104 protein-coding genes and 7 tRNA genes (2 of these 111 only partly in view) are annotated in these 110423 nt (G+C 73.5%); 66 read left to right on the forward strand and 45 right to left on the reverse strand.

Annotation, left to right across the window (positions count from 1 at the left end; genetic code table 11):
• On the forward strand, positions 1–644 hold the 3' portion of the coding sequence (locus tag ACZ5NJ_RS01000) for a glycoside hydrolase family 10-like protein (protein WP_468761298.1). Its footprint begins 634 nt before the window's first position; 644 of the gene's 1278 nt are visible here — the last part of the coding sequence; the start codon falls outside the window, past its left edge; the stop codon is at positions 642–644.
• A gap of 69 nt (positions 645–713) precedes the next feature.
• On the opposite strand, the gene ACZ5NJ_RS01005 is transcribed toward ACZ5NJ_RS01000, so the two are convergent.
• Entirely contained in the window at positions 714–929 is a 216-nt protein-coding gene (locus tag ACZ5NJ_RS01005; protein WP_468761300.1) for a DUF1918 domain-containing protein, read from the reverse strand.
• A gap of 59 nt (positions 930–988) precedes the next feature.
• Entirely contained in the window at positions 989–1909 is a 921-nt protein-coding gene (locus ACZ5NJ_RS01010; protein ID WP_468761302.1) for a DMT family transporter, read from the reverse strand.
• On the opposite strand from ACZ5NJ_RS01010, the gene ACZ5NJ_RS01015 reads away from it, so the two are divergent.
• From ACZ5NJ_RS01015 to ACZ5NJ_RS01050, 8 genes are all read left to right on the forward strand, one after another.
• The gene (locus tag ACZ5NJ_RS01015) at positions 1908–3347 is read left to right on the forward strand and encodes an aminotransferase-like domain-containing protein (RefSeq protein WP_468761304.1); all 1440 of its coding nucleotides are present in this window, start codon (positions 1908–1910) and stop codon (positions 3345–3347) included. The two genes, ACZ5NJ_RS01010 and ACZ5NJ_RS01015, sit on opposite strands and share 2 nt — an antisense overlap.
• Positions 3348–3434: 87 nt before the next feature.
• Positions 3435–4196 (forward strand): N-acetyltransferase, encoded by a 762-nt coding sequence (locus tag ACZ5NJ_RS01020; protein WP_468761306.1) that lies wholly within the window; start codon positions 3435–3437, stop codon positions 4194–4196.
• A gap of 69 nt (positions 4197–4265) precedes the next feature.
• A complete protein-coding gene (locus ACZ5NJ_RS01025; RefSeq protein ID WP_468761308.1) occupies positions 4266–4766 on the forward strand; it encodes a GNAT family N-acetyltransferase in 501 nt (166 codons plus the stop codon).
• A gap of 75 nt (positions 4767–4841) precedes the next feature.
• The gene (argC, locus tag ACZ5NJ_RS01030) at positions 4842–5870 is read left to right on the forward strand and encodes an N-acetyl-gamma-glutamyl-phosphate reductase (RefSeq protein WP_468761310.1); all 1029 of its coding nucleotides are present in this window, start codon (positions 4842–4844) and stop codon (positions 5868–5870) included.
• The gene (argJ, locus tag ACZ5NJ_RS01035; protein ID WP_468761312.1) at positions 5867–7039 is read left to right on the forward strand and encodes a bifunctional glutamate N-acetyltransferase/amino-acid acetyltransferase ArgJ; all 1173 of its coding nucleotides are present in this window, start codon (positions 5867–5869) and stop codon (positions 7037–7039) included. Before argC ends, argJ begins: the two co-directional genes overlap by 4 nt.
• Positions 7036–7956, forward strand: a complete 921-nt coding sequence (gene argB, locus ACZ5NJ_RS01040) for an acetylglutamate kinase (protein WP_468761314.1) — start codon at positions 7036–7038, stop codon at positions 7954–7956. The genes argJ and argB overlap by 4 nt, the downstream gene beginning before the upstream one ends.
• Positions 7953–9143, forward strand: coding sequence for an acetylornithine transaminase (locus tag ACZ5NJ_RS01045; RefSeq protein WP_468761316.1), 1191 nt, complete (start codon positions 7953–7955; stop codon positions 9141–9143). Before argB ends, ACZ5NJ_RS01045 begins: the two co-directional genes overlap by 4 nt.
• A gap of 7 nt (positions 9144–9150) precedes the next feature.
• The gene (locus ACZ5NJ_RS01050) at positions 9151–9690 is read left to right on the forward strand and encodes an arginine repressor (protein ID WP_395511357.1); all 540 of its coding nucleotides are present in this window, start codon (positions 9151–9153) and stop codon (positions 9688–9690) included.
• A gap of 9 nt (positions 9691–9699) precedes the next feature.
• Here ACZ5NJ_RS01050 and ACZ5NJ_RS01055 read toward each other — a convergent pair whose 3' ends face one another.
• Positions 9700–10386 carry a L,D-transpeptidase family protein gene (locus ACZ5NJ_RS01055; RefSeq protein ID WP_468761993.1) on the reverse strand — a complete coding sequence of 229 codons (687 nt, stop codon included), beginning with the start codon at positions 10384–10386 and terminating at the stop codon, positions 9700–9702.
• A 205-nt stretch (positions 10387–10591) separates the two neighbouring features.
• Entirely contained in the window at positions 10592–12133 is a 1542-nt protein-coding gene (locus ACZ5NJ_RS01060) for a HEAT repeat domain-containing protein (RefSeq protein ID WP_468761318.1), read from the reverse strand.
• Positions 12134–12394: 261 nt separating this feature from the next.
• Between ACZ5NJ_RS01060 and argH the strand changes: the two genes are divergently transcribed.
• On the forward strand, positions 12395–13822 hold the full coding sequence (gene argH / locus ACZ5NJ_RS01065) for an argininosuccinate lyase (protein ID WP_468761320.1): 1428 nt from the start codon (positions 12395–12397) through the stop codon (positions 13820–13822).
• Between the two features lie 65 nt (positions 13823–13887).
• On the opposite strand, the gene ACZ5NJ_RS01070 is transcribed toward argH, so the two are convergent.
• Together ACZ5NJ_RS01070 and ACZ5NJ_RS01075 are read right to left on the reverse strand one after the other, a co-directional pair.
• Positions 13888–14316 (reverse strand): hypothetical protein, encoded by a 429-nt coding sequence (locus tag ACZ5NJ_RS01070; RefSeq protein WP_468761322.1) that lies wholly within the window; start codon positions 14314–14316, stop codon positions 13888–13890.
• Positions 14317–14383: 67 nt separating this feature from the next.
• Entirely contained in the window at positions 14384–14896 is a 513-nt protein-coding gene (locus ACZ5NJ_RS01075) for an HAD domain-containing protein (RefSeq protein WP_468761324.1), read from the reverse strand.
• An 89-nt stretch (positions 14897–14985) separates the two neighbouring features.
• Between ACZ5NJ_RS01075 and ACZ5NJ_RS01080 the strand changes: the two genes are divergently transcribed.
• The 3 genes from ACZ5NJ_RS01080 to ACZ5NJ_RS01090 all read left to right on the forward strand — a co-directional run bounded on the left by ACZ5NJ_RS01080 (position 14986) and on the right by ACZ5NJ_RS01090 (position 18635).
• Positions 14986–15534, forward strand: a complete 549-nt coding sequence (locus ACZ5NJ_RS01080; protein ID WP_468761326.1) for a TetR/AcrR family transcriptional regulator — start codon at positions 14986–14988, stop codon at positions 15532–15534.
• On the forward strand, positions 15534–17078 hold the full coding sequence (locus ACZ5NJ_RS01085) for an MFS transporter (protein WP_468761329.1): 1545 nt from the start codon (positions 15534–15536) through the stop codon (positions 17076–17078). Before ACZ5NJ_RS01080 ends, ACZ5NJ_RS01085 begins: the two co-directional genes overlap by 1 nt.
• Before the next feature lie 69 nt (positions 17079–17147).
• Positions 17148–18635 (forward strand): membrane-associated oxidoreductase, encoded by a 1488-nt coding sequence (locus ACZ5NJ_RS01090; protein ID WP_468761331.1) that lies wholly within the window; start codon positions 17148–17150, stop codon positions 18633–18635.
• A gap of 9 nt (positions 18636–18644) precedes the next feature.
• On the opposite strand, the gene ACZ5NJ_RS01095 is transcribed toward ACZ5NJ_RS01090, so the two are convergent.
• Positions 18645–19265 carry a lysophospholipid acyltransferase family protein gene (locus tag ACZ5NJ_RS01095; protein WP_468761995.1) on the reverse strand — a complete coding sequence of 207 codons (621 nt, stop codon included), beginning with the start codon at positions 19263–19265 and terminating at the stop codon, positions 18645–18647.
• Positions 19266–19563: 298 nt separating this feature from the next.
• Here ACZ5NJ_RS01095 and ACZ5NJ_RS01100 point away from each other — a divergent pair, with 298 nt between their 5' ends.
• The 3 genes from ACZ5NJ_RS01100 to ACZ5NJ_RS01110 all read left to right on the forward strand — a co-directional run bounded on the left by ACZ5NJ_RS01100 (position 19564) and on the right by ACZ5NJ_RS01110 (position 21865).
• Positions 19564–20724, forward strand: coding sequence for a glycerophosphodiester phosphodiesterase (locus ACZ5NJ_RS01100; RefSeq protein WP_468761333.1), 1161 nt, complete (start codon positions 19564–19566; stop codon positions 20722–20724).
• Between the two features lie 73 nt (positions 20725–20797).
• The gene (locus ACZ5NJ_RS01105; protein ID WP_468761335.1) at positions 20798–21286 is read left to right on the forward strand and encodes a sigma-70 family RNA polymerase sigma factor; all 489 of its coding nucleotides are present in this window, start codon (positions 20798–20800) and stop codon (positions 21284–21286) included.
• 72 nt (positions 21287–21358) lie between these two features.
• The gene (locus tag ACZ5NJ_RS01110) at positions 21359–21865 is read left to right on the forward strand and encodes a GNAT family N-acetyltransferase (protein WP_468761337.1); all 507 of its coding nucleotides are present in this window, start codon (positions 21359–21361) and stop codon (positions 21863–21865) included.
• 18 nt (positions 21866–21883) lie between these two features.
• Here the strand turns inward: ACZ5NJ_RS01110 and ACZ5NJ_RS01115 are convergent, their stop codons facing one another.
• Both ACZ5NJ_RS01115 and ACZ5NJ_RS01120 read right to left on the reverse strand, forming a co-directional pair.
• Entirely contained in the window at positions 21884–22300 is a 417-nt protein-coding gene (locus ACZ5NJ_RS01115) for a hypothetical protein (protein WP_468761339.1), read from the reverse strand.
• Complete coding sequence (locus ACZ5NJ_RS01120; RefSeq protein WP_079425147.1) at positions 22293–22661, reverse strand: hypothetical protein; 369 nt, start codon at positions 22659–22661, stop codon at positions 22293–22295. The genes ACZ5NJ_RS01115 and ACZ5NJ_RS01120 overlap by 8 nt, the downstream gene beginning before the upstream one ends.
• Before the next feature lie 616 nt (positions 22662–23277).
• On the opposite strand from ACZ5NJ_RS01120, the gene ACZ5NJ_RS01125 reads away from it, so the two are divergent.
• From ACZ5NJ_RS01125 to cobT, 6 genes are all read left to right on the forward strand, one after another.
• Positions 23278–24345 carry a methionine ABC transporter ATP-binding protein gene (locus ACZ5NJ_RS01125; protein ID WP_468761343.1) on the forward strand — a complete coding sequence of 356 codons (1068 nt, stop codon included), beginning with the start codon at positions 23278–23280 and terminating at the stop codon, positions 24343–24345.
• On the forward strand, positions 24342–25010 hold the full coding sequence (locus ACZ5NJ_RS01130; RefSeq protein ID WP_468761345.1) for a methionine ABC transporter permease: 669 nt from the start codon (positions 24342–24344) through the stop codon (positions 25008–25010). Before ACZ5NJ_RS01125 ends, ACZ5NJ_RS01130 begins: the two co-directional genes overlap by 4 nt.
• A gap of 115 nt (positions 25011–25125) precedes the next feature.
• On the forward strand, positions 25126–25989 hold the full coding sequence (locus ACZ5NJ_RS01135; RefSeq protein ID WP_468761348.1) for a MetQ/NlpA family ABC transporter substrate-binding protein: 864 nt from the start codon (positions 25126–25128) through the stop codon (positions 25987–25989).
• A gap of 236 nt (positions 25990–26225) precedes the next feature.
• Positions 26226–26960, forward strand: a complete 735-nt coding sequence (locus ACZ5NJ_RS01140; protein ID WP_468761351.1) for a GNAT family N-acetyltransferase — start codon at positions 26226–26228, stop codon at positions 26958–26960.
• Between the two features lie 60 nt (positions 26961–27020).
• Positions 27021–28238, forward strand: coding sequence for a precorrin-6y C5,15-methyltransferase (decarboxylating) subunit CbiE (cbiE, locus tag ACZ5NJ_RS01145; protein WP_468761353.1), 1218 nt, complete (start codon positions 27021–27023; stop codon positions 28236–28238).
• 244 nt (positions 28239–28482) lie between these two features.
• Positions 28483–32364, forward strand: coding sequence for a nicotinate-nucleotide--dimethylbenzimidazole phosphoribosyltransferase (gene cobT / locus ACZ5NJ_RS01150; RefSeq protein ID WP_468761355.1), 3882 nt, complete (start codon positions 28483–28485; stop codon positions 32362–32364).
• A gap of 76 nt (positions 32365–32440) precedes the next feature.
• Here cobT and ACZ5NJ_RS01155 read toward each other — a convergent pair whose 3' ends face one another.
• Together ACZ5NJ_RS01155 and ACZ5NJ_RS01160 are read right to left on the reverse strand one after the other, a co-directional pair.
• Positions 32441–33604: an RICIN domain-containing protein gene (locus tag ACZ5NJ_RS01155; RefSeq protein ID WP_468761357.1), complete on the reverse strand. Its 1164-nt coding sequence runs from the start codon at positions 33602–33604 to the stop codon at positions 32441–32443.
• Positions 33605–33763: 159 nt separating this feature from the next.
• The gene (locus ACZ5NJ_RS01160; RefSeq protein WP_468761359.1) at positions 33764–33976 is read right to left on the reverse strand and encodes a hypothetical protein; all 213 of its coding nucleotides are present in this window, start codon (positions 33974–33976) and stop codon (positions 33764–33766) included.
• 851 nt (positions 33977–34827) lie between these two features.
• Here ACZ5NJ_RS01160 and cobA point away from each other — a divergent pair.
• Together cobA and ACZ5NJ_RS01170 are read left to right on the forward strand one after the other, a co-directional pair.
• Complete coding sequence (gene cobA / locus ACZ5NJ_RS01165) at positions 34828–36090, forward strand: uroporphyrinogen-III C-methyltransferase (RefSeq protein ID WP_468761361.1); 1263 nt, start codon at positions 34828–34830, stop codon at positions 36088–36090.
• 42 nt (positions 36091–36132) lie between these two features.
• Entirely contained in the window at positions 36133–36948 is an 816-nt protein-coding gene (locus ACZ5NJ_RS01170) for a TrmH family RNA methyltransferase (protein WP_468761363.1), read from the forward strand.
• Positions 36949–37032: 84 nt separating this feature from the next.
• Here the strand turns inward: ACZ5NJ_RS01170 and ACZ5NJ_RS01175 are convergent, their stop codons facing one another.
• Positions 37033–38247 (reverse strand): serine/threonine-protein kinase, encoded by a 1215-nt coding sequence (locus ACZ5NJ_RS01175; RefSeq protein ID WP_468761997.1) that lies wholly within the window; start codon positions 38245–38247, stop codon positions 37033–37035.
• Positions 38248–38774: 527 nt separating this feature from the next.
• Here ACZ5NJ_RS01175 and ACZ5NJ_RS01180 point away from each other — a divergent pair.
• The gene (locus ACZ5NJ_RS01180; protein WP_468761999.1) at positions 38775–38984 is read left to right on the forward strand and encodes a hypothetical protein; all 210 of its coding nucleotides are present in this window, start codon (positions 38775–38777) and stop codon (positions 38982–38984) included.
• Positions 38985–39199: 215 nt separating this feature from the next.
• On the opposite strand, the gene ACZ5NJ_RS01185 is transcribed toward ACZ5NJ_RS01180, so the two are convergent.
• The 5 genes from ACZ5NJ_RS01185 to ACZ5NJ_RS01205 all read right to left on the reverse strand — a co-directional run bounded on the left by ACZ5NJ_RS01185 (position 39200) and on the right by ACZ5NJ_RS01205 (position 39692).
• Positions 39200–39271 (reverse strand) — tRNA-Val (locus ACZ5NJ_RS01185).
• A gap of 57 nt (positions 39272–39328) precedes the next feature.
• A tRNA-Val gene (locus ACZ5NJ_RS01190) sits at positions 39329–39400 on the reverse strand.
• Positions 39401–39434: 34 nt separating this feature from the next.
• Positions 39435–39506: transfer RNA gene (locus ACZ5NJ_RS01195), tRNA-Val, on the reverse strand.
• 1 nt (position 39507) lies between these two features.
• Positions 39508–39581: transfer RNA gene (locus tag ACZ5NJ_RS01200), tRNA-Cys, on the reverse strand.
• 38 nt (positions 39582–39619) lie between these two features.
• Positions 39620–39692 (reverse strand) — tRNA-Gly (locus ACZ5NJ_RS01205).
• A gap of 193 nt (positions 39693–39885) precedes the next feature.
• Between ACZ5NJ_RS01205 and ACZ5NJ_RS01210 the strand changes: the two genes are divergently transcribed.
• The 3 genes from ACZ5NJ_RS01210 to ACZ5NJ_RS01220 are packed head-to-tail and all read left to right on the forward strand — an operon-like array spanning position 39886 to position 42673.
• Complete coding sequence (locus ACZ5NJ_RS01210) at positions 39886–40971, forward strand: chorismate-binding protein (RefSeq protein WP_468761365.1); 1086 nt, start codon at positions 39886–39888, stop codon at positions 40969–40971.
• The gene (locus tag ACZ5NJ_RS01215) at positions 40968–41789 is read left to right on the forward strand and encodes an aminotransferase class IV (RefSeq protein ID WP_468761367.1); all 822 of its coding nucleotides are present in this window, start codon (positions 40968–40970) and stop codon (positions 41787–41789) included. Before ACZ5NJ_RS01210 ends, ACZ5NJ_RS01215 begins: the two co-directional genes overlap by 4 nt.
• Before the next feature lie 50 nt (positions 41790–41839).
• Positions 41840–42673: a GNAT family N-acetyltransferase gene (locus ACZ5NJ_RS01220; RefSeq protein ID WP_468761369.1), complete on the forward strand. Its 834-nt coding sequence runs from the start codon at positions 41840–41842 to the stop codon at positions 42671–42673.
• A 1-nt stretch (position 42674) separates the two neighbouring features.
• Here the strand turns inward: ACZ5NJ_RS01220 and ACZ5NJ_RS01225 are convergent, their stop codons facing one another.
• Positions 42675–43172, reverse strand: a complete 498-nt coding sequence (locus ACZ5NJ_RS01225) for a DsbA family protein (protein ID WP_468761371.1) — start codon at positions 43170–43172, stop codon at positions 42675–42677.
• Positions 43173–43345: 173 nt separating this feature from the next.
• Here ACZ5NJ_RS01225 and ACZ5NJ_RS01230 point away from each other — a divergent pair, with 173 nt between their 5' ends.
• Positions 43346–43753, forward strand: coding sequence for a hypothetical protein (locus ACZ5NJ_RS01230; protein ID WP_468761374.1), 408 nt, complete (start codon positions 43346–43348; stop codon positions 43751–43753).
• A gap of 131 nt (positions 43754–43884) precedes the next feature.
• Positions 43885–44085, forward strand: coding sequence for a hypothetical protein (locus ACZ5NJ_RS01235; protein ID WP_468761376.1), 201 nt, complete (start codon positions 43885–43887; stop codon positions 44083–44085).
• On the opposite strand, the gene ACZ5NJ_RS01240 is transcribed toward ACZ5NJ_RS01235, so the two are convergent.
• Complete coding sequence (locus ACZ5NJ_RS01240; RefSeq protein ID WP_468761378.1) at positions 44041–44670, reverse strand: CGNR zinc finger domain-containing protein; 630 nt, start codon at positions 44668–44670, stop codon at positions 44041–44043. The genes ACZ5NJ_RS01235 and ACZ5NJ_RS01240 overlap by 45 nt on opposite strands.
• Positions 44671–44886: 216 nt before the next feature.
• Positions 44887–45300 (reverse strand): SsgA family sporulation/cell division regulator, encoded by a 414-nt coding sequence (locus ACZ5NJ_RS01245; RefSeq protein WP_030011909.1) that lies wholly within the window; start codon positions 45298–45300, stop codon positions 44887–44889.
• A gap of 177 nt (positions 45301–45477) precedes the next feature.
• Between ACZ5NJ_RS01245 and ACZ5NJ_RS01250 the strand changes: the two genes are divergently transcribed.
• Together ACZ5NJ_RS01250 and ACZ5NJ_RS01255 are read left to right on the forward strand one after the other, a co-directional pair.
• Complete coding sequence (locus ACZ5NJ_RS01250; RefSeq protein ID WP_468761380.1) at positions 45478–45942, forward strand: TIGR02611 family protein; 465 nt, start codon at positions 45478–45480, stop codon at positions 45940–45942.
• Between the two features lie 57 nt (positions 45943–45999).
• Positions 46000–46071: transfer RNA gene (locus ACZ5NJ_RS01255), tRNA-Val, on the forward strand.
• Positions 46072–46144: 73 nt separating this feature from the next.
• Here ACZ5NJ_RS01255 and ACZ5NJ_RS01260 read toward each other — a convergent pair.
• Complete coding sequence (locus tag ACZ5NJ_RS01260; RefSeq protein ID WP_468761382.1) at positions 46145–48562, reverse strand: SCO7613 C-terminal domain-containing membrane protein; 2418 nt, start codon at positions 48560–48562, stop codon at positions 46145–46147.
• Between the two features lie 162 nt (positions 48563–48724).
• On the opposite strand from ACZ5NJ_RS01260, the gene ACZ5NJ_RS01265 reads away from it, so the two are divergent.
• A complete protein-coding gene (locus tag ACZ5NJ_RS01265; RefSeq protein WP_468761384.1) occupies positions 48725–49198 on the forward strand; it encodes an SRPBCC family protein in 474 nt (157 codons plus the stop codon).
• 38 nt (positions 49199–49236) lie between these two features.
• Positions 49237–49308 (forward strand) — tRNA-Val (locus ACZ5NJ_RS01270).
• Between the two features lie 98 nt (positions 49309–49406).
• On the opposite strand, the gene ACZ5NJ_RS01275 is transcribed toward ACZ5NJ_RS01270, so the two are convergent.
• Positions 49407–50132, reverse strand: coding sequence for an exonuclease domain-containing protein (locus tag ACZ5NJ_RS01275; RefSeq protein ID WP_468761386.1), 726 nt, complete (start codon positions 50130–50132; stop codon positions 49407–49409).
• 235 nt (positions 50133–50367) lie between these two features.
• Between ACZ5NJ_RS01275 and ACZ5NJ_RS01280 the strand changes: the two genes are divergently transcribed.
• Together ACZ5NJ_RS01280 and ACZ5NJ_RS01285 are read left to right on the forward strand one after the other, a co-directional pair.
• Positions 50368–50946 (forward strand): DUF4365 domain-containing protein, encoded by a 579-nt coding sequence (locus ACZ5NJ_RS01280; RefSeq protein WP_468761388.1) that lies wholly within the window; start codon positions 50368–50370, stop codon positions 50944–50946.
• Positions 50946–52160: a hypothetical protein gene (locus ACZ5NJ_RS01285; RefSeq protein ID WP_468761390.1), complete on the forward strand. Its 1215-nt coding sequence runs from the start codon at positions 50946–50948 to the stop codon at positions 52158–52160. Before ACZ5NJ_RS01280 ends, ACZ5NJ_RS01285 begins: the two co-directional genes overlap by 1 nt.
• A gap of 24 nt (positions 52161–52184) precedes the next feature.
• Here ACZ5NJ_RS01285 and ACZ5NJ_RS01290 read toward each other — a convergent pair whose 3' ends face one another.
• Together ACZ5NJ_RS01290 and ACZ5NJ_RS01295 are read right to left on the reverse strand one after the other, a co-directional pair.
• Positions 52185–52850 (reverse strand): hypothetical protein, encoded by a 666-nt coding sequence (locus ACZ5NJ_RS01290; protein ID WP_468761392.1) that lies wholly within the window; start codon positions 52848–52850, stop codon positions 52185–52187.
• Between the two features lie 154 nt (positions 52851–53004).
• A complete protein-coding gene (locus ACZ5NJ_RS01295) occupies positions 53005–53475 on the reverse strand; it encodes a GNAT family N-acetyltransferase (RefSeq protein ID WP_468761394.1) in 471 nt (156 codons plus the stop codon).
• A 534-nt stretch (positions 53476–54009) separates the two neighbouring features.
• Between ACZ5NJ_RS01295 and thrS the strand changes: the two genes are divergently transcribed.
• Together thrS and ACZ5NJ_RS01305 are read left to right on the forward strand one after the other, a co-directional pair.
• Positions 54010–55986: a threonine--tRNA ligase gene (gene thrS / locus ACZ5NJ_RS01300; protein ID WP_468761396.1), complete on the forward strand. Its 1977-nt coding sequence runs from the start codon at positions 54010–54012 to the stop codon at positions 55984–55986.
• A 70-nt stretch (positions 55987–56056) separates the two neighbouring features.
• Positions 56057–56617, forward strand: coding sequence for an HIT family protein (locus ACZ5NJ_RS01305; RefSeq protein ID WP_468761398.1), 561 nt, complete (start codon positions 56057–56059; stop codon positions 56615–56617).
• Here ACZ5NJ_RS01305 and ACZ5NJ_RS01310 read toward each other — a convergent pair.
• From ACZ5NJ_RS01310 to ACZ5NJ_RS01320, 3 genes are all read right to left on the reverse strand, one after another.
• Positions 56614–57018, reverse strand: a complete 405-nt coding sequence (locus tag ACZ5NJ_RS01310) for a DnaJ family domain-containing protein (RefSeq protein WP_468761400.1) — start codon at positions 57016–57018, stop codon at positions 56614–56616. The genes ACZ5NJ_RS01305 and ACZ5NJ_RS01310 overlap by 4 nt on opposite strands.
• 45 nt (positions 57019–57063) lie before the next feature.
• Positions 57064–58743 (reverse strand): hypothetical protein, encoded by a 1680-nt coding sequence (locus ACZ5NJ_RS01315; RefSeq protein ID WP_468761402.1) that lies wholly within the window; start codon positions 58741–58743, stop codon positions 57064–57066.
• Between the two features lie 244 nt (positions 58744–58987).
• A complete protein-coding gene (locus ACZ5NJ_RS01320; protein ID WP_468761404.1) occupies positions 58988–61192 on the reverse strand; it encodes an elongation factor G-like protein EF-G2 in 2205 nt (734 codons plus the stop codon).
• A gap of 254 nt (positions 61193–61446) precedes the next feature.
• On the opposite strand from ACZ5NJ_RS01320, the gene pgsA reads away from it, so the two are divergent.
• The 15 genes from pgsA (at position 61447) to ACZ5NJ_RS01395 (ending at position 76585) form a co-directional block, all read left to right on the forward strand.
• Positions 61447–62109: a phosphatidylinositol phosphate synthase gene (gene pgsA / locus ACZ5NJ_RS01325; protein WP_468761406.1), complete on the forward strand. Its 663-nt coding sequence runs from the start codon at positions 61447–61449 to the stop codon at positions 62107–62109.
• A complete protein-coding gene (locus ACZ5NJ_RS01330) occupies positions 62109–63011 on the forward strand; it encodes a phosphatidylinositol mannoside acyltransferase (protein WP_468761408.1) in 903 nt (300 codons plus the stop codon). The genes pgsA and ACZ5NJ_RS01330 overlap by 1 nt, the downstream gene beginning before the upstream one ends.
• Positions 63011–64174: a glycosyltransferase family 4 protein gene (locus tag ACZ5NJ_RS01335; protein ID WP_468761410.1), complete on the forward strand. Its 1164-nt coding sequence runs from the start codon at positions 63011–63013 to the stop codon at positions 64172–64174. The genes ACZ5NJ_RS01330 and ACZ5NJ_RS01335 overlap by 1 nt, the downstream gene beginning before the upstream one ends.
• A gap of 60 nt (positions 64175–64234) precedes the next feature.
• Positions 64235–64777: a LemA family protein gene (locus ACZ5NJ_RS01340; RefSeq protein ID WP_468761412.1), complete on the forward strand. Its 543-nt coding sequence runs from the start codon at positions 64235–64237 to the stop codon at positions 64775–64777.
• A 195-nt stretch (positions 64778–64972) separates the two neighbouring features.
• On the forward strand, positions 64973–65890 hold the full coding sequence (pdxS, locus tag ACZ5NJ_RS01345; RefSeq protein WP_079425083.1) for a pyridoxal 5'-phosphate synthase lyase subunit PdxS: 918 nt from the start codon (positions 64973–64975) through the stop codon (positions 65888–65890).
• A gap of 11 nt (positions 65891–65901) precedes the next feature.
• Positions 65902–66495: a pyridoxal 5'-phosphate synthase glutaminase subunit PdxT gene (gene pdxT, locus ACZ5NJ_RS01350; RefSeq protein ID WP_468761415.1), complete on the forward strand. Its 594-nt coding sequence runs from the start codon at positions 65902–65904 to the stop codon at positions 66493–66495.
• Between the two features lie 57 nt (positions 66496–66552).
• On the forward strand, positions 66553–67305 hold the full coding sequence (locus ACZ5NJ_RS01355; protein WP_468761417.1) for a YebC/PmpR family DNA-binding transcriptional regulator: 753 nt from the start codon (positions 66553–66555) through the stop codon (positions 67303–67305).
• A 127-nt stretch (positions 67306–67432) separates the two neighbouring features.
• Positions 67433–67969 (forward strand): crossover junction endodeoxyribonuclease RuvC, encoded by a 537-nt coding sequence (gene ruvC / locus ACZ5NJ_RS01360; protein ID WP_468761419.1) that lies wholly within the window; start codon positions 67433–67435, stop codon positions 67967–67969.
• A complete protein-coding gene (ruvA, locus tag ACZ5NJ_RS01365; protein WP_468761421.1) occupies positions 67966–68592 on the forward strand; it encodes a Holliday junction branch migration protein RuvA in 627 nt (208 codons plus the stop codon). The genes ruvC and ruvA overlap by 4 nt, the downstream gene beginning before the upstream one ends.
• An 82-nt stretch (positions 68593–68674) precedes the next feature.
• Positions 68675–69748 (forward strand): Holliday junction branch migration DNA helicase RuvB, encoded by a 1074-nt coding sequence (gene ruvB / locus ACZ5NJ_RS01370; protein ID WP_468761423.1) that lies wholly within the window; start codon positions 68675–68677, stop codon positions 69746–69748.
• Between the two features lie 164 nt (positions 69749–69912).
• On the forward strand, positions 69913–70350 hold the full coding sequence (gene yajC, locus ACZ5NJ_RS01375; protein ID WP_468761425.1) for a preprotein translocase subunit YajC: 438 nt from the start codon (positions 69913–69915) through the stop codon (positions 70348–70350).
• Between the two features lie 150 nt (positions 70351–70500).
• Positions 70501–72321 (forward strand): protein translocase subunit SecD, encoded by a 1821-nt coding sequence (gene secD / locus ACZ5NJ_RS01380; protein WP_468761427.1) that lies wholly within the window; start codon positions 70501–70503, stop codon positions 72319–72321.
• A 1-nt stretch (position 72322) separates the two neighbouring features.
• Positions 72323–73384, forward strand: coding sequence for a protein translocase subunit SecF (gene secF / locus ACZ5NJ_RS01385; RefSeq protein WP_468761429.1), 1062 nt, complete (start codon positions 72323–72325; stop codon positions 73382–73384).
• Positions 73381–73938 (forward strand): adenine phosphoribosyltransferase, encoded by a 558-nt coding sequence (locus ACZ5NJ_RS01390; RefSeq protein ID WP_468761431.1) that lies wholly within the window; start codon positions 73381–73383, stop codon positions 73936–73938. Before secF ends, ACZ5NJ_RS01390 begins: the two co-directional genes overlap by 4 nt.
• 220 nt (positions 73939–74158) lie before the next feature.
• Positions 74159–76585, forward strand: a complete 2427-nt coding sequence (locus ACZ5NJ_RS01395; protein WP_468761433.1) for a RelA/SpoT family protein — start codon at positions 74159–74161, stop codon at positions 76583–76585.
• 78 nt (positions 76586–76663) lie between these two features.
• Here the strand turns inward: ACZ5NJ_RS01395 and ACZ5NJ_RS01400 are convergent, their stop codons facing one another.
• The 3 genes from ACZ5NJ_RS01400 to ACZ5NJ_RS01410 all read right to left on the reverse strand — a co-directional run bounded on the left by ACZ5NJ_RS01400 (position 76664) and on the right by ACZ5NJ_RS01410 (position 80345).
• A complete protein-coding gene (locus ACZ5NJ_RS01400; RefSeq protein ID WP_468761435.1) occupies positions 76664–77914 on the reverse strand; it encodes a glycosyltransferase family 39 protein in 1251 nt (416 codons plus the stop codon).
• Positions 77915–78142: 228 nt separating this feature from the next.
• Positions 78143–79372, reverse strand: coding sequence for a DUF349 domain-containing protein (locus tag ACZ5NJ_RS01405; RefSeq protein ID WP_468761437.1), 1230 nt, complete (start codon positions 79370–79372; stop codon positions 78143–78145).
• Between the two features lie 190 nt (positions 79373–79562).
• Entirely contained in the window at positions 79563–80345 is a 783-nt protein-coding gene (locus ACZ5NJ_RS01410) for a peptidylprolyl isomerase (protein ID WP_468761439.1), read from the reverse strand.
• 152 nt (positions 80346–80497) lie between these two features.
• Between ACZ5NJ_RS01410 and ACZ5NJ_RS01415 the strand changes: the two genes are divergently transcribed.
• Together ACZ5NJ_RS01415 and hisS are read left to right on the forward strand one after the other, a co-directional pair.
• Entirely contained in the window at positions 80498–81208 is a 711-nt protein-coding gene (locus ACZ5NJ_RS01415; protein ID WP_468761441.1) for an MBL fold metallo-hydrolase, read from the forward strand.
• Between the two features lie 8 nt (positions 81209–81216).
• Positions 81217–82476 (forward strand): histidine--tRNA ligase, encoded by a 1260-nt coding sequence (gene hisS / locus ACZ5NJ_RS01420; RefSeq protein ID WP_468761444.1) that lies wholly within the window; start codon positions 81217–81219, stop codon positions 82474–82476.
• 92 nt (positions 82477–82568) lie between these two features.
• Here hisS and ACZ5NJ_RS01425 read toward each other — a convergent pair whose 3' ends face one another.
• On the reverse strand, positions 82569–83183 hold the full coding sequence (locus ACZ5NJ_RS01425) for an Lrp/AsnC family transcriptional regulator (RefSeq protein WP_468761445.1): 615 nt from the start codon (positions 83181–83183) through the stop codon (positions 82569–82571).
• Between the two features lie 179 nt (positions 83184–83362).
• Between ACZ5NJ_RS01425 and pdhA (ACZ5NJ_RS01430) the strand changes: the two genes are divergently transcribed.
• From pdhA (ACZ5NJ_RS01430) to ACZ5NJ_RS01440, 3 genes are read left to right on the forward strand one after another with little or no spacing between them, the layout of a single operon-like run.
• On the forward strand, positions 83363–84499 hold the full coding sequence (gene pdhA, locus ACZ5NJ_RS01430) for a pyruvate dehydrogenase (acetyl-transferring) E1 component subunit alpha (RefSeq protein WP_468761447.1): 1137 nt from the start codon (positions 83363–83365) through the stop codon (positions 84497–84499).
• Entirely contained in the window at positions 84496–85503 is a 1008-nt protein-coding gene (locus ACZ5NJ_RS01435) for an alpha-ketoacid dehydrogenase subunit beta (protein ID WP_468761449.1), read from the forward strand. The genes pdhA (ACZ5NJ_RS01430) and ACZ5NJ_RS01435 overlap by 4 nt, the downstream gene beginning before the upstream one ends.
• On the forward strand, positions 85503–86828 hold the full coding sequence (locus ACZ5NJ_RS01440; protein ID WP_468761451.1) for a dihydrolipoamide acetyltransferase family protein: 1326 nt from the start codon (positions 85503–85505) through the stop codon (positions 86826–86828). Before ACZ5NJ_RS01435 ends, ACZ5NJ_RS01440 begins: the two co-directional genes overlap by 1 nt.
• A gap of 22 nt (positions 86829–86850) precedes the next feature.
• Here the strand turns inward: ACZ5NJ_RS01440 and ACZ5NJ_RS01445 are convergent, their stop codons facing one another.
• Positions 86851–87972: an FAD-dependent monooxygenase gene (locus tag ACZ5NJ_RS01445; RefSeq protein WP_468761453.1), complete on the reverse strand. Its 1122-nt coding sequence runs from the start codon at positions 87970–87972 to the stop codon at positions 86851–86853.
• 83 nt (positions 87973–88055) lie between these two features.
• Between ACZ5NJ_RS01445 and ACZ5NJ_RS01450 the strand changes: the two genes are divergently transcribed.
• Entirely contained in the window at positions 88056–88616 is a 561-nt protein-coding gene (locus ACZ5NJ_RS01450) for a TetR/AcrR family transcriptional regulator (protein ID WP_468761455.1), read from the forward strand.
• Between the two features lie 24 nt (positions 88617–88640).
• Here ACZ5NJ_RS01450 and ACZ5NJ_RS01455 read toward each other — a convergent pair whose 3' ends face one another.
• The 10 genes from ACZ5NJ_RS01455 to ACZ5NJ_RS01500 form a co-directional block, all read right to left on the reverse strand.
• Positions 88641–89618: an NAD(P)H-quinone oxidoreductase gene (locus tag ACZ5NJ_RS01455; RefSeq protein ID WP_468761457.1), complete on the reverse strand. Its 978-nt coding sequence runs from the start codon at positions 89616–89618 to the stop codon at positions 88641–88643.
• Between the two features lie 19 nt (positions 89619–89637).
• Complete coding sequence (locus tag ACZ5NJ_RS01460) at positions 89638–90738, reverse strand: potassium channel family protein (RefSeq protein WP_468761459.1); 1101 nt, start codon at positions 90736–90738, stop codon at positions 89638–89640.
• A complete protein-coding gene (locus ACZ5NJ_RS01465) occupies positions 90726–92021 on the reverse strand; it encodes a molybdopterin molybdotransferase MoeA (RefSeq protein WP_468761461.1) in 1296 nt (431 codons plus the stop codon). The genes ACZ5NJ_RS01460 and ACZ5NJ_RS01465 overlap by 13 nt, the downstream gene beginning before the upstream one ends.
• Positions 92018–92908 carry an NTP transferase domain-containing protein gene (locus ACZ5NJ_RS01470; protein WP_468761463.1) on the reverse strand — a complete coding sequence of 297 codons (891 nt, stop codon included), beginning with the start codon at positions 92906–92908 and terminating at the stop codon, positions 92018–92020. Before ACZ5NJ_RS01470 ends, ACZ5NJ_RS01465 begins: the two co-directional genes overlap by 4 nt.
• A gap of 194 nt (positions 92909–93102) precedes the next feature.
• On the reverse strand, positions 93103–93645 hold the full coding sequence (locus ACZ5NJ_RS01475) for a bacterial proteasome activator family protein (RefSeq protein ID WP_468761465.1): 543 nt from the start codon (positions 93643–93645) through the stop codon (positions 93103–93105).
• An 82-nt stretch (positions 93646–93727) separates the two neighbouring features.
• Positions 93728–96487 carry an FtsX-like permease family protein gene (locus ACZ5NJ_RS01480; protein ID WP_468762001.1) on the reverse strand — a complete coding sequence of 920 codons (2760 nt, stop codon included), beginning with the start codon at positions 96485–96487 and terminating at the stop codon, positions 93728–93730.
• Positions 96488–96588: 101 nt separating this feature from the next.
• Entirely contained in the window at positions 96589–97425 is an 837-nt protein-coding gene (locus ACZ5NJ_RS01485) for an ABC transporter ATP-binding protein (protein ID WP_468761467.1), read from the reverse strand.
• A 25-nt stretch (positions 97426–97450) separates the two neighbouring features.
• A complete protein-coding gene (locus ACZ5NJ_RS01490) occupies positions 97451–98116 on the reverse strand; it encodes a PadR family transcriptional regulator (RefSeq protein ID WP_468761469.1) in 666 nt (221 codons plus the stop codon).
• Between the two features lie 70 nt (positions 98117–98186).
• On the reverse strand, positions 98187–98717 hold the full coding sequence (locus tag ACZ5NJ_RS01495) for a hypothetical protein (RefSeq protein WP_468761471.1): 531 nt from the start codon (positions 98715–98717) through the stop codon (positions 98187–98189).
• A 180-nt stretch (positions 98718–98897) separates the two neighbouring features.
• Complete coding sequence (locus ACZ5NJ_RS01500; RefSeq protein WP_468761473.1) at positions 98898–100562, reverse strand: protein kinase domain-containing protein; 1665 nt, start codon at positions 100560–100562, stop codon at positions 98898–98900.
• A 226-nt stretch (positions 100563–100788) separates the two neighbouring features.
• On the opposite strand from ACZ5NJ_RS01500, the gene ACZ5NJ_RS01505 reads away from it, so the two are divergent.
• Positions 100789–102402, forward strand: coding sequence for a protein kinase domain-containing protein (locus tag ACZ5NJ_RS01505; protein WP_468761476.1), 1614 nt, complete (start codon positions 100789–100791; stop codon positions 102400–102402).
• A gap of 82 nt (positions 102403–102484) precedes the next feature.
• Here ACZ5NJ_RS01505 and ACZ5NJ_RS01510 read toward each other — a convergent pair whose 3' ends face one another.
• Together ACZ5NJ_RS01510 and ACZ5NJ_RS01515 are read right to left on the reverse strand one after the other, a co-directional pair.
• Complete coding sequence (locus ACZ5NJ_RS01510; protein ID WP_468761478.1) at positions 102485–102913, reverse strand: pyridoxamine 5'-phosphate oxidase family protein; 429 nt, start codon at positions 102911–102913, stop codon at positions 102485–102487.
• Between the two features lie 230 nt (positions 102914–103143).
• Entirely contained in the window at positions 103144–103803 is a 660-nt protein-coding gene (locus ACZ5NJ_RS01515) for a response regulator (RefSeq protein ID WP_468761480.1), read from the reverse strand.
• Positions 103804–104128: 325 nt separating this feature from the next.
• On the opposite strand from ACZ5NJ_RS01515, the gene pdhA (ACZ5NJ_RS01520) reads away from it, so the two are divergent.
• The 6 genes from pdhA (ACZ5NJ_RS01520) to ACZ5NJ_RS01545 all read left to right on the forward strand — a co-directional run bounded on the left by pdhA (ACZ5NJ_RS01520) (position 104129) and on the right by ACZ5NJ_RS01545 (position 110297).
• Positions 104129–105343 carry a pyruvate dehydrogenase (acetyl-transferring) E1 component subunit alpha gene (pdhA, locus tag ACZ5NJ_RS01520; RefSeq protein WP_468761482.1) on the forward strand — a complete coding sequence of 405 codons (1215 nt, stop codon included), beginning with the start codon at positions 104129–104131 and terminating at the stop codon, positions 105341–105343.
• Positions 105343–106323: an alpha-ketoacid dehydrogenase subunit beta gene (locus ACZ5NJ_RS01525; RefSeq protein WP_468761484.1), complete on the forward strand. Its 981-nt coding sequence runs from the start codon at positions 105343–105345 to the stop codon at positions 106321–106323. The genes pdhA (ACZ5NJ_RS01520) and ACZ5NJ_RS01525 overlap by 1 nt, the downstream gene beginning before the upstream one ends.
• Before the next feature lie 13 nt (positions 106324–106336).
• On the forward strand, positions 106337–107794 hold the full coding sequence (locus ACZ5NJ_RS01530) for a dihydrolipoamide acetyltransferase family protein (protein ID WP_468761487.1): 1458 nt from the start codon (positions 106337–106339) through the stop codon (positions 107792–107794).
• Positions 107795–107954: 160 nt separating this feature from the next.
• Positions 107955–108929, forward strand: coding sequence for a GNAT family N-acetyltransferase (locus ACZ5NJ_RS01535; RefSeq protein WP_468761489.1), 975 nt, complete (start codon positions 107955–107957; stop codon positions 108927–108929).
• A gap of 10 nt (positions 108930–108939) precedes the next feature.
• Positions 108940–109704, forward strand: a complete 765-nt coding sequence (locus tag ACZ5NJ_RS01540; RefSeq protein ID WP_468761491.1) for a hypothetical protein — start codon at positions 108940–108942, stop codon at positions 109702–109704.
• Between the two features lie 53 nt (positions 109705–109757).
• On the forward strand, positions 109758–110297 hold the full coding sequence (locus tag ACZ5NJ_RS01545) for a YcxB family protein (protein WP_468761493.1): 540 nt from the start codon (positions 109758–109760) through the stop codon (positions 110295–110297).
• A 7-nt stretch (positions 110298–110304) separates the two neighbouring features.
• Here ACZ5NJ_RS01545 and ACZ5NJ_RS01550 read toward each other — a convergent pair whose 3' ends face one another.
• Positions 110305–110423: the end of a TetR/AcrR family transcriptional regulator C-terminal domain-containing protein gene (locus ACZ5NJ_RS01550; protein ID WP_468761495.1), read on the reverse strand. The gene runs 571 nt beyond the window's last position; only the last 119 of its 690 coding nucleotides appear in the window; its start codon lies beyond the right edge, outside the window; the stop codon is at positions 110305–110307.

A 110423-nucleotide genomic window follows, 5' to 3' on the forward strand; every position in this document is an offset into this window, starting at 1 on the left:
TCGACGGGGTCCACTGGGACGACTACTTCTACCCGTACCCGGTGGAGGGGGAGTACTTCGACGACGACGACGCCTACGCCGAGTACGGGGCCTCCTTCGGCTCCCGCGCCGCCTGGCGCCGCCACAACACCGACGCGCTGGTCTCCGAGATGAGCCGGCGGCTGCGCCAGGTCCGCCCGGCGGCGCGCTTCGGGGTCAGCCCCTTCGCGGTGTGGCGCAACCGGGACACCGACCCGCTCGGGTCGCCGACCCGGGCGGGCGTGCAGACGTACGACGACCTGTACGCGGACACCCGCAAGTGGGTCACCGAGGGCTGGCTCGACTACATCGCGCCGCAGGCGTACTGGCAGATCGGCCATCCGCAGGCCGACTACGCGGCGATCGTGCCCTGGTGGGCGAAGACCGTCGCGGGCACCGGCGTGGACCTGTACGTCGGCGAGGCGCTGTACCGCTGCGACGCGAACAGCTCCACGCCCGCCTGGCGCGATCCGGCGGAGCTGTCGAAGCACCTGACCTTCGCCGGGAAGTACCCGGAGGTCCGCGGCCACGTCTACTTCTCGGCGAAGCAGGTGGCCGCGGACCCCAACGGTGCCATGGCCCGGGTCGTCGCCGACCACTACCAGGCGGTGGCGGCGCCGCGCTGACGCGATGTCAGGCGGCCGGTTCGGCGGGTGGTCCCCGGTTTCCGACGGGTGGTCCGTCCGGCGGGCGGATCAGCGCCGGGTGGTGGCCGCGCCCTCGGCCCGGTCCGGGTGGCGCACCACGCAGTCGGGGCCGGGGGACATGACGGCGTCGTGCCCGTCCGGGAAGTGCACCCGGTAGGGGGGCGCGCCGTTCTCGCCCAGCACCTCGACGATCTCGCCCACCCTGTCGTGCTGGCCCACGATCCTGCCGTGCTGTACCAGCTGGTCGCCCTCGGTCGCTCGCATCTGCTGACCTCCCTCGGAACAGGTCCGGTCCGGTGCCAGTAGTTTAGGCCGATCCGGGGCTATTTGACCCGTTGGGTCACGGTGATGCAGACCAGGACCGCCCCGGCGGCCAGCGGGGTCGCCGGGGACAGCCGCTCGCCCAGCAGCGCCACCGACCAGACCAGGGTCAGCAGTGGCTGGGCGAGCTGGAGCTGGCTGGCGCGCGGGGCGCCGATCGCGGCCATGCCGCGGTACCAGACGTACAGCCCGAGGAAGGTCGACCCGGCCGCCGCCCACACCAGGCCGGCCACTCCGTGCCAGGTCGGGTGCACCGGCTCGGTCGCGAGCCCGAGCACGGAGCCGGCCAGCGAGAGCGGCAGGCACAGCACCAGGGCCCAGCCGATCACCTGCCACCCCGGCATCAGCCGGGCCAGGCGCCCGCCCTCGGTGTAGCCGGCCGCGCAGACCAGCAGGGCCCCGAACAGGTAGGCGTCCCCGGCCGAGGGGGCGCCGCCGCTCTGCGCCAGGGTGAAGGCGAGGACCACCAGGGCCCCGGCGACGGCCGCCGCCCAGAAGGCCCGCGGGGGCCGGGTCCCGGTGCGCAGGGCCGACAGGGCGGCGGTGGTCAGCGGCAGCAGGCCCACCACGACGGCGGCGTGCGAGGTGGTGGAGGTGCGCAGGGCGAGCGTGGTCAGCAGGGGGAAGCCCACGACCACCCCGCCGGCCACGACGGCCAGCCCCGCCCAGTGCGCGCGGGCCGGCAGCGGGACCCGCCCGGCGAGCAGGAAGCCGCTCGCGATGACGGCGGCCAGCGCGCTGCGCAGGGCCACGAGGGACCAGGGGCCGAAGCTCTCCAGGCCCCAGGCGGTGGCGGGGAAGGTCAGCGAGAAGGCGACCACGCCGAGGAGGGCGAGGGCGGTACCGCCGCGGGCGGCGCTGCTGTGGCCCCCCACCTGGACTGCTATCGGGCTCGGGCGAGTAGCGCTATTCTGTGCTGTCATGTACGAGCGTAGCAGTGTGGCGGAACTGGCGGAATCCCTGCGGTCAGAGCTGGACCGCTACCCGGTGGGTGGAAAGCTCCCATCGAGCCGGGCCCTGGTCGAGCGCTACCGCGTCAGCCCCGTCACCGTCTCCCGGGCCCTCGCGCAGCTCGCCGCCGAGGGGCTCGTCGTCACCCGGCCCGGCGCCGGCGCCTACCGCGCCCACCCCCGGACGGCCGGCCCCGCGCCCGGGGACACCTCCTGGCAGGAGGTCGCGCTGAGCGCCGAGGGAGCCGGGGACGTGGTGCCGCGCTCCGTGGACGCCTCCGGGTTGCAGATCTCGCTGGCCGCGTCGCCGCCCGGGGTCATCGAGCTCAACGGCGGCTACCTGCACCCCTCGCTCCAGCCCGAGCGGGCCATGGCCGCCGCCCTGGCCCGGGCCGGGCGCCGGCCCGGGGCCTGGGGCCGCCCGCCGCTGGAAGGGCTGCCCGAGCTGCGTGACTGGTTCGCCCGGGAGATCGGGGGCGCGGTGGGGGCGCTGGGCGCCGCCGACGTGATGATCACCGCGGGCGGCCAGAGCGCCCTGACCACCGCCCTGCGGGCGCTGGCCCCGCCGGGCGCGCCCGTCCTGGTGGAGTCGCCCACCTACCCCGGGCTGCTGGCCATCGCCCGCGCCTCGGGTTGCCGCCCCGTGCCCGTCCCGGTGGACGCCGACGGGGTCCGGCCCGAACTGCTGGCCGCCGCCTTCGAGGCCACGGGCGCCCGGGTCTTCGTCTGCCAGCCGCTGTTCCAGAACCCGACGGGAGCCGTCCTGTCCGCCGAGCGGCGGCCCGAGGTGCTGCGGATCGCCCGGGCCGCCGGGGCCTTCGTGGTCGAGGACGACTACGCCCGCAACCTCGCCCACGAGGACGCGGGCCCCCTGCCCGCGACCCTGGCCGCCGAGGACGCCGACGGGATCGTCGTCCACGTGCGCTCCCTGACGAAGGCCACCTCCCCCAGCCTGCGCGTCGGCGCGCTCGCCGCCCGGGGCCCGGTCCTGGACCGGCTGCGCGCCATCCAGGTCGTGGACAGCTTCTTCGTGCCCCGCCCGCTCCAGGAGGCCGCCCTCGAACTGGTCGGCGCCCCCGCCTGGCCCCGCCACCTGCGCGCCGTCGCCGCCGAGCTGCGCCACCGCCGCGACGTGCTCGCGGGGGCCCTGCGCCGTGAGCTTCCGGGGGCGCAGGTGCCGCACCTGCCGCACGGGAGCTACCAGCTGTGGGTGCGCCCGGCCGGCGGCGGGAGCGACGCGGAGTTCGCGGCGGCGGCCCTGCGCGCCGGGGTCGCGGTCGCGCCCGGCCGCCCGTACTTCTGCGCCGAGCCGCCGGCCGCGTACGTCCGGATGAGCTTCGCCGGGGTCTCGGGCCCGGGGGAGCTGGTGGAGGCCGTCCAGCGGCTGCGCGGTGGGTTGGGCCGGCTCTGACCTGCGGCCCCGGCGCGAGGGCCGTGCCTGCGGGCCGGGGCCCAAATCCCGTTGAGACGGCGGATCCCCGCGCCTAGCCTGCGGCTCATGACCGAGATCGAAATCACCTCCCTGTCCCGCCGTCCCGAGCTGGCCTCCCGGCTCTGGGACATGGAGGACTCCTGGCCCGCGTTCGCCCAGCACGACTCCGTGGCCTGGCTGCTCTACCCGCGCCTGGTCGCGGAGTTCCCGGACTACGTGTTCATCGCCACCGACGGCGACGAGGTCGTGGCCCGGGCCTTCAGCGTGCCCTTCGCCCTGCACTGCGCCGAGCGCGGCGGGGTGCTGCCCGCCCAGGGCTGGGACCGGGTGCTGATGTGGGCCTTCTCCGACCTGCGGCGCGGGATCCGCCCCGACACCGTGAGCGCCCTGGAGATCTCCGTCGCCGCGGGCCGGCAGGGGCGGGGGCTCTCCGGCCGGATGCTGGCCGCGATGCGGGACGGCGCCCGCGCCGCCGGGTTCACCGAGGTGGTGGCCCCGGTCCGGCCCAGCGGGAAGCCGGCCGAGCCGCACACGCCGATGTCCGAGTACGCGTACCGCACCCGCGAGGACGGCCTCCCGTACGACCCGTGGCTGCGGGTCCACGTCCGGGCCGGGGCGGTCATCGACTCGGTGGCCCCGCTCTCGATGACCGTGACCGGCTCACTCGCCCAGTGGCGCGAGTGGACCGGACTCCCCTTCGACGGGCCCGGACGGATCCGCGTCCCCGGCGCGCTGAGCCTCGTCCACTGCGAGCCGGAGCACGACTACGCCGTCTACGTCGAACCCAACGTCTGGGTCCGCCACCCGCTCACGGCGCCCACGGACTGAACGCCGCGTTTGATTGGCGGTGCCGGGCAATGGGCGCGGTCAATCCGCGGCCCCCGCTAGGTTGCCCGCATGATCGAGATTCGTGGGGCGGGTGCGGTCGACGGGGACGCGCTCGGGGAGATCCACGCAGCCGCCTGGGGGGCCGCGTACGGCCCCTTCTTCACCCCCGAGTTCGCCGCGGCGGGCGTCGCCGACCGGCGCGCCCGCTGGCACGGCCGCGTCACCGACGGCCCGGGGACGGTCCTGCTGGCCCTGGCCGACGGCCGCCCCCTGGCCCTGTCCTGGTACCGCCCCTCGGACACCCGGCCCCCGGGCACCGCCGAGATCCTCAGCTTCTACGCGCACCCCGACGGCTGGGGCACCGGCGTCGCCGCCGCCCTGATGACCGGCACGCTGGTGCGGCTGCGCGCCGACGGTTTCACCGCCGCGCATCTGTGGACCCTGCGCGACACGCCCCGCTCCCGGCGCTTCTACTCCAGGTCCGGGTTCGTCGCGAGCGGCGCCTCGCGCCCCTGTGACTTCGGCGACGGCCACCCCCTTGAACAGGTCGAATACGAGCGGGACTGTTGAGGTGCGGGACCCCGGGAACCCTTTGCATAACCCTGCAAAGGTACGTATAGTCATGCCATCGAAGAGGAGGGTCCGATGGTGGTACGTGTAGCGGTGGCCGGAGCGAGCGGATACGCGGGCGGTGAGGTCCTGCGCCTGCTGCTCTCCCACCCCGAGGTGGAGATCGGCGCGCTGACCGGACACTCCAACGCCGGACAGCTCCTCGGCAGCCTGCAGCCGCACCTGGTGCCGCTCGCCGGCCGGACCCTGGAGCCGACCACGGCCGAGGTCCTCGCCGGCCACGACGTCGTCTTCCTCGCGCTTCCGCACGGGCAGTCCGCCGCCGTCGCCGCCGAGCTCGGCGACGAGGTGCTCGTCGTCGACATGGGCGCCGACCACCGGCTGAAGGACTCCGCCGACTGGGACCGCTTCTACGGCGCCCCGCACGCCGGGACCTGGCCCTACGGCCTGCCCGAGCTGCCCGGAGCCCGGGCCGCCCTGGCCGGGAGCAGGCGCATCGCCGTGCCCGGCTGCTTCCCCACCGCCGTCTCGCTCGCGCTGTACCCCGCCTACCAGGCGCGGCTCGCCGAGCCCGAGGCCGTGGTCGTCGCCGCCACCGGCACCTCCGGCGCGGGCAAGGCCCTCAAGCCGCACCTGCTCGGCTCCGAGGTCATGGGCACCGTCAGCCCCTACGGCGTCGGCGGCGTCCACCGCCACACCCCCGAGATGGTGCAGAACCTCTCCCCCCTCGCCGGGGAGCGGGTCTCCGTCTCCTTCACCCCCCACCTCGTGCCCATGGCGCGCGGCATCCTCGCCACCTGCTCGGCCAAGGCCCGCCCCGGCACCACGGCGGAATCCCTGCGCGCCGCCTACGAGAAGGCGTACGCGGACGAGACCTTCGTCCAGCTGCTCCCCGAGGGCGTCTGGCCGACCACGAAGTCGGTGTACGGCTCCAACTCCGTGCACCTCCAGGTCGCCTACGACGAGTCCGCCCGGCGGATCATCGCCATCAGCGCGATCGACAACCTGACCAAGGGCACCGCCGGCGGCGCGGTGCAGAGCATGAACATCGCCCTCGGCCTCCCCGAGGCGACGGGACTTTCCACGATCGGAGTCGCACCGTGAGCGTCACGGCAGCACAGGGATTCACGGCGGCGGGCATCGCCGCCGGGATCAAGGCGAACGGCAACCCCGACCTGGCCCTCGTGGTCAACACCGGGCCGCGACTGGCCGCCGCCGGCGTCTTCACCTCCAACCGCGTCAAGGCCGCGCCGGTCCGCTGGTCCGAGCAGGTCCTGCGCGGCGGCACCGTCAGCGCCGTCGTCCTCAACTCCGGCGGAGCCAACGCCTGCACCGGCCCCAAGGGCTTCCAGGACACCCACGCCACCGCGGAGAAGGTCGCCGCCACCCTCAACGAGCACGGTCCGGGCGGCGAGCACAACGCCGGCGAGATCGCCGTCGCCTCCACCGGCCTGATCGGCGTCCTGCTCCCGATGGACAAGCTGCTGCCCGGCATCGAGACGGCCGCCGCCGCCCTCTCCGCCGACGGCGGCGAGGCCGCGGCCATCGCCATCAAGACCACCGACACCGTGCACAAGACGGCCACCGCCGGCCAGGACGGCTGGACCGTCGGCGGCATGGCCAAGGGCGCGGGCATGCTCGCCCCGGGCCTCGCCACCATGCTCGTCGTCCTCACCACCGACGCCGACCTGGACGCCGCCACCCTGGACAAGGCGCTGCGCGACGCCACCCGCACCACCTTCGACCGGGTCGACTCCGACGGCTGCATGTCCACCAACGACACGGTGCTGCTGCTCGCCTCCGGCGCCTCCGGGCAGGTCCCGGCGTACGAGGACTTCGCCGCCGCCGTCCGCGCGGTCTGCGACGACCTCGCCCGCCAGCTCATCGGCGACGCCGAGGGAGCCAGCAAGGACATCCGCATCGAGGTGATCGGCGCGGCCAGCGAGGACGACGCGGTCGAGGTCGGCCGGTCCATCGCCCGCAACAACCTGCTCAAGTGCGCCATCCACGGCGAGGACCCCAACTGGGGCCGGGTGCTCTCCGCCATCGGCACCACCGGCGCGGCCTTCGACCCGGACCGCCTCAACGTCGCCATCAACGGCGTGTGGGTCTGCAAGAACGGCGCGGTCGGCGAGGACCGCGACCTGGTCTCCATGAAGGGGCGCGAGGTGCGCATCACCGCGGACCTGTCGACCGGCGGCGAGTCGGCGGTCATCTGGGCCAACGACCTGACGGCCGAGTACGTCCACGAGAACAGCGCGTACTCGTCATGAGCGCCGCGAGGAAGCACACCGCGCTGCCCAAGGCGCAGATCCTCATCGAGGCCCTGCCCTGGCTCACCCGCCACAACGGCAAGATCGTCGTGATCAAGTTCGGCGGCAACGCCATGATCGACGAGGACCTGAAGGCGGCCTTCGCCCAGGACGTGGTCTTCCTGCGCCAGGCCGGCCTCAAGCCCGTCGTGGTGCACGGCGGCGGCCCGCAGATCAAGGCGCAGCTCGCCAAGGAGGGCCTGGTCAGCGAGTTCAAGGCCGGCCTGCGCGTCACCACCCCCGAGGCGATGGACATCGTTCGCATGGTGCTGGCCGGGCAGGTCCAGCGCGAGCTGGTCGGACTGCTCAACCAGCACGGCCCGCTCGCCGTCGGCATGACCGGCGAGGACGCCCACACCATCACCGCCACCCAGCACAAGCCGCAGATCGAGGGCGAGCTCGTCGACATCGGCCGGGTCGGGGAGATCACCTCCATCGACACCGGAGCGATCGAGGCCCTCCTCGCGGACGGCCGGATCCCGGTCATCTCCTCCATCGCCCGCAGCGCCGACGACGGCCACGTCTACAACGTCAACGCGGACACCGCCGCCGCCGCCCTGGCGGCCGCCCTCGGCGCCGAGACGCTGATGGTCCTCACCGACGTCGAGGGCCTGTACGCGGACTGGCCCAACAGCGACGAGGTCATCAGCCGGCTCACCGTCAGCGAGCTGGAGAAGCTGCTGCCCGATCTGTCCAGCGGCATGGTCCCCAAGATGGAGGGCTGCCTGCACGCCGTACGGGGCGGCGTCCCCACGGCCCGCGTCCTCGACGGACGCGTCCAGCACTCGATTTTGCTGGAGATCTTCACCGACCAGGGCATCGGCACGATGGTCCTGCCCGACCCGGTACCGGGCACACCGCAAGGGGGAACACAGTGACGCACAACGAGGAGTACGCCGCCCGCTGGCAGGGCGCGCTCACGAACAACTACGGCACCCCGGCCGTGGCCCTCGTACGCGGTGAGGGCGCGCAGGTCTGGGACGCGGACGGCAAGCAGTACACCGACTACGTCGGCGGCATCGCGGTCAACGCCCTCGGCCACGCCCACCCGGCGATCGTCGACGCCGTCACCACGCAGATCCGGACCCTCGGCCACGTCTCCAACCTGTTCACCTCCGAGCCGGTCATCGCCCTCGGCGAGCGGCTGCTCCAGCTGTTCGGCCGAGAGGGACGGGTCTTCTTCTGCAACTCCGGCACAGAGGCGGTCGAGGCCGTCTTCAAGATCGGTCGGCTCACCGGCCGGACCCACATGGTCGCCACCGACGGCGGCTTCCACGGCCGCACCATGGGCGCCCTCGCGCTCACCGGCCAGCCGAAGAAGCAGGCCCCCTTCGAGCCGCTGCCCGGCGACGTCACCCACGTCCCCTACGGTGACGTGGAGGCCCTGCGGGCCGCCGTCACCGATGAGACCGCGCTCGTCCTCATCGAGCCGGTCCAGGGCGAGAACGGCGTGGTCGTCCCGCCCCCCGGCTACCTGACGGCCGCCCGCGAGATCACCCGGGCCACCGGCACCCTGCTCGCCCTCGACGAGGTCCAGACCGGCATCGGGCGCTGCGGCACCTGGTTCGAGTACCAGCGGCACGAGGGCGTCGACCCCGATCTCGTCACCCTCGCCAAGGGCCTCGGCGGCGGTCTGCCCATCGGCGCCGTGGCCGCCTTCGGCCCGACCGCCGGGCTGCTCCAGCCCGGCCAGCACGGCACCACCTTCGGCGGCAACCCGGTCGCCTGCGCCGCCGGCCTCGCGGTGATCGACACCATCGCCACCGAGGGCCTGCTCGACCAGGTCAAGGCCCGGGGCGAACGGCTGCGCTCCGGAATCGAAGCCTCCGGTCACGGGCTGGTCTCCCACGTCCGCGGCTCGGGCCTGTTGCTGGGTATCGTGCTGACGGAGCCCCTCGCACCGCAGGTGCAGCTGGCGGCCCAGCAGGCCGGATTCCTGGTCAACGCGCCCGCCCCCGACGTCGTACGGCTGATGCCCCCGTTCGTCATCACCGAGGCCGAGGTCGACGCGTTCGTCCGGGCACTTCCCGGCATCCTCGACGAAGCGGGACGATCCGGAGAATGAGACGACGATGAGCCAGGCGCAGGAGCACGATCAGAACGGCGGCCCCTCCGTTCCGCAGACCCGCACCGCCCGCCACCGCCGGATCGTGGACATCCTCAACCGGCAGCCGGTCCGCTCCCAGAGCCAGCTGGCCAAGCTGCTCGCCGACGACGGGCTGAGCGTCACCCAGGCGACGCTCTCCCGCGACCTCGACGAGCTGGGCGCGGTGAAGATCCGCAACACCGGCGGCGAGCTGATCTACGCGGTCCCCAGCGAGGGTGGCTTCCGCACCCCGCAGGCCCCGCTCGGCGAGTCGGCCAAGGAGGAGCGCATGCGACGCCTCTCCGGCGAGCTGCTGATCTCGGCCGAGGCCTCCGCGAACCTCGTGGTCCTGCGCACCCCACCGGGGGCGGCGCAGTTCCTCGCCTCGGCCATCGACCAGGCCGAACTGCACGCCGTCCTCGGCACCATCGCCGGCGACGACACCCTGATGCTCATCAGCCGCGACCCGGCCGGCGGCCAGGCCCTGGCCGACCACATGCTGCGCCTGGCGCAGAAGGAGGGCTAGCCTCGTCCGCTAGTAGCGGGTGACGGCCAGCGGGCCGTCCTCCGTGCCGATGGCGATGTGGGGGGCGCGGCGCGGGTTCGCCCAGCGCAGCAGTTCGCGCATCGCGTCCTGCGGCACGGAGACGCAACCCGCCGTCGCGCCCCTGCCGTTCACGTGCAGGAAGATGCCCGCGCCCCGGCCGCGTACCGGCTGCTCGTAGTTGAAGCCGATGACCAGCGCGTGCGCGTACTGGGTCCCGTACGCCGCCAGGTGCTCGGACTCGCCCGGCGCGCAGTCGGCGGGCAGCGGTTCCGTCCAGCGGTTGTAGGCGGCGGAGGCGTTGTCCTGGCACCACCACGAACGGTCCGTCACCCGCCGGTAGACGTACGAGGTCCCGGCCGGCGCGTGCGCGACGCCGAAGGCGTACGGCAGGTCGTACAGGCCGGTCGGGGTGGTGTTCGTACCCTGGGTCCGGGTCGTCCCCTCGGTCAGGCCGTTCGCGCCGAACCGGGCGGGCGCGCGGCCGGCCTCGAACCAGCGGCCCGCGCGCCGGTCCCACCAGGTCAGCAGACCCGTGGTGGATCCCGGCGCGGGGGCGACGGCGGTGATCAGCTGGCTGCCGCCGCCGGTGTCGGCGAGGCGTTCGGGCAGCGGGTCGGGGCCGTGCGGCCACAGCCCGGCGAGGACCAGGGAACCGGCGATGATCGCGTTGCGCAGCACGCGTCAGACGGTACGGGCCGGCGGGGCCCGGAGCGGTGCGGGCGGGCCGTGACGACCCGATCGGAGGAGCCGTTCGCCGCTCCGGCGCGGCCACGTGCGGCGCCCGCGCGCCGGTCGATGCCCCGGGCGGCGCGGCCGTACGGCAGGCGGGGCCCGGCCGGGCGGCCGCCCGCAGCGGTGCGACGCCGTCCGGACGGCAGTGTCAGGGGCGGGAGCCGCCCGCCCGGAGGCCCCCGGGCGCGTGGGCCAGCCGGAGTTCGAGGGCGCCCAGCAGGTCGGCCGCCCGCGCCAGCAGTCCGCCCAGCTCCGCCTGGGCCGCCGTGCCCTCGTCCAGGGTGGCGAGCCAGTTCCAGCCGGCCACCCGCTCCCGTGCGCGGCGGCGCGTCCCCGGGTCCGGGTCGTCCAACAGGGCCACCGACGCCCGCAGTTCGGCGCTCCCGCCCCGGCCTTCCAGCAGCCGGAAGGCGGCCCTGCGGGTGTGCGGGCGCCACTCCCGGCCGGTACGGGCGGCCAGCGCGGCCGCGTCCAGCCGCCGGGCCACCGGCATCAGGTGCAGCGCGGCCTCACGGGCCGCCGAAGCCGACGGTCCCTCCAGCAGTGCGAGCAGGACCGGTTCGGCGACCTCGGCGCCGAACCGGCGCAGCCCCGCCAGGGCGGCGGCCCGCACCGCCCCGTCGGGGTCTTCCAGCAGGCCGCGCAGCACCGGCACATCCTCCCGCCCGGCCACCTCGGCGAAGCCGGTCACCGCGTACCCGCTCACCCGCTCCGGGTCGGCGAGCAGCGCCCGGTAGCGGGCGTACGGATCCCCGCCGTCCTGGCGCAGCAGCCGGCGGGCGCAGGCGCGCACCGACCCCGCCCGGTCGGCGAGGAACCGCTCGGCCTCCGTCGCCCGCCCGGCCCGGCGCAGGGCGGTCACCCCGACGGCCCGTACGGCCGGGAACCGTGAGGCCAGCAGGGCGTCCACCGCCCCGTCGTCCGGCCCGTCGGCGGCCATCGCCGCCAGGACGGCGTCGGTCCACAGCCCGCAGGCCACCGGATCCGGCTCGGCGGCGGCTCGGAGGGCGAGCTCCCGTACCCCGTACCGCCCGGCGGCGAGGGCCACCCGCGCGGCGAAACGGCGGGACGGCAGGTCGGGGCTGCGGCCCAGCCGCTCCAGCATGCCCGCGCGCTGCCCGGGGGTCAGCGAGTTCCGGCTCCAGGTCGTCGAGGGCAGTCCGGGGCGCCACCACGCGGCGAGGGAGGAGTACCGGCCGGCGAGGGCGGCCTCGAGCTGCTCCACCGCCCAGCCGCCGTGTTCGCGCCCGCCCAGCCGCAGCGTGAGCGGGGTGAGCGCCGTCAGTACGTGGGCGGGGTCGTCGGCCACCGGCCGGTTCAGCGCCCGCAGGGCCCGGTCCCGGGTGCGGACGGGGTGCTGGGCCAGCACCCGGCCCAGCACCCTGCGGGCGCGCTCGCGCACCTGCGGGACCCAGTCGGCGCACCGGATCAGGACGAGCTGGGCCGGCGGGTTGCGCCACGCGGCGAGCGCGGCCGCGCGGACCCGCCCGTCGGGGTGGCACAGCCGCGCCTCCAGCCGGTCGGCGCGCACCCCGGGGAGCCGCTGGAGGCGGCGCACGTCCCGGTCGAAGGCGATCCAGGCCTCCGGCCCGTTCCCGTGGAGCCGGCCGGCCACCGGGGCGGTGTCCCCCCGTACCAGCCCCCGGGCCACGCCCCGCCCCCACGCCGCGTCCTCGGCCGCGCTCCACATGTGCCCTCCCCGGCTGGATCCGCCCCCGATGGTAGGGGGCGGCTCGGAGCCCCGCGCGCGATATACGGCCTGGTCAGCACCGCGGGAGGGGGACTCGATTGACGAAACATGCAGAGCAATGCATAGTTATGCCTATTCTTGCCGTGGACCGCAGCGCGTCGCGACCCCGCCTGAATCGTTTGACGCTGTATCCGGACGGCCTCCCCGCACCCTCCGCGGCGGGGAGGCCGCCCACTTCCACCCTCATGAGGAGCAGTAGCTGTGAGCAGCAACAACGGTGACGTCCGGCTCTGGGGCGGCCGGTTCGCCGACGGGCCTTCGGAGGCCCTCGCGAAGCTGTCCGCGTCGGTCCACTTCGACTGGCGCCTGGCGCCCTATGACATCGCCGGCTCCCGCGCCCACGCCCGCGTGCTGGCCAAGGCCGGGCTGCTCACGGCCGAGGAACTCGACCGCATGATCGCGGGCCTCGACCGGCTGGAGGCCGACGTGGCCGACGGCTCCTTCGTCGGTACGGTCGCCGACGAGGACGTCCACACCGCCCTGGAGCGGGGCCTGCTGGAGCGGCTCGGCGCCGACCTCGGCGGCAAGCTGCGGGCCGGGCGTTCGCGCAACGACCAGGTGGCCACCCTCTTCCGGATGTACCTGCGCGACCACGCGCGGATCATCGGCGGGCTGATCGCCGACCTCCAGGACGCGCTGGTCGGCCTGGCCGAGGCGCACGCGGACGTGGCGATGCCGGGCCGGACCCACCTCCAGCACGCCCAGCCGGTCCTGTTCGCCCACCACGTGCTGGCCCACGTGCAGTCCCTGTCCCGGGACGCCGAGCGGCTGCGGCAGTGGGACACCCGTACGGCGGTCTCCCCGTACGGGTCGGGCGCCCTGGCCGGCTCCTCCCTCGGCCTGGACCCGGAGGCGGTCGCCGCCGACCTGGGCTTCGAGCGCGGCTCGGTGGGCAACTCGATCGACGGCACGGCCTCGCGCGACTTCGTCGCCGAGTTCGCCTTCGTCACCGCGATGATCGGGATCAACCTGTCCCGGATCGCCGAGGAGATCATCCTGTGGAACACGAAGGAGTTCTCCTTCGTCACCCTCCACGACGCCTTCTCCACCGGCTCTTCGATCATGCCGCAGAAGAAGAACCCGGACATCGCGGAGCTGGCGCGCGGCAAGTCGGGCCGTCTCATCGGCAACCTGGCGGGCCTGCTGGCCACGCTCAAGGCGCTGCCGCTGGCCTACAACCGTGACCTCCAGGAGGACAAGGAGCCCGTCTTCGACTCCTGCGACACCCTGGAGGTGCTGCTGCCGGCCTTCACCGGGATGATGGCGACCCTCACGGTCAACCGGGAGCGGATGGAGGAACTGGCCCCGGCGGGCTTCTCCCTCGCGACCGACATCGCGGAGTGGCTGGTCAAGCAGGGCGTGCCCTTCCGGGTGGCACACGAGGTGGCCGGCGAGTGCGTCAAGGTCTGCGAGGCCGAGGGCATCGAGCTCGACGAGCTCACGGACGCCCAGTTCGCGAAGATCTCGGAGCACCTGACCCCCGAGGTCCGCACGGTCCTCAACGTCCCCGGCGCCCTGGCCTCCCGCAACGGCCGCGGCGGCACCGCCCCGTCGGCGGTCGCGGTCCAGCTCACCGAGCTCAAGGCCGACCTGGTCATCCAGCACGCCTGGGCGACGCACAAGCAGTAGCCGAAACGCCCGGAGGGGCGGTGCGGACCCGCGCGGGCCCGTACCGCCCCTCCGGTGTGTGGGAGTCAGCAGACGGCGGTGATCGAGTACGGCCGGTCGCTGTCCACCACGGCGTTGCCGGTGCCGGACGGGGTCGCCGTGCGGACGAACAGCGTGGTCGGGTTCAGCAGCCCGACCAGGATGGAGGCGCTGCCGGGGCCCGGATCGTCGCCGCCGTTGGTGTTGACGGTGCCGAGCAGGGCGCAGCCGACCAGGCTCGAGGTGGTCGTGATGTTGTAGCGGCCGGTACCGAACTTGCTGACACCGCGCACGCCTTGGCCGCCGAGCACGATGCCGCCCGCGCTGATCTTCGCCCAGGCGGTGGTGGTCGCCACGGCGCCCGCGGCCTTCCCGGCGGGCGCCGGTTCCGCCGACGCGGAGGACACGGCGAACGCGCCGCCGACCGTGAGTGCCATCGCTGCGGCCCCGAGGGCCAGCTTCATCGATCCGTTCATGGGGAGGACTCTCCCGTCTCCCCGACGACGCACATAACCCCTGGTCACGAGGGTTCACCCGAAGAGATCAAGAGGTCTGATCATCGGCCCAGGCCGCCAGCGCGTCGAAGTCCGGCCGGGTCAGTCCGATCCGCTCGTCGACGTACATCAGCAGCGCGTGCGCCGGGTGGCGCTGCTCGACGTACTCGCGGTCCATGGCCGTGATGTCATCGTCGATCCAGGCGAAGGGGCGCGCGCCCGCGTACTCCAGGACGTACTGCGTCTTCCAGAACGTGCCGCGCGGCGCCCGGCCGTGCATCACCGGCCAGTCGATGTACGGCAGCCGGGGCAGGCCCAGGTGCGGGCCTATCCAGTCGTTGGCCTCGTCCTTCCAGGTGGTGGCCCAGACGAGCTCGTACGCGTCCGACAGCGCCAGCAGTTCGGCCCCGTGTCCGTGGTGGAGCCAGACCCGCAGGGGCTTGCCGTCGGTGAAGCCCGTGGGCCGCATCCGGTGGGTGGAGTAGCCCTCCGGACGGCGCTGGGCCTTGGCCGCGTACGGGTTCAGGGGTCCGTCGACGTCGATCAGCAGCAGTGGCTTCATGCGCACAGATTTCCTTCCGGCTGCCCCTTCGGCAGCCTGTTTTTCCTCCGCATGAGACATCGACGTCTCATTTGAGGTATCGTTGTCTCATGGCCATGGATCGTGACCAGGTGCTCCGCGACGCGGCGGCCCTGCTCTCCCGCAAATCGACCGCGACGATGGACGAGGTGGCCCGCGCCGCCGGCATCGGCCGGGCGACCCTCCACCGGCACTTCGCCGGGCGCGACGCCCTCGTACGGGCCCTGGAGGAGTTCGGCATCCGCCGCTTCGAGGTCGCCTTCGACCGGGCCCGCCTCGACGAGGGCACGGCCGTGGAGGCCCTGCACCGCCTCGTCGCCGAGACCGAGACCGACGCCCAGCTGCTGGCCTTCCTCGTCACCGAGAACCAGCTGTTCGAGGGCGACCAGGTCAACGAGGGCTGGGCCCGCCTCGACGCCCGCGTCGGCGCGCTCTTCCGGCGCGGCCAGCAGGAGGGCCACATCCGGATCGACCTGAGCCCGGCCTGGCTCACCGAGGCCCTCTACGGCCTGATCGGCACCTGCGCCTGGGCCGTCATGGACGGCCGGGTCGCCGCCAAGGACTTCCAATACATGATCACCGAGTTGCTGCTCGGTGGCGCACGACGGAGCGTGGAGTGATGACCAGAACCGAACAGCTGAACCGGCAGACGGGGGCGGAGGGGAAGAGCCGCGGCCGCTGGCTGGCACTCTCCGTGCTCGTCCTGGCCGTCCTGCTGGTCGCGGTCGACGCCACCGTACTCGGCCTCGCCACGCCGTCCCTCAGCGAGGACCTCAAGCCGTCCGGCACCCAGCTGCTGTGGATCGGCGACATCTACTCCTTCGTCATCGCCGGCCTGCTCGTCTCCATGGGCTCCCTCGGCGACCGCATCGGCCGCAAGAAGCTGCTGCTGCTCGGCGCCACCGCCTTCGGTGCCGTCTCCGTCCTGAACGCCTACGCCACCAGCCCCGAGATGATGATCGTGGCCCGGGCGCTGCTCGGCGTCGCAGGCGCCACCCTGATGCCGTCCACCCTCGCCCTGATCCGCAACATCTTCCACGACCCCAAGGAGCGCAGCCTCGCCATCGGCATCTGGGGCGCCACCGCCTCCGCCGGCGCGGCCGTCGGACCGGTCGTCGGCGGAGCCCTGCTCCAGCACTTCTGGTGGGGCTCGGTCTTCCTCATCAACCTGCCCGTGATGGCCGTCCTCGTCGTCGTCGGCGTCAAGCTGCTGCCCGAGTCCAAGAACCCGGTGGCCGGCCCCTGGGACCTGTTCAGCGTCGCGCTCTCGCTCGTCGGCGTCATCGGCGTGGTCTACGCCGTCAAGGAAGTCGCCACCCACGGTGTGACCTGGGGCGTCGCGGCCGCCGCCGTCATCGGCACGGGCTGCCTGTACACCTTCGTGCGCCGCCAGTTCACCCTGGCCTCGCCGCTGCTCGACATGCGGCTGTTCAAGCACCGCGGCTTCTCCGGCGCGGTCCTCGCCGACCTGCTGACCGTCTTCGGTCTCTCCGGCCTGGTCTTCTTCCTCTCCCAGTTCCTCCAGCTGGTCCAGGGCCGCGACCCCCTGGAGGCGGGCCTGGCCGAACTGCCCGCCGCCGTCGGCGCGGTCGTCACCGGCCTGGTCGCCGGCCGGTACGCCCGCCGGTACTCGGTCCGCGTCATCGTCGCCGGCGGCCTCGCCGCCATAGGCCTGGCCCTGGCCGCCCTGACCCTGATCCACCAGCACAGCGCCTACCCGCTGCTCGGCGCCTCCCTGCTCGTCGTCGGCCTCGGCGCCGGTTTCTCCTTCACCGTCACCGCCGACGTGATCCTCTCCAGCGTGCCCAAGGAGCAGGCCGGCTCGGCCTCGGCCGTCTCCGAGACCGCCTACGAGCTGGGCGCGGCCCTGGGCATCGCCCTGCTCGGTTCCATCGTCACCGGCGTCTACCAGGGCTTCACCGCCCCGGCCTCGGTCCCGGCCCCGGTGGCCGACGCGGCCCACGAGTCCCTCGGCGGAGCCGTCGAGGCCGCCAGGGCCCTGGACCCGCAGACCGCCCACACCATGGTCGGCGCGGCCCAGGAGGCCTTCGTCGACGGGCTGCGGCTCGCCTCCGGCGTCGGCGCGGCCGTCCTGCTCGCCACCGCCGTCGCGGCCTGGTTCCTGCTCAAGGGGCAGGAGCTCCAGGACGGAGTCGAGCACTGACACCCCGGCAGGAGGGTGTGCCCCGACGGGAGTTGACAGCCCGTCGGGGCGCGGGACACGATCCCCGCGATGGAGATCACCGACCTGACCCCCGCCGAACGCCGTATACGGGACGCCTTCCCGCGCGGTGAAGGCGTCGACTTCCGCGAGGGGCCCGACGAAGACGCCTCGGGCGGCCACGACTGGGGGCCGGAGCGCACCGTACGGGCCGAGGTGCTCGCCGCCCTCCTGCTGAGCGGCCCTTCCCCCGCGGGACAGGTCGCCGAGCTCAACGTCAGGGGCGCCCGGATCACCGGCAAGCTGAACCTCAAGTACGCCGTCGTCGACCACCCGATCCGGCTGCGCGGCTGCTGGTTCGAGCGCAAACCCCAGCTCTACGGGGCCCGGCTGCGCGCCCTGGTCCTGAACGACTCCACGCTGCCCGGACTCACCGCCTCCACCGTCACCGTCGACATCGACCTGAGGCTGTCCTGCTGCCGCATCACCGGGCCCGTCCGGCTCGCCGGGGCCCGGATCACCGGCGGCCTCTTCCTGCGCCGGGCGGTCATCGGCACCCCGGCCACCGGCGAGGAGCCCCCCGAGGAGACCCCGGAACCGCCGCTCCAGATCAACCACGCCGACATCGGCACCGACATCATCGCCATGGAACTCGTCGTCCACGGCCAGACCCGGATGAACGGCACCACCGTCGGCGGCCAGATCAACCTCGACGACGCCCGCCTGAACGCCCCGGGCGGCATAGCCCTGCACGCCGAGACCCTGTCCGTGGGCACCGACCTGCGGGCCGGCCGCCTGGAGGCCGAAGGGATGGTCAATCTCACCGGCGCCCGCATACCGGGCCAGGCCGCTTTCTCCCGCGCCCGGCTGCACGCCCCGGGCGCGACCGCCCTGCGCGCCTCCAGCTGCACCATAGGGGAGCTGTGGCTGCGCAAGTGCCCGCCCATCGACGGCATCGTCAACCTGCGCCGCAGCCAGCTGGACATGCTCTACGCCGAACCGGACGTCTGGCCGCCGGTGGTCCGCACCGAGGGGCTCGGCTACCGGGTCCTGCACCCGTTCCTGCCCGCCGAGCAGCGCCTGCCGCTGCTGGAGCGCGAGGAGTCAGGCTACCTCCCGCACGCCTACGAGCAGCTCGCCGCCGCCTACCGCACCGTCGGCGACGAGACCGCCGCCCGCAGCGTGCGGCTCGCCAAGCTGCGCCGGCACCGGCACACGCTGCCCCGGCACGCCCGCCTGTGGGGGCTCCTCCAGGACATCACCGTCGGCTACGGCTTCCGGCCGCTGCGCGCGGCGGGCTGGCTCCTGCTGCTGGTCCTGACCGGCTGGGTCGCGTACGGGCTGCACCACCCGAGGCCGCTGAAGCCGGGGGAGGCCCCCGACTTCAACCCGCTCTTCTACACGATCGACCTGCTGCTGCCGATCATCGGCTTCGGCCAGGAGGAGGCGTTCGCGCCGGGCGGCTGGTACCAGTGGCTGTCGTACCTGCTGATCGTGACCGGCTGGATCCTCGCCACCACGACGGCGGCGGGCGTCAGCCGGTCACTCCAGCGGCAGTAGGGCGGGGGCTCAGGCAGCCTTCGCCTTGGTCGCGTACATGTCCACGTATTCCTGGCCCGACAGCCGCATGACCTCGGCCATCACCGAGTCGGTCACGGCGCGCAGCACGTAGCGGTCGCGGTCCATGCCCTCGTAGCGGGAGAACTCCATCGGCTCGCCGAAGCGGATGGTGACCCGGCCCGGGCGGGGCATGCCCTTGCCGCCGGGCTGGAGCTTGTCCGTGCCGATCACCGCGAACGGGACCACGGGGGCGCCCGTCATCAGGGTGAGGCGGGCGATGCCGGTGCGGCCGCGGTAGAGCCGGCCGTCGGGGGAGCGGGTGCCCTCGGGGTAGATCCCGAAGATCTTGCCCTCCTCCAGGATCCGGCGGCCCGTCATCAGCGCGGCGACGCCGCCGTTCGCCCCGTCCCGGTCCACCGGGATCATGCCGGCGCCGGTGAAGAACCAGGCCATCAGCCGGCCCTTGAGCCCCTTGCCCGTCACGTACTCGTCCTTGCCGATGAAGTGGACCGTGCGGTCGCACACCATCGGCAGGATCATCGAGTCGATGAAGGTCAGGTGATTGCCCGCCAGGATCACGGGGCCGGTGCCCGGAATGTTCTCCAGCCCCTCCACCCTGGTGCGGAACATCAGGCGGATGGCCGATCCGGCAGTGGCCTTGATGAGCGCGGTACGGAACAACGTGAGCCCTCCGGCATCGAAAAGCGGTTTTCGCACCACACGGCGGTAGTGCAGGTGAGGACGATACTCGCGGGTCAGCTCTGATCGCACATCGGGTTCACGAGGTGGATACGCGCTGTTGACGTGAGTTTCCGCCATGTTCCACGCGACCCCACTCGTCGGCCACCCCCCTTGCCTACCATCGGCACGCCGATTTCCAAAAGAAGCCGAGCGCTTTTCGATCGATTCCGAACAAGGAGTGGCACTGATGACGCAAGGTGGGACAGCCAGGCGCACCGTCCTGGGGGCCGCGGTCCTCGCGGCCGGAACCGGAATGAGCGCGCTCGCCGCCGGAACCGCCTCCGCGAGCGAGACCGGGCGCGGGGAGGGCGGCTACCGCGACCTGCCCGTCCCCCTGGTCATCGGCCACCGCGGCTCCAGCGGCTACCGGCCCGAGCACACCCTCGGCTCCTACCAACTGGCCCTCGACCTCGGCGCCGACGTCATCGAACAGGACCTCGTCCCCACCAAGGACGGCCACCTGGTCTGCCGCCACGAGAACGAGATCGGCGGCACCACCGACGTCGCCGACCACCCCGAGTTCGCCGGCCGGCGCACCACCAAGACCGTCGACGGGGTCTCCGTCACCGGCTGGTTCACCGAGGACTTCACCCTCGCCGAGCTGCGCACCCTGCGCGCCAAGGAACGCATTCCGGCCATCCGTCAGCGCAACACCCTCTACGACGGCCGCTGGGCCGTCCCCACCTTCGAAGAGGTGCTGCGCTGGGCCGACCGCGAGGGCAAGCGGCGCGGCAGGCGCGTCTGGCTGCACGTCGAGACCAAGCACCCCACCTACTTCCGCGGCCTCGGGCTCGCCCTGGAGGAGCCCCTCGCGGCCCTGCTGCGCCGCTACGGCCGCGCCGGCCGGGACGCCGCCGTCTTCCTCCAGTCCTTCGAGCCCTCCAGCATCCAGCGGCTCTCCCGCCTGGTCTCCGCCCCGCGCGTCGTCCTGCTCTCCGCCGCGAACACCCGCCCCTGGGACTTCGAGGTGGCCAAGGACCCCCGCACCGTCGCCGACCTGGTCACGCCCGAGGGCCTGAAGTGGATCGCCGGCTTCGCCCAGGGCATCGGGCCCACCCTGGACCTCATCGTCCCGCGCACCCCGGACGGCAGGCTCGGCACCCCCACCACCCTGGTGCACGACGCCCACGCCCGCGGCCTCGTCCTGCACCCCTACACGGCCCGCAACGAGAACACCTTCCTGCCGGCCGAATACCGCAAGGGCACCGACCCGAACGCCTACGGGGACGCCTTCGGCGCCTTCAAGCGCTACTTCGAGCTCGGCGTCGACGCCATCTTCACCGACAACCCCGACACCGGACTCCTCGCCGCCGAGGCCTTCCGCCCCGGACGCGGCGTCAACCGCTAGGCCCCCGGCCACGTACGGGTGGGCCGGGTCCGGCGGGGAAACCGCCCGGCCCGGCCCCCGCGTCCCGCCCGGCATGGACCTGCGACGCGAACCGGAACTGATCGAGGAACTGCGCCCGCTGCTCTGCGCCGAGGCGGCCGCGGAGGCCCCCGCCGCCGGGGTGGACGCCGCCGACCTGGAACAGGCCGTCTGGGTCAGGCTGCTGGAGCAGGGACCGCCCGGCCCCGGCCCCGCCGGCCGGGCCCGCTGGCTGAGGCGGGCCGTCCGCGCCGAGGCCCGGCTCGCCCGGCGGCGGACGCGGCGCGAGGTCCCGTACGGGGCGGCCCCCGCGGACACCGCCGACGAGCCCGAGGACGCCCTCCTGCACGGCGAGGAGAACCGCGCCCTCCGATCGGCGGTCGCCCGGTTGCCGGGGCGGTGCCCCGAGCTGATAGCCGCACTTCTGTCGCCCAGGGACCTCACCTACCGTGAAATCGCAGGAGAGTTGGGTATCTCACAAGGAAGTTTGGGGCCAGTGCGTTCCCGTTGCCTGGGATGTCTGCGCAGAATGCTCGGCGGATAGGTTGCGGCTCCTGGCCCGTGGGGAAAGGAGCGGTAGACCAGAGAGCTACCGGTGAGCGGGAGGCATGCGCACATGGGCATGAGCGTGACCATTTCGGCGGCGGCCGCCGAAGACGCCGAGCAGATCTTCAAACTGCAGTACCTGGCGTTCCAGCGGGAGGCCGAGCTGTACGGCAACTACCTCATCCAGCCGCTCACCCAGTCCCTGGACTCCCTGAAGGAGGAGCTGGCCACGGACACCGTCCTGGTGGCCCGGCTCGGCGACGAAGTGGTCGGCACGGTGCGCGGCAGCGTCGGCGAGGACGGCACGGCCAGCATCGCCAAGCTGTGCGTACACCCCCGCCTCCAGGGCCACGGCCTCGGCGCCCGGCTGCTGCGCGGGGTCGAGGAGGCCCTCGCCGGGCACGGCGGCACCACCCGCTTCCGCCTGCACACCGGTCACAAGAGCGAGTCGAACCTGCGGCTCTACCGCAAGGCCGGCTACGCGCAGGTCGGCAACCGCACCGCCTCCGACGGCGTGCACCTGGTGATCCTGGAGAAGGACGCCGAGACCGCCGCCGACTACACCGTCAGCGCCTGAGCGGGCAGGACCCGCGCGTCAGCGCCTGGCGCGCAGCCAGAGCATCCCGGTGACCGGAAGGATCACCGGGATGAACAGGTAGCCCATCCCGTAGTCCGACCAGACGGTCGCGTCGGGGAAGGCCTCGGGCCGGACCAGCGTCCAGGTGCCGACGGCCAGCACGCCCGCGAGCTCGGCGCCGCAGCACACCAGTGCCGCCCGCCGGGCCCGGTCGCCGCCGCGCACGAGCGAGTACGTGATGAACGCGTAGACCAGGGCGGCCGCCGCCGACAGCGAGTAGGCCAGCGGCGCCCTGTCGAACTCGGTGGAGATCTGGAGGGCCGAGCGCGAGACCGCGCCGACCACCATGACCCCGTAGAGCCACACCAGCAGCAGCCCCGGCCCGGACACCAGCCGCTTGCGGGTGTCCGGCGAGGCGGTCGTCGTGTCAGGCACCGGCGGATCCCCAGATGTCGTAGAGGCGCACTTCGAGCACGGCGAGGACGACCGCACCCGCGGCCACCGTCACCGAACCCCACTTGGTGCGCTCGGTCAGCGAGAGCAGCCCGGCCGCCGGGACCGCCGCGAAGGCGCCCACCAGATAGGCCACGAAGAGCACCGTGCCCTGTTCCGGCTTCTCGCCCCGGCCCAGCTGGACCAGGCCGACCACCAGCTGGGCCAGTGCCAGCAGGGTCACCACGGCCATGCCGATGAAGTGCCAGTCCTTGGTCGGCTGGTCCCGCCATACGGCGTGGCCGCACCAGGCGGCGAGGGCGAGTGCGGCCACGCCGAGGGCGGCCGTCAGGGCGTCGAGCATGCTGCGAGGGTATTACGGCCTCCGCGCCCGGCCGCGCACGGGGCGCCGCCGGGCCGCCCCCGGCCGCCGGCCCTGCGCGCAGCCTTGGCCCGGGCGGCCGCCGGCCGTGGCCTTGGCCACAACCGGCACCTCCGCCCGACCCCGCCCGGACCCGGTCGCGGGAGCCCGCCCGGCCTTGCCACGACTGGTCGGGAGCCGGTGCGGACGCCTCGGGACGCGGTGCCGGAGACCCCGGCGCCGTCCGGAATGCGGCCGAAATCCGTCCGGTATGCGGACACTGTTGATCGGTGAACCGGCATGTCTGCTTTACTGGGGCCCATGACCACGACGAGCAGCCGCACCCTTGCGACCGAGGCGACGATGACGCCCGGTGCTCGTTGTATGTGTCGAATGTGCGCCTTCTGAGGGCCCCTTCCCCCGCGGTCTCGCGCCCCGAAGCGAGACGAAGCGAGCCACTCCGCCGTCCAGGTCACCGCTGACCTCCGGTCCGGACCGCTCCAGCCCCGCGCACGTGTCGACGCGCCTTCCTTGTGACGGTTCGACCCGTATCGCGTCCCCAGATGTTTGCCCCGTGCACGGTCCCGCACGCCGTGCACTCGACAGCGACGGAATTCCTGTGATCACCACATCGGGCCTCACGAAGGTCTACCAGTCCCGTGGCCGCGAGGTCACCGCCCTGGACGGCGTCGACCTCCACGTCCGCGAGGGCGAGGTCTACGGAGTCATCGGCCAGAGCGGCGCCGGCAAGTCCTCCCTCATCCGCTGCGTGAACCTCCTGGAGCGCCCCACCACCGGCACCGTCACGGTCGACGGCGTCGAGCTCACCGCCCTCGCCGGCCGCGGCCGGCGCGCCGGCAAGGAGCTCCGCGAGGCCCGCAGCCGCATCGGCATGGTCTTCCAGCACTTCAACCTGCTGTCCTCCCGGACCGTCCAGGCCAACATCGAGCTCCCCCTGGAGATCCTCGGCACCGACCGCCGCGAACGCTCCCGCAAGGCCCTGGAACTCCTCGACCTCGTCGGCCTCGCCGACAAGGCCAAGGCCTACCCCAGCCAGCTCTCCGGCGGCCAGAAGCAGCGCGTCGGCATCGCCCGCGCCCTGGCCGGCGACCCCAAGGTGCTCCTCTCCGACGAGGCCACCAGCGCCCTCGACCCCGAGACCACCCGCTCCATCCTCCAGCTCCTGCGCGACCTCAACCGCCAGCTCGGCCTCACCGTCCTGCTCATCACGCACGAGATGGACGTCGTCAAGAGCATCTGCGACTCCGCCGCCCTGATGAAGAAGGGCCGGATCATCGAGTCCGGCACCGTCGCCGAGCTGCTCGCCACCCCCGGCTCCGAGCTCGCCGCCGAACTCTTCCCCGTCAGCGGCGCCGCCACCGGCCCGGAGCACACGGTCGTCGACGTCACCTTCCACGGCGAGGCCGCCACCCAGCCGGTCATCTCCCAGCTGTCCCGCACGTACAACATCGACATCTCGATCCTCGGCGCCGCGATGGACACCGTCGCCGGCCGCCAGATCGGCCGCATGCGCATCGAGCTGCCCGGCCGCTACGAGGACAACGTCGTACCCGTCGGCTTCCTGCGCGAGCAGGGCCTCCAGGTCGACGTGGTCGACGGGACGGCCCCCGCAACGGACGAAATCGACGACGAACTGGCCGAACTGGTCAAGGACGGTGCCAAGTGACCTGGTCCGAGATGCAGCCCCTGCTCACCCAGGGCGCGTACGACACCCTCTACATGGTCCTGTGGTCCACCCTGGTGACCGTCCTCGGCGGACTGCCCCTCGGCATCCTCCTCGTCCTCACCGACAAGGGCGGCCTCCTGCGCAACCAGCCGCTCAACAAGGCCCTCGGCGTGATCGTGAACATAGGCCGCTCGCTGCCGTTCATCATCCTGCTGATCGCGCTGATCCCGGTCACCACCGCCGTCGTCGGCACGTTCATCGGCCCCACCGCCATGATCGTCCCGCTCGCCATCGGCGCCATCCCCTTCTTCGCCCGCCTCGTCGAGACGGCCGTCCGCGAGGTCGACCACGGCCTGATCGAAGCCGTCGAGTCCATGGGCGGCGGCATCCCCACCCTCGTCGGCAAGGTCCTGCTCCCGCAGGCCCTGCCCTCCCTGGTCGCCGCCGTCACCACCACGGTCATCACCCTGGTCGGCTACTCCGCCATGGCCGGCGCCGTCGGCGGCGAAGGACTCGGCTCCAAGGCCATCACCTACGGCTTCCAGCGCTTCGAGACCGGCTTCATGGTCGCCACCGTCGTGGTCCTCGTCGCCCTCGTCACGGTGATCCAGCTGATCGGCGACGGCGTGGTGCGCGTCCTCGCCCGCCGCGGCCGGACAGCCTGAGCCCGCCCCGGGCCGCCCCTGAGTTTCCCACCCGAGAAAGCCCGCACTTGTCGTGCCTGGGCCACCACCAGCGGGTCCCCACCCCGGACCCGTACCCGCAAGAAAGGCACTCTTCGTGCGTAAGAACATCAAGCTCACCGCCTTCGCCGCCGCCTCCGCCGCGCTCGCCCTCGGCCTCACCGCCTGCGGCAGCTCCTCGGACCCGTCCTCCACCAAGGCCGACGGCGGCAAGGTCGACGAGAGCAAGCCCCTCGTCATCGCGGCCTCCCCGAGCCCCCACGCCGACATCCTGAACTTCGTCAAGGACAAGCTCGCGGCCAAGGAGGGCCTCAAGCTGGAGGTGAAGGAGTTCACGGACTACGTCCTGCCCAACACCGCCACCGAGCAGGGCCAGGTCGACGCCAACTACTTCCAGCACAAGCCGTACCTCGACGACTTCAACAAGAAGAACGGCACCCACATCGTGCCCGTCGTGAACGTGCACCTGGAGCCCCTCGGCCTCTACTCCAAGAAGGTCAAGGCCCTCACCGACATCAAGGCCGGCCAGACCGTCGCCGTCCCCAACGACCCCACCAACGAGGGCCGCGCCCTCCAGCTGCTCGCCGCGAACAAGCTGATCACCCTCAAGGACGGGGTCGGCACCACCGCCAAGCTCGCCGACATCACCGACAAGAAGGGCCTGGAGTTCAAGGAGCTGGAGGCCGGCACGGTCCCGCGCGCCCTGAACGACGTGGACGCCGCCGTCATCAACGGCAACTACGCCCTGGAGGCCAACCTCTCGCCCGCCAAGGACGCCCTGGTCCTGGAGAAGGCCGAGGGCAACCCGTACGCCAACTTCCTGGCGGTCAAGGACGGCAAGCAGAACGACCCGCGCATCCAGAAGCTCGCCAAGCTCCTGAACTCCGACGAGGTCAAGAAGTTCATCGAGGAGAAGTACCAGGGCTCCGTCATCCCGGCCTTCGGCACCCCGGCCGCCTGACGCACCTGGCGCGCCCGACGCGCCCGGCGCACCCGACTCACCTGACGAATCGACCGGCGAACCGCCCGGTCGACGCCGGATCCCCGGCCCCGCGCAGCCTCCCGGGCACGCGGGGCCGCGGTCTGCCCGAATGCTGCCCGCTCGCGGGCAGCCCGGCCCTGCACATCCCCGGGCCGATGCTGCATGCTGTGGCCTACGACCCGCCAAAACGGTCCGTCTCAGGCATGGAGCTGCGCATGACTACCACCTTCCCGGACGTCACCATCAGCACGGACCGGCTGGTGCTGCGCCCCTTCGAGGAGGAGGACGTCACCGCGCTCGCCGAGATGATGAACGACGAGCAGGTCACCGCCTGGACCGTGGCACCGCACCCCTACACCCTCACCGACGCCCACGCCTGGGCCACCGACCGGTCCCACGCCGAACGCACCGCCGGACACGGCATCGTGTTCGCCGTCGCCGAGTTCCTCACCCACCGCCTCGTCGGCACCGTCCACCTCCGCGACACCGACTGGCGCACCCGCGCCGCCGAGATCCGCTACGTCACCGCCCCCTGGGCCCGCGGCGAGGGCTACGCCGCCGAATCCGTCCTCGCCGTCGCCCGCTGGCTCTTCCGCGAGCAGCAGTTCGCGAGACTCGAACTGCGCACCCCCGCCGACAACACGGCCGCCCAGCAGGTCGCCCAGAAGATCGGTTGCATCAGCGAAGGCGTCCTGCGCAACGCCTGGACCGTCCGCACCCAGGCCGCCGACGGCAGCTGGGCCGACACCCGCACCGACCTCATCGTCTGGAGCCTCCTCCCCGAGGACCTCGACGAAGACGACGCCGACGCCTACGACGAGACCTACGGCGCCTACGGGGCCTACGACACCTACGACAGCCGCGAGGCGCGCGAAGCCCGGGACGCCCGCGGCACCCACCCCGCCGCCCACGTCGTCACCGCGGACCGGAACCGACCCGTGACCAGGTAGTCTCGAAGCGCGCGACCCCGACGAAACTTCGCCTGCCCCCACCCCAGGAGACTGACGACGATGGCCGACCGGGTCACGGTGATCGGCTGGGACGGCTCCCCCCTGACCGCGGCCGCCCGGTCCGCGCTCTCCGCGGCCACCCTCGTGGCCGGCGCCGCCCACCACCTCGCGCTCCCCGAAGTCCCGCCCGGCGCCGAACGCATCCGCCTCGGCAGCCTCGGCCTGGCAGCCCGCCGCATCGCCGGCCACCGCGGCACCGCCGTCGTCCTCGCCGACGGGGACCCCGGCTTCTTCGGCGTCGTCCGCACCCTGCGCGCCCCCGAACACGGCCTGGAAGTCGAGGTCGTCCCCGCCGTCTCCTCCGTCGCCGCCGCCTTCGCCCGCGCCGGAATGCCCTGGGACGACGCCCAGGTCGTCGTCGCCCACCCCCGCACCCTGCGCCGCGCCGTCAACGTCTGCCGGGCCCGCGGCAAGGTCGCCGTCCTCACCTCGCCCGGCGCCGGCCCCGCCGAACTCGCCCTCCTCCTCGAAGGGGTCCACCGGACCTTCGTCATCTGCGAGGAACTCGGCACCGACCGCGAACGCGTCACCGTCCTCACCTCCGACGCCGCCGCCGACCACACCTGGCGCGACCCCAACGTCGTCATCGTCATCGGCGGCGCCGGACACGCCCCCGCCGACGCCCCCTGGCTCCTCGGCCAGCACCCCGCCCACGCCCCCGCCGCCGGACGCGGCTGGGCCCGCCCCTCCACCGAACCCGGCGCCGGGGAAGCGGAAGGGGAGTCGGCGCAGCTGCGCGCCGCCCAGCTCGCCCGCCTCGGCCCCCGCCCCGGCGACCTCGTCTGGGACATCGGCACCGGCCACGGGGCCTTCGCCGTCGACGCCGCCGCATTCGGGGCCGCCGTCATCGCCGTCGACGCCGACCCGCGCGCCTGCGAACGCGTAACGGCCGCCGCCCGCAGGCGCGGTGTACAGATCCAGGTCGTCGCGGGCCGCGCCCCCCACGTCCTGGAGAACCTGCCCGAACCCGATGTCGTACGGGTCGGGGGAGGCGGCGCCGAGGTCGTCGCCGCGGTCGCCGACCGCCGCCCCGAACGGATCGTCAGCCACGCCTCCACCCGGGACCAGGCGGAGGCCATCGGACGCACCCTCACCGAACACGGGTACGCCGTCGAGTGCGCCCTCCTCCAGTCCGTGGGCCTCGACACCAGGACCTGGGCCGAACAGGAGCGTTCCGTCGTCTTCCTGCTGGCAGCCGAACGCCCCGTGAACCGCTGACAACGGGCCCGGGGTAGGCTGGCCGATCGTCGTACCGCCAGGCAGGCGCACGACGTGGCGCAGTCCACAGCGGACCGTGCCGGTTTCCGGCCGACACGGTGGCCGACGAGCGCGACAATGCTCAGGAGTTGTCGTGCGGGCGTACGCGAGCCGTCGCGCCGCGCGGCGACCCCGCTCGTCGGGCCACCAGGGCGCCGGGCGATCGAAGAGGCGAAGAGGCAACACCGATGGGCGAGGGGTAAGCATGACTGACACCGGCCAGGTCCCGGGCGAGGGTCACCCGGACAACGCGGGCATGGTGGATCAGCAGGGCGTTCCCGCTCCGGTCCCGTCGATGCCCCCCCTGCCGCCGATGCCGCCGGCCGGCTACGCCTTCCAGGACCTCGTCGACGACCCCGCCGAGGACGAGGAACTGCTGCTGATGCCCAGCGGCCACGGACAGGGCGGCGCCTGGAGCGACCCCCAGGTGGTCCCGCAGGCCCCCGCCTTCCCCGGCGAGTTCCCCGCCGAACAGGGCTACGCCGAATACCCCCGGGCCGAGTACGCCCAGCCGCAGACGCAGCCCCAGCCCGGCGGTTACCCCGAGCCGGGGCACCTCGGCTTCCCGGAGCAGGGCTACGCGCTGCCCGGACAGCCGATGCCGGGCCAGCCCGTCGCCGGCCAGGACCACTCCCTCGCCGGCCAGCCGCTCGGCTTCCCCGACGCCGCGTCCCCCGAGGGCTTCGCCGACCCCGCCGCGTACAGCGCGGGCGCGCACGAGACCGGCGGCCGTGACTCCGGTTCCCTGGACCTCGGCGGCCTCGTCGGATCGCCGGCCGCCGCCGAGGCCGGCCAGATGCCGCACGCCGCCCCCGTCAGCCCGCCCCGCCGGCCCCTGCACATGGGCCCGCCCGTGCCCGAGGCCACCGGCGGAGTCGTACGGTCCCTCGCGGACCGGGGCCCCGCCGCGCCCGTCGCACCGCCGATGCCGGTCGCACCCGCCGTGGCCGTCGTACCGCCCGCCCAGGCCGTGCCCGCCGCCCCCGCGGCGGAGGCCGCCCCCGACGCGGCCATGGCCGCCGCGCAGCCGCAGGCCGCCGCCGCGCCCGGGACCCCGGGCGCGCCCGAGCCGGTGCCGGGCGTGCCCGCCGCGGGGCCCGAGTACCTGGACGCCCCGGGCGCGGAGGCCCCCGCGGCCCCGGCCGCCCCGCAGCCGGGCGAGATCCCGCCGCAGGCCGGAGCCCCCTGGACGGCGGAGCCGACGACCGCCCCGGGCGCCGAGCAGGCCGCCCAGGGCCCGGCCGAGGGCCAGACCCCCGCGGGCGTGCCGGTGGCCGACGGCCAGGCCGCGGTCGAGGGCCAGGCCGCCGCGGTGGCCGAGGGCCTGCCGGTGGGCGAAGGCGCCCCGGTGGGCGCAGGCCAGGCCGGGCCCGAGGGCCGGCCGGTGGCCGAGGGACAGACCGCGCCCGACGGTCTGCCGGTGGCCGACGGCCAGGCCGCCGCCGGTGGTCAGCCTGTGGTGGAGGGCCAGCCTGTCGTCGAGGGCCAGCCGGTGGCCGAAGGCCTGCTGCCGGCCGAGGGCCAGGCACTGGCGAACGGCCAGACCCCGGCGGCCGCTCAGGCCACGTCCGAGGGTCAGCCGGTCGCTGAGGGTCAGCCCGTGGCGGGTCAGTCGGCGGCTGAGGTCCAGCCCGTGGCGGGCCAGCCGGTCGCTGAGGTCCAGCCCGTGGCGGGCCAGCCGGCGGCTGAGGCCCAGCCCGTGGCGGGCCAGCCGGTCGCTGAGGCCCAGCCCGTGGCCGGCCAGCCCGTCGCTGAAGGTCAGCCCGTGGTGGGCGGTCAGCCCGTTGCCGAGGGGCAGCTCGTGACCGAGGGCCAGGGTCCCGCTCTCGCCGAGGGGCAGCCCGCCGGCGACGGCCAGGCCGTGGTCCAGGCCCAGCCCGTGGCCGGCGGCCAGGACGCGGCCGCCGCCGCGCCGCAGGCCGTTCCGGCGGCGGAGGCTGCCGCGACCCCCGAGGGAGCTGTGACCCCCGAGGGAGCAGTGACCCCCGAGGGAGCTGTGGCTGCCGAGGCGGCCGCGGCCCCCGCCCCCGAGACCGCCCCCGCGCCCGAGGCGGCCCCCGCCGCCGACGGCGCCCCCGCGCCCGGCGAGGCGGCTGAGGCTGTCGACGGTGCGCCCGGCACCCCTGAGCCCGCCGTTGCCGCGCAGGCCCCCGAGGGCGTGGAAACCCCGGCCCAGCCGGAGGCCCCCGCGGAAACGGTGGTCCAGGCCGCCGCCGACGCCCCCAAGGCCCCGGCCGAGCAGTCCGACTCCGCCGCACAGGCCGACGTACCGGCCCGGCAGGCCCCGGATGCCGCCGAGGCGCAGCCCGCGACCGCCGAGGGCGAGGCCCCCGCGGAACCGCAGCCCTCCGCCGGTGAGCCGGCCCCCGGCTACGCCGACGCCGAGCGCGAGGCCGTCCTGCGCGTCATGCGCGAGCGCCGCGACATCCGCAACGGCTTCCGCACCGACCCGATCCCGCACGAGGTGCTGCTGCGCGTCCTGGAGGCCGCCCACCACGCCCCGAGCGTCGGCCACTCCCAGCCGTGGGACTTCGTCGTCATCCGCTCGGCCGAGACCCGCCGCACCATGCACGAGCTCGCCCAGCGCCAGCGCGAGGCCTACGCCAAGTCGCTGCCCAAGGGCCGGGCCAAGCAGTTCAAGGAACTGAAGATCGAGGCCATCCTCGACACCCCGGTGAACATCGTCGTCACCGCCGACCCCACCCGCGGCGGCCGCCACACCCTCGGCCGGCACACCCAGCCGCAGATGGCCCCGTACTCCTCCGCCCTGGCCGTCGAGAACCTCTGGCTCGCCGCGCGGGCCGAAGGCCTCGGCGTGGGCTGGGTCAGCTTCTTCGACGAGCGCGAGATGGTCCGCGCCCTCGGCCTCCCGGAGCACCTGGAGGTCGTCGCCTACCTCTGCGTCGGGTACGTCGACGAGTTCCCCGAGGAGCCGGAACTGATGCAGGCGGGTTGGGCCCAGCGCCGTCCGCTTGCCTGGGTCGTGCACGAGGAGACGTACGGGCGCCGCGCGCTGCCCGGCGAGGCCCCGCACGACCTGCTCTCCGACACCGTCGCCAGCATCCGCCCGCTCGACGCGAAGGCGCTCGGTGAGGCCTGGGAGCGGCAGAAGCGGATGACGAAGCCGGCGGGCGCGCTCGGCATGCTGGAGATCATCTCCGCGCAGTTGGCGGGCCTGTCGCGGGTCTGCCCGCCGCCGATCCCGGAGCCGGCCGCCGTCGCGATCTTCGCGGGCGACCACGGCGTCCACGCCCAGGGCGTCACGCCCTGGCCCCAGGAGGTCACCACCCAGATGGTGGCCAACTTCCTGGGCGGCGGGGCCGTCTGCAACGCCTTCGCCAACCAGGTGGGCGCCGAGGTGTGCGTCGTGGACGTCGGCGTGAAGGGCGACCTGCCCGCCACCCCCGGCCTGCTGCCCCGCAAGGTCCGCCCGGGCACCGACGACCTGTCCGTCGGCCCCGCGATGAGCCGCGAGGACGCCATCGCGGCCATCGAGGTCGGCATCGAGACCGCGCGCGACCTCGTCGCGGCGGGCAACAAGGCGCTCCTGACGGGCGAGATGGGCATCGCCAACACCACGGTGTCGGCCGCCCTCATCTCCGTCTTCACGGGCGTCGACCCGGCCGAGGTCACCGGCCGGGGCACCGGCATCAACGACGAGACCCACGCCCGCAAGGTCGAGGTGGTCCGCCGCGCCCTGGAGCTCCACCAGCCCGACCTGAACGACCCGATCGGCGTCCTGGCCGCGATCGGCGGCCTGGAGCACGCCGCGATCGTCGGCCTGATCCTCGGCGGCGCCTCCCTGCGCACGCCGGTCATCCTGGACGGCGTGAGCGCGGGCGCGGCCGCCCTGGTGGCCCGCGCCATCGCCCCCGAAGCCCTGTCGGCCTGCATCGCGGGCCACCGCAGCGCGGAACCGGGCCACGTGGCCGCCCTGAACAAGCTGGGCCTGCGCCCCCTGGTCGACCTGGACCTCCGCCTCGGCGAAGGCACGGGCGCCCTCCTGGCCCTCCCCCTGGTCCAGAGCGCGGCCCGCGCGATGCACGAGGTCGCCACGTTCGACTCGGCGGGCGTCACGGAGAAGTAGGCGGCACGACGACGCGGGGCCGGACACCACATGGTGCCCGGCCCCGCGTCTTTCCCCTCGGGGGAAGTGGATGGTCCTAGTTGTAGAAGTGCGGAATGAAGCGCTGGCTGGGGACGGGGGTGGTTCGAGCGCACGACATCAGGCTCAGCACCTTGGGTTTGGCGCCCGCGGTGTTCACGCACAAGCTGGTGTTCTTCTGCATGAGCATCCAGGCCCCCGGCTCCTCGTTCCAGCGGTAGACGGTGAAGACCTGGGAGGTCTGGCCCTCGCAGTCCCATTCATTGAGGGCATCGCCGCTCTTCGCGTAGCGGCCGTTGTCCACGTCGATGCACTTGCCGGTCGACCTGTTGACGAAGTTGAAGTCGTACGGGCCGCCGCCGGGAACGCTGCGCAGCTTCCACTGGGACTTCATGGGGTTCCAGGTGTCGGACACCAGGTGCGTGCCGTTGGCGTTGCTCCCGCGTTCGAACGTGACGTACTTGTCGTGGTCGCTGTCGCTGGTCAGCTCGACCACGGACCCGTTCGCCACCAGGTGCGTGCGGAAGTAGACCGGGTAGTGGTCGGAGCCCCGGCCGCCCATGCGTACACCGCGGTAGTTCGCCAGCACGCGCGACGAGATCATGTAGTCGAGTTCGCCGCCGCTCTGCTGGGTCGCAAGGCCCGTGTGGTAGATCTGGCCGCCCAGACTCGCGGCGAGGTTGTGCATGCCGTCGTCCGGGTCACGGTTGAAGTCGCCCATGACGGTCCACGCGCGGCCCGCCGCGGTCGCCTGGTTGCGGACCTGGCGTACCAGCTCCTGTGCTTCGTTGCGCGTTCCCGAAGCCAGCGCGTGCACGTTGTAGTAGATGTCGTCGTCCATGCGCAGCCCCAGCGCGGGGCGGGCGCCGGGCCGGCCGGGCGGGGCGACGTAGACCTCGTGGGCCATGGTGTGCGTGACCATGGCGAGGTTGACCCGGGTGTCTCCCAGCGGACTCATCCAGTACACGTAGCGGGCGCCCCAGCGGTACAGGTGGACGGTGTAGCCGCTGCGGTTGTAGGACTGCTGGTGCACCATGCCGTACAGACCCGGTTCCGACCCCGCCTCCTGGACGGCGACGATGTCGTTCCCTTCGCTGATCTGCCGGACGTCCGCCCAGCGGGCGCCTTGCGAGTTGTAGGTCGCGACGGTGTGGGCGTTGGGCGTGTCCGCCACGGCCGGCGATGCCGGCAGGCCGATCAGCAAGCCGATGAGCGCGGCCATCGCCATCAGCGTGGCGAGCGTCCTGGTACGTGGGTGAAGAACCTCGAAGCGTGGCAAGGTCGGCCCTTTCCTGGGCAGGAGATGCGAGGGGGGACTCCGGCAGCGCCGCCGACGGCCCGCTCACAAGGCGGACCACGACCGCACCGCACCACACAGGCGCTAGTACTGGCGGGGCGGGCAGTTCTCGTCGCCCCAAGCGGTCGTCACGGGGCAGTCCTTGCCGGGGTCGAGCCACCCGGGAAGTTCCCCGTCGGCACTGACGCGATGTCCGGCGCCGGGCCCCTCCGAAGCGACGGAGGCGGAGGCGCCGCCCCAACCGATACCCGCGGCCAGTACGAGGGCCACCAGGGCCCGGCTCGTGTTTCCCCACATGTGCGTCAACTCCCGCTGTGTCGACCGGCGATGGTCAGTCCGCCGATACCGTGCGCTGCTCGCCAGCCGCGTTTCCCGGCTGTGATCACCACTGTGCAGACCCGCCGCCGCCCGCGGCACCCCTGCGGGGCATCATCTGTGTGCCATGCACCTTTAGGAGGGGTCACCGGACCCACTCCTCGATGCGCCGGCAGATCCAGGAACGGCTCGACGCGCTCGCGGACGCGTCACGAAACCGGCCACCTGCGTGACGAAACCCCGGCCTACGACCAGCCCCGGACGGGCGGCAGACGCCGAGGAGAGAGGAGCGCGTAGCGATCGGAAGCGTGGGCGCAGCCCCGCCGGGGCCGGATGCCGGCCCGGATGCCCGCTCTGCCGACCCCTGACGACCTCGCCTGGTCCCTGACACGGCCGCACGCCCTATGAACATCCGTCCCGTTCCTTCGGGGGTTTCCCGGCAGTCTTCGTTTTTCCGTGGCGGGACGGTCTGTCAAGGGTCGCCGCAGGCGATCGCGCAGCGACGCGACCGAAGGGAGCGCCCTTGACAGACCGTCCCGACGCGGAAGGACGATGAGACGGACGGGAAACCCCCAACCCCTCCCTGAGACCGCCCCACCGGGATCCCGCCAATCCCGCTCCCGGCCCCCGCCCCCCCCGCAGGGGCGGAAATCCCCGCCCCGCGTGCCGACGTGAAACGCCCCCCGCCACCCCGCCGAACTTCGCCCCCGCAGGTACCACCAGCGGCGATGCGTCGTATCGTGGTGCCGGACGGGCGTCCGCACGGTCCGTCAGCCGCTCCAGCGCAGCAGCGGCCCGCCGAACACACCGCCGCATCAGGAGCCGCAACCGCCATGGGAAACCCGGCACACCCCGCCTACCCCGTAGGACTGCGCCTGACCGGGCGCCGCGTCGTCGTCATCGGCGGCGGCCAGGTCGCCCAGCGCCGCCTGCCCGCCCTCGTCGCCGCCGGCGCGGACGTCCTCCTGGTGTCCCCGTCCGCCACGCCCTCCGTGGACGCGATGGCCGGGACGGGGGAGATCCGCTGGGAGCGCCGCCGCTACCAGGACGGTGACCTCGACGGCGCCTGGTACGCCCTGATCGCCACCCGCGACCGCGAGGCCAACGACCGCGCCTCCGCCGAGGCCGAGGCCCGGCGGGTCTGGTGCGTCCGGGCCGACGACGCCGAGGCGGCGACCGCGTGGACCCCGGCGACCGGCCGGGTCGAGGGCGTCACGGTGGCCGTGCTCAGCGGCAACGACCCGCGCCGCTCAGCCGCCGTCCGCGACGCCGTCGTCGAGGGGCTGCGCGACGGCTCCCTCAGCGCCGTGCGCCCGCACACCCCCGGTGTGGCCCTCGTCGGCGGCGGCCCGGGCGACCCGGACCTGATCACCGTGCGCGGCCGGCGCCTGCTCGCCGAGGCCGACGTCGTGATCGCCGACCGGCTCGGCCCCCGCGACCTCCTCGACGAGCTCCCGCCGCACGTCGAGGTCATCGACGCGGCGAAGATCCCGTACGGCCGCTTCATGGCCCAGGAGGCCATCAACAACGCCCTCATCGAGCACGCCAAGGCCGGCAAGGCCGTCGTCCGGCTCAAGGGCGGCGACCCGTACGTCTTCGGCCGCGGCATGGAGGAGCTCCAGGCCCTCGCCGAGCACGGCATCCCCTGCACGGTCGTGCCGGGCATCTCCAGCTCCATCTCGGTCCCGGGCGCGGCCGGCATCCCCGTCACCCACCGCGGCGTGGCGCACGAGTTCACCGTGGTCAGCGGCCACGTCGGCCCCGACGACCCGCGTTCCCTGGTGGACTGGGCGGCGCTGGCGAAGCTCACCGGCACCCTCGTCATCCTGATGGGCGTCGACAAGATCGGGCTGATCGCCGAGGCCCTGGTCAAGCACGGCCGCTCCGCCGACACCCCGGTCGCGGTCGTCCAGGAGGGCACCACCGCCACCCAGCGCCGGGTGGACGCCACCCTCGCGACGGTCGGCGAGACCGTCCGCGCGGAGGAGGTCCGCCCGCCGGCGGTGATCGTCATCGGCGAGGTCGTCGCCGTGAACCCGCCCGGCGCGCTCCCCGAGCCCTCCGCGCTCCCCGAGCCCCCCACCAACGGCGCCTGACGGCCCGTTGGCACCACACCCAGGACAAGGCAGTATCACCCTGTGGCTGATCTCATCACCATCGAAGACCCCGACGACCCGCGCCTGCGCGACTACACCGGCCTGACCGACGTAGAACTGAGACGGCGCCGCGAACCCGCCGAGGGCCTCTTCATCGCCGAGGGCGAGAAGGTCATCCGGCGGGCCAAGGACGCCGGCTACGAGATGCGCTCGATGCTGCTCTCCGCCAAGTGGGTGGACGTCATGCGCGACGTCATCGACGAGATCCCGGCCCCGGTCTACGCCGTCAGCCCGGACCTCGCCGAGCGCGTCACCGGCTACCACGTGCACCGCGGCGCCCTGGCGTCGATGCAGCGCAAGCCGCTGCCCACGGCGCAGGAGCTGCTGGCCTCGGCCCGCCGGGTGGCCGTGATGGAGGCGGTGAACGACCACACCAACATCGGGGCCATCTTCCGCAGCGCCGCCGCCCTCGGCATGGACGCCGTGCTGCTGTCGCCGGACTGCGCGGACCCGCTGTACCGCCGCTCGGTGAAGGTGTCGATGGGCGCGGTGTTCTCCGTCCCCTACGCCCGGCTGGAAGTCTGGCCCAAGAGCCTGGACAGCGTCCGCGAGGCCGGCTTCAAGCTCCTCGCCCTCACCCCGCACGAGAAGGCCTCGCCGATCGACGTGGCGGCCCCGCACACCCTGGAGCGGGTGGCGCTGATGCTGGGAGCCGAGGGCGACGGCCTGTCGACCCAGGCACTGGTCGCCGCCGACGAGTGGGTACGGATCCCCATGGCGCACGGCGTCGACTCGCTCAACGTGGGCGCGGCCGCGGCCGTGGCCTTCTACGCGGTCGCCGGCGGCCCGCGCTCCTAGCGGACCCCCGCACACACCGAAGGGGCGCCCCGCCACCCGGCGGGGCGCCCCTTCTGCGCTTCCTCACAGCCTCCGCACGCGTCCTCAGAGTTTCTGCGCGAGCGCGATCCCGAGGGCCACCAGCAGCGTCACGACCACGAACACGATCAGCCGCTGCCGCAGCAGCTTCGGGTCCGGCCGCGAGGGCCGCCGGCCCGTGCCGGTCGTACGCGGCCCGGTGCGCGGCCCCGTACGACCGCCCGTGCGCCCCGCCGTCGAGCCGGGGCCGCGGGAGCCCGGCGGGCGGGGGCGCGCCCCGCTGTGCGGCCCCTGCGGCCGGGGGGCGGGGGTGGCGCCGGAGGGGCGCTCTCCCGCGGCCCGGCCTCCCGTACGCCGCTCCGTGTCCTGCCCCGCGTACCCGGCGGCCCGCTCGGGCAGCCGGCCCGTGGACCGCTCCACGCGGGCCCGCTGGGCCGGCGGGCGGGCCTCGCCCAGCCCCTGGGCCTCGCGGGCGGCGATCTCCTTGAGCCGCATCGACAGCTGGAGGGTGCTGGGCCGCTCCTCGGGGTCCTTGGCCAGGCAGGCCCGCACCAGCGGGGCCAGCGCGTCCGGGACGCCGACCAGGTGGGGTTCCTCGTGCACGACCCGGTACAGCATGACCTCGGAACTGCCGTGCCCGAAGGGCGAGTCGGCCATCGCGGCGTAGGCGAGGGTGGCGCCGAGGGAGAAGACGTCCGTGGCCGGCGTGACGGCGGCGCCGCGCACCTGCTCGGGCGCGAGGAAGCCGGGGGAGCCGACGGCGGTGCCGACGTGGGTGAGGGTGCTCGCCCCCGTGGCCCAGGCGATGCCGAAGTCGATGATCCGCGGCCCCTTGGGGGACAGCAGGATGTTCGAGGGCTTCAGGTCGCGGTGGACGACCCCGGCCTCGTGGACGGCGACCAGCCCCTCGGAGAGCGCGGCCCCGACGGCGGCGATCTGCGCGGCCGTCAGCGGGCCCTCCTCGGCCACCTTGTCGTGCAGCGAGGGGCCGGGCACGTACTGGGTGGCGAACCAGGGGCGTTCGGCCTCCAGGTCGGCGGCCACCAGCCGGGCCGTGCACCCGCCGCGGATCCGCCGGGCGGCGGACACCTCGCGGGCGAACCGGGAGCGGAACTCCTGGTCCTCGGCCAGGTCGGGCCGGATCACCTTGAGGGCGACGCGCTGCCCGCGCCGGTCGGAGCCCAGGTAGACGACGCCCATGCCGCCGGCACCGAGCCGCCGGTGCAGTCTGAAGGAGCCGACGACACGCGGATCCTCGCGCCGGAGCCGCATCATCGCCATGTCCACCCCGCTGACGGTCGTCCTGCTGACCTGGCACAGCTTACGGACCATCCGGCACCAGCGCTCAGAGGCCGCGCCCTCACCGGAGGATTCGATCCTCAGTGCGGCGCAGGCCACTTGAGGGTGCGTCGGCTCCCGGAACCCCCGTTCGGAGGAACTCTCCCCCGCCCCCCAAAGCCCCCTCGGACCAAGGGGATTGGCCTCCCCACAGGCCCCGCGACCGGCCAGGACGCCGGGGGAGGGGCTCCGGCCCGCGACGGCGGCCGTCAACACCCCGAACGAGGACACGCGTGCGCGGGGAGTGACGGAAGTGAGCGAAGTCACTACCCTCCGGTCATCCCCTCCGGGAAGGCCCCCAGCGCGGGGGAGGCGTCTCCACCCAGGGGAGTAGGCCGGAGGCGGCCGCGTCATCCTCCTGGAGGCCCGGCAATGGGTACGAGGGCATGAGGCCAGGGGCCTTCCGGCCACCTAGTGTTGAAGTCAAGCGGCGGGTGGCGCACTCGTCCCCCGAGGTCACGAGCCCGCCGCTGCCAGACGACAGGGAGAGGACCATGGCGGACATCGCACGGCAGGGACGCAAGCTGTTCGCGTTCGACGGCCATGAGTCCGGTACGCGCCACCCGCTGGTGGCCGCGGCCATGGTCCTTCCCCTGGCCGCCCTCCTGCTCTTCCTCTTCGGAGGGTTCGATCAGGTGGCGGCACAGGCGTCGTCCGTGGGCGTGATGCTGGGGCGCTGAGCGGCGCCCCAGGCCCGGGAGAGCGGCCCGGGCCGGGACATCGGCCCGTCGAACCCCGTGGGGACGGGGGAACGGCGGACGGCAGTTGAAGGGTGTTGCCCGTACGGCTGGGGAGCCGGACGGGCAACACCCTTTTTCACGTCCTTTTCACGTCCCCCGCCCACGTCAACGCCGGAAGCCCCGGCCGTCGAGACGGCCGGGGCTTCCGGTTGCGGTGCGCGATACTGGGATTGAACCAGTGACCTCTTCCGTGTCAGGGAAGCGCTCTCCCGCTGAGCTAATCGCGCGGGCTACGGTAAGGAACCGCAGGTCAAACAGGTGCTGCACGGTGTTGCTGTACTGCGTGCGCGATACTGGGATTGAACCAGTGACCTCTTCCGTGTCAGGGAAGCGCTCTCCCGCTGAGCTAATCGCGCGGGGATCCTTGCGGACCGGGTCCTTTCGGACCAGTGGACGATACTGGGATTGAACCAGTGACCTCTTCCGTGTCAGGGAAGCGCTCTCCCGCTGAGCTAATCGTCCTTGGAGGTGGAGACGGGATTTGAACCCGTGTAGACGGCTTTGCAGGCCGTTGCCTCGCCTCTCGGCCACTCCACCTCGGAGTGTGCGGGGTCTCGGGAAGATCCCCCACTCAGAGCGGACGACGAGACTCGAACTCGCGACATCCACCTTGGCAAGGTGGTGCTCTACCAACTGAGCTACGTCCGCAGTGTCACCGTGTTCGCTCCGGGGTTTTTCCCCTTCGCTCCCTGGCGACGTGTTGAACTCTAGCGGATTCCCGGGCCAGCTCAAAAACGCGTTTCCGCAGCGTGCTGCCGACGTGCTGCCGGCCCGATCACCAGAGGTCACCCGCCGGTCACCCCACCGGCGGCATCCCGCCACCGGTCATAGACTCGCAGCCGTGCACGACCTGCCTCCCCTGGCCCGCTTCGGCGGCCTCCTCGCGACCGACCTCCGAGACGTCACCAGCGATCCCTCGGCCCTCGACTCCACCGGGTTCTGGGTGGTGAGCGCGGACTTCGAAGGCCGGCTGGTCTGCGCGCGCTTCGGGGACATACGCCCCGACCCCGTGCCCGCGCCCGTCCCGGGCGCCTGGCGCGGACCCGCCGCCGACCGCTGGTCCTCCTCCCTGGACCGCTCCGCGTACGTCGCGGGCGTCCGCCGGATCCGCGACTACATCGCGGCGGGAGAGGTCTACCAGGCCAACCTCTGCCGCGTGGTCTCCGCGCCGCTGCCCGACCCGGCCGCCGCCGACGTGGACGCCCTGACCGCCCTCCTCGCGCGCGGCAACCCCGCCCCGTACGCAGGAACGATTCGGCTCCGCGCCCACGGCGTGGAGATCGCCACCGCCTCCCCGGAGCTGTACCTGCGCCGGGCCGGCCGCCGCGTGGAGTCCGGACCGATCAAGGGCACCGGCCGCACCGCCGCCGACCTCCTGCCCAAGGACCACGCCGAGAACGTGATGATCGTGGACCTCGTCCGCAACGACCTGGGCCGCGTCTGCGCCACCGGCTCCGTCACCGTCCCGGAGCTGTGCGCCCTGGAGGAGCACCCGGGCCTCGTCCACCTGGTCTCCACCGTCAGCGGCGAGCTCGCCGAGGGCGCCGGCTGGCCCGAGCTGCTGGCCGCCACCTTCCCGCCGGGCTCGGTGACCGGAGCCCCCAAGTCCTCCGCCCTGCGGATCATCGAAGAGCTGGAGACCGCCCCGCGCGGCCCCTACTGTGGGGGCATCGGCTGGGTCGACGCGGACCGGGGCACCGCCGCGCTCGCCGTCGGCATCCGGACCTTCTGGATCGACCGCGAGGCCCCCGGCGGCCCCCGCCTGAGCTTCGGCACCGGCGCCGGGATCACCTGGGGCTCCGACCCCGAGCGGGAGTGGGCCGAGACCGAGCTGAAGGCGGCCCGGCTGCTCGCGCTGGCCTCGGGCGGCCCCGTGCCGGGCGCACACGAGACGACGCACGACCTGAGTGGAGGAACCGTACGGTGAGGATCTGGCTCGACGGAACGCTGCGGGACGCCGACGACGCGAAGGTGTCCGTCCTCGACCACGGGCTGACCGTGGGCGACGGGGTCTTCGAGACCCTCAAGGCGGAGCACGGCACCCCCTTCGCGCTCACCCGGCACCTGGAGCGGCTCACCCGCTCCGCCCGCGGCCTCGGCCTGCCCGACCCCGACCTCGACGAGGTCCGCCGGGGCTGCGCCGCCGTCCTGGAGGCCAACCCGATGCCGCTCGGCCGGCTGCGGATCACCTACACCGGCGGGCTCTCCCCGCTCGGCTCCGACCGCGGCGAGACCGGGCCCACCCTGGTCGTCGCCCTCGGGGAGACCGCGCGGCGGCCCGACACCACGGCCGTGATCACCGTGCCGTGGGTGCGCAACGAGCGCTCGCCGCTGGCCGGCCTGAAGACCACCTCGTACGCCGAGAACGTGGTCGCCCTGGCCCGGGCGCACCGGGACGGGGCCTCCGAGGCCCTCTTCGCCAACACCGTCGGGCAGCTCTGCGAGGGCACCGGCTCCAACGTCTTCGTCGTCCTCGAAGGCGAACTCCACACCCCGCCCGTCGCCTCCGGCTGCCTCGCCGGCATCACCCGCGCCCTGGCCGTCGAGTGGACCGGCGCCCGCGAGACCGAGCTGCCCCTCGACGTGCTGGAACGGGCCGAGGAGGTCTTCCTGACCTCCACCCTGCGCGACGTCCAGGCCGTCCACCGCGTCGACGGGCGCACCCTGGCGGCCACCCCCGGACCCGTCACCGCCAAGGCCATGCGGGTCTTCGAGGAGCGCGCCGCGTCCGACATCGACCCCTGAGCCGCCCCGCACCGTGGTGACGGCGCCGCGGGGCGGGTAGAACTCGACCGATGACCACCACCCTGCGGCCCAGCGGGCCGCTTCAGCAGAGCGAGGGCGGCGCGCGCTCGCGCCCGTACGAGGTCCGCGTCAACAGCAGGCGCGTCGGGACGCTCCTGATCGCCGCCGACACGCCCTTCGGGCCGACGGTGGGGGAGATCCGCGACCTCGCCGTCGACGAGCCGGACCGCCGCCGGGGCCGCGCCACGGTCGCCGCGCTGGCCGCGGAGGAGGTGCTGCGCGGCTGGGGCTGCCGCCGGGTGCGGATCTCCGTTCCGGCGGATTCGCCCGGCGGCCTGCGGCTGGCCGCGGCCCTCGGGTACGCGGAATCGAGCCGGAACATGGCCAAGGAGCTCCCGCAGGACCCGCCGGCCCTCTCCGAGGGCGTGCGCGGCCGGCCGATGACGCCGGCCGAGTACGCGGCGTGGGACGTCCGGGCCCGCGAGGAGTACGCGGCGAGCTGGACGGCCCGGGGCATGGGGCCGGAGGCGGCGCGGGCCAAGTCGCGGGCCGACCACGACGCGCAGCTCCCCCGGGGCCTGGACACCCCGGGCGTCACCTTCGCCGTCCTGGAGGCGGCCGGGACCCCGGTCGGGCACGTGTGGCTCGCGGCGCGCGGGGAGGGCGCCGCGGGGGCGTACGTGTACGACGTCGCGGTCGCCGAGGAGCACCGGGGCCGCGGCCACGGCCGGGACCTGATGCTCCTCGCCGAGGGCGCGGCGATCGCGCGGGGCCACCGCCGGCTGGCGCTGCACGTGTTCGCCGACAACACCCCGGCCCTGCGGCTGTACGAGTCCCTCGGCTACCGGACCACCGACGTGAACTACGCCAAGGAGCTGATCTGAGTCAGCTCGCGGCGAGCAGCCGGTCGGCGATCTCCTCGATGCGGGCGCGCAGGCCCTCCTGGCTCTTGCCGCCGTCGAGGCGCTCGCCGCCGATGACGTAGGTCGGGGTGCCGGTCACGCCGATGGCCTTGCCCTCGGCCTGGTCGGCGTCGACGATCAGGATGTGCCGGCCGTCGATCAGGGCGGTGTCGAACTCCTCGGCGTCCAGGCCGAGTTCACGCGCCACGTCCAGCAGTACGGCCTCGCCGCGCTCGCCGAGCTCGGCGGTCCTGGCCAGCACCGCCTCCGCGTACGGCCAGCCCTGCCCCTGTTCCAGGGCCTCCTCGGCGGCCTGCGCGGCGGCGAAGGCGTGCTTGTGCTTCTCCAGCGGGAAGTGGCGCAGCCGGATGTCCAGCCGGTCGCCGTAGCGGGCCCGCAGGGCGCGCACGTCGTCCAGCGCGCTGTGGCAGTCCGGGCACTGGAGTTCGCACCAGACGTCGAGGATCACGGAATCGGTCATGCGGACAGTCTCCCAGACCTCCCGGCGGCACCCGGGGAGGAGATCCGACCCCGAGACGCCCCGGAGATGTCCCGGAGATCGGGCCCGCCGGGGCCTCGGGCATGGCCGCCGCGGCGGTGGCCGGTGCAGGATGGAAGGGACAGACCGCCCACCGCAGACCGCCGGAGGACCGCATGCTCGCCGAGACCATCTGTTCCGCGGTGGCCGCGGCGGGCCTGGGCACCGCCGCCGTGACCGCCTACCGCAGGCGCTTCCTGAAGGCCGCGCGGATCGCCGCGTACGCGCTGGTTCCCCTCGGGCTGGTGCTGACCGGCGTGGTGGCGTGGCTCTCCGGGATCGTCCTCAGGCCGACGGTGTGGGCGGGCTTCGGGCTGCTCGCCCTGGCGTGGGTGCTGCTCACGGCCACCCGGGCCGTCGAGCGCCGCGCGGGAGGGCCCGCGAAGTCCCCGCGCGCCGTCAGCCCGGACGCCTCCGCGCCCGCCCTCGGAGGCGGCGCCACCGGCCCGTCCCCGACACCCCGGAGCGCCCCGGCGGAGGACTTCTCCGACATCGAGGCCATCCTGAAGAAGCACGGCATCTAGCGCACCGCCGGGAGAGCGCGGGGGAGAACCCCGGGGAAACCACCCGAAGTGGGGAGAGACGGCGAACTACCGCGTGAACCATGGCGTGTGGGGGGTTTTCGGGGCGTCCGCTGCGCGATCATCACCCCGACATGCTCGACACATCGCAGGGTGAGCCGCCGGCTCCCGTCCCCGTCGCCGAGGCCCCCGCCGCCCAGGCCCCCGCGCCCCTCGGGCCGCCCGAAGCGCGCGGCTGTCTCTTCGCCCTCTCCCAGCCGCCGCTGATGATCTTCCTGGCGGTGGTCGGCCTACTGCTGCTGCTCGCCGCCGTGCACGATCTCTACCTGCTCTGAGGCGCGCTCCGGGCCGGCGCCCTCCGGATGGCTGTCGGCGCCCTTGCGGCGCGCCCGGTACGCGGCCACGTGCAGCCGGTTCCCGCAGGTGCGGCTGTCGCAGTAGCGGCGCGAGCGGTTGCGGGAGAGGTCCACGAAGGCCCGTCGGCAGTCCGGGGCCTCGCAGCGGCGCAGCCGCTCCTGCTCGCCGGAGACCACGATGAAGGCCAGGGCCATGCCGCCGTCCGCCGCCAGGTGGTCGCCCACCGAGGCGCCCGGCGCGAAGTAGTGCACGTGCCAGTCGTAGCCGTCGTGGTCGGTCAGCTGCGGGGTGGTGCCGGCGGTGGCCACCAGCTCGTTGATCAGTGCGGCCGCCGCACGCGAGTTCGGTGCCGCGAAGACCTGCGCGAACTTGCCCCGTACCGTCCGGACCCCGGCGAGGTCGCGGGCGCCCAGCTCGCCGACGTCGCTGATCGCGTGTTCCTTGACGAAGCCGTGGAGCGCGGCGACGTCGGCCAGCCCGTCGGCCTGGTCCGGCTCGGCCGCGGTGTTGACCAGCGCGACGACGACGTCGAGCGCGCGACGGGTGTCGTGGGGGATCTGCACGGGGGTCGCTCCCTGGAGGCCGGCCTGGCGGCGACGGGCCGCTGCCGCCGCTGGGGGCCGACTCTAGCGGTTGGCGTCAACAGGGTGCCCGGACAGCACACCGGCGCCGCCTCCGCGGGTGGCTCCCGCGGGGACAGCGCCGGTCGTGCCGTATGGGGTTGTCCGTGCGGCACCGTCGCCCCGAGTCGGACGGTGCCGGGCGGCCGGAGGCCTGGCTCAGCTTTCGGCCAGGATGTGGGAGAGCTCCTTGTCGAGGTCGAAGTGCCGGTGCTCGGTCCCGGGCGGGACCGCGGCGTCCGTGCGCTTCAGGAACGACTCCAGGGCTCGGGCGGGCGCTTCCAGCAGAGCTTCTCCCTCCGGTGAGCTCAGGGCGATGCAGACGACGCCCTGACCATGGCTGCGGGACGGCCAGACGCGGACGTCGCCGGTACCGGTAGGCCGGTGGAGGCCCTCGGCGAGGAGGTCGCGGGCGAACACCCATTCGACCGTCTCCTCGGCGCCGGTGTGGAAGGTGGCGTGCACGGCGTAGGGATCGGCCGTGTCATACCGCAGGCCCGCCGGAACAGGCAGTGAGGACTCGCTCGACACAACGAGGCGCAGGTGCAGCTCGCAGCTGACCGTGGTGTTCATAAGCGCCAGGGCCTTTCGCTCAGTGTGCGCTCGGGGATTCGCACGTCGGCGAAATCGACATGCCACCTACGGTGCCGTTGTAAACCCCTCTGACCGTTTTGCGGACCTCTGGGTCCCTCGGACGGCGGATCCAAACCGGCATTCACGTGTGCTTCGGCCTCCGGTAGATTCGCCCCCATGCATACGGGGAGTGATCGCGGATCCCATGAATCCGCTACGGACGGTACCGGTACCGGGACGGGGACGGACCGCGCGGCCGCCGAGGAGGCGCCGCACGTCTCGAAGGCGCCCGCCTTCATCAAGGCCAACCGCAGCCTGCACCTCAGCTGGCAGGTCGGCGTCTTCGTCGTCGGCCTGGTCGTCATCGGCGCCGGCATCGCGATGCTCGTCCTGCCCGGACCGGGCTGGGTCGCGATCTTCGCCGGCCTGGCGATCTGGGCCACCGAGTTCGCCTGGGCCCACCTCGTCCTGCGCTGGACCAAGCGGAAGGTCACCGAGGCCGCGCAGAAGGCCCTCGACCCGAAGGTCCGCCGCCGCAACATCATCCTGACGAGCGTGGGCCTGGTCGTCGCGGGCGCGCTGGTCGGCTTCTACCTCTGGAAGTACGGCCTCACCCTGCCCTGGCACCTCAAGGACCAGTGATCGCCCCGGGGTGGTCATGGAGCACCGCTGACATGCGGTAATGTTTGCGGTGTGCCCGGGCGATTAGCTCAGCGGGAGAGCACTTCGTTCACACCGAAGGGGTCACTGGTTCGATCCCAGTATCGCCCACCCGGAGCAACGGCCCCGGAGATCCTCAGGATCTCCGGGGCCGCTGTCGTTCCCGGGCCCTCGGCGCAGACCCTCAGCGCAGCCGGCCGAAGGCCGCGCGCAGCCTGCGGGCCTCCCGCAGCCGCCTCTCGTACGTCGCCCCCACCGCGAGCAGCAGCAGGCCCGCCAGGGCCGGCGGCAGCCATCGCGGCAGCACACCCGCCACCTGCACCACGTACGGGGCCAGCTCGTGCACCGCCACCGCCGCCAGGGTCACCCCGCCCAGCAGCAGCGGCGCCCGCAGCCGCCGGTGCGCCCCCGCCAGGGTGACCGCGAGCGCCCCCGCACCCAGCAGCAGCGGGCGCGGCCAGTACGGGTCCCCCCAGACGGCCGCCAGGCTCGGCAGCAGCGTCGCCCCCAGCCCCGGCCCGTACGCCGCCCAGGACGAGGCCCCCGGATCCCGGCGGCGCCGCAGCAGGCCCACCACCAGGGCCGGCACCGTCACCGGCAGCGCGTACGCCTCCGGTACCGCCACCCCCGAGGCACCCAGCCGCACCCAGACCGCCGCCACGCCCAGCGCCCACGCCGCCCCGCCCAGGCGCCGCCGGTCGGCCCGCCGCGCCCCCGCCGCGCACACCACCCCGCCCAGCGCGAGCACCAGGGCCGCCACCGGCGGATCCCAGGCGGCCAGGGCCGCGGCGAGCACCCCCGCCCCGGCGGCCGCCCCCTCCGCCGCGACGCGCACCGCGCCCAGCCGGGGCCCGAGGGCCACCACCACCGTCGGAACGGCGAGCACCGCCACGCCGAGCCAGGCCGCCGGCAGACCGCCCAGCACGCCCAGCACCACCACCGTCGCGGCCGCGTACCCGACCGCCGCGACCGCGCAAGCGCCCCGCAGCGCCGCCCGGGCGGGGCCGTACGCCGCTCCCAGCGCGCCCGCGGCACCCAGCACCCCGCACACGGCGACGGTGGCCACACGGCCGTCCAGAGCCGCCAGGGACACCCCACAGGCCCCCACCGCCGCACACGCCCCGGCGGCCCACGCGACGGCCGGCTCCCCGGCCCGCAGGGCCACCACCCCGGCCGCCACCGTCACCGCCACCTCCGCCGGGAGCACCACCGCCACCGGCAGCCCCGCCCCCGCGCCGGCCACGAACAACCCGGCCCACGCACACACCACCGCCACGGACCGGGCCGCCACCGCCCCGGCCGCGACGGCCCGAGCGGCCCCGGCCGCGGCTGCGGCCGGCCGGACCCGCGGGAGGAGGCCGAAGATCCCGGCCGCCAGCAGCAGGGCCACCGCCAGACCCGGTCCCGGGGTCGCGGGACGCGGGGTCGTCGGGGCCCAGACCTCGCCCGGCACCGCCAGCCGTGCCGCCACCGCCAGCAGCACCGCCGGCAGGCCCGCCAGCGCCGCCAGGGCGGCCACCCCCGCCCCCGCCCCGGCCAGCCCGCGCCGGACCGGCTCCGGGAGCGCGTCCACCCGTACCGCCGCCACCAGCGCGAGCCCCGCCGCCACCCGCGCCGCCAGCGCCCAGCCCACGGCATCCCACCCGGCCGGAACCAGCGCACCCACCGCCGACACCGCCGCCAGACCCCCCGCGACCGCGGCCGCCGCGCCCCGCGGCTCCCGCCAGGCCACCGCCACGCCCAGCAGGGCCCCCGCCGCCAGCAGCAGCGCCGGACCGGCCGCCCCGGGCTCCACCGCCGAGCCCACCAGCCCCGCCGCCAGCGCCGACCCGCCCAGCACGCCCGCGGCCACCCGGGCCGCCACCCGCACCGCCCGCCGCGCCACCGCCGCCGCGAGCACCGCGTCCAGCGCGGCCGTCGCCAGCAGCGCCCAGCCGGCCCCCGTCAGGTCCGCCCCCGCCGCGGCCGCCGCCAGCGGCAACGGCAGCTGCGCCGCGCCCACCGCGGCCAGCGGGGCCGTCCGCAGCCCCCGCAGCACCGCCCCGTACCCTGCCCAGAGCCCCGCCAGCGCCGCGGCCGCCCACGCCGCGTAGACCAGGCCGTCACCGCCGGGCAGAGCGACGGCGTGCACCGCGTACGCGTCCAGCACCGTCAGCGCCAGCGCCACCCCCGCCACCGCCTCGGCCGTCGCACGCAGCCCCCGCCGCAGCAGCGCCGCGGGCGCCGCCAGCGCCGTCGCGGTCACCACGGCCAGCGCCGCCGAGCGGCCCCCGATGCCCAGGGAACCCCAGCTGACCAGCGTGAAGGCCAGCGCGGCCACCGTCAGCAGCACCGCACCCAGCACCAGCAGCACGTTCTGCGCACTCGGCTTCGCGGCGGAAGGGGCCTTCGCGGCGGTGGGGGCGGGGGCGGAAGGGGCGAACGGGGCCCCCGGAGGGCCGAAGGCACCCGGCACCGGTCCCGCCTGGGCGTCGCCCGACTGCCACAGCAGCCGCAGCAACCAGTCCCGGCGGGTCAGCAAGTACAGCCGCCGGGCGTCCAGTTGGGCCAGCTCGGCGTCGATGAGCGCCAGCTCCCGGGCCGGCGGCAGAGGGGTGTCCATAGCCGGAGTGTGGCGCCCGTCACGCCGTCAGGGCATGGGCGTGCGTACTCAGATCACCCCTGAGTACCCCCGCGGGCCCCTCCGTACTCCGCCCGTCCCCCACCCGGGGGCCGTCGCGGGGAACCGCCCCGGCGTCGCCGCACGGGGGGCCACACTGGAGGCATGGCCCGCTGGACGCACTACCGCTTCCGCAGCGTGTGGGACCTCGACGCCCCGCCCGCCCTCGTCTACTCCCTGCTGGAGGACCCCGGGCGCTACCCCGGCTGGTGGCCGCAGGTCCGCCGGGTCGCGCCGGACGACGGGGACTCCGGCACCGCCGTGATCCGCTCCGTCCTCCCGTACGAGATCCACGTCACCCTCACCGGCCTGCTCCGCGCCCCCTCCCGGGGCGTCCTCGAAGTGGCGCTCGGCGGGGACCTCCGCGGCTGGGCGCGGTGGACCGTACGCCCGCGCGGCGGGCCCGCCGCCGGCCGCACCCGGGCCGTGTACGAGCAGGAGGTGGAGGTGCGGGCCCCGCTGCTGCGGCGGCTCTCGGTCGCCGGACGGCCCGCGCTGCGGCTCAACCACGCGCTGATGATGCGCGCCGGACGGCGCGGGCTCGCCGCCCGGCTGACCGCTCCGCCTGAAGCGGTTTGAACAGACCCCGAGGCTCTTGTATTGTTCAGTGCGTTCCCGGGCGATTAGCTCAGCGGGAGAGCACTTCGTTCACACCGAAGGGGTCACTGGTTCGATCCCAGTATCGCCCACCGGGACAGGCCGGTCCGTCTGATGACGGACCGGCCTTCCGCATTCCACGGCCCCCTCCGGCGGCCCCGTCCGCAGGGCCCCGGCCGCACGGCTCCGCTCAGGCCGCCGCCGGGACCTCCGGGCGCAGCGGCCAGTGCGGATCCACCGCCTCCGGGGTGCCCTGCCGCGCGAACCATGCCTGGAGACCGCGCGCCTGCGCCGCGTGCCACACCGCCTGGAGCTGGTGCAGCTCCGCCGGGGTCAGCCGCTCCAGCCGCGCCGCGAACCGGCGCCCCACCGCCCGTACCAGCTCCAGCGAGGCCATCGCGTCCGCCGAGGCGTCGTGCGCGCCCTCCAGCTCTATCCCGTAGTGCGCGCACAGGTCGGTCAGCGTCCGGCGGCCCTTGCGGTAGCGGTCCAGGTGCTTGTCCAGCACCCGCGGGTCCAGCACCGTCAACGGCCGGTCGTCCAGGTACCGCGCGAGCGACGACGCCCGGTGCCGGCGCAACTCCCGGTCCAGCAGCGTCAGATCGAACGGCGCGTTCATCACCACCACCGGACGGCCCGCCACCTGCTGCTCGCTCAGGGCGCGGGCTATCTCCTCGACCACGGGCGCCGGCCAGCGGCCGTGCCGCTGGAGGTGCTCGTCGGTCAGGCCGTGCACTTCCGTGGCGCCCCGGGGCACCGGGATACCGGGATTGACCAGCCAGCGCGTGGCGCGGACCCGGCCGCCCGCACACTCCTGGACGACGAGCGCGGCGGACACGATCCGGTCCTGCTCGACGTCCACCCCGGTGGTCTCCGTGTCGAAGGCGGCCAACGGCCCCTCGTACCAGCGTGTCATGGCGAACTCCTCGTCCCCGATCGGCAGACGGGGCGTTACCGGGCGCCACCGCCCCGGGACCTGCCGCCCCCGCCGATTCCGTGATACCCGGGCTGTTTGCCCCGTACGCCGTTTGCGCCGAGCCGGGTGCGGAGACAACTCCCTCGGGGGGTCGTACACGTGACCGGCCGTCACCCCGAACTCCTCCCACCACCACACACGCACGGCAGAGCCCGGAAGGCATGGGGAGCCGGCCATGGCGCTCGCGCAGCCCGAACCGGGCGGGGTGCTGGCCGCGGACACCGGAGCGAGACCCGGTCCGCTGCGCGGCACACTCGCCACCACCGCCTGCATGGAGACCCTCCAGGTGGGCTACCTCCACGCCGTGGCGGCCGCCGCCGGCTGCTCGCTGTCCCAGCCGTTCCCGGACAACGGGATCGACTGGCACGTCAGCCACGGCGCGCCCGAGCACGTCGTCGACGACGAGGTCACCATCAAGGTGCAGTTGAAGGCGACCTACCAGGTCCCGCCGCGTCCGGCCGGGCCCACCTTCGGCTTCACCCTCGACAACGAGCACCTGGTGAAGCTGGCCCGCACCCCGGTCGCCGTGCACAAGATCCTCGTCGTGATGCTCGTACCGCGGGAGCGGGAGCAGTGGCTGAGCGCCGGGCACGACCGGCTCGACCTGAGGCACTGCTGCTACTGGACCAACCTCGCCGGGCACCCGGTGACCGGCCGGCGCCGGACCACCGTACGGATCCCGACCGCGCGGATCTTCGACGACCGGGCGCTGTGCGAGATCATGACCCGGGTCGGGTCGGGAGGGACACCCTGATGGACCGTCACGCACCGCGCCTGGAACCGCTCCCGCTGCCGCCCGTGGGGCCCGCGGGCCACGGCACCCCCGATCCCGCGCAGGTCGACCCACGGGTCCTGGGCGCGCTGCTGCACCGCCACGGCTGGCTGCGGCGCGGCGGGGCGGCGGGCCGCTACGGGCGCTGGACCCCGCCCGGCCCGGGCGGGACCAGCCTGCTCGTCCCCGAGACCCGGACCTTCCCCGACTGCGCGGACCTGCTGGAGGAGGCGCTGACCGCGCTGTCGCGCAGCGGTCTGCCGTCGGCGCGGGAGGTGCTGTTCGGGCTGAGCGTGCCCAGCGACGAGGTCCGCTGGGAGCGGGAGGTCCCCGAGACGCCGTACGGGTTCCGGGGCGAGGCCGCCTGGACCGCGCAGGAGCGGCTGCGCTCGGCGGCCCGCCGGCTGCTGCTGGCCGGAGCCCTCGCCGAGCGCGCCCGCGCCGGCTACCACGGCGCCCGCCACCGGGCCCAGGCCGAGCGGGCCCTGGAGGAGGTGCTGGTCGGGCCCGGCCCGGACGGGCGCCGGCTCGCCGCCTACGTACCGGTGGACGGCGGGCGGGGGCTGGTGACGCGGCTGCACCACGCCCTGCACGCGGCCCGCGAGGCGGTGGACTACCGGCGGGCCACCGGTGGCATGGAGGCCTTCGACGCGGCCGTCGCCGCCGGGGTCAGCCGGGAGCTCGCCGACGCGCTGATCGCCCTCGTCCAGGGGTCGGAGGGGGCGAGGGTCGCCCTGGCCTGGGCGCCCGCCGCCGGGGTCCCGGCCGGGTGCGCGGCCCGGCCGGAACCGGTGGAGTTCTCGCCCGGCGACCTGCCCGTGCTGCGCGAGGCCTCCGCCCGCTACACCCGGTCCGAGCCGGCCGTCTCCGTACGGCTCGCGGGGGCGGTGGTGCGGATGCGCAGGGCCGCGGCGGGCGGCGGGGGGACGGTCCGGCTGCGCGTGCTGGCGGGCGCGGAGGTCCCTTACGTAAGGGCCGCGCTGGGGGAGGAGGCGTACCGGACGGCGGTCCACGCCCACCTGGCGGGGCTCCCGGTCCGCGTCAGCGGCCGGCTCTCGCGGCGCGGCGGCTTCCGCCGGCTGACGGACACCTCGGACGTGGTGCCGGTCCCGCTGGACGAGGTGGAGCGGGACCGGCTGATGAAGTCCCTGGACGCGGCCTTCGACCCGGAGGACGTCCTGCCGTCGGACGACTGACCGCGCACGGCCCGTGTCCCGTGTTCACGGGGTCGGGTCGCCGGTGTGCGCGGCCGGGCCGCCCACCGCGGCGGTGACGGGGTCGCCCCGTTCGACGGTGACGGGGACGCCGCCGGTGAGCCGCTCCAGGTGGGCCTTCAGCTCCTTCGAGGCGACGCCCTCGGCGGTGCTCGTCACGACGACCCCGGAGGCGTCCGACGCCGCGGAGAAGCTGTACACCGGGAACGCCGGGCGGGCCGGGTCGGCGGTCAGCCGGGCGACGGCCTCGTTCAGCGCGCGCCGGGTGTAGCGGCACAGGTAGAGGTCCGCGCGGCCCGGATCGACGGCCGGATCCGCCTTCCGGGCGGCCTCCAGCAGCTGCCGCCCCCGGCCGAGGTCGGTGACGCACAGCGCGACCCGGCCGGGCGGCTGGTCCGTGACGTGGCTCCCGTAGACGTCGGCGAAGGCCCCCCGGCCCTGCGCCCCGACGGCCTGCGACAGGCGGGCGGCCTCGGGGGTGTTGGCGGGGGTCCCGTCGACGGTGGCGGGCGCGGCGGTCGCCGAGCGGTCGAGGCCCCGGCAGACGGGCGCGGCCCCGGACGGCGGGAGCGGCGCGGGTGCCACCGGTCCGGAGGCGGCGCTGCCGCAGCCTCCGACCAGCCCGGCGGTGACGGTGGCGAGACAGGCGAGCGCGACGGCGGTACGGCGCATGGTCCCTCGATCCCCTGGACGGCCCTGCTCCGGACGCCCCTGAGACGCCCCCGCCACCGAACCGGTTCCCCGGGGAACCGGCCGGGGCGTTCCGGTGCGGTGGGACGCTGCCGGGGCGGTGGCCTTCCGCGGCGGGGCGCTTCCGCGGAGCGGTCTATCCGTGCGTGAACGAGGCCATCCGCAGGCCCGGGACGGGGGAGAAGTCGGCGCCCCGGACGAAGCCGAGGCGTTCGTAGAGGGCCACGGCCGGCGCGTTGGCCGCGCCCGTCGTCACCTCCACCGTCCGGCCCGGGAAGAGTTCCCCCAGCGCGTGCCGCAGCAGCAGCGAGGCGACGCCGCCGCGGAACCGGGACGGGTCCACGCAGAGCCGGTCGAGGGTGACGGGGCCGCCCGCCTCCGGTTCCTCCCAGGCGAGGAACCCGGCGATGCCCCCGTCCGGCGCCACCGCCCCCAGCCAGCGCAGCGGTCGCCCCCGCATCTCCTCAAGGCTCTCGCCCAGCGCGGGGATCCCGTCGAACCCGATCAGCTCCGCCTCCACCGCATACGCGGCCCGCCCGATCCGGTGCACGGCGGCGGCGGTGGCCCCGTCGGCAAGGTCCAGCGGACGTACGAGGGTGCTCGGCATGCGGGAGGGGTCCCTTCGGGGCGACGCGGACACGGCCCGGACACGCTACCGGCGCCCTCGGCGGAGCGCGGCGGAATTTCCCCTCGGGGACGGCCGGCCGGTGCCCGTGGCCTCCCCCGGCGGGCGGGCTGCGGACCCGCCGTGCCTCCGGCCGGCCCGGCCGGTCCGTGCGGCCGTCCTCCGGGGGCCGGGCCCGCCCCCCGGCCTCGCCGAGCCGGATCAGTGCGTGCGGCCGTCCCGCCTCCGCGCGGGTGGGGCCGGGCCCGGTGCGCGGTCGGGTGGTGTCGGTCTCGGAGCCTGGTGGTGCTCTCGGCGGGGCGTTCCGCGCGGGGCGGGCTTCGCCGGCGGGGTGGCGCGTGCGGGCGTGGCGCCGCTTCCGGGGCGGCTCGGGCGGACGACCGCCGGCGGGGCGGCCGGGATAACCGTTTAGCGGCGCGGCCACTCCGCTCGGTACGATTCACACGCGCCGGGACCACCGGCGCGTTCCCCGCCCGGCTGCCGCCGGGAAGGGCCCCCAGACTTCAGGAGAAACCGGTGTCAGACGTCCGTGTGATCATCCAACGCGATTCCGAGCGGGACGAGCGCGTGGTGACCACGGGCACTACGGCGGCCGAGCTGTTCACCGGCGAGCGCACCGTCGTCGCCGCGCGCGTCGCGGGCGAGCTGAAGGACCTCTCCTACGAGGTCCGCGACGGCGAGACCGTCGAGCCGGTCGAGATCTCCTCCGAGGACGGCCTGAACATCCTGCGCCACTCCACCGCGCACGTCATGGCGCAGGCCGTGCAGGAGCTCTTCCCCGAGGCCAAGCTGGGCATCGGCCCGCCGGTCCGCGACGGCTTCTACTACGACTTCGACGTGGCCCGCCCCTTCACCCCCGATGACCTCAAGGCCATCGAGAAGAAGATGCAGGAGATCCAGAAGCGCGGCCAGCGGTTCGCCCGCCGCGTGGTCTCCGACGAGGCGGCCCGCGAGGAGCTCGCGGACGAGCCGTACAAGCTGGAACTCATCGGCATCAAGGGCTCCGCGTCCACCGACGACGGTGCGAACGTCGAGGTGGGCGGCGGCGAGCTGACCATCTACGACAACCTCGACGCCAAGACCGGCGAGCTGTGCTGGAAGGACCTCTGCCGCGGTCCCCACCTGCCCACCACCCGCAACATCCCGGCGTTCAAGCTGATGCGCAACGCCGCGGCGTACTGGCGCGGCAGCGAGAAGAACCCGATGCTCCAGCGCATCTACGGCACCGCGTGGCCGTCGAAGGAGGAGCTGAAGGCCCACCTCGACTTCCTCGCCGAGGCCGAGAAGCGCGACCACCGCAAGCTCGGCAACGAGCTCGACCTCTTCTCCGTCCCGGACGAGATCGGCTCCGGCCTCGCCGTCTTCCACCCGCGCGGCGGCATCATCCGCCGGACCATGGAGGACTACTCGCGCCGCCGGCACGAGGAGGAGGGCTACGAGTTCGTCTACTCCCCGCACGCCACCAAGGGCGCCCTCTTCGAGAGGAGCGGCCACCTGGACTGGTACGCGGAGGGCATGTACCCCCCCATGCAGCTCGACGGTGGTACCGACTACTACCTCAAGCCCATGAACTGCCCGATGCACAACCTGATCTTCGACGCGCGCGGGCGCTCCTACCGTGAGCTGCCGCTGCGCCTGTTCGAGTTCGGCACCGTGTACCGGTACGAGAAGTCCGGCGTGGTCCACGGCCTGACCCGGGCCCGCGGCTTCACCCAGGACGACGCGCACATCTACTGCACCCGTGAGCAGATGGCCGAGGAGCTCGACCGCACCCTCACCTTCGTGCTGAACCTGCTGCGCGACTACGGTCTGACCGACTTCTACCTGGAGCTGTCCACCAAGGACCCGGAGAAGTTCGTCGGCTCGGACGAGGCCTGGGAGGAGGCCACCGCGGTCCTCCAGCAGGTCGCCGAGAAGCAGGGCCTCCCGCTGACCCCCGACCCGGGCGGCGCCGCGTTCTACGGCCCGAAGATCTCCGTGCAGGCGCGCGACGCCATCGGCCGCACCTGGCAGATGTCGACCGTCCAGCTGGACTTCAACCTGCCGGAGCGGTTCAACCTGGAGTACACCGCCCCCGACGGCTCCCGCCAGCGCCCGGTCATGATCCACCGCGCGCTGTTCGGCTCGATCGAGCGGTTCTTCGCGGTGCTGCTGGAGCACTACGCGGGCGCCATGCCGCCGTGGCTGGCCCCGGTCCAGGCGGTCGGCATCCCGATCGGCGACGGGCACGTGGAGTACCTCCAGGAGTTCGCCGCCGCGGCGAAGAAGCAGGGTCTTCGGGTCGAGGTGGACGCCTCCTCGGACCGCATGCAGAAGAAGATCCGCAACCACCAGAAGCTCAAGGTCCCCTTCATGATCATCGTCGGTGACGAGGACATGGCCGCGGGCACCGTCTCCTTCCGCTACCGCGACGGTTCGCAGGAGAACGGCATCGCGAAGGACGAGGCGCTGGCGAAGCTGGCCAAGGTCGTCGCGGACCGCGTCCAGGTCTGACGCACCACAGGAGGCCCCCGGGAAGTGATCACTTTCCGGGGGCCTTCCTCGTTCCTCCGGGCAAGGTCATATGCTGCGTCCTATGACGATTGAGCCGGAGCAGCAGATCGGTGTGGGCACGCAGGACGCGTTCCAGCGTCTGTGGACGCCCCACCGGATGGCCTACATCCAGGGCGAGAACAAGCCGACCGGCCCCGAGGCCGGGGACGGCTGTCCCTTCTGCGGGATTCCGGAGATGTCCGACCAGGACGGCCTCGTCGTGGCGCGGGGGAAGCACGTCTACGCCGTGCTGAACCTCTACCCGTACAACGGCGGCCACCTGATGGTCGTCCCGTACCGGCACGTCGCCGACTACACCGAGCTCGACGGCCCGGAGACGACGGAGCTCGCCGACCTGACCAAGCGGGCCATGGTCGCGCTGCGCAAGGCGTCCGGGGCGCACGGCTTCAACATCGGCATGAACCAGGGCGCCGCCGCGGGCGCCGGCATCGCCGCGCACCTGCACCAGCACATCGTGCCGCGCTGGGGCGGGGACACGAACTTCATGCCGGTCGTCGGGCACACCAAGGTGCTGCCGCAACTCCTCGCGGACACCCGCCAGATGCTCGCCGACGCCTGGCCGAACGACTAACCGGCGCGGCGGCGGGAACGCCGTTCCGCCAGGACCGCCTCCACGTCGAACTCGGCGAGGTTCAGCGGCGGGCCCGGCGGGGGGCGGCGCAGGGCGGTGCGGATCTTCTCGTTGACCTCCGTCAGGACCGCCCGGGCCCGGAGTTCGGTCGGGGCCGCCAGGGCCGCCTCGTGGGCGTCCTCGGCCTCCTTGCGCAGGGCCAGCGCGGGCGGCAGCGGGGAAAAGCCCTCGCGGTGCAGCTTCCCCTTGATCCACCACAGTTCGTCGTACGGGGCGTCCAGAGAGGCCAGCGGCTTGCCGAGGCCCGGCAGCCGGGCGAAGTCGCCCCGGTCGGCGGCCTCCCTGATCTGCCGGTCCACGAAGGACTCGAAGCCGACCCCGGGCGGCTTGCGCTCGGTCACGGCGGCACCTCCCCGGGGGCGGTCCGGACGACCCCTCCAGCCTACCTACGCGTCGTAGACGTCCGCCTTGCGCGGCGCGGGCTCCTGGATCAGGCCGTTCATGATCGAGGAGCGGTTGGTGAAGGCCGACGTGTCCACGCCGTTCTCGTCCAGCACCCTGAAGGCCGCCGCGTGCACCGCGCGCAGGACCGGGGCCACGGTGCGCAGGGCGTCGTCCGCCATGAAGCGGTGGCGCCACATCGAGCCCGCCCAGACGTGCCGCAGGCCGAAGGGCTCGGGCAGGACCAGCTTGCCGCCGAAGTAGTCCAGCAGCGGCGGGTACCAGGTCAGCGGGGCGCGCACGGCGAGGCGCACGACCTCGCTCGCGTCCACCAGCGGCAGCGGCCGCTCGACCGTCTCCCAGAAGCGGATGGACTTGGGGACCTCGACCACCGGCGGCTTGGACTTGGTGGTGAACAGGCCGTGCACGGGGCCCAGGGCGTGCGCGGTGACGTCCACGCGCAGGGTCTTGTAGAGGACGGTGACGGTGACCAGCATCGTGATCACGAGCTGGCCGTCCCAGAGCGGCCACTGGATGCCCAGGTAGTGCCGGTTGCCGGCGCTGAACTGCTGCTCGTTGCAGATCCGGGTGATCTCGTGCGGCTTGATCATGAACGTGTCCACGTCCTCGCCGCCGGGCCGGGCGACCTCCGCGGCGCCCTCGCCGACGGGGGTGACGATCCAGTGCTGGATCGAGGCGGGCGGGAAGCCGCCGGTGTGCAGGGGGCCGCGCTCCAGCTTGCGCAGCTGGGTGTCGATCGCGCGTATGACGTCCCAGCTGCGGAACGGGTGGATCTCGTGGCCCTCGGTCTTCGGGGTCAGTTCCTCGGCCATCTGCCAGCTGCCCCAGCGGGTGCCCATGCCGAGGATGCCCTTGGGCCCGGCGTAGAAGACGGAGTTGCTGCGGTCCTCGGCGGTGAGCTTGGCCAGCTGGTGGCGCAGGTCCTCGCGGGCCTTCTCGTCGGGGTTGCCGGGGACCGCCTCGGGGATCTTGGCGGTGACCACTCCGCCGCCGCCGAGCAGGCCGTCCCAGCGGGAGCGCAGGTCGGCGGCGGTCCGCTCGCAGATCCGGCGGGCCCCGTACCAGCCGAGGACGGGGGCGACGATGGAGCCGAGCAGGTAGAGCTCCAGCAGTCCGCTGCCGGGCTGGCGGTAGGCCACGCGGTAGAGCAGGACGGCGGCGATGAGGGCCACGCCGACCAGCAGGACGGTGCCGATCCAGGAGTTCTTCCCGTCGCCCTGGGTGAGGGTCTTGCGGAGCTGGAAGAGGCCCAGCCACATCAGCAGGCCGGGCAGGAAGACCACTCCGCAGACCAGCATGATCAGGCGCAGCCGGCGGTCGCGCTCCTTGCGGATGCGGGAGGCGGACAGGCAGTGCTCCACGACGGTCTGGGGGTCGGCGCCGAAGGACTGGATGAGCGGCTTGCGGCCCGCGCCGAGGGTGCGGGCCTCGACGGCGCGGCAGAAGGCCTCGCCGAGGTTGGGTTCGAGGAGGGAGATCTTCGGGGCCTTGACCGAGGCCGGGTGGTTCTCGCTGTTGGCCGCGAGGATGTCCTTCAGCTTGGTGTCCCCGCCGCCGTCGCGGTACGCGGCGGACGCGAGCGCGTTGGTCGCGGCGGTCTGTCCGCCGCCGCCCTGCAGAGGAATCTGTGCCCCGGGCCTGAAGTCGAAACCGTCGTCCGCCACCGCTGCCCCCATCGCCGTGCCACTGTGCTCCGTGCCGGTCGTGCCGTCGTGCCGTGCTGTCGTGTTGCCGTGCTGTCTGTCGTGCCGTCGTGCCGTCGTGCGTGTTGCGCTCTGTCGTGGTCCGTTGTGCTCTGCGTCGCGCCGAAGAGCCTAGCGGCGGAGTCGATCCCATGGTCATGGGACAGGGAAATACCGCCCACCGCAAGCGGGTTGGGTGGGCGGTGGCCGGAGCGCCGGGTGTGCGCTATGTCAACGGGCTTCCCTTCTCGGCCTGTTCGCGCACCTTGTCCGCCAGGTGCGGGGGCATCGGCTCGTGCCGGGCGTAGGTTCGGCCGAACCGGCCGGTGCCGTGGGACACCGAGCGCAGGTCGACGGCGTAGCGGCCGATCTCGATCTCGGGGACCTCGGCGCGCACCCGGGTGCGGCCCGGTTCGGCCTGGTCGGTTCCGACGACGCGGCCGCGACGGCCGGCCAGATCGCTCATGACCGGGCCCACGTACTCGTCGGGGACGACGACGTCGAGCTCGGCGACGGGCTCCAGCAGGTGGATCGGGGTCTGTGCGGCGGCCTCGCGCAGGGCGAGCGCGCCGGCCGTCTGGAAGGCGGCGTCGGAGGAGTCCACCGAGTGCGCCTTGCCGTCGAGCAGGGTGATCCGTACGTCGACCAGCGGATGGCCGGCCGCGACGCCGCGGGCGGCCTGGGCCCGTACGCCCTTCTCCACGGAGGGGATGAACGAGCGGGGCACGGCCCCGCCCACCACCTTGTCGACGAACTCGATCCCGCTGCCGGGCGGGAGGGGCTCCACCTCGATCTCGCAGATCGCGAACTGGCCGTGCCCGCCGGACTGCTTGACGTGCCGGCCGCGCCCGGCGGCCTTGGCGCCGAAGGTCTCGCGCAGGCTGACCTTGTGGGGGACGGGGTCGACCTGGACCCCGTAGCGGGTGCGCAGGCGCTCCAGGGCGACGTCCTGGTGGGCCTCGCCGAGGGACCACAGGACGAGCTGGTGGGTGTGCGGGTTCTGCTCCAGGCGCATCGTGGGGTCCTCGGCGACCAGCCGCGCCAGGCCCTGGGAGAGCTTGTCCTCGTCGGCCTTGCTGTGGGCCTCGATGGCGAGGGGGAGCAGCGGTTCGGGCATCGCCCACGGCTCCATCAGCAGGGGGGCGTCCTTGGCGGAGAGGGTGTCGCCGGTCTCGGCGCGGGTGAGTTTGGCCACGCAGGCGAGGTCGCCGGCGATGCAGGCGGCGAGGGTGCGCTGCTGTTTGCCGAAGGGGGAGGTGAGGGAGCCGATGCGCTCGTCGACGTCGTGGTCCTCGTGGCCCCGGTCCTCCATGCCGTGCCCGGAGACGTGGACGGTCTCCTCGGGGCGCAGCGTGCCGGAGAAGACGCGGACGAGGGAGACGCGGCCGACGTAGGGGTCGGAGGAGGTCTTGACGACCTCGGCGAGCAGCGGCCCGGCGGGGTCGCAGACGACGTCGGGGCGCGGGCTGCCGTCGGGGGCGGTGACGGTGAGGGGGGCGCGTTCGGCGGGGGTGGGGAAGCCGCCGGTGATCAGTTCGAGGAGTTCCACGGTGCCCAGGCCCTGGCGGGCGCCGTCGGCGGCCGGGGCGGCCATCAGGACGGGGTGGAAGGTGCCGCGGGCGACGGCCCGCTCCAGGTCGTCGATCAGGGTCTTGAGGTCGATGTCCTCGCCGCCGAGGTAGCGGTCCATGAGGGTCTCGTCCTCGCTCTCGGCGATGATCCCCTCGATGAGGCGGGAGCGGGCCTCGTCGATGAGGGCGAGTTCGCCGGGGTCCGGGTCGCGTTCGACGCGCTGGCCGGAGGTGTAGTCGTGGACGCGCCGGGAGAGCAGGCCGAGCAGGCCGTGGACGGGGCGGTGGCCGTCGGGGCCGGGGGAGCCGAGGAGGGGGAGGTAGAGGGGGATGACCGCGTCCGGGTCGTCGCCGCCGAAGATCTCGCCGCACACGGAGGCCATCTGCGAGTAATCGGAGCGGGCTGCCTCCAAATGGGTGACGACGATGGCGCGCGGCATGCCGACGGCCTCGCACTCGTCCCAGACCATCCGGGTCGCCCCGTCGATCCCGTCGGCGGCGGAGACGACGAAGAGGGCCGCGTCCGCGGCGCGCAGACCGGCCCGCAGCTCCCCGACGAAGTCGGCGTATCCGGGGGTGTCCAGGATGTTGATCTTGATTCCGGCCCACTCGACCGGGACCAGGGAGAGCTGGACGGAACGCTGGCGGCGCTGCTCGATCTCGTCGTAGTCGGAGACCGTGCCCCCGTCCTCGACCCGTCCGGCGCGGTTCACGGCCCCCGCGGTCAGGGCCAGGGCCTCGACCAGGGTGGTCTTGCCGGCGCCGCTGTGGCCGACCAGCACGACGTTCCGTACGGAGTCCGGGCGGTCGGCCGTCAGTGCCCTGCCGGCGGCCCCGGCTTGGTGTGATGTGGGTCCCATGATGCTCGTGCCTCCCGGTGTCGCGGTGAAGGAGGGTGATCGGCGTCCTTCGAGCTTTGCACCGGCGTCACACTGCGTCCATACGTCGTACCGGTCACGGACGGGCGCGCGGAGGGGCACCCGGACGGGGTCGGCCGAAGGATCGCGCCGGGCGAACCGGAGGGTGCGGGGCGCCCCGCACCCGGGGTGCTGGCTACGATGGGCCAGCCGGTGGCCGTGGTGGCCGCGCGGCCCAGCGACCCTCTGGGAAGGCCATGCTGAACAAGTACGCGCGTGCATTCTTCACGCGTGTTCTCACGCCGTTCGCCGCATTTCTCCTCCGCCGGGGGGTGAGCCCCGACGCGGTCACGCTGATCGGCACCGCCGGCGTGGTGGCCGGGGCGCTGGTCTTCTTCCCCCGGGGCGAGTTCTTCTGGGGCACGATCACCATCACCCTCTTCGTCTTCTCCGACCTGGTGGACGGGAACATGGCCCGCCAGGCCGGGGTCTCCAGCCGCTGGGGCGCCTTCCTCGACTCCACCCTCGACCGGGTGGCCGACGCCGCGATCTTCGGCGGCCTCGCGCTCTGGTACGCGGGCTCGGGCAACGACAACATGCTGTGCGCGGTGGCGATCTTCTGCCTGGCCAGCGGCCAGGTGGTCTCGTACACCAAGGCCCGCGGCGAGGCGATCGGCCTGCCGGTGGCCGTCAACGGGCTCGTCGAGCGCGCCGAGCGCCTGGTGATCTCGCTGGTCGCGGCCGGCCTGTCCGGGCTCCAGACCTTCGGCGTCCCCTCCTGGATCGGCGTGCTGCTGCCCGTGGCCCTGTGGGTGGTGGCGGCGGGCTCGCTCGTCACGCTGGTCCAGCGGGTGGTCACCGTACGCCGCGAGGCCGCCGAGGCCGACGCGGCGGCCCCCGCCGAGGGCGGCGCGGCCTGATGGGGGCGGCCAAGGACAAGCTGGTCGACGGGCTCTACGGGCTCGGCTGGGCCGGCGTCAAGAAGCTGCCCGAGCCGGCGGCGGCGGCCCTCGGCCGCAAGATCGCGGACGTGGCCTGGAAGCGCCGCGGCAAGAGCGTGCTGCGCCTGGAGTCCAACCTGGCCCGGGTGGTCCCCGACGCCGGGCCCGAGCGGCTGCGCGCCCTCTCCCAGGCGGGCATGCGCTCGTACATGCGCTACTGGATGGAGTCGTTCCGCCTGCCCGCCATGGACCCCCGGCGGTTTGGCACGGACGTCTCCCTCAAGGACGACCACATCCTGCGCGAGGCCCTCGCCTCCGGCCGCGGCGTGATCGTGGCCCTGCCGCACCTGGCCAACTGGGACCTGGCCGGAGCCTGGGTCACCAGCCACGTCGGCGTCCCCTTCACCACCGTCGCCGAGCGGCTCAAGCCCGAGTCCCTCTACGACCGCTTCGTGGCCTACCGGGAGAGCCTGGGCATGGAGGTCCTCCCGCACAGCGGCGGGGCCGCCTTCGGCACCCTCGCCCGCAGGCTCCGCTCCGGCGGGCTGGTCTGCCTGGTCGCCGACCGGGACCTGTCCTCCTCCGGCGTCGAGGTGGACTTCTTCGGCGCCACCGCCCGGATGCCCGCCGGGCCCGCGCTGCTGGCCCAGCAGACCGGGGCGGCCCTGCTGCCGGTCACCCTGTACTACGGGGACGCCCCGAGGATGCACGGCCGGATCCACCCCGAGGTGGAGGTCCCCGCGGCCGGGACCCGGACGGAGAAGACCGCCGCCATGACCCAGGCGGTCGCCGACGCCTTCGCCTCGGGGATCGCCGAGCACCCGGAGGACTGGCACATGCTCCAGCGGCTGTGGGTCGACGACCTGGAGGAGCGCCCGTAGTGAAGATCGGCATCGTCTGCCCGTACTCCTGGGACGTACCGGGCGGCGTCCAGTTCCACATCCGCGACCTGGCCGAACACCTGATCCGCAGCGGCCACGAGGTCTCGGTCCTGGCCCCCGCCGACGACGAGACCCCGCTGCCCCCCTACGTGGTCTCGGCGGGCCGGGCCGTCCCGGTGCCCTACAACGGCTCCGTCGCCCGGCTGAACTTCGGCTTCCTGTCGGCCGCCCGCGTACGGCGCTGGCTCCACGAGGGCGTCTTCGACGTCATCCACATCCACGAGCCGGCCTCCCCCTCCCTCGGCCTGCTGTCCTGCTGGGCGGCGCAGGGGCCGATCGTGGCCACGTTCCACACCTCCAACCCCCGCTCGCGGGCGATGATCGCCGCCTATCCGATCCTCCAGCCCGCGCTGGAGAAGATCAGCGCCCGGATCGCCGTCAGCGAGTACGCCCGGCGCACCCTCGTCGAGCACCTCGGCGGGGACGCCGTGGTCATCCCCAACGGCGTCGACGTCGACTTCTTCGCCAAGGCCGACCCCAACCCCGAGTGGAGCGGGCGGACCCTCGGCTTCATCGGCCGCATCGACGAGCCGCGCAAGGGCCTGCCCGTGCTCATGGCAGCCTTCCCGCGCATCGCCGAACAGTGCCCGGACGTACGCCTCCTCGTGGCGGGCCGCGGCGACGAGGAGGAGGCCGTCGCCTCGCTCCCCGCCGAGCTGCGCCCGCGCGTGGAGTTCCTCGGCATGGTCTCCGACGAGGACAAGGCCCGGCTGCTGCGCAGCGTCGACGTGTACGTGGCCCCCAACACCGGCGGCGAGAGCTTCGGGATCATCCTCGTCGAGGCCCTGTCCGCCGGCGCGGCCGTCCTCGCCTCCGACCTCGACGCCTTCGCGCAGGTCCTCGACCAGGGCGCGGCCGGGGAGCTCTTCGCCAACGAGGACGCCGGCTCCCTGGCGGACGCTGCGGTCGCCCTGCTGCGCGACCCGGCCCGGCGCGCAGAACTGAGCGCCCGCGGCTCGGCCCACGTACGCCGCTTCGACTGGTCGACGGTCGGCGCGGACATCCTGGCCGTCTACGAGACGGTCACCGACGGCGCGGCCGCCGTGGCCGCCGACGAACGCGTCCCGCTGCGCACCCGCCTCGGCTTCTCCCGGGAGGCGTAGCGGGCCCGCCGGGCCGCGGGGCGGGCGGGCGGCGCGCGGGAGCGGGTAGTGTCGCCGCCCGTGATCGAAAACCTTGTCTGGATCGCGGTGGCGCTCGGCGCCGTCGGGGTCTACCTCAGCTGGACCGCCGGGCGGCTGGACCGGCTGCACACCCGGATGGACGCCGCCCGCGCCGCCCTGGACGCCCAGCTCGTCCGGCGCGCCTCCGTCGTCCTGGAGGTGGCCACCTCCGGGGCGCTCGACCCCGCCTCCTCCCTCGTGCTGTACGAGGCCGCGCACGCCGCCCGGCAGGCCGAGGAGGAGCACCGCGAGGTCGCCGAGAGCGAGCTCAGCCAGGCGCTGCGCGCGGTGTTCGCCGACGCCGGCCAGGTCGAGGCGCTCAAGTCCGCCCCCGGGGGCGAGGGGGCCGCCGAGGAGCTGGCCGCGGCGGTGCGCCGGGTGCCGATGGCCCGGCGCTTCCTCAACGACGCCGTACGGGCCGCCCGCGCGCTGCGCAGGCACCGCAAGGTCCGCTGGTTCCGGCTGGCCGGGCACGCGCCGTTCCCGCTCGCCTTCGAGATGGACGACGAGCCGCCGGCCGACCTCGCGGACCGTCCGGCGTAGGCCGACGGCCCGGACCGCCCGGCGTAGGCCGACGGCGGGCCCGGCACTGGGCCGAACGGGTCCACCAGGGCCGCCGGGGACAAAACAAAGAGCCACCGGCTCCATATTGGCCCTTGTAGTGGACTGGTCGGTGGGGTTTCCTCTGCCGGGTAGTACCCGTCTTCCTTTCGAGTTCCCTTCGAGTGAGGTCACCCCGTGAGCACGCTTCCCACCTCCCCCCAGTCCGCTGAGTCGGCCATCGGCACGTCCCGCGTCAAGCGCGGCATGGCCGAGCAGCTCAAGGGCGGCGTGATCATGGACGTGGTCAACGCCGAGCAGGCCAAGATCGCCGAGGACGCCGGCGCCGTGGCCGTCATGGCCCTGGAGCGGGTTCCCGCCGACATCCGCAAGGACGGCGGCGTGGCCCGCATGTCGGACCCGAACATGATCGAGGAGATCATCGAGGCCGTCTCCATCCCGGTCATGGCCAAGTCCCGCATCGGCCACTTCGTCGAGGCCCAGGTGCTCCAGTCCCTCGGCGTCGACTACATCGACGAGTCCGAGGTCCTGACCCCGGCCGACGAGGTCAACCACTCCGACAAGTGGGCCTTCACCACCCCCTTCGTCTGTGGTGCCACCAACCTGGGCGAGGCCCTGCGCCGCATCGCCGAGGGCGCGGCCATGATCCGCTCCAAGGGCGAGGCCGGCACCGGCAACGTCGTCGAGGCCGTCCGCCACCTGCGCCAGATCAAGAACGAGATCGCCAAGCTGCGCGGCTTCGACAACAACGAGCTGTACGCCGCCGCCAAGGAGCTGCGCGCCCCGTACGAGCTCGTCAAGGAGGTCGCCGAGCTCGGCAAGCTCCCCGTCGTGCTGTTCTCCGCCGGTGGCGTCGCCACCCCGGCCGACGCCGCGCTGATGCGCCAGCTCGGCGCCGAGGGCGTCTTCGTCGGCTCCGGCATCTTCAAGTCCGGCGACCCGGCCAAGCGCGCCGCCGCCATCGTGAAGGCCACCACCTTCTTCGACGACCCGAAGGTCATCGCGGACGCGTCCCGCAACCTGGGCGAGGCCATGGTCGGCATCAACTGCGACACCCTCCCCGAGGCCGAGCGCTACGCCAACCGCGGCTGGTAGGGCACCCCACGATGAACAACCCCCCCGTGATCGGTGTCCTGGCCCTCCAGGGCGACGTACGGGAGCACCTGATCGCCCTGGCCTCGGCGGACGCCGTGGCCAGGCCGGTCCGGCGTCCCGAGGAGCTCGCCGAGGTCGACGCCCTGGTGATCCCCGGCGGCGAGTCCACGACCATGTCGAAGCTCGCGGTCCTGTTCGGCATGCTGGAGCCGCTCCGCGAGCGCGTGCGCGCCGGCATGCCCGTCTACGGCACCTGCGCCGGCATGATCATGCTGGCCGACAAGCTGCTGGACGGCCGTGACGACCAGGAGACGCTCGGCGGCATCGACATGATCGTGCGCCGCAACGCCTTCGGCCGGCAGAACGAGTCCTTCGAGGCGAAGGTCGACTTCGCGGGCATAGCGGACGGCCCCGTCGAGGGCGTCTTCATCCGCGCCCCCTGGGTCGAGTCGGTCGGCGCCGCCGCCGAGGTCCTCGCCACGTACGACGGCCACACGGTCGCCGTCCGGCAGGGCAACGTCCTCGCCACCTCGTTCCACCCGGAGCTGACCGGCGACGACCGTGTGCACGCGTACTTCGTCGACATGGTGCGCGCGGCGCTGTAATCAGGTCCCGGTAGGATCAGGGACGAACACTGTTGGTTACGCGAAGGAGACAGGCGGATGTCCGGCCACTCTAAATGGGCTACGACGAAGCACAAGAAGGCCGTGATCGATGCCAAGCGCGGCAAGCTCTTCGCGAAGCTGATCAAGAACATCGAGGTCGCGGCCCGTATGGGCGGCGCCGACATCGACGGCAACCCGACGCTGTTCGACGCCGTCCAGAAGGCCAAGAAGCAGTCCGTCCCCAACAAGAACATCGACTCCGCGGTCAAGCGCGGCGGCGGCCTCGAGGCCGGCGGCGCCGACTACGAGACGATCATGTACGAAGGCTACGGCCCGAACGGTGTCGCGGTGCTCATCGAGTGCCTCACCGACAACCGCAACCGCGCCGCCTCCGACGTCCGCGTCGCCATGACCCGCAACGGCGGCTCGATGGCCGACCCGGGTTCGGTCTCGTACCTGTTCAACCGCAAGGGCGTCATCCTGCTGCCCAAGGCCGAGCTCTCCGAGGACGACGTCCTCGACGCGGTCCTCGACGCCGGTGCCGAAGAGGTCAACGACAACGGCGACACCTGGGAGATCATCAGCGAGGCCACCGACCTGGTCGCGGTCCGCACCGCGCTCCAGGAGGCCGGCATCGACTACGACTCCGCCGACTCCAGCTTCGTCCCGACCATGCAGGTCGAGCTCGACGAAGAGGGCGCGCGCAAGATCTTCAAGCTGATCGACGCGCTGGAGGACAGCGACGACGTCCAGAACGTCTTCGCCAACTTCGACGTCTCGGACGAGGTCATGGAGAAGGTCGACGCCTGATCGCCCGACTCGCACCACTCGTGACGGCGGGCCGACGGGACACACCCCGTCGGCCCGCCGTCGCATTGTCAGTGCGGGCGGATAGCCTGCACGGACAGGCGAGCGGTGACCGGATGAGGGGGGTGCGGTGAGGGTACTGGGTGTGGACCCGGGGCTGACGCGGTGCGGTGTCGGTGTGGTCGAGGGGGTGGCCGGGCGGCCCCTGACCATGGTCGGCGTCGGCGTCGTGCGCACCCCCGCCGACGCCGAGCTCGGGCACCGGCTTGTCGCCATCGAGCGCGGCATCGAGGAGTGGCTCGACGAGCACCGGCCGGAATTCGTCGCCGTGGAGCGGGTCTTCAGCCAGCACAACGTCCGCACCGTGATGGGCACCGCCCAGGCCAGCGCCGTCGCCATGCTGTGCGCCGCCCGTCGGGGCATACCGGTCGCCTTGCACACCCCCAGCGAGGTCAAGGCCGCCGTCACCGGCAGCGGCCGGGCCGACAAGGCGCAGGTCGGGGCCATGGTGACGCGGCTGCTGCGGCTGGCCGAACCGCCCAGGCCGGCCGACGCCGCCGACGCGCTGGCCCTCGCCATCTGCCACATCTGGCGGGCCCCCGCCCAGAACCGCCTCCAGCAGGCGGTAGCCCAGCACGCCTCCGCCTTGAAAGGCCGTACGAGATGATCGCCTTCGTCAGCGGCCCGGTCGCCGCGCTCACCCCCGCCCTGGCCGTGATCGAGGTCGGGGGAGTGGGGATGGCCGTGCAGTGCACCCCGAACACCCTCGCCGGCCTGCGCGTCGGCGAACCGGCCCGGCTGGCCACCTCCCTGGTGGTCCGTGAGGACTCCCTGACCCTGTACGGCTTCGCGGACGACGACGAACGCCAGGTCTTCGAGCTCCTCCAGACCGCCAGTGGCGTCGGGCCGCGGCTGGCCCAGGCGATGCTCGGGGTGCACAGCCCCGACGCGCTGCGGCTCGCCGTGGAGTCGGGGGACGAGAAGGCGCTGACGGCGGTGCCCGGGATCGGGAAGAAGGGCGCGCAGAAGCTGCTGCTGGAGCTGAAGGGGAAGCTCGGGGCGGCTCCGACGGTGGTCGGCGCCCAGCGGGTGCCCGCCGCGTCCGGGCCCGCCCCGTGGACGGAGCAGCTCACGGCCGCCCTCATCGGGCTCGGCTACGCGTCCCGGGACGCGGAGGACGCGGTGGGGGCGGTGACCCCGCAGGCCGAGGCCGCCATCGCCTCCGGCGGCACGGCCCCCGTTCCCCAGCTGCTCCGGGCCGCCCTCCAGTCCCTGAACCGGGCCCGCTGACGGACCGCCGCCGCGCGGGCCCCGCGCAGCGGCGCACCGCAGCCACCGCACCCGGTACCAACCAGAAGGCAGACTGAGCAGCGTGAACCGGTACGACGAAACCGACGCCCCCGAGCCGGACCGGCTGGTCGCGGCCGCCGCCGACGGCGAGGACACCGCCGTCGAGGCGGCCCTGCGCCCGAAGGACCTCGGCGAGTTCGTCGGCCAGGAGAAGGTCCGCCAGCAGCTGGACCTCGTCCTGAAGGCGGCCCGCCAGCGCGGCGCCACCGCCGACCACGTCCTGCTCTCCGGCGCGCCCGGCCTCGGCAAGACCACCCTCTCCATGATCATCGCCGCGGAGATGGGCGCGCCCATCCGGATCACCTCCGGCCCGGCCATCCAGCACGCCGGCGACCTCGCCGCGATCCTCTCCTCCCTCCAGGAGGGCGAGGTGCTCTTCCTCGACGAGATCCACCGCATGTCCCGGCCCGCCGAGGAGATGCTGTACATGGCCATGGAGGACTTCCGCGTCGACGTGATCGTCGGCAAGGGCCCCGGCGCGACCGCCATCCCGCTGGAGCTGCCCCCGTTCACCCTGGTCGGCGCCACCACCCGGGCCGGCCTGCTGCCGCCCCCGCTGCGCGACCGCTTCGGGTTCACCGGGCACATGGAGTTCTACGCGCCCGAGGAGCTCCAGCGCGTGGTCCACCGCTCCGCCCGCCTCCTCGACGTCGAGATCGACACCGCCGGCGCCGCCGAGATCGCCGGTCGCTCCCGCGGCACCCCCCGCATCGCCAACCGCCTGCTGCGCCGCGTCCGCGACTACGCCCAGGTACGGGCCGACGGGGTGATCACCCGCGAGGTGGCCGCCACGGCCCTCCAGGTGTACGAGGTGGACGCGCGCGGTCTCGACCGGCTGGACCGGGCCGTGCTGGAGGCCCTGCTCAAGCTGTTCGGCGGCGGCCCCGTCGGGCTGTCCACCCTGGCCGTCGCCGTGGGGGAGGAGCGGGAGACGGTCGAGGAGGTCGCCGAGCCGTTCCTGGTCCGGGAGGGCCTGCTGGCCCGTACCCCCCGGGGCCGGGTCGCGACCCCCGCCGCATGGGCTCACCTGGGACTTGTTCCCCCGCAGCACCCGGGTGGCGGATCAAGCGGACAACAGGGCCTGTTCGGGGTCTGACGGCGCGGAGGTTCGACCGGTCAGGAACTGCGGTGCCATGCTGGGCGTTGTTCCATCGGTGTGGACTCGCCTAGACTCCGCCGATGCCGACCCTTCGGGTCGGCGTGCCCACCCCCGTAGAAAAAGGCCGTCTCCCGCGCGGTCGTGGATAGGATCTCCGTCCCGTGAATCTCGTGACACTCCTCCCGTTCATCGTGCTCATCGGGGCGATGTTCCTGATGACCCGCTCCGCCAAGAAGAAGCAGCAGCAGGCCGCGCAGATGCGCGACCACATGGCGCCCGGTACCGGCGTCCGAACCATCGGCGGCATGTACGCCACGGTCAAGGAGATCGGTGACGACACCGTCACCCTTGAGGTGGCCCCCGGCGTCCACGCGATCTACGCGAAGAACGCCATCGGCGCCGTGCTGGAGGACGAGGAGTACAACCGCATCGTCCACGGCATCACCGAGACCCCGGAGGACACTCCGGTCGTTCCCGACGACGCCTCCTCGCTGACCGACGGCGACGCCCCCAAGCTCGACCTGGGCAAGAAGGACGAGCCCAAGGGCGACGACGAGCCGAAGGACGGCAAGACCGACGGCGAGCCCGGCGCCAAGTAGCGGCGGGCAGGGACCGCGGTGGTGCCCGACCGGCATCCGCCGCGGTCCCCGCAGTGAACTTCTGCGGGGGGCAGGGGTCCCCACCACACATTTCGTGGCCGTCCGCGCGCTGACCCGGCGCAGGACGGTTGGACAGGGAGATACGACAAGGTGGCAGCACCGAAGAAGGGCCGGCGGCCCACGGGGGCTCAGGGGAGTCCGGGGCGCGCCCTGGCCTTCATCCTGATCGCGATGGTGGCGCTCACCACGGGGATGTTCCTCTCTCATCAGACGACCCCTCGCCTGGGCATCGACCTGGCGGGCGGTACGAGCATCACGCTCAAGGCGAAGAGTGAGCCCGGCAAGCCGGACGCGGTCAACGAGACCAACATGAACACCGCGGTCGGCATCATCGAGCGCCGTGTCAACGGTCTCGGTGTCTCGGAGGCCGAGGTCCAGACCCAGGGCCGCGACCACATCATCGTGAACATCCCCAAGGGGACGAACGAGCAGCAGGCGCGCGAGCAGGTCGGCACCACCGCCCAGCTGTACTTCCGCCCCGTGCTCGCCTTCGCGGACGGCGCCCCCGCCGCCCCCGAGACCAAGCCGAGCGGCTCCCCGAGCCCCTCCGCGAGCGGTTCCGGCGCCCCGAAGGCCGAGGGCGGCTCCAAGCCGTCCGCGTCGGCCACCCCGTCGTCCAGCGCCACTTCCCAGGGCCGTGTGCTCAGCGAGGCCCTCAAGGCCCCGGGCACCCCCACTCCCTCGCCCTCGGCGAGCGAGTCGAAGAAGGCAGACGACAACAAGGCCGCGCCGTCCGCCCAGGCCTCCGGTTCCCCGTCGGCCCCGGCCCCCGTGCCGACGCCGCCGGCCGACCCGGCCGTCGCCGGGCTCCAGGCCAAGTTCGCGGCGCTGAACTGCACCAATGAGGAGCAGCGCGCCGCTGCGGGCAAGGGCGTCAAGCCCGAGGACCCGATGATCGCCTGTGGCAAGCGCGGCGCCCAGTGGGGCAAGTGGATCCTCGGTCCCGCCCAGGTCGCCGGTACGGACGTGAAGGACGCCAAGGGCGTCATCGACCAGCAGCGCGGTCAGTGGATCGTCACCATGCAGTTCACCGACAAGGGCGCCGACAAGTTCGCCAAGATCACCGGTGAGCTCGCCACCAAGACGCCCCCGCAGAACCAGTTCGCGATCGTCCTCGACGGCGAGGTCATCTCCGACCCCTCCGTCAGCCAGGCGCTGACCGGCGGCAACGCCGAGATCTCCGGCGGCTTCACCCAGCAGTCCGCGCAGGACCTGGGCAACATGCTCTCCTACGGCGCCCTGCCGCTGTCCTTCCAGGAGGACAGCGTCACCACCGTCACCGCCGCGCTCGGCGGGGAGCAGCTGAAGGCCGGTCTGATCGCCGGTGCCATCGGCCTGGCCCTCGTCGTGATCTACCTGCTGGTCTACTACCGCGGTCTGGCCTTCATCGCGATCGTCAGCCTCCTGGTCTCCGCGGTCCTCACGTACACGATCATGGCGCTGCTGGGCAAGGGCATCGGCTTCGCCCTGAACCTGCCCGCCGTCTGCGGTGCCATCGTCGCCATCGGCATCACGGCCGACTCGTTCATCGTGTACTTCGAGCGCATCCGCGACGAGATCCGCGAGGGCCGCACGCTGCGTCCGGCCGTCGAGCGGGCCTGGCCGCGCGCCCGCCGCACCATCCTGGTCTCCGACTTCGTGTCGTTCCTCGCCGCCGCGGTGCTCTTCATCGTCACCGTCGGCAAGGTCCAGGGCTTCGCCTTCACGCTGGGCCTGACCACCCTGCTCGACGTGGTCGTGGTGTTCCTCTTCACCAAGCCCGTCATGACCCTCCTGGCGCGGACGAAGTTCTTCTCCAGCGGCCACCCGTGGTCCGGCCTCGACCCGAAGCGGCTCGGCGCCAAGCCGCCGCTGCGCCGGTCCCGCCGCACCGGCCCCGTCCCCGCCCCCGTCGACGCAAAGGAGGCGTGAGATGTCGAAGCTGGGAGATATCGGCGCCAAGCTGTACCGCGGTGAGGTCGGTTACGACTTCGTCGGCAAGCGCTTCGTCTGGTACGGCGTCTCCGTCCTGATCACCATCACGGCGATCGTGGCGCTGGCCGTCCAGGGCCTCAACATGGGCATCGAGTTCAAGGGCGGCGCCGTCTTCACCACCCCGAAGACGAGCGTGTCCGTCGCGCGGGCGACCGAGGACGCGGAGAAGGCCTCGGGGCACGACGCGATCGTGCAGGAGCTCGGTACCGGCGGTCTGCGCATCCAGATCTCCGGTCTGGACACCGACTCCGCCGCCTCCGTGAAGAAGCAGCTCGGCACCGACCTCAAGGTCGACGCCGGTCAGATCAACGCCGACCTCGTCGGCCCGAGCTGGGGCGAGCAGATCGCGAACAAGGCCTGGACCGGCCTCGCGATCTTCATGGTCCTCGTGGTGATCTACCTCGCCATCGCCTTCGAGTGGCGGATGGCCGTCGCGGCCCTGGTCGCCCTGATCCACGACCTCACCATCACCGTCGGCGTGTACGCGCTCGTCGGCTTCGAGGTCACCCCGGGCACCGTGATCGGTCTGCTGACCATCCTCGGTTACTCCCTCTACGACACCGTCGTCGTCTTCGACGGTCTCAAGGAGGGCGCGAAGGACATCACCAAGCAGACCCGCTGGACCTTCAGCGACGTCGCCAACCGCAGCATCAACGGCACCCTGGTCCGCTCGATCAACACCACCGTCGTGGCGCTCCTGCCGGTCGCGGCCCTGCTGTTCATCGGCGGCGGCTTCCTCGGCGCGGGCATGCTCAACGACATCTCGCTGTCGCTGTTCGTCGGCCTCGCGGCCGGTGCGTACTCCTCGATCTTCATCGCCACCCCGCTGGTCGTGGACCTCAAGGAGCGCGAGCCGGCGATGAAGGCGCTGAAGAAGCGCGTGCTCGCCAAGCGGGCGGCCGCGGCCGCCAAGGGCGAGGACGTCGACGCCGACACCGCCGACGGGGACGAGACCCCGCAGGTCGTGGCCCAGGGCGGCCAGGGGAGGCGGCGCCGGTGACCACCGCGAGCTGCACCCCCGAGGTCCGTGAGCTGCTGCTCAGCCGGATCACCGACGTCCGGGACTACCCGAAGCCGGGGGTGGTGTTCAAGGACATCACCCCGCTGCTCGCCGACCCCAAGGCGTTCGGCGCGCTGACCGACGCCCTGGTGGACCTGGCCGCCCGGTACGGCGCGACGAAGATCGTCGGGCTGGAGGCCCGCGGGTTCATCCTCGCGGCCCCGGTCGCCGTGAAGGCGGGCATCGGCTTCATCCCCGTGCGCAAGGCCGGCAAGCTGCCGGGCGCCACGCTCGCGCAGGCCTACGAGCTGGAGTACGGGACGGCGGAGATCGAGGTCCACGCGGAGGACCTGTCGGCCGGTGACCGGGTCATGGTCATCGACGACGTCCTGGCCACCGGCGGCACCGCCGAGGCCTCGCTGGAGCTGATCCGGCGGGCCGGGGCCGAGGTCGCCGGCGTGGCGGTCCTCATGGAGCTGTCGTTCCTCCCGGGCCGGGAGAAGCTGGCCGGTGCCCTGGCGGGCGCCCCGCTGGACGCGCTGATCGTGGTCTGACGCTCCGCATCCCGCTCTGCCGAAACGGCGGGCCCCCGGGGACACCCCGGGGGCCCGCCGTTCTTTCGAGCCGGGGTGGAACGGAGCTCGGGTGCCGTCTTGCGGAGCGGCCGCGGAGAACGGGCCGGCGGAACGCTCGCTACCATGGTTTATCCGGACCTGACCGGGGCTCCGGAACCTCCCCCAGACTCCGTCCGGGGGGACCCCCAGAGGAGCGCTCTTGCCAGACGAGGTCCAGCCGCCACTCTCTGCCGCGCAGCCCGACCCCCAGGCCGATCCGGCCGCGGCGGCTGCGGCGACGCCCCCGCCGGCCCCGCCGGTGAGGCCCCTCCCGGCCAAGCCGGCCGGGTCCTCCAACCGGGTGCGCGCCCGGCTGGCCCGCCTCGGCGTGCAGCGTTCCAACCCGTACAACCCGGTACTGGAACCCCTGCTCCGTATAGTCCGCAGCAACGATCCCAAGATCGAGACGGCCACGCTGCGCCAGATCGAGCAGGCCTACCAGGTCGCCGAGCGCTGGCACCGCGGCCAGAAGCGCAAGAGCGGCGACCCGTACATCACCCATCCGCTCGCGGTGACCACGATCCTCGCCGAGCTCGGGATGGACCCCGCCACCCTGATGGCGGGGCTGCTGCACGACACCGTCGAGGACACCGAGTACGGCCTCGACCAGCTCCGCCGCGACTTCGGCGACGCCGTGGCCCTCCTCGTCGACGGCGTCACCAAGCTCGACCGGGTCAAGTTCGGCGAGGCCGCCCAGGCCGAGACCGTCCGCAAGATGGTCGTCGCCATGGCCAAGGACCCCCGGGTCCTGGTCATCAAGCTCGCCGACCGCCTGCACAACATGCGCACCATGCGCTACCTCAAGCGGGAGAAGCAGGAGAAGAAGGCCCGCGAGACCCTGGAGATCTACGCTCCGCTGGCGCACCGCCTGGGCATGAACACCATCAAGTGGGAGCTGGAGGACCTCGCCTTCGCGATCCTCTACCCCAAGATGTACGACGAGATCGTCCGCCTGGTCGCCGAGCGGGCCCCCAAGCGGGACGAATACCTCGCCGTCGTCACCGACGAGGTGATGGTCGACCTGCGCGCGGCCCGGATCAAGGCCACGGTCACCGGCAGGCCCAAGCACTACTACAGCGTCTACCAGAAGATGATCGTCCGCGGCCGTGACTTCGCGGAGATCTACGACCTGGTGGGCATCCGCGTCCTCGTGGACACCGTCCGGGACTGCTACGCGGCCCTCGGCACCGTGCACGCGCGCTGGAACCCGGTCCCCGGCCGGTTCAAGGACTACATCGCGATGCCCAAGTTCAACATGTACCAGTCGCTCCACACGACGGTCATCGGACCCAACGGCAAGCCGGTCGAACTCCAGATCCGCACCTTCGACATGCACCGCCGCGCCGAGTACGGCATCGCCGCGCACTGGAAGTACAAGCAGCAGACCGTCGCCGGCGCATCCAAGGTCCGCACCGACGTCCCGCAGGCCGCCAAGGGCAGCGCCGGCCAGGACACCGTCAACGACATGGCGTGGCTGCGCCAGCTCCTCGACTGGCAGAAGGAGACCGAGGACCCGGGCGAGTTCCTCGACTCGCTGCGCTTCGACCTCTCCCGCAACGAGGTCTTCGTCTTCACCCCCAAGGGCGACGTCATCGCCCTGCCCGCCGGGGCGACGTCCGTGGACTTCGCGTACGCGGTCCACACCGAGGTCGGCCACCGCACCATAGGCGCGCGGGTCAACGGCCGGCTCGTCCCGCTGGAATCGACCCTCGACAACGGCGACCTCGTCGAGGTGTTCACCTCCAAGGCCGAAGGGGCCGGCCCGTCCCGGGACTGGCTGGGCTTCGTCAAGTCCCCCCGGGCCCGCAACAAGATCCGCGCCTGGTTCTCCAAGGAGCGCCGCGACGAGGCCATCGAGCACGGCAAGGACGCCATCGCGCGGGCCATGCGCAAGCAGAACCTGCCGATCCAGCGGATCCTGACCGGCGACTCCCTCGTCACCCTGGCGCACGAGATGCGCTACCCCGACATCTCCTCCCTCTACGCGGCGATCGGCGAGGGCCACGTGGCCGCGCAGGGCGTCGTGCAGAAGCTGGTCCAGGCCCTCGGCGGCGAGGAGGCCGCCAACGAGGACATCGAGGAGAGCGTCCCGCCGTCCCGCGCCCGCACCAAGCGGCGCGGCAACGCCGACCCGGGCGTGGTCGTCAAGGGCGTCGACGACGTGTGGGTCAAGCTGGCCCGCTGCTGCACCCCGGTACCGGGCGACCCGATCATCGGCTTCGTCACCCGCGGCAGTGGCGTATCGGTTCACCGCGCCGACTGCGTCAACGTCGACTCCCTCTCCCAGCAGCCCGAGCGGATGCTGGAGGTGGAGTGGGCCCCGACCCAGTCCTCCGTCTTCCTGGTCGCCATCCAGGTCGAGGCGCTGGACCGCTCCCGGCTGCTGTCGGACGTCACGCGGGTCCTGTCGGACCAGCACGTCAACATCCTCTCCGCGGCCGTGCAGACCTCCCGCGACCGGGTGGCCACCTCCCGGTTCACCTTCGAGATGGGCGACCCGAAGCACCTGGGCCACGTCCTGAAGGCCGTACGGGGCGTCGAGGGCGTCTACGACGTCTACCGCGTGACCTCGGCCCGCAGGCCGTGACCGGACGACGGCACACATGACGGTGGGCGCCACCCCCGAGGGGTGGCGCCCACCGTCATGTCCGGCGCTGCGGCCCGGTCAGGGGCAGCCCCACCAGACGAAGTTGAGGTTGCCGCCGAAGAGGGCGGACACGGCCGTGGCGGACCCCAGGATCCACATCACGGTGCTGCGCCGGGCCCGGGCCAGGGCCAGCGCGAAGGGGAAGAGCAGCGGGAACGCCGGCATGATGAAGCGCATCTTCGAGAAGTAGAAGCCCGCCCCGCCCAGCGCCATCAGCATGATCATCGCCGCGAAGATCCACACGACCATGGGGGGCCGGCGCCGGCGCGTCATCAGCACGAACAGCACCACCGCCGTGACGACCGTCAGCGAGACGACCACGTGGTTGAGGGTGGTGTGCACCTCGGTGAAGGTCTTCTTCAGCTCGCTGAGGGTGTCGAAGCCCCCGTCGTACACCGAACCCCAGCGGCGCTGGAGCTCGAAGTAGCCGTCCCAGCGGCCGAAGTGCCAGCCGACGTAGCCCACGTACCCGAACCAGCCCAGCGGGGCGATCAGCGAGGCGGCCACGATCCGCCCCACCGCAGGCCGCTGCGAGCGGCGCCCGCGGCGCCACTGCACGTACTCCCAGACCCCCGCCAGCACCACGGCCGCGACGATCGCCGAACCGGAGGGCCGGGTGGCCCCCGCGAAGAACGCCAGCACACCGGCCGTCAGCCAGGACTTCGTCATCACCGCGTACATCGCCCACACGGACAGGGCGAGGAACAGCGGCTCGGTGTACGCCATCGACTGGACGAGCGCCGCCGGCACGATCGCGAACAGGGCACAGGTGAAGAGCGCGACCCGGCGGCCGTAGATCTTGTCGGTGACGGCGAAGATGCCCCACGCGGCGACCACCGACGCCAGCAGCGCCAGCCCTATCGCCACCCAGTTCATGGGCAGGTGCGTGACGTACGAGGTGTACCGCACCAGCATCGGGTAGACGGGGAAGAACGCCATCTGGCAGCTCGGCCCGGCGAACGCGCACGGCGACGGCGTCGCCAGCGGGGTCGTCAGCCCGTTCTCGGCGATGTGCAGGTAGTAGACCGCGTCCCAGCGGCCCCCCAGGATCTCCAGCGGCCGCACGTCCTTGCGCTCGGCCCAGATCGCCATCACGGCGAGCCCGGTCGCGCGCAGGGCGATGTGGACCAGCAGCGCCTTCCGGGCACGCTTCAGATGGGCGAGTACGCGCCGTCCGACACCACGCAGCCCGGAGTCCTTCGTGCCGGAAAGCGGTTCGGCGACGAGAAGGGAGTCGGGGACATCAGCGCGTATCTGGGTATGCGTCACATTCGATCCTGGTCGTCGCCCGGCAGAAGGCCGCCGAGGCGGCACCGTACAACGTTACACAGGGGGAGGGTGCAACCCGCGCGCACCCTGTGTCGAAACCACGTAACGAATCGGACGCATCCTCAGCCGTGCCCGGCCCGGCCCGCGCACCCCCGCACGACGGACGGGCACCACCGGAACCGACCGGTGGTGCCCGTCACGGACGCGTCCGAAGACGGCGGCGGGATGTCAGCCGCCGAACTCCTCCAGACCCTTCAGGGCCTGGTCCAGCAGGGCCTGGCGGCCCTCCAGCTCGCGCGACAGCTTGTCGGCCTTGGTGTTGTTGCCGGCCGCGCGCGCGGCGTCGATCTCACCGCGCAGCTTGTCGACGGCCGCCTGGAGCTGACCCGTCAGGCCGGCCGCACGGGCCCGCGCCTCCGGGTTCGTACGCCGCCACTCGCCCTCCTCGGCCTCCTGGATGGCCCGCTCCACGGCGTGCATCCGGCCCTCGACCTTGGGACGGGCGTCGCGCGGCACGTGGCCGATGGCCTCCCAGCGCTCGTTGAGGGAGCGGAACGCGGCCCGGGCCGCCTTCAGGTCCGTCACCGGGACGAGCTTCTCGGCCTCCTCGGCCAGCTCCTCCTTCAGCTTCAGGTTCTCCACCTGCTCGGCGTCCCGCTCCGCGAACACCTCGCCGCGCGCCGCGAAGAACACGTCCTGGGCACCGCGGAACCGGTTCCACAGGTCGTCCTCGGCCTCGCGCTGCGCCCGGCCCGCCGCCTTCCAGCTGTCCATCAGCTCGCGGTAGCGGGCGGCCGTCGGACCCCAGTCCGTCGACTTCGACAGCGACTCGGCCTCGGCGACCAGCTTCTCCTTCGCCTTGCGGGCGTCCTCGCGCTGGGCGTCCAGCGCGGCGAAGTGCGCCTTGCGGCGCTTGGAGAAGGCGGAACGGGCGTGCGAGAAGCGGTGCCACAGCTCGTCGTCCGACTTGCGGTCGAGCCGGGGCAGGCCCTTCCAGATGTCCACCAGCGCCCGCAGCCGCTCACCGGCACTGCGCCACTGGTCGCTCTGCGCCAGCTGCTCGGCCTCGGTCACCAGGGCGTCCTTGGCCGTACGGGCCTCGTCCGCCTGCTTGGCCTTCTGGACCTTGCGCTCCTCGCGCCGCGAGTCCACCGACGCCACCAGCTTGTCGAGCCGGACGCGCAGCGCGTCGAGGTCGCCCACGGCGTGGTGCTCGTCCACCTGCGTCCGCAGGTGCTCGATGGCCGTCTGGGCGTCCTTGGCGGACAGATCGGTGGTCCGCACCCGCCGTTCGAGGAGGCCGATCTCGACCACCAGGCCCTCGTACTTGCGCTCGAAGTAGGCCAGGGCCTCCTCGGGGGTGCCCGCCTGCCACGAGCCGACGACCTGCTCGCCCTCGGAAGTACGCACGTACACGGTGCCGGTCTCGTCGACTCGGCCCCACGGGTCGCTGCTCACAGCGCCTCCTCCACCTGATGCCGCGCGGGGTGGTGTCCCCCCGGCATCGTCCACAGTTTCCTGGGGCGGGCAGCGCCCGCCCTGCACAACGCCAACATAGGCGACCGCCGGGCCGGCTGTCCGCATCCCGCACGACGGAATATCGCCGCACGGGCCGCGGGCCGGCCGGGCCGGGGCCGCCGGACCCCCGTCAGTCCTTCGTGACGGTGGCCTTCTCGATGGTCACGGGCGTCTTCGGGGCGCCGTCCGGGGCCCCGTCGGCGGTACCCGCCTTGGCGACCTCCTCCAGCACCTTCAGCCCGGCCGCGTCGATCTTCCCGAACGGGGTGTACGAGGGGGCGAGGGGGCTGTCCTTGTAGACGAGGAAGAACTGGCTGCCGCCGCTGCCCGGCTGGCCGGTGTTGGCCATCGCCACCGTGCCGGCCGGGTAGACCACCTGGCCCTGCTCGTTCGGCTTGCCCAGGGAGTCCAGGTTCTCGTCCGGGATGGTGTAGCCCGGGCCGCCCCGGCCGGTGCCCTCCGGGTCGCCGCACTGGAGCACGTAGATCCCCGAGGTGACCAGGCGGTGGCACTTGGTCTTGTCGAAGAAGTTCTTGTCGGCGAGCGACTTGAACGAGTTCACCGTCTGCGGGGTCTTCGAGGCGTCCATCCCGAACCTGATCTCGCCCGCGCCGGTCTTCAGGTCGAAGGTGTACTTCGCCTTGTCGTCGATCGCCATCGCCGGGGAGGGCGACTTCTTCGGCTCCGGCGCCGAGGGCGAGGCCGAGGGCTCGGCCGCGGAATCCTTCTTGTCCTTGGAGTCGAAGACACCGCCCGCGACCAGGCCGACCAGCGCCACGATCACCACGGCCGAGGCCGCACCGATGATCGCCAGCCGCTGCCGCGACTTGCGGCGGGCCTCCGCGCGGCGCTTCTGCTGGCGCTCGTACTTCTCCCTGGCGAGCTGTCGCCGACGCTGATCGCTCGTGACCACCGGGTCGTCTCCTTGTGCGTCTCTGGTACCGCTGTCCGGGCTCGGTTAGGCCGTACCGTATATGGGTTCGCTGTGTGATGAGGGGCGCCGGTAGGCTCTGAGCAGCAGATTCCGAACTGCTCCCGCCCGACGGACGACGATTGAGGACGAACGTGCTGATTGCCGGGTTCCCCGCCGGGGCCTGGGGGACCAACTGCTACCTGGTCGCCCCCGCCGCGGGTGAGGAGTGCGTCATCATCGACCCGGGCCACCAGGCCGCCCAGGGCGTCGAGGAGACGCTGAGGAAGCACCGTCTCAAGCCCGTCGCGGTCGTCCTGACCCACGGCCACATCGACCATGTGGCCTCGGTGGTCCCGGTGTGCGGAGCGCACGACGTTCCCGCCTGGATCCACCCCGAGGACCGCTACATGATGAGCGACCCGGAGAAGGCCCTCGGCCGCTCCATCGGCATGCCGCTCATGGGAGAGCTCACCGTCGGCGAGCCGGACGACGTCCGCGAGCTGACCGACGGCAGCGCCCTGAAGCTGGCAGGGATGGAGTTCTCGGTGGCGCACGCGCCCGGCCATACCAAGGGGTCGGTGACCTTCCGGATGCCCGAGCAGGCCGACGTACCGCCGGTCTTCTTCTCGGGCGACCTGCTCTTCGCCGGCTCCATCGGACGCACCGACCTGCCCGGCGGCTCCCACGCCGAGATGCTCCAGTCGCTGGCCCGCGTGTGCCTGCCGCTGGAGGACTCGACGGTGGTGCTGTCCGGCCACGGTCCCCAGACCACCATCGGCCGCGAGCGCGCCACCAACCCGTACCTGCGGGAAGTGGCCGCCGGCCTGGGGGACGGCTCCGCCGCCCCACGACGAGGAATGTGACGACTTTCGTGAGCACCTTCAAGGCCCCCAAGGGCACGTACGACCTGCTGCCGCCCCGCTCCGCCCGCTTCCTGGCGGTCCGCGAGGCGATCGCCGCGCCCCTGAAGAACTCCGGCTACGGATACGTGGAGACCCCCGGCTTCGAGGACGTGAAGCTGTTCTCCCGCGGCGTCGGCGAGTCCACCGACATCGTCAGCAAGGAGATGTACACCCTCACCACGAAGGGCGGCGACGAGCTCGCCCTGCGTCCCGAGGGCACCGCCTCCGTGCTGCGCGCGGCCCTCCAGGGCAACCTGCACAAGCTCGGCAGCCTGCCCGTCAAGCTCTGGTACTCCGGCTCGTACTACCGCTACGAGCGCGCCCAGGCGGGCCGCTACCGCCACTTCTCCCAGGTCGGCGCCGAGGCGATCGGCGCCGAGGACCCGGCGCTGGACGCCGAGCTGATCATCCTCGCCGACCAGGCGTACCGCTCGCTGGGCCTGCGCGACTTCCGCATCCTGCTGAACTCGCTCGGCGACAAGGAGTGCCGCCCGGTGTACCGGGAGGCGCTCCAGGGCTTCCTGCGCGGCCTCGACCTCGACGAGGAGACCGTTCGCCGGGCCGAGATCAACCCGCTGCGCGTCCTCGACGACAAGCGGCCCGACGTCCAGAAGCAGCTGGTCGGCGCCCCGGTGCTGCGCGACTACCTGTGCGACGCCTGCAAGGCGTACCACGAGGAGGTCCGGGCGCTGGTCACGGCCGCCGGGGTCGCCTTCGAGGACGACGAGAAGCTGGTCCGCGGCCTCGACTACTACACCCGCACCACCTTCGAGTTCGTCCACGACGGCCTGGGCTCCCAGTCCGCGGTCGGCGGCGGCGGCCGCTACGACGGCCTGTCCGAGATGATCGGCGGACCGGCCCTGCCGTCCGTCGGCTGGGCGCTGGGCGTCGACCGGACCGTGCTCGCCCTGGAGGCGGAGGGCGTGGAGCTGGACATCCCGGCGGCCACGTCGGTCTTCGCCGTCGCGCTGGGCGAGGCCAAGCCCGCCGTTTTCGGCCTGGTGACCGAGCTGCGCAAGGCGGGCGTCGCGGCGGACATGTCGTACGGCGGCAAGGGCCTCAAGGGCGCCATGAAGGACGCCAACCGCAGCGGTGCGCGCTTCGCGGTGGTCGCGGGCGACCGCGACCTCGCCGAGGGCGTGGTCCAGCTCAAGGACATGGAGTCCGGCGAGCAGAGCGCCGTGGCGGTCGCCGACCTCGTCGCCGAGGTGCGGGCCCGTCTGGCCTGACGCGGACACCGCCGGGGGGGGGGGGGGGGGGGGGGGGGCCCCCCCCCCCCCCCCCCCCCCCCCCCCCCCCCCCCCCCTTCCGCTTCTCCCGTTCAGTCCTCCGTCAGCGCCGGGCCGCCGACCGGGCCGGGGTCCAGCAGGTCCGTCTCCTCGAAGACCAGCAGGGTGCGGGTGGAGAGCACCTCGGGGATGGACTGGAGGCGGGTCAGGACCAGCTCCCGCAGGGTGCGGTTGTCCGCCGTGTGGACCAGCAGCAGGACGTCGAAGTCCCCGCTGACGAGGGCGATGTGGGCGGCCCCCGGAAGCTCGCGCAGCTTCTCGCGCACCGTCCGCCAGGAGTTCTGGACGATCTTCAGGGTGATATAGGCAGAGGCCCCCTGACCTGCACGTTCGTGGTTCACCCGGGCGGTGAACCCGCGGATCACCCCGTCGTCGATCAGCCGGTTGATCCGGGCGTACGCGTTCGCGCGCGAGACGTGCACCTGCTCGGCGACGGACCGTATCGACGCGCGGCCGTCCGCCTGGAGCAGCCGCATGATCGACCGGTCGATCGGGTCCAGGGGCCGGGGCGGCACGGGCGGTGCCGAGGGGGCGGGCGGGATCTGCGGGGCTGCGACCTGCGCGGGCGGCGGGGCCGGTGGGGCGGCCGGGGCACCCCCCGGTGAAGCCGGTACGGAGCCCGTTCCGGCCATTTGTTCATCCGGCATTGCCCACTGCCTCCCTCTCCTGGACGTCCTGCATCCATCCCAGGGCTCCGTCGCCAGTTTGTCCACAGCCTGGAGCCGCCTGTAGCCAAATTGCGCTGACGACCGAACAATCGGTAGGTGAGGCACCCCACAACCGGGGGCCCGCCCCGCCCGCTTCCCACGAGGAGGTGTACGCCGCCATGACGGTCCAAGAGCTGCCCGGTGCCGGTGCGTCCCACCGTGTCACCCCGCCGCCCGCCTGGAGGCCCCGCACGGACGCCGCTCCGCTGCTCCCGGACCCCGAACCCCACCGGGTCCTGGGCACCGCGGCCGCCGAGCGCCTCGACCCCGCGCTGATGCGCCGCTACTACGCCGAGCTGGTGCGGGGCCGCCGCTACAACGCGCAGGCCACGGCGCTCACCCGGCAGGGCCGTCTCGCCGTGTACCCCTCCACCGTCGGGCAGGAGGCCGCCGAGATCGCGGCCGCGCTGGTCCTGGAGGAGCAGGACTGGCTCTTCCCCAGCTACCGCGACACCCTCGCGGCCGTGGCGCGCGGGCTGGACCCCGTGGAGGCCCTCACCCTGCTGCGCGGCGACTGGCACACCGGCTACGACCCGCGCGAGCGCCGCATAGCCCCCCTCTGCACCCCGCTCGCCACCCAGCTCCCGCACGCGGTCGGCGTGGCGCACGCCGCGCGGCTGCGCGGGGACGACGTCGTGGCGCTCGCCATGGTCGGCGACGGCGGCACCAGCGAGGGCGACTTCCACGAGGCGCTGAACTTCGCCGCCGTCTGGCAGGCCCCGGTGGTCTTCCTCGTCCAGAACAACGGCTTCGCCATCTCCGTACCGCTCGCCAAGCAGACGGCCGCCCCGACCCTGGCCCACAAGGCCGTGGGGTACGGGATGCCCGGCCGCCTGGTCGACGGCAACGACGTCGCCGCCCTGCACGAGGTCCTCACCGAGGCCGTGCACCGGGCGCGCTCGGGCGGCGGCCCGACGCTGATCGAGGCCGTCACCTACCGGATGGAGGCCCACACGAACGCCGACGACGCGACTCGTTACCGCTCCGACTCCGAGGTCGAGTCCTGGAAGGCGCACGACCCCGTCGAGCTGCTGGAGCGCGAGCTGACCGGGCGCGGCTGGCTGGACGAGACGGGCATCCGGGAGGCGCGCGACGCGGCCGAGGCGATGGCGGCGGACCTGCGCGAGCGGATGAACGCCGAGCCCGTACTGGACCCGATGGACCTCTTCGCGCACGTCTACGCCGAGCAGACCGGCCGGCTGCGCGAACAGGCGGCCGTGCTGCGCGCCGAACTGGAAGCCGAGGACGACGCATGACGACGATCGCCGAGCCGGGCGCCAAGCCCGCGACGATGGCGCAGGCCCTGACCCGGGCCATGCGCGACGCGATGGCCGAGGACCCCACCGTCCACGTGATGGGCGAGGACGTCGGCACGCTCGGCGGGGTCTTCCGGATCACCGACGGGCTCGCGAAGGAGTTCGGCGAGGACCGGGTCACGGACACCCCGCTCGCGGAGGCCGGCATCCTCGGCACCGCGGTCGGCATGGCCATGTACGGGCTGCGGCCGGTCGTGGAGATGCAGTTCGACGCGTTCGCCTACCCGGCGTTCGAGCAGCTCATCTCGCACGTGGCGAAGATGCGCAACCGCACTCGGGGCGCGATGCCGCTGCCGATCACCATCCGCGTGCCGTACGGCGGCGGCATCGGCGGCGTCGAGCACCACTGCGACTCCTCCGAGGCGTACTACGTGGCCACGCCCGGTCTGACGGTGGTGACCCCGGCGACCGTCGAGGACGCGTACGGGCTGCTGCGGGCCTCGATCGCGAGCGACGACCCGGTGGTCTTCCTGGAGCCGAAGCGGCTCTACTGGTCGAAGGCGCAGTGGTCGCCGGACGCGCCGGCGGCCGTCCCCGGGATCGGCAGGGCGCTGGTCCGGCGGACGGGTACGAGCGCCACCCTGATCACCTACGGGCCCTCGCTGCCGGTCTGCCTGGAGGCGGCCGAGGCGGCGCGCGAGGAGGGCTGGGACCTGGAGGTCGTCGACCTCCGCTCGCTCGTCCCCTTCGACGAGGACACGGTCGTCGCCTCCGTACGGCGCACCGGGCGCGCGGTGGTGGTCCACGAGGCCGGCGGCTTCGGCGGCCCGGGCGCGGAGATCGCCGCCCGCGTGACGGAGCGCTGCTTCCACCACCTGGAGGCGCCGGTGCTGCGGGTGACCGGTTTCGACATCCCGTATCCGCCGCCGATGCTGGAGAAGCACCACCTGCCCGGTGTGGAGCGGATCCTGGACGCGGTGGCCCGCCTGCAGTGGGAGAACTGATGCCGCAGGTCATGGAATTCAAGCTGCCGGACCTCGGCGAGGGGCTCACCGAGGCCGAGATCGTGCGGTGGCTGGTGGCGGTGGGCGACGTCGTCGCCATCGACCAGCCGGTCGTCGAGGTCGAGACGGCCAAGGCGATGGTGGAGGTGCCCTGTCCGTACGGCGGTGTGGTCACCGCCCGGTTCGGCGAGGAGGGCGAGGAGCTGCCGGTCGGCGCCCCGCTGATCACCGTGGCGGTGGGCGCGGAGTCGGCGCCCGCCGGGGCGGCGGCACCGGTCGCCGAGGCGGACGCCGAAGGCTCCGGCACCGCGCCCCGGCCGCTGATCGGGTACGGCTCGGACCACTCGCGCCCGGCGCGTCGGCGGCGGGTGCGGCCCGTCACCGCCGCGGTGTCGGCGCCCGTGGCCGCTCCGGCTCCGGTTCCCGTCCCGGCGGCCCCGGTCCCCGCGGCTCCGGCGGTTCCCGCCGGGCCGGTGCCCGTCATCTCGCCTCTGGTGCGCAAGCTGGCCCGGGACAACGGGGTGGACCTGCGGGCGCTGCGCGGATCCGGGCCGGAGGGCCTGATCCTGCGGGCCGACGTGGAAGCCGCCCTCCGGGCCCCCGAGCCGGTGGCCGCCCCCGCGGCGGTGGCCGCGCAGGGCGAGCGGATCCCCCTCAAGGGTCTGCGCGGCGCGGTGGCGGAGAAGCTCTCCCGCAGCCGGCGCGAGATTCCCGAGGCCACCTGCTGGGTCGACGCCGACGCCACCGAGCTGATGGCGGCGCGGGCCGCGATGAACGCCGTGGACGGCCCGAAGATCTCGGTGCTCGCGCTGCTGGCCCGGATCTGCACGGCCGCGCTGGCGCGGTACCCGGAGCTCAACTCCACGGTGGACCTCGCCGCGAACGAGATCGTCCGGCTCCCGGCCGTCCACCTGGGCTTCGCCGCCCAGACCGAGCGCGGGCTGATGGTCCCGGTCGTCCGCGACGCCCAGACCCGCAGCCCGGAGTCCCTGTCGGCGGAGTTCGCCCGGCTGACGGAGCTGGCCCGGGCGGGGAAGCTGGCCCCCTCGGACCTGACGGGCGGGACGTTCACGCTGAACAACTACGGGGTGTTCGGGGTGGACGGCTCCACGCCGATCATCAACCACCCGGAGGCGGCGATGCTCGGCGTGGGCCGGATCATCCCGAAGCCGTGGGTGTACCGCGGGGAACTGGCCGTCCGTCAGGTCGTCCAGCTGTCCCTGACCTTCGACCACCGGGTCTGCGACGGGGGGGCCGCAGGGGGGTTCCTCCGGTACGTGGCCGACTGTGTGGAGAACCCGGCGGTGCTGCTGCGCGCCCTGTAGCGGCCGGCCCCGCGGCGGCCCGTCAGGGCGGCGGCAGGGCCGGCGGGGTCCAGTCGGCCGGGCGGAGGAGGGCGCGGACGGTGGCCCCGGAAGGGGCGAGGCGGAGGGCGGTGTTGCGGGCCGACACCGCGAGGGGGTGCGTCAGGGCGTGGCCCAGGCGACCGGCCCGGCGGGCCGCTCGTGCGACCGCCTGGGCCCGCGGCCGGCGCACCGCGTCGTAGCGGGACAACGCGGGGGCGACCGGCCCCCCGCCCGCCAGCTCCGCCGCCAGCACCACCGCGTCCTCCAGTGCCTGGCACGCCCCCTGCCCCAGGTTCGGGGTCATGGCGTGGGCCGCGTCCCCGAGCAGGGCCACCCGCCCCACGGCGTACGCGGGCAGCGGGGCCGCCAGCTCGTGGACGTCGTGGTGCAGGACGTCCTCGGGCCGGGTCGCCGCCAACAGCGCGCCCACCTGGGCGTGCCAGTGCGCGAAGCGGCGCTCCAGGACGGACAGCGGGTCCGGGTGCCGGACCCCCGGCGGGCCCGTGAGGACGGCGTGCCATTCGGCGCGGCCGTCCGCGAGGTCGATGTGCCCGAACTCCGCCCCCGGGCCCCAGGTCAGCGCGAAGTCGGCGTCCGTGCCCACCGGTTCCGCGGTGATGGCGCGCAGCACCGTCGAGCCGCTGTAGACGGGTCCGGGGTGGGCCGGGAAGAGCTCCGCGCGGATCCCGCTGCGGATCCCGTCCGCCGCCACGACCAGGTCGGCGTCGGCCGCGGCGTCGAGGGTGCCGGTGCCCGTCCGCAGGCAGCCGGCCGGGAGGGCCTCCCGCAGCAGCCGGTGCAGCACCGCGCGCGGGATGCCGGTGACCGGTGTGCCGAGGGCGCGTTCGAGGGCCCTGCCGTCCATCCGGGACAGCCAGCGGCCGTCCGGGGTGCGGGTGCCGCCCGTGTACTGGGGGTGGGCGGCCGCCCGGACGTCCGCGCCCACGCCCAGTGCGTCCAGCGCGCGGATCCCGTTGGCGGCGAGGGAGATCGCCGCGCCCGCGTCCTCCAGGACGGGGGCGCGTTCCAGGACGCGGACCTCCCACCCGGTGCGGTGCAGTCCGATGGCCGCCGAGAGTCCGCCGATGCCGCCGCCGATGACCAGGGCCCGTCGTGCCGTCATGATCTCCGCCCCTCCCGTTTCTACACCTGTAGAAGTCCTGGGGCGGAGACTACCCCGGGCTTCTACAGGTGTAGAAAGAGGGGGTGAGTGAAGAACGACGGACCGTGCTGGCCGACGCCGCCATCGCCGTACTGGCCGACCTGGGCATGCGCGGGCTGACCCACCGCGCGGTCGACCGGGCCGCCGGGATGCCCCCGGGGACCACCTCGGCCTACCTGCGCACCCGGGCCGCCCTGCTGACCGCCCTCGTACGCCGCCTCGTGGACCGGGACCAGGCCGAGCTCCAGGCCGCCGGGGAGCACACCCCGCTGCCGCTCACCCCCGCCTCGCTCGCCGACGGGCTCGCCGCGCTCACCGCCGCCCGGCTCACCGGGGAGGGGCGGCGGCGTTCCCTGGCCCGCTACGCGTGCGTACTGGAGAGCGTCCGGGACCCGGAACTGCGCGAGATCCTCGTCCCGCGCGAGAACGCCGGGCGGGACGCCGTACGGGCCTTCCTGGCCGCGCACGGCGTCCCCGACCCCGAGACGCGCACCCTCACCCTCCTCGCCTGCGTCGACGGGCTGGTGCTCGAACACCTGCCGGCCGGGGCCCGCGAGGTCCCCCGCGAGGCGCTGGAGGGCCTGGTCGCCGCGGCCCTGCGCTGAGCCGTCGGAGCGGAACGTCCGACGTCAGAACGTCAGCAGGAGTTTGCCCACGTGGGCGCTGGACTCCAGGACGCGGTGGGCCTCGGCGGCCTCGGCGACGGGGTAGGACGCGTGCACCACCGGACGGACCCGGCCCGAGTCGATCAGGGGCCACACGTGCTCCCGTACCGCCGCGATGATGGCCGCCTTCTCCTCCAGCGGACGGGCCCGCAGCGAGGTCGCCGTGATGGCCCCCCGCTTCGCCAGGAGCATCCGCAGGTCCAGCTCCGCCTTCACCCCGCCCTGGAAGCCGATCACCGCGAGCCGGCCGTTCACGGCCAGCGCCTCCAGGTTCCGCGCGAGGTACTTCGCGCCCATGATGTCCAGGATCACGTCCGCGCCGGCCCCGCCGGTCGCCCCCTTCAGCTCCTCCACGAAGTCCTGTTCGCGGTAGTCGATCAGGACGTCCGCGCCCAGCTCCGCACAGCGGGCCAGCTTCTCCTTGCCGCCCGCCGTCACCGCCACCCGCGCGCCCACGGCCTTGCCCAGCTGGACCGCCATGGTGCCGATGCCGCTCGAACCGCCGTGCACCAGCAGGGTCTCGCCCGGCCGCAGCCCCGCGACCATGAACACGTTGGACCACACCGTCGCGACGACCTCCGGGAGCGCCGCCGCCTCCACCAGACCCACGCCCTGCGGGACCGGCAGCAGCTGGCCCGCCGGAACGGCGACCTTCTGCGCGTACCCGCCGCCCGACAGCAGGGCGCACACCTCGTCGCCCACCGCCCAGCCGGACACCCCCGGCCCCAGGGCCGCGATGCGTCCGGAGCACTCCAGACCGGGATAGGGCGAAGCCCCCGGCGGGGGATCGTAGAAGCCCTGCCGCTGCAGGACGTCGGCGCGGTTCACGGCGCTCGCCGCGACCTCGACGAGCACCTCGCCCTCGCCCGCCACCGGATCGGGTACGTCGGCCCAGACGAGGGCCTCGGGGCCGCCCGGCTGCTCGATGGTGATCGCATGCATGGCCCGGAATCTACCGCGCCTACTCCGCCGGGCCGAGCGTGACCTGAGGGGTCGTCGGGGGAGTGGCGCGGACGATGGTGATCAGCCGGTCCGTCAGCTGGAGGGGGCTCGCGTGCGGATCGTCGTACGGGAGCAGGCGGTGCCCGCGGACCACGCTGACGACCAAGTCGTCGGTCTCCCGTACGCCCCGGCCCACCTCGGACCGGTTCACGGGCCGCTCGATCAGGTCCAGGCCGCTGCCCTGATGGATCAGGTCCTCCATCACCGCGCCCGCCCTCGGGCTGAGCACGGACAGGCCCAGCAGCCGTCCGGCGGCGCTCGCGCTCGTGATGACGGCGTCCGCCCCGGACTGCTTCAGCAGCGGGGCGTTCTCCTCCTCGCGGACCGCCGTCACGATCTTCGCGCCCCGGTTGAGCTGCCGGGCCGTCAGGGTGACCAGGACCGCGGTGTCGTCCCGCTGGGTCGCGATGATGACCTGACGGGCCTTCCCGACCTCGGCACGCAGCAGCACCTCGGAACGGGTGGCGTCACCGACGACCCCCGTGAACCCCTCCGAGTTGGCCATGTCGATGACCTTGGCGCTGGGGTCGACGATGACGACCTGCTCCTTCGGGAGGCCGGTCGCCAGCAGCGTCTGGAGCGCCGAGCGGCCCTTGGTGCCGAAGCCGACGACGACCGTGTGCTCGCGCAAGTTCTTCCTCCAGCGGTTCAACCGCCACTCTTCCCGGGTGCGTTCGGTCAGGACCTCCAGGGTGGTGCCGACCAGGATGATCAGGAACAGCACGCGCAGCGGCGTGATCAGCAGGACGTTGACCAGCCGTGCGCTGTCGCTGTACGGGACGATGTCGCCGTAACCGGTCGTCGACAGGGTGACGGTCGCGTAGTAGACGCAGTCGAGGAAGTCGACCTTGTCGTTGGCGTTGTCGTGGTAGCCCTCGCGGTCGAGCCACACGATCAGGACCGTCAGGCACAGCACGAACAGCGCCATCAGCAGTCGGCGCGTGACCTGGCGCAGCGGCCTTTCCACCACCCGCTTGGGCAGTTTGACGCGCCGCGCGACGAGTCTCTCGTCGGCGCCGCGGGCCATCGCGTCCTGGCCGTGGAGTTTCACGTGAAACATCCCCCCGCGGCCCACGGCAGGTCGAGGACCTCCAGCTCCTGCCCGCTGCGCGCCCCGTGCGGCGGGACGACGGCCAGCGCGTCGGCGGCGGCCACCCCGCGCAGCATCGCCGGGCCGTTGTAGCGCAGCGGTACGGCGTGCTCGTCGGTCAGCAGGACCGGCACCAGCCGGGTGTCGTACGGGTGCCCGGGCACGTCGCCCTGGACCGGTACGGCGTAGCGGGGGCGCTGGCGGCGGCCGGCGAGGGCGCGCAGCAGCGGCTCGGCGAGGGTCAGCAGGCCGGACACGGCGGCGAGGGGGTTGCCGGGGAGGCCGACCACGTGGCGGCCGTCCGTACGGTCCCCGAGGCGGGCCAGCAGCATCGGGTGGCCGGGGCGCACGGCGACCCCGTCCACGAGCAGCTCGGCGCCGGCCCGTTCCAGGACGGGGTGGACGTGGTCGACGGGGCCGGAGGCGGTGCCGCCGGTGGTGACGACCACGTCGGCGGTGGATCCGGTGATCGCCTGGAAGAGGGCCTCGGCCCCGGCCGGGTCGTCGCCGAGCCGGCGGGTGGAGACGACCTCGGCTCCGACGCGGGTGAGCCAGGGCGCGAGCATGGGGCTCAGGGCGTCGCGGATCAGGCCGTCGTGGGGGAGGCCCTCGGTGAGCAACTCGTCGCCGAGGACGAGGACCTCCACGCGCGGCCGCGGCCGGGTGACGAGCTCGTCGTACCCGGCGGCCGCGGCCAGACCGAGGACGGCGGGGGTGACGAGGGAGCCGGCCGGGAGCAGCGGGTCGCCGGAGCGGCATTCCTGGCCGCGCGGGCGGATGTCCTGGCCGGTGCCGACGGGCCGGGTGGAGTACAGCTGGCCGCCCGACTCGCGGGCGTGCTCGCTGCGGATCACGGCGGTGGTGTCGGCGGGGATCCGGGCGCCGGTGGCGATCCGTACGGCCTCACCGTCGGCCAGGGGCGCGGGGGAGGCGCCGGCGGTGCCCCCGGCGAGGATCCCGTCGCCGGGGCGCACGGACCAGGGGCCCGGTCCGGCGACGGCCCAGCCGTCCATGGCGGAGGTGTCGAAGGACGGCAGGTCGCCGAGGGCGTCCAGGGAGGTGGTCAGCACCTCGCCGAGCGCGTCCGCGAGGGCCACCCGGTGGGTGCGGGCCCGGACGGTCGTACCGGCCAGGGCGGCGCTCTCCCGGGCGCGCTGCCAGGCGCTGGCCCGGTGGCCCGGCTCGGGGGTGGGCGTGCGGCTCACGAGGGCGAGGGCCTCGTCCAGGGCGCCGTCGGCGTCGGTACGGGTCATGGAGAGCCGTTCCCCTCGGGGTCGGTGGGCTCGGGGTCGGGGGATCCGGCCTCGGCCGCCCAGCGCAGGGCCAGGTCGGCGGCCTTCCGGGAAGCCTCGGCGACGGCCCGGGCGGGGTCGGCGCCGGCCGCCTCGGCGCGGGCGGCGGCGTAGCCCACGAGGAAGGTCGTCAGCGGCGCGGCGGGCCGGGCGACACCGTGGGCGGCGTCGCGGGCGAGGTCGAGCAGCGTCTTGGTGTCGACGTCGATGTCGATGCCGAGCTCGTTCTTGGCGGCGTTGATCCATTGGTCCAGCACGTGCCCATGCTCCCTGATCCGGGCGCGGGCCGTCGCCAGGTCCTCCCAGGTGTCGCAGTCGAAGGAGGCGAGTGGCGCAGCGGCGGTGACCCGGACCAGTTCCAGCTCGGCGGTGAGCGCGCGCAGGGGGAGGCCGTGGAGGGTGCCGTGCTCGGTGGCGAGCAGGGCGATCTCGCGGCGCAGGGGTTCGGCGCGGTAGGCGGCGACGAGGGGCTGGTCGCGGCCGCCGGGGTCCTTGAGGAGGGCCCCGTCGCCCGGGCCGCCGGCGGCGGCCGCGAGCAGGGCGCGGACGGTGTCCGCGTCGAGGAAGGGGAGGTCCGCGGAGAGCACGAGGACCAGCGCGGAGGTCGTCCGCCGCAGGCCGGCGTGGAGCGCGGCCACCGGGCCGCCGCCGGGCGGGGCCTCCAGGGTCCAGTCGACCGGGCGGGCGGTGGGCCTGCGGGCGCCGACGACCACCGTCGCGGCGGCGTCCGGGCAGGCCGCCAGGACGCGGTCGAGGAGGGTGCGGCCGCCCACCGGGAGGGTGGGCTTGTCGGCCCCGCCGAGGCGCCGTGCGGCTCCGCCGGCGAGGACGATGGCGTCGTAGCTCATGTCCCCGAGTATGCGGGGCCCCTCGGGGGTGCGGCGGAGCCCGCTCACCCCCTGCTGATCCGCCGGCTGCGGGCGGGGCCGGAGCAGCCGGCGCCGGCGGAGCTGGGAGGAGCCCCGCCGGCGGGGTGGCCTAGGGGGTGTCCGCAAAGTAGCGTCGTCCGCCCGCGGGGCAGGCGGGACTTTGCGGACACCCCCTAGAGGTACGGGCCCGAGCGGATGGCTCCGTGGGGGCCGTCTTCGTCCTCGTCGTCGTGGGAGCCGCCCGGGGGCAACGCGCGGCGCATCTGCTCCAGTTGGGCCCGCGCCGCCATCTGCTGGGCGAACAGGGCCGTCTGGATGCCGTGGAAGAGGCCCTCCAGCCATCCCACCAATTGTGCCTGCGCGATCCGGAGTTCCGCCTCGGACGGGATCGCCTCCTCGGTGAACGGCAGGGAGAGGCGTTCCAGTTCCTCGACCAGCTCCGGGGCCAGGCCGTCTTCCAGTTCCTTCACCGACGCCGCGTGGATGTCCTTGAGACGGACCCGGCTGGCCTCGTCCAGAGGTGCGGCGCGGACCTCTTCCAGAAGTTGCTTGATCATGCTGCCGATCCGCATGACCTTGGCGGGCTGTTCGACCATTTCCGTCACCGGGACCTCGCGCGACTCGTCATCGGCGCCGCCGACCGCCTTCCCGTCCTGTCCCACGATCAGGACGTGCGGGGGACTGTCCTGCGACCGTTCACTCCTCGGCATCTCCATGCCGTCATTCTCTCGCACACCTTCGTTCTCACACGGTGTGCCCCCGCACGGGCGTGATCCACCCTGTGCGGGGGCGGCAACGTCATCCCGTCGCCCGGCGGGCCAGGGCGCCGTTCGACCTGGTGACCACGGCGGCCAGCAGCGCCGCGCCCAGGGGCACGGCGACGAGGAGCCCGGCGAGGGTGTCCCACGGGATGGCGATGGGGACGTAGAGGGTCTCGTCGGGGGTGGAGTAGCCGGCCTCGATGCTGTGCAGCAGCAGGCTCCGCTGCTCGCGTTCCTGGGTCAGGCGCAGGCCGACCGCCGGCAGGACGCCCGCCGCCGAACCGAGGACGACGCCCATCAGGGCCACCACCCCGCACTGGAAGCCGCTGAGGGTGCGGCGCACGCGCGGAGCCGCGCCGACCGCCGCCAGCGTCTTCAGGTCGGCCTCGGAGTCCGCCTGGGCCAGACCGGTCGCGATGCCGGCCGCGCCGATGGTGACCAGGCCCGCGAACACGGCGAGGGCCAGCATGCCGATGGTGCTGTCCCCCTGGTAGCCGCGTTCGATCGAGACGCGGACGTCGGCACCGGTGCGGTCGATCTCCCCGTCCAGCCGCTGCCGCTGTTCGGTGGTGGCGGCCGTCTCCAGGCGGAAGTACGACCCGACCGGGGCCGTGGCGATGCCGGCGGCCCGCACCGCGGAGGGTGGCAGGACGACGCCCACGCCCCAGGACTCGACGCCCTCGGGCGCCTGGTGGACGCCGAGGACCTTGTCCTGGCCCGGCAGTTCGGCGTGGGTCGCGGTGGCCTTCTGCGCCGCGACCGGGTCGGTGACCACCCGGAGGGTGATCTTCCCGTCCTTCACCGCGCGGCGGTCGAAGGCGACGGGCCGTCCCGCCTTCAGGGCGGCCACCGACCCCGGGTCCGTGACGGCCAGGACCTGGAGGAGCTTCTCGTCCGCCACGATCGTCTGGAACGAGGAGCCCGGGCGCCGGGGGAGCGCGCAACGCGGGTCCTGGCGCAGCTTCTTCGCCTCTTCCTTCGGGAAGTCGGCGGGCCCGTGCTCGGACTCGTAGAGCGGGCAGCGCTGTTCCTTCGGCACGATGAGCTCGACCCGCCCGCAGCCCGGCGACGTGGAGAACGACTCGCAGTTCGGGTTGCCGGCCACCAGGCGGTCCACATCGGCCCGTACCGCCACCGGCAGGGTCCTGCCGAGGATCTCGCGGGCCGCCGGGACCTCCCGGTGGGAGCTGTTGTCGCTCGCGCTCAGCAGGCCCGCGCCGGCCGGGAGTTCGGCGACGTACTCGTGACGGGCCTGGACGTCCCGGCTGTGCTGGTACGTGGACACCGCCACGGTTCCGGCGACGGCGGCCAGGACGGCGGCCACGGCCGGAGCCGTACGCCCCCGGTTGCGGACGGCGTCGCGCAGCGCGAGCCGCGGCGACAGCGGCAGCCACCGGCCCAGCCGCCCGAACAGGCCCACCAGCAGCGGGGTGAGGGCCACGACGCCCAGCTCGGCGAGGGCGCTTCCGGCCGCGACGAGGTTGGGGCTGACCCGGTAGCGGGTCCCGTAGAGGGCGATCGCGACGCCGCCGGCCACGGCGAGCAGTCCGATCACGGGCAGGACCCGGTTGGCGCGCCGGATGCCGCGGCGGCCGGTGAGGGAGGCCAGGACCGTCTGCCGGGAGGCGGTGACGGCGGGGACGAACGCGGCCAGCAGACCGGTCAGGACGGCGAGCAGCGCGATCCCCAGGAGTTCCGCGGGGCGGAAGTCCAAGGCGCCGAAGCGGATGCCGATCTTCTCTTCCAGGAGCGGCCGCAGCCCGACGGTGAGCCCCACGCCGAGCGCGCAGCCGACGACGGCGGCCGCGGCGCCGATGACCAGGCCGCCGGACAGGACGATGGCCCGGATGTGCCGGCGGTCACCGCCGTTGGCGCCGACCAGGCCCAGCTGGCGGCGCGAGCGCCGGGCGCCGACCGCGAAGGCGGGCCCGGCGAGCAGGCAGACCTCCAGCAGGGCCAGGCCCACGACGGTGGCCACGGTGGCCTTCTCGGTGAACCGGCCCCCGTTCAGCCCCGGCGTGGCGAACCGCCCCTTCGGCTCCTGCGCGTACAGCGGCACCTGGGAGTCGGCGGGCGGGTGCTCCACGACGGTGCGGGAGAGGACGAGCCCGCCCTTGGCGTTGGCCTCCTTGACCATGTTCCACGTGAAACCATCGCCGCCGACCTTCACGAGGAAGGAGTCGGTGACGTTCAGCCCGGACGCCCCGGTGGCGGCCAGGGCCTTGTCGAGCGGGGCGAGCAGGGTGCCGGGCAGGGCGAGCAGTTCGTCGCGCGCGAGCTCGGAGGGCAGCTCGTAGGAGCCGACGATCCGGTACGGGGCGCTCGCGCCGCGCGGGGTCACCGAGGAGCCGACGTAGAGCCCGGAGTGCTCCAGGAAGGCGGCGGTGGCGATGACCTCGCCGGGCTCGTGCGGGAGCCGGCCGCGCAGCGGGGTGACGACGCCCTGTGCGAGGGGGTGGTGCACGTCGAGCTCGCGCAGCTGCGTGTCCAGCAGGCCGTGCCGGGTGTGCACCTTGACCCCGGACGAGCTCATCTGGACGGCCTCGGCGCCGGCCGGGACGACGGCCTTGAGCGGGGCGTCCTTCTTCTCCGGGTCTGGGCGGTACGTGTCGTAGCCGCCGACGGGCGCGTAGCTCTCCGCGTCGGGGCGCTGGTGGATGGGCCCGTCGAGGCCGGTCCGGTCGATCCGGGCGTCCGCGGCGCCGATCCGGCGGGACAGCGCCTGCGCGGGGGTGAGTTCGGCGCTGCGCAGGGTGAGGTCGATCGCGCTGGCCCCGACGACCGGAAGGGCGATCATCGCGAGGACGAGGGCACTGCGGCCCTTGGCGCGCCAGGCGTCGCGGCGGGCGATGCGCAGCGCCGCGATCCAGGAGTGGTACCAGGAGGCGAGCGGGAAGGTCACAGGCCGGCCGCCCGCCCGGAGAGCAGCGAGTCGGCGTGGCTGCGCAGGGTCTCGTCGACGACGTTGCCGTCGCGCAGGAACACGACCCGGTCCGCCCAGGCGGCGAAGCGGGGCTCGTGGGTGACCAGGACCCCGGCCGCGCCGGCGTCGCAGCGCAGCCGCAGCAGGGCGAGCACGGACTCGCCGGTCTCGGAGTCGAGGGCGCCGGTGGGTTCGTCGGCCAGGACCAGGCGGCGGTCGCCGACCAGGGCGCGGGCGATGGCCACGCGCTGCTGCTGGCCGCCGGACATCTCGTCGGGGAAGCGGTCCGCGAGGGAGCGCAGGCCGATCTCCTCCAGGGCGGCGAGGGCGGCGGTGCGGGCCCTGCGGGCGGAGGTCCCGTCGAGTTCGAGGGGCAGGGCCACGTTCTCGGCGGCGGTGAGGGCCGGTATGAGGTTGTAGTCCTGGAAGACGTAGCCGATGCTGCGGCGGCGCAGGGCGGCCAGCTTGCGGCGGCCCGCGGTGGTGATGTCGACGCCCTCGACCAGGACCCGGCCGCTGGTGGGGGTGTCGAGCCCGCCGGCGAGGGTGAGGAGGGTGGACTTGCCGGAGCCGGAGGGGCCCATGACGGCCACGAGTTCGCCGGGGTGGACGGAGAGGTGGATCCCGCGCAGGGCGTGCACCTCGGTGGCGCCGCTGCCGTGCGTGCGGACGAGGTTCTCCAGCCGGAGCACGGGCGCGGAGGGCTGGGACGGCTGCCCCGGGTGGGACGGCTGCCCCGGGTGGGACGGCTGCCCCGGGTGGGACGGCTGCCCCGGGTGGGACGGGTGGGAGCGGTGCTGCTGGTCGGGCATGAAGGGTCCCCCTTGGAAGGGCTGTTCAGCCCCGCCGCGTGCGGGCGGCGGGGCCGGTGGTCGGGCCGGTGGCGGCCGCCGCCGGGGGCGGCGGGGGCGTCGACGGCCCGTCGGGCGCGGGCGCGGGTGCGGCGGCGGTCGTGCCGAGCGCGGCCAGCCGGACGAGCCGGGCCTCCGAGTGGTCGAGCCAGCGGGCCTCGGCCTCGGTCTGGAAGATCAGCTGCTCCAGCACCAGCAGCCAGGCCACGTCGTCGCGTTCGTGCGCCTGCCCGCTCTCGATGGCGGCCAGGGCCCGGGCCTTGAGCCGGGTGTAGTCCTGCATCGCCTTGACCGTGGCGTGCCGCTGGGACTGGATGACGGCGCGGATGTCCACGCCGGGGGCTCCGACGGCCATGGCCAGCTTGATGGCCAGCTCGTCGCGGGGCGGGTTGGTGCGGTCCACCGGGCGCTCGTACCAGGCGCGCAGCTCGTCGCGCCCGGTGTCGGTGATGGCGTAGAGGGTGTGCCCGGCGGCGTCCTCCCCGCCGGGTGCGACGAGCCCGTCGCGCTCCAGGCGGGCGAGGGTGGTGTACACCTGCCCGACGTTGAGCGGCCAGGTGGAGCCGGTGCGGGATTCGAATTCGGTGCGCAGCTGGGAGCCGTAACGGGGGCCCCGTTCCAGCAGCGCCAGAAGGCCGTGGCGGATCGACATACTCAGTATGTATACAGGGGCATACCGAGTATGTATACCGAGTATGCCCAGTGAGTCGGGTCGGCGGCCGCTAGCGGCCCCGGCGCAGCCGTACGCCCATGTACCCCAGGCCCATGCCCATGAGGGCCAGGCCGGTGCCCAGCGGGAGCAGATGGGCGGCCAGGTCGGCGACCCGCTCGTTCGGCTCGGTGCCCAGCGCCGAGACCTGGGACGTGCCGCTGGGCGCGGGGCTCGGCGGGGTGGCGGGGCGCTGGTTCGCGGGGCGCTCGCGGCCGTCCGGGCGCGGGGCCGGCCGCACCGGGCGCAGGGGCCGGGAGGCGGTGGTGAGCTCGGGGTCGGCCGGGGCGTCCGCGGGCCGGCCCGGGTGCTCCCGTCCGACCCCTCCGGCGCTGCCGGCGAGCTCCTCGTAGGCCTCTTCCGGGACCTCCTCGACCACCGCCGCCAAGGGCTCCCGGGCCGTGGGGCCGGGTGCGGGGCCGGCCCGTACCGCCGCGGCGGGGGTGCGGGCGGGGGCCGTGCCCACGGGGGCGGTGGCCAGCAGCGCGGCGGCCGCCAGCGCGGCTCCGGCCGTCCGGTGCGGAACGCGGAGGCGTCGTCTCACGGGGTGCCCCTCCCGTTCCGTGCGGCCGGGACGCCGGGGATCCGAGGCGCCGCACTCAGAGTGGCACAGGGGGATAAAACGGGCATCCCGGGACACCCGTCAGGGTGCCCCGGGATGCCCGGGTGTCAGAGTGCCGCCCGCCGCGACCGGTTGCCGGTCACCGCGGCGGGCGGCCTTCGGCTACGACGGATTGCCGGTCGAGACGACCAGCGTGAACTCCGTGCCCTCCTTGGGCACGTCGGTCCCGGACTCGGGCAGCTGCTCCAGCACCGTGTCCTGGCCGTAGACGGTCTCGTCCCGTTCCGTGATCTTGTACCGCCAGCCGGCCGCCTGGATGCACTGCTTGATCGACATCAGGTTCTTGTACCGGAAGTCCGGGGCCATGACCTTCGTCGCGTCCTTGTAGGACTTGGTCGGGCTCTTGCACTTCTCCACGTCGATCGTGCGCGAGGTGTCCGGCCCCTTGTGCCCCGCCTTGGCCGAGGCCGAGGCGGAGGCGGCCGCCGAGGAGCCGGGGCCCGCCGTGTTGGTGTTGTCCGTGTCGTCGCCCATGTTCAGCACGGCGATGAGTCCGCCGATGGCCAGCAGGGCCACCGCGATCGCGCCGACCACCACAGGCGTGTTCTTCTTCCCGCCGCCCGAGGAGGCCGCCGGGGCCGGCGTGTGGCTCGGCGAGATGGTGAACGGCGGCGGCGTCTGCGGCGCGTACTGCTGCTGCGGCGCCTGCGCCGTCTGGGGGTACGCGTACCCGCCCTGCTGCTGCGTGGGCGCCGGCTGCGCGTACGGGGACGGCGGCGGGGTCTGCGGGGCCTGGTACGGCTGCTGGAGCGCGTGCGCCGGCGGGGCCTGGAAGCCGGCGTCCACCGGCGGGAACACGGTCGAGCCGACGCCCGCGCCGCTGCCGCCCGCGTGCGCGCCCGGCACGATGGCCGGGGCGCCGGCGTGGCCGGCCGACATGACCCGCATGATCTCGTCCCGCATGGCCGCGGCCGTCGGGAAACGCTCGTTCGGGTTCTTCTTCAGCGCCCGCGCCACCAGCGCGTCCATCGCCGGGGTGAGGGAGCGGTTGATGGAGGACGGGGCCACCGGCTCCTCCTGGACGTGCGCGTACGCGATCGCCAGCGGGGAGTCGGCCTCGAAGGGGATACGGCCCGTCAGCAGCTGGAAGAGCATGATGCCGACCGAGTACAGGTCGGAGCGGGCGTCCACGCCGCGCCCCAGGGCCTGCTCCGGCGACAGGTACTGCGGGGTGCCGACGACCATGCCGGTCTGGGTCATCGAGGTGACCCCCGACTGCATGGCCCGGGCGATGCCGAAGTCCATGACCTTGACCACGCCGCGCTTGGTCATCATCACGTTGCCCGGCTTGATGTCGCGGTGGACCAGGCCCATCTCGTGGCTGGTCTCCAGCGCGGCCAGCACGTCGGCCGTCACCTTCAGGGCCTTGTCGGCGGGCATGGCCCCGTACTGGCGCACGTCCGCGTCGAGGACCGAGCCGAGCGGCTGGCCCTCCACGTACTCCATGACGATGTACGGCATGACCGCCTCGTCGCCGGCGCCGGCGCCGAAGGTGACGGTTCCCTCGCCCGTGTCGAAGACCGAGACGATGTTGGTGTGCGACAGTTTCGCAACAGCCTGCGCCTCGCGCCGGAACCGCTCGCGGAAGGACGCCTCGCGCCCCAGCTCGCTGTGGAGCGTCTTGATGGCGACCTGGCGGTCGAGCGCGGAGTCGTACGCGAGGTAGACCGAGGCCATGCCCCCCTCGCCCAGCAAATCCCTTAGCTGGTAACGGCCACCGGCCAGGGAGCCGCCTGCGTACCGGCCCTGTGTGCCGTCCTGGCTCATGACTGTTGCTTCCCCTCGGGCTGTGTTGCTACGCGTCTGGCTGAGCGCATGTCGCGCCCAGTCTGCCGGAGGGCAAGCACACGTCAAGCCGGTGCCCGCTGCGTGACCACGGGCCTACGGGGTGTCCGTAGCCGAACGGTGACGGGTTCGGAGGCTGTAGCGTTCACCGGAGCACCCGAAGAGGCCCCACCGCTAGAGCGGACGAGAGAGACGACGGCGAGGACTGATGGCACCCGAACCCGAGGGAAACGGCGCCGGGATGGCCGACGGTCCTGAGCACTGGGGCGCGGGCGGCATCGTGGGGGACGGCCGTTACCGGCTGACCCACCGCCTGGGCCGCGGCGGCATGGCCGAGGTCTTCGCGGCCGAGGACGTCCGGCTGGGCCGCACCGTGGCCGTGAAGCTGCTGCGCGCCGACCTGGCCGAGGACCCCGTGTCCAAGGCCCGCTTCACCCGTGAGGCACAGTCGGTGGCCGGCCTCAACCACCACGCCGTGGTCGCCGTCTACGACTCCGGCGAGGACCGGGTCGGCCCGAACGTGGTCCCGTACATCGTGATGGAGCTGGTCGAGGGCCGCACCATCCGCGAGCTGCTGCTCAGCGCCGAGGCCCCGGGGCCCGACCAGGCGCTCATCATCGTGTCGGGCGTGCTGGAAGCCCTCGCGTACTCGCACCAGCACGGCATCGTGCACCGCGACATCAAGCCCGCCAACGTGATCATCACCCACGCCGGCGCGGTGAAGGTGATGGACTTCGGCATCGCCCGCGCCCTGCACGGCGCGCAGTCCACCATGACCCAGACCGGCATGGTCATGGGCACCCCGCAGTACCTGTCGCCGGAACAGGCCCTCGGCAAGGCCGTCGACCACCGCAGCGACCTGTACGCCACCGGCTGCCTGCTCTACGAACTGCTCGCGCTGCGGCCCCCCTTCACCGGCGAGACCCCCCTGTCGGTGGTCTACCAGCACGTCCAGGACGCCCCCGTCCCGCCCTCGCAGCTGCCCGAGGGGCACCACATCCCGCAGGAGCTCGACGGCCTCGTCATGCGGTCCCTCGCCAAGGACCCCGACGACCGGTTCCAGAGCGCCGAGGAGATGCGCGGGCTCGTCCAGTACGCGCTCCAGATGCTCCAGGACCAGGGCCCGAACACCGGCACCTGGAACACCGGACCGGTCGTCATGGCGCTCCCGCACGGCCAGCCGGGCGGCGCGGCGACGTCGGTGATGCCGGCGGGCCCGGGCGGCGGCCCCCGCCCCGGATACCCCTCGCACGCCACGACCTCGCAGTTCCAGCAGCCGATGGTGCCCCCGCTGAACCCGGACGACGGCACGGCCTTCCCCGGCGGCGGCCACGGCGGCGCACCGGGCGGCCACGGCGGGTACGACGGCTATGACGGCTACGACGGGTACGACAACCGCTCCGGCGGCGGGAAGTGGAAGGTCTGGCTCTTCGTCCTGCTGGCGGTGCTGGCCATCGCCGGCGGTGCCGCGTACGCGGTCAAGAGCGGCCTCGGCACGGGCGGCGGCGGCAAGCCGAAGACCAGCGTGACCAGCCCCGGCACGGGGCAGAGCAGCCCGGGCACGCAGGACACCCCGCAGACCTCGCCGAGCCCGGAGACGGGACGCTCGCACGACGAGGACACCTTCACGCCCGCCCCGAGCCGCAGCAAGTTCACGCCGAGCACCACCCCGTCGGCGTCCCAGGGCGGATCGTCCTCGCCGGAGACGAAGAACCCGACGACCCCGCCGCCGAAGACCACCCCGGTGGAGCCGCCCACCAAGAACCCGACCCCGCCCAGCGGGGGCGGCGGCAGCCCGGCCGGCGCCGACGCCGCCGACTAGCGGTACGTACGGACGAGAAAGAGGCCCGGCGGAATTCCCATTCCGCCGGGCCTCTTTCTCGTCCGCTCCCGCTTTTCCCCCGTCAGAGGGCGTGCTGACGGGCCCGGTCGTAGCGGTCGCCATTTCCCGGCCCGAGGGTGTGCACGGTGACGAACTGCGGTTCTATGCGCAGGTGGACCGGATCGAACACCTCGCCGTCCACGAAATGCGGCCCCGGACCGAAGAGTTCGAGTTCCGCCGTGGTCGGTTCGGCGAGCCGCGCCGTGCCCGTGACCTGCACGGACCACAGCCGGGACGCCCCGGAATTGAAGTTGTCGGCCCCATAGGAGACCACGCTGCCGTGACAGGCGTGATGACAGCCGAATCCGGCGTGCATTCTCAGGACGATCCGGCCGCCCACCACGATGTGGCGGGCGACGGCGAGGAAGGGGAGCGCGCGCATGCTGGTGGCCACCCGGCCGTACGGCACACGGCGCAGCATTTCCACGGACTGCATTTCCTCCGGCGACATGCGACCACTCTCGGACCCCGGCCGGCGGCCGCGGAAGAGGAGCCCGCCCCCAGGACGAAGGACGTTGGTCCCGAATCCGTCCGCGTCCACTCGACGCCCCCTGGGGACCCGCTCGAACGGGGTTGCGTCCCGCTCGGCGCGGGGTCGAGCGGGACTGGTGCGGTCTCGCGAGGGGGTTGAGCGGGCCTGGTGCGGCCTCGGGGGCGGACGGAGTGCGGCTGGGGCGCGGGTCAGCGCTTCTGCGCCTGGAGCCGGGCCACGTAGGCGGCGGCCTGGGAGCGGCGCTCCATGCCCAGCTTCGACAGCAGGCTGGAGACGTAGTTCTTGATGGTCTTCTCGGCCAGGTGCAGCCGCTCGCCGATGACCCGGTTCGTCAGCCCCTCGCCGATCAGGTCGAGGATCTTGCGCTCCTGCTCGGTGAGGTTGGCGAGCCGGTCGTCGCCCTTGCCGTTCTTGCCGTCGCGCAGCCGCTCCAGCACGCGCGCGGTCGCCACCGGGTCCAGCAGAGACTTGCCTGCCGCCACGTCACGCACCGCGCTGAGCAGCTCGTTTCCTCGGATCGCCTTGAGGACGTAGCCCGAGGCGCCCGCCATGATCGCGTCGAACAGAGCCTCGTCGTCGGCGAACGAGGTGAGCATCAGGCACTTGATGTCCTCGTGCTGGGAGCGGACCTCGCGGCACACCTCGACCCCGCTGCCGTCCGGCAGGCGCACGTCGAGGACGGCCACGTCGGGGCGGACCGCCGGGATGCGGACCAGGGCGTCCGCGGCGGTACCGGCCTCGCCGACGATCTCGATGTCCTCTTCGACCGACAAAAGCTCATGAACACCCCGACGTACTACTTCGTGGTCGTCCAGGAGAAATACCTTGATTTTTCCGTTTTCGCGCACAAGCTCATCTTCACACACTCACCTCTTCCCTGCCGGAGTTACCCGGGATAACGTGCCGTTGTTCCGGCCGCCTGCAAGGCTGTGACCAGTGGTTGTTCCCGCAGCGGCCGATTTACTTGGATATCCAAGCAAAATCGCAGGTCAAACGGGGTTTCGCAGTTATGCGTCGCACTGGGTAACGTGCTGTGCGCAGGGCACTCGCCGGGGCACCTGTCACGCCTGAATCCGAAACGCGCCGTGCACCCACCCCGTGTACGGGTACGGATACAGGTGAGCCGCACTGGTCCCCGGAGAACCCGGGTGCCGGACCGACGGAGGAGCACACGTGACCGTGGAGAGCACTGCCGCGCGCAAGCCGCGACGCAGCAGCGGCACCAAGCGGGCGGCAGGCGCGGCAAGCGCCCGCAAGACCGCCGCTGCCACCGCACAGCCGCACGACGCCGAGCCTCAGCTCGTACAACTGCTGACGCCCGAGGGTGAACGGGTCGAGGTCGACAACCACCCCGACGTGGCGGAATTCGCGGCCTTCGTCGCGGACATCACCACCGACGACCTGCGCGGTCTCTACCGCGACATGGTCCTCACCCGCCGCTTCGACGGCGAGGCGACCGCCCTCCAGCGCCAGGGCGAGCTGGGCCTGTGGGCCTCGCTGCTGGGCCAGGAGGCCGCCCAGATCGGCTCCGGCCGGGCACTCCGCGACGACGACTACGTCTTCCCGACCTACCGCGAGCACGGCGTGGCCTGGTGCCGCGGCGTCGACCCGACGAACCTGCTCGGCATGTTCCGCGGCGTGAACCACGGCGGCTGGGACCCGAACACCAACAACTTCCACCTCTACACGATCGTCATCGGCTCGCAGACGCTGCACGCGACCGGTTACGCGATGGGCGTGGCCAAGGACGGCGCCGACTCCGCCGTCATCGCCTACTTCGGCGACGGCGCGTCCAGCCAGGGCGACGTGATGGAGGCCTTCAACTTCTCCGCCGTCTACAACTCCCCCGTGGTGTTCTTCTGCCAGAACAACCAGTGGGCGATCTCCGAGCCGACCGAGCGCCAGATGCGCGTGCCGCTCTACCAGCGCGCCCAGGGCTTCGGCTTCCCCGGCATCCGCGTCGACGGCAACGACGTCCTGGCCTGCCTCGCGGTCACCCGCTGGGCGCTGGACCGCGCCCGCCGCGGCGAGGGCCCCGCCCTGATCGAGGCGTTCACGTACCGCATGGGCGCCCACACCACCTCCGACGACCCGACGAAGTACCGCGCGGACGAGGAGACGGCCGCCTGGGAGGCGAAGGACCCGATCCTGCGCCTGAAGGCCCACCTGCTGGCCTCCGGGGGCGCCGACGAGGCGTTCTTCGAGGAGCTGGAGGCGGAGAGCGAGACCCTCGGCAAGCGGGTCCGCGAGGTCGTGCGCGCCATGCCCGACCCCGACACCATGGCGATCTTCGAGAACGTCTACGCGGACGGGCACGCGCTCGTCGACGAGGAGCGCGCCCAGTTCGCCGCCTACCTCGCTTCCTTCGAGGCCGAGGAGGGTCACTGATGGCCGTCGAGAAGATGTCGATCGCGAAGGCGCTCAACGAGTCCCTGCGCAAGGCCATGGACACCGACCCCAAGGTCCTGATCATGGGCGAGGACGTCGGCAAGCTGGGCGGTGTCTTCCGCATCACCGACGGGCTCCAGAAGGACTTCGGCGAGGAGCGGGTCATCGACACCCCGCTCGCCGAGTCGGGCATCGTCGGCACCGCCATCGGCCTGGCCCTGCGCGGCTACCGGCCGGTCGTGGAGATCCAGTTCGACGGGTTCGTCTTCCCCGCGTACGACCAGATCGTCACGCAGCTCGCGAAGATGCACGCGCGCGCCCTCGGCAAGATCAAGCTGCCGGTCGTCGTCCGCATCCCCTACGGCGGCGCCATCGGTGCGGTCGAGCACCACAGCGAGTCCCCCGAGACGCTGTTCGCGCACGTCGCGGGCCTCAAGGTGGTCTCCCCCGCGAACCCGAGCGACGCGTACTGGATGCTCCAGCAGGCGATCCTCAGCGACGACCCGGTGATCTTCTTCGAGCCGAAGCGCCGCTACTGGGACAAGGGCGAGGTCGACACCGACGCCATCCCCGGTGAGCTGCACAAGGCGCGGGTGGTCCGCGAGGGCGCCGACCTCACCCTGGCCGCGTACGGCCCGATGGTGAAGGTCTGCCTGGAGGCGGCCGCCGCGGCCGCCGAGGAGGGCAAGTCGGTGGAGGTCCTGGACCTGCGCTCGATGTCCCCGATCGACTTCGACGGGATCCAGGCGTCGGTGGAGAAGACCCGCCGGCTGGTCGTGGTCCACGAGGCCCCGGTCTTCCTCGGCACCGGCTCCGAGATCGCCGCCCGCATCACGGAGCGGTGCTTCTACCACCTGGAGGCCCCGGTGCTGCGCGTCGGCGGCTTCCACGCCCCGTACCCGCCGGCCCGCCTGGAGGACGAGTACCTGCCGGGCCTGGACCGCGTGCTCGACGCCGTCGACCGCTCGCTGGCGTTCTGAGGAGAGCCGCGTCATGACGATCCGCGAATTCAAGATGCCCGACGTGGGCGAGGGCCTGACCGAGGCCGAGATCCTCAAGTGGTACGTCCAGCCGGGTGACACGGTCACCGACGGTCAGGTCGTCTGCGAGGTCGAGACGGCGAAGGCGGCCGTCGAGCTGCCGATCCCCTTCGACGGAGTGGTGCACGCGCTGCTCTTCGAGGAGGGCGTGACGGTCGACGTCGGCCAGGTCATCATCTCCGTGCAGACCGGCGGCGCCGACGCCGCGGAGGCCCCGGCCGCCGCTGCCGTCCCGGCGGCCGTGGAGGAGCCGGCGGAGGAGGCCGCGCCCGAGGGCCGCCAGCCCGTGCTGGTGGGCTACGGGGTTTCCCAGGCTTCGACGAAGCGCCGCCCGCGCAAGGCGGTGGCGGGCGCCCCGGCGGCCGCCGCGCCCGTGGCCCCCATGCCCGTCGTGCCGGCGCCCGCCGCGCCCGCTCCGGCGGAGCGCAACGGCACCGCGCACGCGGGCGGCAACGGCGCGGCCGCCGCCGAGCGGCCGCTGGCCAAGCCGCCCGTGCGCAAGCTCGCCAAGGACCTCGGCATCGACCTGGCCTCGGTGGTCCCCACCGGTGACGGCGGTGTCGTGACCCGCGAGGACGTGCACGCCGCCGCCGCGGCCGCGCTCGCCCCGCAGGCCCCCGCGGTCCAGGCCCCGGCGGCCCCCGCGGTGGCCCCCGCGCCCGTCGCGGCCCCCGCCGAGCCGGTCCCGGCCGTCGCCGTGGCACCGGGCGCGCGGGAGACCCGTATCCCGGTCAAGGGCGTCCGCAAGGTCACCGCCCAGGCCATGGTCGGCTCCGCCTTCACCGCGCCGCACGTCACCGAGTTCATCACCCTCGACGTGACCCGGACGATGAAGCTGGTCCAGGAGCTCAAGGACGACCCGGACCTGGCCGGCCTGCGGATCAACCCGCTGCTGCTGATCGCCAAGGCGGTCCTCGTCGCCCTCCGCCGCAACCCGGACGTGAACGCGTCCTGGGACGAGGCGGCCCAGGAGATCGTGCTCAAGCACTACGTGAACCTGGGCATCGCGGCGGCCACCCCGCGCGGTCTGATCGTCCCGAACATCAAGGACGCCCACACCAAGACCCTGGCGGAGCTGTCGGCCTCGCTGTCGGACCTGGTGGCCACGGCCCGCGAGGGCAAGACCTCCCCGGCCGACATGCAGAACGGCACCATCACCATCACCAACGTCGGCGTCTTCGGCGTCGACACCGGTACGCCCATCCTGAACCCCGGCGAGTCGGCGATCCTCGCGGTCGGCGCGATCAAGCTCCAGCCGTGGGTCCACAAGGGCAAGGTGAAGCCGCGCCAGGTCACCACCCTGGCCCTGTCGTTCGACCACCGCCTCATCGACGGCGAGCTGGGCTCCAAGTTCCTCGCGGACATCGCGGCGGTCCTGGAGCACCCGCGCCGGCTGGTCACCTGGTCGTAGCCGCTGCGGCAGCCGACGCCCGCCGATGGCCGGTCCCCCCTTCCGGGAGGGGCCGGCCATCGGCGTTCCTCCGGACCGGCGCCGCGGACTGGTGTCCCGGACCGGTGTCCCGGAGGAAAACCGCTGGCCGGGCCCGCGCTCCGGGGTGATCATCGGCCGGATGAGATTCCGTACCGCCCTCGACGACCCCGCCGCCCTCGACCGCGCCCTGGCCTGGCCGGCCGGGGGCCCCGTCCCGCCGCTCCCCGCCGACCGCGTCCACGAGGAGTTCGCCGCCCGCCGCTTCCGCCCCGAGTGGACCTGGTTCGCCGAGGACGGTGACGGGCGGGTGCTGGCCCGCGCCCTGTGGTGGGGGCGCGCCGACAGCGAGCGGCCGGTGGCCCTCGACTGCCTCCAGGTCGGCTCCGGCGTCGAAGACCCCGCCGCCCTGGCCGCCGCCCTGCTGGCCGCCGGCCACGCCGCTTTCGGCAGGCGTCCCGGCTACCACCTGACCCTGCCCCGGGACCGGCGCGAGGACCCGGACCTCGCCGGGGCGGTCGCCTGGCGCCGGGAGGCCGCCGCGCGGGCCGGCCTGACCCGCGCGATCGAGCGCCTGCGCTACGAGTGGACCCGCCCCCAGCTACCGCCGGGGGGACCCCCCACCGCCGGGACCACCGCACCCGCCGGCAGGCTCGTCTTCCGGGAGGGCACCGACGAGGAGTTCCTCGACGCCTTCGTCCGCCTCTCGCGCGGCAGCCTCGACCTGGCCACCCGGTACGAGCTGGAGACGGCCACCGAGGAGGAACTCGCCCGCGACGACCTCACGTTCTACCGCGACTGCCCCGGCGAACGCTCCTGGTGGCGGCTCGCGCACCTCCCCGACGGAACCCTCGCCGGGATGGCGATCCCCTCCGCGACCCCGTACCACCGCAACGTCGGCTACCTGGGCGTGGTCCCCGAGCAGCGCGGCAAGGGCCTGATCGACGAGGTCCTCGCCGAGATCACCCGCTTCCACGCCGCCGCGGGCGCCGGGCGGATCACCGCCACCACCGACACCGTCAACCTCCCGATGGCCGCCGCCTTCGACCGGGCCGGCTACGAGGTCACCGCGATCCGCCTCGTCATGGAGGCCCCGCCGGCCGCCCGGGGCGGGTAGCCTCCCGGCCATGCCCCTCGCCGAGTTGCAGGTGTGTTCCGTGGAGGAGGCCGACGTCACCGGCGGCGTGTGCCTCGTCCGCTGCGTCGGCGGCACGGCCCGGCCCGGCCAGGTGTACGCGGCGGGGGAGTCGCGGGTCTGGCTGCGCGGGATGGAGCGGTACGGGCGCGCGGTCGACACCTTCGGCGCCGGCCACACCGCCCGGGTCCGCCTCGCGGGGGCGGTGGTCGCGCTGCTCAGCCGGGGCCAGGTGCTGACCTCCGTACCGCCCGACGGGCACGCCCTGGCGGATCTGGAGGCCTGGCTGGCCACCGGTCCCCCGCTCGGGGACGAGCCCCTGCCGCGGGCCCTGCGCGCCCTGGCGGTCGGCGGGATGCAGGACGAGCGGCTGCCGGACGGGGTCCGGCTGCGCTGGGGCCGGCTGGCGCTGGCGGCGGCGTACCGCTGCGCGGCGGCGGAGGGGGCGTCCGACCTGGTGCGGGGGATCGAGCTGGCCTTCGTACGGGCCTGCCTGCTGCGGGAGTTCGGGCCCGGGAGGGGTGGCGACCCGGCCGCCCTGGCCCGGGAGGCGCTCGCGCTGGTCGACCTCACCCCGGCGGAGGCGGCCGCGCGGGCCCGGGTGTGGCGCGAGCTGCCCAGGGAGGGGATCGTGCACCTGCGGCTGATCGGGAACCTCCTGCGGTGGGCGGGTGCCGCCCGGCCCCACCTGGCCCCCGGCGACCCGCTGGCGGTGGCACTGGAGGCCTGGTCACAGGTGGGCCGCCGGCTGCCCTGAGGCCCCCCCGGGGGTCTATTCCGGCCATCGTGGCTCGTATACGCTCCGCTCTCATGCAGACAGGCGGGGACACCAGCGGCAGCACCGGCACCACCACCATCGAGTTCGTGTACGACCCCACTCCGGAGGACTACCGGACGGCGTTCTGGCGTTTCCACTTCGGTACCTGGCCCGGCCGGGGCAGCCTCCTCACCGGGCCCGTCGTGGGCCTCGGGCTGGGCAGTCTGATCTGCTGGCTCCGGGGCTTCTCGCCGACCGCGACGGCCTTCGTCCTGGTCTCCGTGACGCTCTCGCTGTTCGTGATCGTCCCCCGGGTCGGCGCCCGCAAGGCGCGCGAGCAGTACGAGGACATGGAGGCGTACGGGACCTGCCGGACGGTGGTCACCGAGGAGGGGCTGACCACCACCGGCGGGGAGCTGAGCAGCACCCTGGAATGGAGGGTGTTCCCCCGGTACTTCGAGACCGACGAGCTGTTCGTGATCATGACCAAGCAGACCGGGATCTTCTTCGCCCTCCCCAAGCGGGGCGCGCAGGACCCGGCCGACGTCGACCGGGTGCGGGCGGTCCTCGACCGGAACCTGAAGCGGCTGTGACGGGGCCTCAACGGGCCCGGTAGGCGCGCAGGAAGGCGGCGACGCCGCCCCGCACGAGGCGTTCGGTCCGCGCCTCCGACAGCGGCAGCACCCCGTAGTGGGAGAGCTGCGCGACGGCGGTGGAGG

Source organism: Streptomyces sp. NPDC032091 (genome assembly GCF_055580265.1).

Excerpts from the sequence above, each read along its gene's own strand:
- ACZ5NJ_RS01085 (WP_468761329.1), top strand. The coding sequence starts at position 15,534 with ATGACCAGAACCGAACAGCTGAACCGGCAGACGGGGGCGGAGGGGAAG.
- ACZ5NJ_RS01090 (WP_468761331.1), top strand. The coding sequence starts at position 17,148 with ATGGAGATCACCGACCTGACCCCCGCCGAACGCCGTATACGGGACGCC.
- ACZ5NJ_RS01155 (WP_468761357.1), bottom strand. The coding sequence starts at position 33,604 with ATGGCCGCGCTCATCGGCTTGCTGATCGGCCTGCCGGCATCGCCGGCC.
- ACZ5NJ_RS01475 (WP_468761465.1), bottom strand. The coding sequence starts at position 93,645 with ATGGAGATGCCGAGGAGTGAACGGTCGCAGGACAGTCCCCCGCACGTC.
- cobT (WP_468761355.1), top strand. The coding sequence starts at position 28,483 with ATGACTGACACCGGCCAGGTCCCGGGCGAGGGTCACCCGGACAACGCG.
- ACZ5NJ_RS01245 (WP_030011909.1), bottom strand. The coding sequence starts at position 45,300 with ATGAACACCACGGTCAGCTGCGAGCTGCACCTGCGCCTCGTTGTGTCG.
- argB (WP_468761314.1), top strand. The coding sequence starts at position 7,036 with ATGAGCGCCGCGAGGAAGCACACCGCGCTGCCCAAGGCGCAGATCCTC.
- ACZ5NJ_RS01330 (WP_468761408.1), top strand. The coding sequence starts at position 62,109 with ATGGGGGCGGCCAAGGACAAGCTGGTCGACGGGCTCTACGGGCTCGGC.
- argC (WP_468761310.1), top strand. The coding sequence starts at position 4,842 with ATGGTGGTACGTGTAGCGGTGGCCGGAGCGAGCGGATACGCGGGCGGT.
- ACZ5NJ_RS01010 (WP_468761302.1), bottom strand. The coding sequence starts at position 1,909 with ATGACAGCACAGAATAGCGCTACTCGCCCGAGCCCGATAGCAGTCCAG.
- ACZ5NJ_RS01110 (WP_468761337.1), top strand. The coding sequence starts at position 21,359 with ATGGGCATGAGCGTGACCATTTCGGCGGCGGCCGCCGAAGACGCCGAG.
- ACZ5NJ_RS01020 (WP_468761306.1), top strand. The coding sequence starts at position 3,435 with ATGACCGAGATCGAAATCACCTCCCTGTCCCGCCGTCCCGAGCTGGCC.
- ACZ5NJ_RS01230 (WP_468761374.1), top strand. The coding sequence starts at position 43,346 with ATGCTCGCCGAGACCATCTGTTCCGCGGTGGCCGCGGCGGGCCTGGGC.
- cbiE (WP_468761353.1), top strand. The coding sequence starts at position 27,021 with ATGGCCGACCGGGTCACGGTGATCGGCTGGGACGGCTCCCCCCTGACC.
- ACZ5NJ_RS01075 (WP_468761324.1), bottom strand. The coding sequence starts at position 14,896 with ATGAAGCCACTGCTGCTGATCGACGTCGACGGACCCCTGAACCCGTAC.
- ACZ5NJ_RS01050 (WP_395511357.1), top strand. The coding sequence starts at position 9,151 with ATGAGCCAGGCGCAGGAGCACGATCAGAACGGCGGCCCCTCCGTTCCG.
- ACZ5NJ_RS01435 (WP_468761449.1), top strand. The coding sequence starts at position 84,496 with ATGACGACGATCGCCGAGCCGGGCGCCAAGCCCGCGACGATGGCGCAG.
- ACZ5NJ_RS01060 (WP_468761318.1), bottom strand. The coding sequence starts at position 12,133 with ATGTGGAGCGCGGCCGAGGACGCGGCGTGGGGGCGGGGCGTGGCCCGG.
- ACZ5NJ_RS01425 (WP_468761445.1), bottom strand. The coding sequence starts at position 83,183 with ATGCCGGATGAACAAATGGCCGGAACGGGCTCCGTACCGGCTTCACCG.
- ACZ5NJ_RS01280 (WP_468761388.1), top strand. The coding sequence starts at position 50,368 with ATGGCGCTCGCGCAGCCCGAACCGGGCGGGGTGCTGGCCGCGGACACC.
- ruvA (WP_468761421.1), top strand. The coding sequence starts at position 67,966 with ATGATCGCCTTCGTCAGCGGCCCGGTCGCCGCGCTCACCCCCGCCCTG.
- ACZ5NJ_RS01285 (WP_468761390.1), top strand. The coding sequence starts at position 50,946 with ATGGACCGTCACGCACCGCGCCTGGAACCGCTCCCGCTGCCGCCCGTG.
- ACZ5NJ_RS01320 (WP_468761404.1), bottom strand. The coding sequence starts at position 61,192 with ATGGGACCCACATCACACCAAGCCGGGGCCGCCGGCAGGGCACTGACG.
- ACZ5NJ_RS01535 (WP_468761489.1), top strand. The coding sequence starts at position 107,955 with ATGAGATTCCGTACCGCCCTCGACGACCCCGCCGCCCTCGACCGCGCC.
- ACZ5NJ_RS01445 (WP_468761453.1), bottom strand. The coding sequence starts at position 87,972 with ATGACGGCACGACGGGCCCTGGTCATCGGCGGCGGCATCGGCGGACTC.
- pdxT (WP_468761415.1), top strand. The coding sequence starts at position 65,902 with ATGAACAACCCCCCCGTGATCGGTGTCCTGGCCCTCCAGGGCGACGTA.
- ACZ5NJ_RS01225 (WP_468761371.1), bottom strand. The coding sequence starts at position 43,172 with ATGACCGATTCCGTGATCCTCGACGTCTGGTGCGAACTCCAGTGCCCG.
- ACZ5NJ_RS01305 (WP_468761398.1), top strand. The coding sequence starts at position 56,057 with ATGCTGCGTCCTATGACGATTGAGCCGGAGCAGCAGATCGGTGTGGGC.
- ACZ5NJ_RS01510 (WP_468761478.1), bottom strand. The coding sequence starts at position 102,913 with ATGTCGCCGGAGGAAATGCAGTCCGTGGAAATGCTGCGCCGTGTGCCG.
- ACZ5NJ_RS01265 (WP_468761384.1), top strand. The coding sequence starts at position 48,725 with ATGGCCCGCTGGACGCACTACCGCTTCCGCAGCGTGTGGGACCTCGAC.
- pgsA (WP_468761406.1), top strand. The coding sequence starts at position 61,447 with ATGCTGAACAAGTACGCGCGTGCATTCTTCACGCGTGTTCTCACGCCG.
- ACZ5NJ_RS01005 (WP_468761300.1), bottom strand. The coding sequence starts at position 929 with ATGCGAGCGACCGAGGGCGACCAGCTGGTACAGCACGGCAGGATCGTG.
- ACZ5NJ_RS01505 (WP_468761476.1), top strand. The coding sequence starts at position 100,789 with ATGGCACCCGAACCCGAGGGAAACGGCGCCGGGATGGCCGACGGTCCT.
- ACZ5NJ_RS01290 (WP_468761392.1), bottom strand. The coding sequence starts at position 52,850 with ATGCGCCGTACCGCCGTCGCGCTCGCCTGTCTCGCCACCGTCACCGCC.
- ACZ5NJ_RS01105 (WP_468761335.1), top strand. The coding sequence starts at position 20,798 with ATGGACCTGCGACGCGAACCGGAACTGATCGAGGAACTGCGCCCGCTG.
- ACZ5NJ_RS01490 (WP_468761469.1), bottom strand. The coding sequence starts at position 98,116 with ATGTCGATCCGCCACGGCCTTCTGGCGCTGCTGGAACGGGGCCCCCGT.
- ACZ5NJ_RS01525 (WP_468761484.1), top strand. The coding sequence starts at position 105,343 with ATGGCCGTCGAGAAGATGTCGATCGCGAAGGCGCTCAACGAGTCCCTG.
- ACZ5NJ_RS01160 (WP_468761359.1), bottom strand. The coding sequence starts at position 33,976 with ATGTGGGGAAACACGAGCCGGGCCCTGGTGGCCCTCGTACTGGCCGCG.
- ACZ5NJ_RS01140 (WP_468761351.1), top strand. The coding sequence starts at position 26,226 with ATGACTACCACCTTCCCGGACGTCACCATCAGCACGGACCGGCTGGTG.
- ACZ5NJ_RS01440 (WP_468761451.1), top strand. The coding sequence starts at position 85,503 with ATGCCGCAGGTCATGGAATTCAAGCTGCCGGACCTCGGCGAGGGGCTC.
- secF (WP_468761429.1), top strand. The coding sequence starts at position 72,323 with ATGTCGAAGCTGGGAGATATCGGCGCCAAGCTGTACCGCGGTGAGGTC.
- ACZ5NJ_RS01455 (WP_468761457.1), bottom strand. The coding sequence starts at position 89,618 with ATGCATGCGATCACCATCGAGCAGCCGGGCGGCCCCGAGGCCCTCGTC.
- pdhA (WP_468761447.1), top strand. The coding sequence starts at position 83,363 with ATGACGGTCCAAGAGCTGCCCGGTGCCGGTGCGTCCCACCGTGTCACC.
- ACZ5NJ_RS01530 (WP_468761487.1), top strand. The coding sequence starts at position 106,337 with ATGACGATCCGCGAATTCAAGATGCCCGACGTGGGCGAGGGCCTGACC.
- ACZ5NJ_RS01235 (WP_468761376.1), top strand. The coding sequence starts at position 43,885 with ATGCTCGACACATCGCAGGGTGAGCCGCCGGCTCCCGTCCCCGTCGCC.
- ACZ5NJ_RS01120 (WP_079425147.1), bottom strand. The coding sequence starts at position 22,661 with ATGCTCGACGCCCTGACGGCCGCCCTCGGCGTGGCCGCACTCGCCCTC.
- ACZ5NJ_RS01470 (WP_468761463.1), bottom strand. The coding sequence starts at position 92,908 with ATGAGCTACGACGCCATCGTCCTCGCCGGCGGAGCCGCACGGCGCCTC.
- ACZ5NJ_RS01465 (WP_468761461.1), bottom strand. The coding sequence starts at position 92,021 with ATGACCCGTACCGACGCCGACGGCGCCCTGGACGAGGCCCTCGCCCTC.
- ACZ5NJ_RS01080 (WP_468761326.1), top strand. The coding sequence starts at position 14,986 with ATGGCCATGGATCGTGACCAGGTGCTCCGCGACGCGGCGGCCCTGCTC.
- ACZ5NJ_RS01540 (WP_468761491.1), top strand. The coding sequence starts at position 108,940 with ATGCCCCTCGCCGAGTTGCAGGTGTGTTCCGTGGAGGAGGCCGACGTC.
- ACZ5NJ_RS01095 (WP_468761995.1), bottom strand. The coding sequence starts at position 19,265 with ATGTTCCGCACCAGGGTGGAGGGGCTGGAGAACATTCCGGGCACCGGC.
- ACZ5NJ_RS01220 (WP_468761369.1), top strand. The coding sequence starts at position 41,840 with ATGACCACCACCCTGCGGCCCAGCGGGCCGCTTCAGCAGAGCGAGGGC.
- ACZ5NJ_RS01545 (WP_468761493.1), top strand. The coding sequence starts at position 109,758 with ATGCAGACAGGCGGGGACACCAGCGGCAGCACCGGCACCACCACCATC.
- ACZ5NJ_RS01295 (WP_468761394.1), bottom strand. The coding sequence starts at position 53,475 with ATGCCGAGCACCCTCGTACGTCCGCTGGACCTTGCCGACGGGGCCACC.
- ACZ5NJ_RS01250 (WP_468761380.1), top strand. The coding sequence starts at position 45,478 with ATGCATACGGGGAGTGATCGCGGATCCCATGAATCCGCTACGGACGGT.
- ACZ5NJ_RS01500 (WP_468761473.1), bottom strand. The coding sequence starts at position 100,562 with ATGAGCCAGGACGGCACACAGGGCCGGTACGCAGGCGGCTCCCTGGCC.
- ACZ5NJ_RS01175 (WP_468761997.1), bottom strand. The coding sequence starts at position 38,247 with ATGGCGATGATGCGGCTCCGGCGCGAGGATCCGCGTGTCGTCGGCTCC.
- ACZ5NJ_RS01260 (WP_468761382.1), bottom strand. The coding sequence starts at position 48,562 with ATGGACACCCCTCTGCCGCCGGCCCGGGAGCTGGCGCTCATCGACGCC.
- ACZ5NJ_RS01100 (WP_468761333.1), top strand. The coding sequence starts at position 19,564 with ATGACGCAAGGTGGGACAGCCAGGCGCACCGTCCTGGGGGCCGCGGTC.
- ACZ5NJ_RS01460 (WP_468761459.1), bottom strand. The coding sequence starts at position 90,738 with ATGTTTCACGTGAAACTCCACGGCCAGGACGCGATGGCCCGCGGCGCC.
- ACZ5NJ_RS01485 (WP_468761467.1), bottom strand. The coding sequence starts at position 97,425 with ATGCCCGACCAGCAGCACCGCTCCCACCCGTCCCACCCGGGGCAGCCG.
- ACZ5NJ_RS01070 (WP_468761322.1), bottom strand. The coding sequence starts at position 14,316 with ATGAACGGATCGATGAAGCTGGCCCTCGGGGCCGCAGCGATGGCACTC.
- cobA (WP_468761361.1), top strand. The coding sequence starts at position 34,828 with ATGGGAAACCCGGCACACCCCGCCTACCCCGTAGGACTGCGCCTGACC.
- ACZ5NJ_RS01480 (WP_468762001.1), bottom strand. The coding sequence starts at position 96,487 with ATGATCGCCCTTCCGGTCGTCGGGGCCAGCGCGATCGACCTCACCCTG.
- ACZ5NJ_RS01025 (WP_468761308.1), top strand. The coding sequence starts at position 4,266 with ATGATCGAGATTCGTGGGGCGGGTGCGGTCGACGGGGACGCGCTCGGG.
- ACZ5NJ_RS01015 (WP_468761304.1), top strand. The coding sequence starts at position 1,908 with ATGTACGAGCGTAGCAGTGTGGCGGAACTGGCGGAATCCCTGCGGTCA.
- ACZ5NJ_RS01275 (WP_468761386.1), bottom strand. The coding sequence starts at position 50,132 with ATGACACGCTGGTACGAGGGGCCGTTGGCCGCCTTCGACACGGAGACC.
- ACZ5NJ_RS01355 (WP_468761417.1), top strand. The coding sequence starts at position 66,553 with ATGTCCGGCCACTCTAAATGGGCTACGACGAAGCACAAGAAGGCCGTG.